The organism is Butyrivibrio sp. AD3002, from assembly GCF_000420905.1.
Taxonomy (GTDB): Bacteria; Bacillota; Clostridia; order Lachnospirales; family Lachnospiraceae; genus Butyrivibrio.
Map to the genome: position 1 here is coordinate 1 of NZ_ATVV01000002.1, position 115,343 is coordinate 115,343.

The 115,343-nt window shown below is 43.7% G+C and carries 86 protein-coding genes and 1 pseudogene (1 of these 87 running past the window's edge); 9 read left to right on the forward strand and 78 right to left on the reverse strand.

Going from position 1 to position 115,343, the window contains the following annotated elements:
• Positions 1–191: pseudogene (locus G596_RS25400) on the forward strand (IS110 family transposase); the annotation flags it as partial.
• A 131-nt stretch (positions 192–322) separates the two neighbouring features.
• On the opposite strand, the gene G596_RS0102480 reads toward G596_RS25400, so the two are convergent.
• Genes G596_RS0102480 through G596_RS0102515 form a run of 8 tightly spaced genes read right to left on the reverse strand, consistent with a single transcriptional unit; the run spans position 323 to position 10,119 of the window.
• Entirely contained in the window at positions 323–1,501 is a 1,179-nt protein-coding gene (locus tag G596_RS0102480) for a DUF6077 domain-containing protein (RefSeq protein WP_022760251.1), read from the reverse strand.
• A gap of 2 nt (positions 1,502–1,503) precedes the next feature.
• Positions 1,504–2,130 (reverse strand): uridine kinase, encoded by a 627-nt coding sequence (udk, locus tag G596_RS0102485; RefSeq protein ID WP_022760252.1) that lies wholly within the window; start codon positions 2,128–2,130, stop codon positions 1,504–1,506.
• A 42-nt stretch (positions 2,131–2,172) separates the two neighbouring features.
• Positions 2,173–3,678 (reverse strand): hypothetical protein, encoded by a 1,506-nt coding sequence (locus tag G596_RS0102490; protein WP_022760253.1) that lies wholly within the window; start codon positions 3,676–3,678, stop codon positions 2,173–2,175.
• 11 nt (positions 3,679–3,689) lie between these two features.
• Positions 3,690–5,093 carry an MBOAT family O-acyltransferase gene (locus G596_RS0102495; RefSeq protein ID WP_022760254.1) on the reverse strand — a complete coding sequence of 468 codons (1,404 nt, stop codon included), beginning with the start codon at positions 5,091–5,093 and terminating at the stop codon, positions 3,690–3,692.
• Positions 5,094–5,143: 50 nt separating this feature from the next.
• On the reverse strand, positions 5,144–6,346 hold the full coding sequence (locus tag G596_RS0102500; protein ID WP_022760255.1) for an SGNH/GDSL hydrolase family protein: 1,203 nt from the start codon (positions 6,344–6,346) through the stop codon (positions 5,144–5,146).
• Positions 6,347–6,386: 40 nt separating this feature from the next.
• Positions 6,387–7,331 (reverse strand): glycosyltransferase family 2 protein, encoded by a 945-nt coding sequence (locus tag G596_RS0102505; RefSeq protein WP_022760256.1) that lies wholly within the window; start codon positions 7,329–7,331, stop codon positions 6,387–6,389.
• 15 nt (positions 7,332–7,346) lie between these two features.
• Positions 7,347–9,158 (reverse strand): DUF6044 family protein, encoded by a 1,812-nt coding sequence (locus tag G596_RS0102510; RefSeq protein ID WP_022760257.1) that lies wholly within the window; start codon positions 9,156–9,158, stop codon positions 7,347–7,349.
• Positions 9,124–10,119 carry a radical SAM/SPASM domain-containing protein gene (locus G596_RS0102515; RefSeq protein ID WP_022760258.1) on the reverse strand — a complete coding sequence of 332 codons (996 nt, stop codon included), beginning with the start codon at positions 10,117–10,119 and terminating at the stop codon, positions 9,124–9,126. The genes G596_RS0102510 and G596_RS0102515 overlap by 35 nt, the downstream gene beginning before the upstream one ends.
• A gap of 147 nt (positions 10,120–10,266) precedes the next feature.
• On the opposite strand from G596_RS0102515, the gene G596_RS0102520 reads away from it, so the two are divergent.
• Entirely contained in the window at positions 10,267–12,096 is a 1,830-nt protein-coding gene (locus G596_RS0102520; RefSeq protein ID WP_022760259.1) for an ArnT family glycosyltransferase, read from the forward strand.
• Here G596_RS0102520 and G596_RS0102525 read toward each other — a convergent pair.
• Genes G596_RS0102525 through G596_RS0102545 form a run of 5 tightly spaced genes read right to left on the reverse strand, consistent with a single transcriptional unit; the run spans position 12,068 to position 18,637 of the window.
• Complete coding sequence (locus tag G596_RS0102525) at positions 12,068–13,603, reverse strand: glycosyltransferase family 39 protein (RefSeq protein WP_022760260.1); 1,536 nt, start codon at positions 13,601–13,603, stop codon at positions 12,068–12,070. The two genes, G596_RS0102520 and G596_RS0102525, sit on opposite strands and share 29 nt — an antisense overlap.
• On the reverse strand, positions 13,596–14,852 hold the full coding sequence (locus tag G596_RS0102530) for a hypothetical protein (RefSeq protein WP_022760261.1): 1,257 nt from the start codon (positions 14,850–14,852) through the stop codon (positions 13,596–13,598). The genes G596_RS0102525 and G596_RS0102530 overlap by 8 nt, the downstream gene beginning before the upstream one ends.
• 24 nt (positions 14,853–14,876) lie before the next feature.
• Positions 14,877–16,466 (reverse strand): DUF6056 family protein, encoded by a 1,590-nt coding sequence (locus G596_RS0102535; protein ID WP_022760262.1) that lies wholly within the window; start codon positions 16,464–16,466, stop codon positions 14,877–14,879.
• A 14-nt stretch (positions 16,467–16,480) separates the two neighbouring features.
• Positions 16,481–17,581, reverse strand: a complete 1,101-nt coding sequence (locus G596_RS0102540; RefSeq protein WP_022760263.1) for a DegT/DnrJ/EryC1/StrS family aminotransferase — start codon at positions 17,579–17,581, stop codon at positions 16,481–16,483.
• On the reverse strand, positions 17,582–18,637 hold the full coding sequence (locus tag G596_RS0102545) for an NAD-dependent epimerase/dehydratase family protein (protein WP_022760264.1): 1,056 nt from the start codon (positions 18,635–18,637) through the stop codon (positions 17,582–17,584). It lies immediately after the preceding gene.
• Positions 18,638–18,702: 65 nt separating this feature from the next.
• Here G596_RS0102545 and G596_RS0102550 point away from each other — a divergent pair, with 65 nt between their 5' ends.
• The gene (locus tag G596_RS0102550) at positions 18,703–20,238 is read left to right on the forward strand and encodes a lipopolysaccharide biosynthesis protein (protein WP_022760265.1); all 1,536 of its coding nucleotides are present in this window, start codon (positions 18,703–18,705) and stop codon (positions 20,236–20,238) included.
• Positions 20,235–21,374: a glycoside hydrolase family 88 protein gene (locus tag G596_RS0102555; protein ID WP_022760266.1), complete on the forward strand. Its 1,140-nt coding sequence runs from the start codon at positions 20,235–20,237 to the stop codon at positions 21,372–21,374. The genes G596_RS0102550 and G596_RS0102555 overlap by 4 nt, the downstream gene beginning before the upstream one ends.
• Here the strand turns inward: G596_RS0102555 and G596_RS20610 are convergent, their stop codons facing one another.
• Complete coding sequence (locus tag G596_RS20610) at positions 21,375–24,884, reverse strand: glycosyl hydrolase 115 family protein (RefSeq protein WP_022760267.1); 3,510 nt, start codon at positions 24,882–24,884, stop codon at positions 21,375–21,377.
• A 311-nt stretch (positions 24,885–25,195) separates the two neighbouring features.
• Here G596_RS20610 and G596_RS0102565 point away from each other — a divergent pair, with 311 nt between their 5' ends.
• Positions 25,196–26,869, forward strand: a complete 1,674-nt coding sequence (locus G596_RS0102565) for a putative bifunctional diguanylate cyclase/phosphodiesterase (RefSeq protein WP_022760268.1) — start codon at positions 25,196–25,198, stop codon at positions 26,867–26,869.
• A 40-nt stretch (positions 26,870–26,909) separates the two neighbouring features.
• On the opposite strand, the gene G596_RS0102570 is transcribed toward G596_RS0102565, so the two are convergent.
• Positions 26,910–27,857, reverse strand: coding sequence for a phospho-N-acetylmuramoyl-pentapeptide-transferase (locus G596_RS0102570; RefSeq protein WP_022760269.1), 948 nt, complete (start codon positions 27,855–27,857; stop codon positions 26,910–26,912).
• A gap of 160 nt (positions 27,858–28,017) precedes the next feature.
• Here G596_RS0102570 and G596_RS0102575 point away from each other — a divergent pair, with 160 nt between their 5' ends.
• Both G596_RS0102575 and G596_RS0102580 read left to right on the forward strand, forming a co-directional pair.
• On the forward strand, positions 28,018–29,100 hold the full coding sequence (locus G596_RS0102575) for a GGDEF domain-containing protein (protein ID WP_022760270.1): 1,083 nt from the start codon (positions 28,018–28,020) through the stop codon (positions 29,098–29,100).
• Between the two features lie 104 nt (positions 29,101–29,204).
• Entirely contained in the window at positions 29,205–30,371 is a 1,167-nt protein-coding gene (locus G596_RS0102580) for a DUF3048 domain-containing protein (protein ID WP_022760271.1), read from the forward strand.
• 56 nt (positions 30,372–30,427) lie between these two features.
• Here the strand turns inward: G596_RS0102580 and G596_RS0102585 are convergent, their stop codons facing one another.
• The gene (locus G596_RS0102585) at positions 30,428–32,320 is read right to left on the reverse strand and encodes a bifunctional diguanylate cyclase/phosphodiesterase (RefSeq protein ID WP_022760272.1); all 1,893 of its coding nucleotides are present in this window, start codon (positions 32,318–32,320) and stop codon (positions 30,428–30,430) included.
• A 200-nt stretch (positions 32,321–32,520) separates the two neighbouring features.
• Here G596_RS0102585 and G596_RS0102590 point away from each other — a divergent pair, with 200 nt between their 5' ends.
• Together G596_RS0102590 and G596_RS0102595 are read left to right on the forward strand one after the other, a co-directional pair.
• Complete coding sequence (locus tag G596_RS0102590) at positions 32,521–33,237, forward strand: ABC transporter ATP-binding protein (RefSeq protein ID WP_022760273.1); 717 nt, start codon at positions 32,521–32,523, stop codon at positions 33,235–33,237.
• A gap of 32 nt (positions 33,238–33,269) precedes the next feature.
• Entirely contained in the window at positions 33,270–35,933 is a 2,664-nt protein-coding gene (locus tag G596_RS0102595; RefSeq protein ID WP_022760274.1) for an ABC transporter permease, read from the forward strand.
• Between the two features lie 105 nt (positions 35,934–36,038).
• Here G596_RS0102595 and G596_RS20615 read toward each other — a convergent pair whose 3' ends face one another.
• From G596_RS20615 to G596_RS20645, 62 genes are all read right to left on the reverse strand, one after another.
• Entirely contained in the window at positions 36,039–37,007 is a 969-nt protein-coding gene (locus G596_RS20615; RefSeq protein ID WP_022760275.1) for an ABC transporter ATP-binding protein, read from the reverse strand.
• Positions 37,007–38,170, reverse strand: a complete 1,164-nt coding sequence (locus tag G596_RS0102605; RefSeq protein WP_022760276.1) for an ABC transporter ATP-binding protein — start codon at positions 38,168–38,170, stop codon at positions 37,007–37,009. The genes G596_RS20615 and G596_RS0102605 overlap by 1 nt, the downstream gene beginning before the upstream one ends.
• Before the next feature lie 17 nt (positions 38,171–38,187).
• Positions 38,188–39,915 (reverse strand): ABC transporter permease, encoded by a 1,728-nt coding sequence (locus G596_RS24290; RefSeq protein ID WP_022760277.1) that lies wholly within the window; start codon positions 39,913–39,915, stop codon positions 38,188–38,190.
• An 18-nt stretch (positions 39,916–39,933) separates the two neighbouring features.
• Complete coding sequence (locus G596_RS0102615) at positions 39,934–40,920, reverse strand: ABC transporter permease (RefSeq protein ID WP_022760278.1); 987 nt, start codon at positions 40,918–40,920, stop codon at positions 39,934–39,936.
• A 243-nt stretch (positions 40,921–41,163) separates the two neighbouring features.
• Complete coding sequence (locus G596_RS0102620) at positions 41,164–43,620, reverse strand: ABC transporter substrate-binding protein (protein ID WP_022760279.1); 2,457 nt, start codon at positions 43,618–43,620, stop codon at positions 41,164–41,166.
• Positions 43,621–43,691: 71 nt separating this feature from the next.
• Positions 43,692–44,252: a hypothetical protein gene (locus G596_RS0102625; RefSeq protein WP_022760280.1), complete on the reverse strand. Its 561-nt coding sequence runs from the start codon at positions 44,250–44,252 to the stop codon at positions 43,692–43,694.
• Positions 44,253–44,494: 242 nt separating this feature from the next.
• A complete protein-coding gene (locus tag G596_RS24670; protein ID WP_022760281.1) occupies positions 44,495–46,057 on the reverse strand; it encodes a WecB/TagA/CpsF family glycosyltransferase in 1,563 nt (520 codons plus the stop codon).
• 39 nt (positions 46,058–46,096) lie between these two features.
• Positions 46,097–47,377: a DegT/DnrJ/EryC1/StrS family aminotransferase gene (locus G596_RS0102635; RefSeq protein ID WP_022760282.1), complete on the reverse strand. Its 1,281-nt coding sequence runs from the start codon at positions 47,375–47,377 to the stop codon at positions 46,097–46,099.
• A 115-nt stretch (positions 47,378–47,492) separates the two neighbouring features.
• Positions 47,493–49,436: a polysaccharide biosynthesis protein gene (locus G596_RS0102640; RefSeq protein ID WP_022760283.1), complete on the reverse strand. Its 1,944-nt coding sequence runs from the start codon at positions 49,434–49,436 to the stop codon at positions 47,493–47,495.
• A 39-nt stretch (positions 49,437–49,475) separates the two neighbouring features.
• A complete protein-coding gene (locus G596_RS0102645) occupies positions 49,476–52,166 on the reverse strand; it encodes an O-antigen ligase family protein (RefSeq protein WP_022760284.1) in 2,691 nt (896 codons plus the stop codon).
• Complete coding sequence (locus tag G596_RS0102650; RefSeq protein ID WP_022760285.1) at positions 52,163–53,839, reverse strand: DUF6020 family protein; 1,677 nt, start codon at positions 53,837–53,839, stop codon at positions 52,163–52,165. Before G596_RS0102650 ends, G596_RS0102645 begins: the two co-directional genes overlap by 4 nt.
• The gene (locus G596_RS0102655) at positions 53,820–54,770 is read right to left on the reverse strand and encodes a glycosyltransferase family 2 protein (protein WP_022760286.1); all 951 of its coding nucleotides are present in this window, start codon (positions 54,768–54,770) and stop codon (positions 53,820–53,822) included. Before G596_RS0102655 ends, G596_RS0102650 begins: the two co-directional genes overlap by 20 nt.
• Positions 54,771–54,789: 19 nt before the next feature.
• The gene (locus tag G596_RS20620) at positions 54,790–55,338 is read right to left on the reverse strand and encodes a GNAT family N-acetyltransferase (protein WP_022760287.1); all 549 of its coding nucleotides are present in this window, start codon (positions 55,336–55,338) and stop codon (positions 54,790–54,792) included.
• Between the two features lie 4 nt (positions 55,339–55,342).
• A complete protein-coding gene (locus G596_RS0102665) occupies positions 55,343–57,208 on the reverse strand; it encodes a hypothetical protein (protein WP_022760288.1) in 1,866 nt (621 codons plus the stop codon).
• 23 nt (positions 57,209–57,231) lie between these two features.
• Positions 57,232–58,368, reverse strand: coding sequence for a dTDP-4-amino-4,6-dideoxygalactose transaminase (gene rffA / locus G596_RS0102670; RefSeq protein ID WP_022760289.1), 1,137 nt, complete (start codon positions 58,366–58,368; stop codon positions 57,232–57,234).
• A gap of 34 nt (positions 58,369–58,402) precedes the next feature.
• Positions 58,403–58,864 (reverse strand): GtrA family protein, encoded by a 462-nt coding sequence (locus G596_RS0102675; RefSeq protein ID WP_022760290.1) that lies wholly within the window; start codon positions 58,862–58,864, stop codon positions 58,403–58,405.
• Between the two features lie 53 nt (positions 58,865–58,917).
• Complete coding sequence (locus G596_RS0102680; protein WP_022760291.1) at positions 58,918–60,678, reverse strand: hypothetical protein; 1,761 nt, start codon at positions 60,676–60,678, stop codon at positions 58,918–58,920.
• Between the two features lie 4 nt (positions 60,679–60,682).
• The gene (locus G596_RS0102685; RefSeq protein ID WP_022760292.1) at positions 60,683–62,434 is read right to left on the reverse strand and encodes an ABC transporter ATP-binding protein; all 1,752 of its coding nucleotides are present in this window, start codon (positions 62,432–62,434) and stop codon (positions 60,683–60,685) included.
• A gap of 11 nt (positions 62,435–62,445) precedes the next feature.
• Positions 62,446–63,579, reverse strand: a complete 1,134-nt coding sequence (locus G596_RS0102690) for a glycosyltransferase family 52 (protein ID WP_022760293.1) — start codon at positions 63,577–63,579, stop codon at positions 62,446–62,448.
• A 3-nt stretch (positions 63,580–63,582) separates the two neighbouring features.
• Positions 63,583–64,662, reverse strand: a complete 1,080-nt coding sequence (locus G596_RS0102695) for a glycosyltransferase family 2 protein (RefSeq protein WP_022760294.1) — start codon at positions 64,660–64,662, stop codon at positions 63,583–63,585.
• Entirely contained in the window at positions 64,659–65,876 is a 1,218-nt protein-coding gene (locus tag G596_RS0102700) for a hypothetical protein (protein ID WP_022760295.1), read from the reverse strand. The genes G596_RS0102695 and G596_RS0102700 overlap by 4 nt, the downstream gene beginning before the upstream one ends.
• A gap of 49 nt (positions 65,877–65,925) precedes the next feature.
• A complete protein-coding gene (locus tag G596_RS0102705) occupies positions 65,926–66,933 on the reverse strand; it encodes a hypothetical protein (protein WP_022760296.1) in 1,008 nt (335 codons plus the stop codon).
• Positions 66,934–66,944: 11 nt separating this feature from the next.
• The gene (locus tag G596_RS0102710) at positions 66,945–70,622 is read right to left on the reverse strand and encodes a hypothetical protein (RefSeq protein ID WP_022760297.1); all 3,678 of its coding nucleotides are present in this window, start codon (positions 70,620–70,622) and stop codon (positions 66,945–66,947) included.
• A complete protein-coding gene (locus G596_RS0102715; RefSeq protein WP_022760298.1) occupies positions 70,619–73,144 on the reverse strand; it encodes an MMPL family transporter in 2,526 nt (841 codons plus the stop codon). The genes G596_RS0102710 and G596_RS0102715 overlap by 4 nt, the downstream gene beginning before the upstream one ends.
• Before the next feature lie 80 nt (positions 73,145–73,224).
• Positions 73,225–74,457 carry an ATP-grasp domain-containing protein gene (locus tag G596_RS0102720; protein WP_022760299.1) on the reverse strand — a complete coding sequence of 411 codons (1,233 nt, stop codon included), beginning with the start codon at positions 74,455–74,457 and terminating at the stop codon, positions 73,225–73,227.
• A gap of 5 nt (positions 74,458–74,462) precedes the next feature.
• Positions 74,463–75,638, reverse strand: coding sequence for a PseG/SpsG family protein (locus G596_RS0102725; protein ID WP_022760300.1), 1,176 nt, complete (start codon positions 75,636–75,638; stop codon positions 74,463–74,465).
• The gene (pseI, locus tag G596_RS0102730) at positions 75,631–76,668 is read right to left on the reverse strand and encodes a pseudaminic acid synthase (protein WP_022760301.1); all 1,038 of its coding nucleotides are present in this window, start codon (positions 76,666–76,668) and stop codon (positions 75,631–75,633) included. The genes G596_RS0102725 and pseI overlap by 8 nt, the downstream gene beginning before the upstream one ends.
• Before the next feature lie 93 nt (positions 76,669–76,761).
• Entirely contained in the window at positions 76,762–77,466 is a 705-nt protein-coding gene (pseF, locus tag G596_RS0102735; protein WP_022760302.1) for a pseudaminic acid cytidylyltransferase, read from the reverse strand.
• Positions 77,463–78,671, reverse strand: a complete 1,209-nt coding sequence (gene pseC, locus G596_RS0102740) for a UDP-4-amino-4,6-dideoxy-N-acetyl-beta-L-altrosamine transaminase (protein WP_022760303.1) — start codon at positions 78,669–78,671, stop codon at positions 77,463–77,465. The genes pseF and pseC overlap by 4 nt, the downstream gene beginning before the upstream one ends.
• A 14-nt stretch (positions 78,672–78,685) precedes the next feature.
• Positions 78,686–79,687 (reverse strand): UDP-N-acetylglucosamine 4,6-dehydratase (inverting), encoded by a 1,002-nt coding sequence (gene pseB, locus G596_RS0102745; protein WP_022760304.1) that lies wholly within the window; start codon positions 79,685–79,687, stop codon positions 78,686–78,688.
• A gap of 63 nt (positions 79,688–79,750) precedes the next feature.
• Positions 79,751–81,451 carry a hypothetical protein gene (locus G596_RS0102750; protein WP_022760305.1) on the reverse strand — a complete coding sequence of 567 codons (1,701 nt, stop codon included), beginning with the start codon at positions 81,449–81,451 and terminating at the stop codon, positions 79,751–79,753.
• Complete coding sequence (locus G596_RS0102755; protein ID WP_022760306.1) at positions 81,451–82,539, reverse strand: glycosyltransferase family 2 protein; 1,089 nt, start codon at positions 82,537–82,539, stop codon at positions 81,451–81,453. The genes G596_RS0102750 and G596_RS0102755 overlap by 1 nt, the downstream gene beginning before the upstream one ends.
• A 19-nt stretch (positions 82,540–82,558) precedes the next feature.
• On the reverse strand, positions 82,559–83,785 hold the full coding sequence (locus G596_RS0102760) for a glycosyltransferase family 4 protein (protein WP_026671164.1): 1,227 nt from the start codon (positions 83,783–83,785) through the stop codon (positions 82,559–82,561).
• Between the two features lie 105 nt (positions 83,786–83,890).
• Positions 83,891–85,225, reverse strand: coding sequence for a glycosyltransferase family 4 protein (locus G596_RS0102765; RefSeq protein ID WP_022760308.1), 1,335 nt, complete (start codon positions 85,223–85,225; stop codon positions 83,891–83,893).
• 11 nt (positions 85,226–85,236) lie between these two features.
• The gene (locus G596_RS0102770; RefSeq protein ID WP_026671165.1) at positions 85,237–86,112 is read right to left on the reverse strand and encodes a glycosyltransferase; all 876 of its coding nucleotides are present in this window, start codon (positions 86,110–86,112) and stop codon (positions 85,237–85,239) included.
• 1 nt (position 86,113) lies between these two features.
• Positions 86,114–87,334 (reverse strand): EpsG family protein, encoded by a 1,221-nt coding sequence (locus G596_RS0102775; RefSeq protein ID WP_242829161.1) that lies wholly within the window; start codon positions 87,332–87,334, stop codon positions 86,114–86,116.
• The gene (locus G596_RS0102780; protein ID WP_022760311.1) at positions 87,274–88,083 is read right to left on the reverse strand and encodes a glycosyltransferase family A protein; all 810 of its coding nucleotides are present in this window, start codon (positions 88,081–88,083) and stop codon (positions 87,274–87,276) included. Before G596_RS0102780 ends, G596_RS0102775 begins: the two co-directional genes overlap by 61 nt.
• A 1-nt stretch (position 88,084) precedes the next feature.
• Positions 88,085–89,218, reverse strand: coding sequence for a hypothetical protein (locus tag G596_RS23395; RefSeq protein WP_022760312.1), 1,134 nt, complete (start codon positions 89,216–89,218; stop codon positions 88,085–88,087).
• Between the two features lie 10 nt (positions 89,219–89,228).
• Positions 89,229–90,638 carry an exopolysaccharide biosynthesis polyprenyl glycosylphosphotransferase gene (locus G596_RS0102790; RefSeq protein ID WP_022760313.1) on the reverse strand — a complete coding sequence of 470 codons (1,410 nt, stop codon included), beginning with the start codon at positions 90,636–90,638 and terminating at the stop codon, positions 89,229–89,231.
• 10 nt (positions 90,639–90,648) lie between these two features.
• Positions 90,649–91,419: a glycosyltransferase family 2 protein gene (locus G596_RS0102795; protein ID WP_022760314.1), complete on the reverse strand. Its 771-nt coding sequence runs from the start codon at positions 91,417–91,419 to the stop codon at positions 90,649–90,651.
• Positions 91,419–92,351 carry a glycosyltransferase family 2 protein gene (locus G596_RS0102800; RefSeq protein WP_022760315.1) on the reverse strand — a complete coding sequence of 311 codons (933 nt, stop codon included), beginning with the start codon at positions 92,349–92,351 and terminating at the stop codon, positions 91,419–91,421. Before G596_RS0102800 ends, G596_RS0102795 begins: the two co-directional genes overlap by 1 nt.
• 2 nt (positions 92,352–92,353) lie before the next feature.
• Positions 92,354–93,295, reverse strand: coding sequence for a GDP-L-fucose synthase family protein (locus tag G596_RS0102805; protein ID WP_334291011.1), 942 nt, complete (start codon positions 93,293–93,295; stop codon positions 92,354–92,356).
• A 67-nt stretch (positions 93,296–93,362) separates the two neighbouring features.
• Positions 93,363–95,159: an LIC_10190 family membrane protein gene (locus G596_RS0102810; RefSeq protein WP_022760317.1), complete on the reverse strand. Its 1,797-nt coding sequence runs from the start codon at positions 95,157–95,159 to the stop codon at positions 93,363–93,365.
• A 17-nt stretch (positions 95,160–95,176) separates the two neighbouring features.
• Positions 95,177–96,052, reverse strand: a complete 876-nt coding sequence (gene rfbD, locus G596_RS0102815; protein ID WP_022760318.1) for a dTDP-4-dehydrorhamnose reductase — start codon at positions 96,050–96,052, stop codon at positions 95,177–95,179.
• A gap of 68 nt (positions 96,053–96,120) precedes the next feature.
• Positions 96,121–96,384, reverse strand: a complete 264-nt coding sequence (locus G596_RS0102820; protein ID WP_022760319.1) for an HPr family phosphocarrier protein — start codon at positions 96,382–96,384, stop codon at positions 96,121–96,123.
• 42 nt (positions 96,385–96,426) lie between these two features.
• Positions 96,427–97,776, reverse strand: coding sequence for a phosphoglucosamine mutase (gene glmM / locus G596_RS0102825; protein WP_022760320.1), 1,350 nt, complete (start codon positions 97,774–97,776; stop codon positions 96,427–96,429).
• Between the two features lie 13 nt (positions 97,777–97,789).
• Positions 97,790–99,076: a CdaR family protein gene (locus tag G596_RS0102830; RefSeq protein WP_022760321.1), complete on the reverse strand. Its 1,287-nt coding sequence runs from the start codon at positions 99,074–99,076 to the stop codon at positions 97,790–97,792.
• Positions 99,073–99,963: a diadenylate cyclase CdaA gene (gene cdaA, locus G596_RS20635; protein WP_022760322.1), complete on the reverse strand. Its 891-nt coding sequence runs from the start codon at positions 99,961–99,963 to the stop codon at positions 99,073–99,075. Before cdaA ends, G596_RS0102830 begins: the two co-directional genes overlap by 4 nt.
• A gap of 5 nt (positions 99,964–99,968) precedes the next feature.
• Positions 99,969–100,934 carry a hypothetical protein gene (locus tag G596_RS20640; RefSeq protein WP_022760323.1) on the reverse strand — a complete coding sequence of 322 codons (966 nt, stop codon included), beginning with the start codon at positions 100,932–100,934 and terminating at the stop codon, positions 99,969–99,971.
• Between the two features lie 5 nt (positions 100,935–100,939).
• Positions 100,940–101,329: a hypothetical protein gene (locus tag G596_RS0102845; protein WP_022760324.1), complete on the reverse strand. Its 390-nt coding sequence runs from the start codon at positions 101,327–101,329 to the stop codon at positions 100,940–100,942.
• A gap of 8 nt (positions 101,330–101,337) precedes the next feature.
• Positions 101,338–101,766, reverse strand: a complete 429-nt coding sequence (locus G596_RS0102850; RefSeq protein WP_022760325.1) for a flagellar protein — start codon at positions 101,764–101,766, stop codon at positions 101,338–101,340.
• Positions 101,767–101,795: 29 nt separating this feature from the next.
• A complete protein-coding gene (locus tag G596_RS0102855; RefSeq protein ID WP_022760326.1) occupies positions 101,796–102,515 on the reverse strand; it encodes a ComF family protein in 720 nt (239 codons plus the stop codon).
• Positions 102,505–104,730 carry an SF1B family DNA helicase RecD2 gene (gene recD2 / locus G596_RS0102860; RefSeq protein ID WP_022760327.1) on the reverse strand — a complete coding sequence of 742 codons (2,226 nt, stop codon included), beginning with the start codon at positions 104,728–104,730 and terminating at the stop codon, positions 102,505–102,507. The genes G596_RS0102855 and recD2 overlap by 11 nt, the downstream gene beginning before the upstream one ends.
• A 67-nt stretch (positions 104,731–104,797) precedes the next feature.
• The gene (locus G596_RS0102865) at positions 104,798–105,175 is read right to left on the reverse strand and encodes a rod-binding protein (RefSeq protein WP_022760328.1); all 378 of its coding nucleotides are present in this window, start codon (positions 105,173–105,175) and stop codon (positions 104,798–104,800) included.
• A gap of 14 nt (positions 105,176–105,189) precedes the next feature.
• Positions 105,190–106,017, reverse strand: coding sequence for a flagellar hook-basal body protein (locus G596_RS0102870; RefSeq protein ID WP_022760329.1), 828 nt, complete (start codon positions 106,015–106,017; stop codon positions 105,190–105,192).
• 102 nt (positions 106,018–106,119) lie between these two features.
• Positions 106,120–106,980 (reverse strand): flagellar hook-basal body protein, encoded by an 861-nt coding sequence (locus G596_RS0102875; protein WP_022760330.1) that lies wholly within the window; start codon positions 106,978–106,980, stop codon positions 106,120–106,122.
• A 25-nt stretch (positions 106,981–107,005) separates the two neighbouring features.
• Entirely contained in the window at positions 107,006–107,998 is a 993-nt protein-coding gene (locus G596_RS0102880) for a rod shape-determining protein (RefSeq protein ID WP_022760331.1), read from the reverse strand.
• 243 nt (positions 107,999–108,241) lie between these two features.
• Positions 108,242–111,103, reverse strand: coding sequence for an excinuclease ABC subunit UvrA (gene uvrA, locus G596_RS0102885; protein WP_022760332.1), 2,862 nt, complete (start codon positions 111,101–111,103; stop codon positions 108,242–108,244).
• A gap of 50 nt (positions 111,104–111,153) precedes the next feature.
• Positions 111,154–113,142 carry an excinuclease ABC subunit UvrB gene (uvrB, locus tag G596_RS0102890; protein WP_022760333.1) on the reverse strand — a complete coding sequence of 663 codons (1,989 nt, stop codon included), beginning with the start codon at positions 113,140–113,142 and terminating at the stop codon, positions 111,154–111,156.
• Positions 113,143–113,204: 62 nt separating this feature from the next.
• On the reverse strand, positions 113,205–114,116 hold the full coding sequence (locus G596_RS0102895) for a serine/threonine protein kinase (protein WP_081646617.1): 912 nt from the start codon (positions 114,114–114,116) through the stop codon (positions 113,205–113,207).
• Positions 114,062–114,685 (reverse strand): hypothetical protein, encoded by a 624-nt coding sequence (locus G596_RS0102900; RefSeq protein WP_022760335.1) that lies wholly within the window; start codon positions 114,683–114,685, stop codon positions 114,062–114,064. Before G596_RS0102900 ends, G596_RS0102895 begins: the two co-directional genes overlap by 55 nt.
• 197 nt (positions 114,686–114,882) lie before the next feature.
• Positions 114,883–115,343: the 3' portion of a S41 family peptidase gene (locus G596_RS20645; RefSeq protein WP_022760336.1), read on the reverse strand. It continues 787 nt past the right edge of the window; the window shows 461 of its 1,248 coding nt (coding positions 788–1,248); its start codon lies off the right edge, out of view; the stop codon is at positions 114,883–114,885.

The following is a 115,343-nucleotide window of genomic DNA, read 5'->3' on the forward strand; positions in this document are numbered from 1 at the left end:
GGTATGTATTGCTAAACTGCTGTATTCCTTTAATTCGTTTCGATATGACTTTTGCAACTTATTATGCCAAGAAACGTCATGAAGGCAAACCACATAGGGTAGCTATAACCCACGTTGCGAAGAAACTCATCCGAGTAATCTTTGCTTTAGAAAAACAGGACATAGACTTCAATTCTCAAAAACTACGCTAATCACGAATAGCATCGAATCCGGTTACCATCTGAAATACGATGTATTCAGATGGTTTATTAAAGTTACCCTCCCGCCAATAATTTCAAAAATTTCTCTAAAACCTATTGACTACTAATAGTTTGTCACCTCACTATAATGACGCATATATCAGCAGATAAATCCCGGTAGGTACAACTGACAGTATAGCCTTGGGAATTATCCTAAAATCTCTCGTATATATAAGAAGAAGCAGCGAAAAGAGTCCTGCCAGACCTGTCCCGAAAACAATTCCCATGGAACTCATGATTCCCGAAACCATATTGAGAAGAAAAAGAAGTATCCATGCGCTGTTACGGACCACTCTTAATCCTCCTCCGGTCTCCTCATTCCATAAAAATCCCGGTTTTCTGCAGTCATCAAACATCCACAAAAACAGCCAGATGACAAACGGTAAAACAAAATTTGCCACCATGGATTTTCCCTGCCAGGTTCTCATCATAAGAAATGTCTCAGGAGTGTATATGGAAGTGTTGCCAAACATCGCCATAAGCGAAATAAAAATCATATAAACAGGCAAAATATCCTGCCTTCTTCCCATAAGAATACGACCAATTTCCAAATAGATGAGATAAGTCATTGGAATTAGAACGATTGGCATTACCACGTGTGAAACAATAGTTGCGTGAATACCACTCATTTTTGCAATAAAAGCTATCCACATCGTAAATACAGCCAAAGCATGCCTGCTACCAAGCGGAGTTGAGATTCCTAAATAGGGATGAATAGTGTTCATGACATCAGCCTGCTGGGCAAGGACTGATTCCACCACGTAATAAGCATCATCGCCATCAAAGGGTGCCTTTACAACAGCCATAACAAGCTGAAATGCTACTATCAGTGCAAAAAGCCCCCAATATATCAGACTCTCTCTGGAATACTGAAACTTCATTACTCTGACATCAGTTCTGGGGCTTATCATTGCCTCCGGCTTTGCTCTCTGATCCCCCGGAAAAAACAAAAAGAAGATATTTGCTCCCTTTGTATAAGCCCTTTGAACGTCCCATAGTCTTGCAGCAAAGCCCACAATCGCAAGAAATATTTCCACTCCCGCATAGACTATACTGCATTTATGAAATGCCCCATATTGTATCTTAAGCATGCACCAGATTGCGATAACCTCAAAAACAGCAAAGGACAGAAGATATCCGCACAAAAAGGTAATGCCTATTGTTTTTTTGGTAAAGGGCAGGATTCTCTGAACTAAAAATCCCATACCCATCGGCACTATAAACAGCCACAATAATAGAGCCAGTGCGGATGTCACCCACATACTCAGTTAACCTCCTCCCTCAGCATAGCTTCAAGATGTTCTGCAAAAATGTTAATTCCCGTGAGGTTCTCTCCGCCTCTGGGGATAATAAGATCAGCATATTTCTTACTGGGCTCAATAAACTGTTCATGCATAGGCTTAACGGTCTCTGCGTACTGTGTGAGTACCGATGATACGCTTCTTGCACGCTCAATAGTGTCCCTTCTGATTCGGCGCATAAGTCTCTCGTCAGCATCAGTGTCGACAAACACCTTAACATCCATAAGATCCCGCAGTTCCTTGTTCTCGAGGATAAGAATGCCCTCAAGAAGAATTACCGGCTTAGGTACAATATGTATTGTCTGATCTGAGCGGTTATGGATTGCATAATCATAAACCGGGATATCCACTGCTTCGCCGCTTTTGAGCTTTTGAACATCCCTGATAAGAAGCTCGGTATCAAAGGATGACGGGTGATCATAGTTAAGTCTTGATCTCTCATCATAAGTAAGATCATTGTGTGCCTTATAGTATGAATCATGGCTTATAACCACAATGTCATCACCGAATTTCTCTCTTATTCTGTTTACGATGGTGGTCTTTCCGGAAGCTGATCCTCCCGCGATTCCTACGATACATATTTTTTTCATTTTAAAACCTCACTATCTTTTATAACTTAAATAACGGACTCCTTATTCATCAATCTCATAGCTGTGAGAAGACTCGCAGTAGATATGTGAAAGGATTTCGCCGTTCTCATTATCATAGGTCATGATCTGAACATCATCCTTTAAATGCTCATCATCATAGAGGAAATTGGTATCCTCATCCGATGTAAGATACAACAGCCTGAATCTTTTTTCAACAGGAATGTAGGTCATCTCCCCCATAGCTGTCGACATATTCTCAAGCTGCTCATAATCAGCAGCTTCATACACATTACCGGAAGCCCTGTCTATGAGCATGAAATATTGCTGATGATTCCGCGAAGCCTCATATACCTTTTCAGTTCCAGTCAGATTTGAAATCAGATGAACAAACCACGGATCCTGAAGTGCGGGTGAATCCTCGTTTACATATACTATAGCGCTTGTTTTTCCAAGAGTAAGCATATTGAGCTGTGTTGTCAGGAGCCTCTGCCTGATCGATAAGGACCTGACCTCCTTGTTATAGGATTTACCCAGCTTATCCCAGTTCGAATAAGCTTCGTCTCCTCTGTGATCGATAAGGTCAGCGTTTTCAGAAAGCCACCCTCCGATGTAATCCGTGACCTTCTTTGCTCCGGTGGAAGATAAATGTCCCGGATCTGCAAGATCTGTCATAGGATCGATGATTCCATCCATATTCAGCATATTGATGTAAGGAACACCATAGGTTGCAGCAATATCCGCAGCTGAATTGGCAGACTGAATATCCTGAACCTCTGCTGAAAACGGCAGATAGGTAAGAACAATTCCTATCCCGTCCCTCTGGCATTCATCTATTATCTTCATAAGATATTCTTCACAGATAGTGTGTGCGGGAAGTCTCTCCTCCGGGTTATACTCCGTCATATCATTGGTATTCCACTCAAGCTCATGCTTCATCTCCGCACCCATGAGCATATTGTACTCCCCGTCACCGGAAAGTCTCTGGAAATCCTTCTGTTCCAGTTCGCTCCATCTGTTGTGATATACGATAAAATCGAAAAGATACTGATACTGAATCTTTGGATCATGTACAAGGTCCTTCACAGCCGCGATCTTCAGCTTGCTGAGAGGATAAGCATCCATATTCAAATGAAGCTGACTTATAGCCGCCTGCCTGAATTCCTCCGGCGTCTCCTCATACATCTCATCTACATACTCATAATTTCTGTCCATCATAAAGCAGTCAACCACCACATACTTTGGCTTGCAGTAATCGAGCGCTCTTATGAGCTGCCAGTAGCTTTCCTTCAGAAGGCTTCCGTGACCGCCGAGGTTATAAGATGTAATCCCGTAATCCTCATACAGATCAATGGGATTTATGCCGTTTATAACATGAGATGACCCTATGAAAAGAACATCCAGATGATCTTTTTTTGCCTCTTCAAAGAAGCTCTTGTTCTTCATGTAGCTGGTTTTTCTCTCTGTAACAACCATCACAGCAAGCAGAACAGCTGCAAGCAAAACAAGAAAAACCGCTGTTTTTATTACAAGACTTACTTTTCTCTTCATGACATAATCCCTTAAAAGTTTTGATAAATGAATCCGGCGGCATCATAGCCCGGGCCCCAGATTCCACAGGTAACTATCAGAGTAACTGCTGCTATGTATATAAGCCATCTAAGCCATATTCCCTGCGTAGTTATCTTCTCAGCCACCTTTATTCCATGCTTATTTGCGATGTCCACACCTATAAGAAGGCTTATGGACATCAGGAGAAGCAAAACATTTGGTCTGTCCAGACCAAGCTCGTATATTGTCCCCTTGCTGATAAACCATGGTGCCGGCTTCCAGATATGAAGCACCATATAAAGTGCGGAAGCAAAATCCTGAACCCTGAAAAAGATCCAGGCGATGTTCACAAGCATAAATGTGATAAGCGTTTTTAAAAGTCTGTGAGAAAAACTGTTTCTTACCACATTAAAGGTATCACACAGGCGATCCCTAAGCGGTTTAAGTACGTGACCCAGAACCTGATAGATTCCGTGCAAAAGCCCCCAAATAGCAAAGGTATAGGTAGCACCGTGCCACAAACCGCTAAGCACGAAAACAATCAGTATGTTTATATACTTTCTGACAGTTCCCTTTCTGTTTCCTCCAAGAGGAATATACAGATAGTCCTTAAACCAGGAAGAAAGTGAGATATGCCATCTTCTCCAGAATTCCTGAACAGTTGCTGATGTATAGGGCGCATCGAAGTTTTTCATAAGATCAAATCCAAGCACCTTGGCACAGCCTATGGCGATATTGCTGTATCCGCCAAAATCGCAGTAAATCTCGAAGGTATAGAGTATGGATGCTATGAGCGTAGCAGTTCCCGCATACTTAACGGGGTCCGCATAGATGGAAGAGACAAGTATTGCACATCTGTCGGCTATAACCATTTTCATAAAATAGCCCCACATCATCTGCAAAAGTCCGTCTCTCATCCTGTCATAGCTGAAATTCTGGGGAGTTCTGAATTGTCTGAGCATATGTCCCGCTCTCTCGATAGGTCCCGAAGTAACCTGCGGAAAAAATGAGATGAACAGCGACAACAAAAGAAAGTTCTTCTCTGCATACAGATCCCCCCTGTAGACATCAACCAGGTATCCGATTGCCATAAACATGAAAAACGACATACCTGCTGCCGACAGGAAGGTTAATCCCGTATATTTTGACAGAGCAAGAACCAGAAGATTCGCACATATTACAACAGCTAATACAGCTTTTTTCTTTCCGCCCTCAAGCTTTTCTAACAGTCTTCCTCCCACATAGGTGGATACCGATGTGAAAAGAAGCACCGGAAATCCCCTGAGGTCAAGGGATAAATAGAAAGCCCAGCTTATAAGAAAGAGCCAGATATAACGCACTTTCTCGGGTATCAGAAAATAGATAAATGCCATCACGGGCAGAAATATTAAAAACTGTATTGAAATCAGCTGCATTATTTGACCTCATTACTATCATTTTTTTTGTCTCTTAAGAGACGATGGTATTAACGGCCGATACTGTCCTTGTAATACCAGAAATCAAAATTGGTGATCGTAAAGTAAGGAAGATCCTCCACTTCCTTTCCGCGCACCTGCTCAATAAGATGAGCCAAAACGGCTGAATATATCTGTCTGCCCTTCTCGGTATAGTGAAGTCCGTCTGACAGATAATCCTCATAGGTCTCCATCTTAAGATCAAACTTGGACGCATACATTGAATCAAGGTAAGGGAAACCTGCAGAGTTTGCAAAATTACTTGCTGTATTCGCATACTCTTTAAGAGGTCCTATTCCCTTGCTGACAACATTGCTGTCTCCGATAAGCTGTCCGGAACTGTTGTACCATACGCAGTATGAGGGGCTGCAGATAATAAACTTCGCTTTGGGACTTATCTTCTGCAAGGTCTCAACACCCTCAGTAAGCGCACCGTTATAGGTGTGAATATCATTGTTGTTGCTAGGATTAAACAGGTCCTTACCGTTTATATAATCATTTGCTCCGTATTCAATAACATAAAGGTCAACATTTTCCGGTTTAACCTTCTGAAAATCCTCGTACATAGCATATGCACTAAGATAATCGGAAGGGCAAACTCCTGCAAGCGCATAGCAGATACCCACGAAGCAGGAATCGTTAAAGCTTGAAACATCAAGATAATCCTCTCTTCCAAGAGATGCAGAGGTTCCGCCTATCGCAAGGTTATAGAACTTAACATCCTTATCGAGAAGGCAGCAGGTGTATGCGGGAATCTCTGACGCTGTGCCTCTCGCGTTATCAAACTGACTGTCTCCCATGAAAACAATATCATAGTTCTTATCTTCTTCAGCCGGAGCTTCTGTAGTGGTTTCTGCCTGCTGCTCGGGCTCCTCTGCAGCAGTCTGGTTTACCGGCTGTACCGGCTCCTCTACAGGAATCTCAGGCTCAACTATTTCTTCCGGAGCATAAGAAACCGCTTCTGTTGACGCATTTGATGCTGCATCGGGTTCTGCGGAAGCTGTATCTGCAGGATTTGCCTCCCCCGCATCGCCTGAACTTTCTTCTACAGATGATGCACTGTCCGCAGCGTCACTTGCAACTATAGATTCTTCCGTACCGGCCACGGAAGCCTGTTCGCCTCCCTCACTATTAGTTTTGGAAGGATCATCACAACCAAAAAGTGACGTACCAAGTATAATGGTAGTCATTAACATCGCTATTTTTCTTTTCATAATATTCCTCCTAATACAAAGCACCTCTCCCAAAACGGGTTCAGGAATTACGCATAAGGCGCTTCTTCTCTGAGTGTAGACTTATAAGTCTCATCTCAAATTCTCTTCTGTGATTTATGGTTAAGTTGTGTAATATCATCCCCGCAAACAATGATAATACCGCTGCGAGCATGACAAATCCGCAGACTATAAGTGTAGGAAACTTGGCAACAAGACCGGTTTCAAGGTATTCAGCAAATATCGGAATGAAAAATACAAGCGATACAACTGCCAGAATCAGTGAAACGATCGAAAAGAATCCCATGGGCTTATAGTCCCTGTAAAGTCGTGCAATTGTCATGAGAACTCTCATGCCGTCGGAATATGTATTGAGCTTGGACTCTGATCCCGCAGGTCTGTCGCGGAATTCGATGATATAATTTTCAATCTGCATGTGGTTATTGACCGCATGTATTGTCATCTCGGTCTCAATCTCAAAACCGGTAGATAAAACAGGAAAGGTCTTTGCAAACTCATAGCTAAAAGCCCTGAATCCTGTCATAACATCTCTGATATCGCAATCGAAGAGGCGATTAATGCTTCCTCTTACCAGGCTGTTGCCAAAATTGTGAAAAGGTCTCTTATTCTCTGTAAAATATGTCGATGAAAGTCTGTCTCCGACTACCATATCGGCATTCTTTTCAAGTACAAGGCTGCACATACCCGGAGCGGCATCCATAGGATATGTGTCATCTCCGTCAACCATGACATAGCACTCAGCATCAATCTCGCGAAACATTCTTCTGATTACATTGCCCTTGCCCTGAACATACTCATGGCGAACAACCGCACCGTTTGCCTTGGCTATCTCCGATGTGCGGTCAGTGGAATTATTGTCGTATACATATATCACAGCATCCGGAAGCGCTGCCTTTGAGTCTTTTATTACTTTTTCTATCGTCTGTTCCTCGTTATAACAGGGAATCAGTACTGCGATCTTATCCATTCTTTCTTCACCTTTTTAGTTTTCTAATCCGTAGACATAAATTATATACGGAGATGAAGGATCCTCATAGGTTCCCTCGAGGTAAAGCCCCTTCTCCGAGGCATTGCCTATCTCTATTCTGGAGAAAATGTATTTACAATTAAGCTCCGAAAGAGCCTTCGTGTCTATGTATATATCCGTGTCAGTGACGCCGGTATAGCTCCTTGTAGCCATTACGATAGAATCGTCCGTTCCGGAATAAAGATAACAGCGTGCACCCCAATCATCGAAATAGATTCTGGTATTCTCTTTTCTATCAAGCGCCGGGGCTATTACTTTTCGGAACTTCTCTTTATATTCCTGGGAATAAAAGCCAAGATAGCCATCCAGTGTAGATATCCCGTTATACTCAAGCACGGCCGGATGCATTCCGTAGGCAACCGCCCACTGACTTTCATCATAACCGATATCGCCTTTTATTTTATCAAAAAGCCGGCTGGAATAAAACTCTCTGTAGCTTAGCCTGTCTACCTCCTGCCCCGTCTTTATCCTGTATGCTGTGCCGTAGGCGGTGTCATATACATCATTGTAATGCTCTGAACAAAGCAGTATTACAAATACAGCTGCAATTGGTATCACTCTTGCCGCAATCCTGAAAACCACATTCTCTTTTCGTGCCATCCTTATGCATACAACAAACAAAGATGCATACCATATAAACGGGCTAAAGAAAATGGTTCTGTTAAACTGCCACCCTGTCAGCGGCGGGAGTAAAAAAGCTACAAAATTTCTCATTCCCTCGCTGTAATACAGGCCGTATATCAGGCTGTTAAACACAAGAAGAACCGCGAAGAGATTGTAGATATCATGCACCATACCCTTGAAATCCCTGCGAAGAATATATCTCACATTCAGGAAAATGAAGTAGACCGTGCATATCGGAAGAACCAGAAAACGGTGAGCGTCATCCGCGTGCATCATACCGCTTGTAAATACAGCCGCACACTCGCCCATTATCTGTGAAAATCCCATCGAAGCATCCTTCATGGTGCTTCTTATGGTCACTTCATCGGAAAAGAGCATCTCACCGAAAAGCCGGTATTCAAAGGCTACGAACCCAAGAGCAAGGATAACAAGCGCAAGGCAAAGCGGCAGTGAAAGCTTTCTGTCTGCTATCAGTCTCCATATAATTGCCAGTACCAGATATCCCAGAATAAACATTCCGAAATATGAAAAATATGATACTACCGGATACAGGAATAAAAGAATGAAATATTTTACGCAGGCACGGCTAAACCCCAGCCTGTATATTTTTCTCAAAAGATAAATAACCAGAGGTATTGAGGCAAAGGCTATACCAAAGGCCGGGAAAAGATTCAAAATCCCATAAGCAAAAGCACATATCCAGGCGATGTCTCCGGGGTTTTCATTTTCCATCATATCCCCTGCAAGAAGCAGACAGGATACAATCGCTATCACTATTTTCAGTAAATAACCGAGAACATATGCGATATATGTGGGAAAGAGCATAAAAAGAACACTGTATAAGTAGAACTCACCTGGAAGGTTGTCTCTGCTTATTCCATTAAGAAATGGGACATTCGCGCCTTGAGCAAAGAATGTCCCTGTGTTTTTCATCATTTTATACTGGGCCACGAACAGGTCCAGATTGTCGGGTATAGCTATGTAGCTGTTCTCTCCTACTATCATAAACATAGCAAAAACAGCTATCATAAAAATGCTGATAAGGCAGATATACCACCTTGTTGCGATTTTAACGGTTATTGAACCCACAATTCCTCCAATCGCTGACTTAGTCTTCCTTTTTGAAAAGGCCCATTCTCTCATGTCCGCCGAGCTTATTGGGATCTCTTCCCTCAAGAATAGCCTGAACAATTGTCATTCTGAAGCCTGCATCTATGAAATCGCAGTGCTTACAGAAAGGCTCATTCTGACGTCCCTCGGCAATTTTTCTTCTTACTGCCATGAATTCTTCCGAAGCCCAGCCATCTTTAAGACTTGTAGTCGAAAGATCTGCGTAATTGGTCACTTCATAGTTATCACAACAGCAAAGTCCAAGCTTTCCGTTGGGCATTATCCACATATCCGTGAAGGGAAGAAGACAGGTCTCCTTGATTACCTTCTCGGTTGCCTGCTTATTGGGAGCAGAACCTGCTCTGTTGGTAAGTACTTCTTCAAGATATCTCATCTGAATCTCTATCTCGAGGTCCTTAAACTCATCGGGATTAGCCTTAACGTACTCATAAACCTCTTGAATATTCTTATGAAGCTTGAACTCCATACTGTAGTTATTGATTATGAGCTGATCGATATAAGGCTTAATCTGCTTAACCTTATCAATATTAAGGATAAGTCCGTTCGTACTCATAAAGATGAAGCTGTCCGGAAGTTTCTCTCTTGCATATTTATGACGCTCAACAATCTTGGTATCAAGCCAGGGCTCGTTGTTACCATAGAGTGTAAGATGTCCCTTATAACCCCAGTCTGCGAGCTGATCGATTATGCTCTTGTAGAGATCGTCATCGATTTTGCAAAGAGGTCTCTTCTCAGCATGAACATTGGCAGTACAGAAAGCGCAGGTGGAATTACATCTGTTGATGGTCTCGATGTTAACCACGTTCGGCATCGGTACTTCTTTTGCATTCATGAAATAATCTATATAAGCCTGCTGCTGTTTGTGTCTCGTAGCAAACTGAAGTTTAAGATAAGCTTCGCTGGCAAGCATGGGAAAATGCTTCCTTGCGAACCATCCGAATTTACCCATAAAACTATTAACCTTGATTGGCATTTTACTTCCTCCAAAATAATAACTACAACAGCGCTTATTATATCATAGGTAGTAATTTTTTCAACATAGCGTTTGACTTAGGGTGCTCATGTTCCCTATAATTAAGGCATTGGGGGATTTTTTCTAATTCTTTCTTGGGAGAAGTTTATGGGGACAGCTAATACGGTATCACTTATTATCTATCTGGGGATGATTGTTTTTGCTCTTTTTCTTCACACCAAAAACAATAAGAACTCTGCCTATCAGGTTTATGTATCAGATGTTATTTTCAATAAAGTATACACTGTCCTTTTGCCCACAGCTATCATTTTGATAGGTGCCGCTTTAAGACTTTACCGGCTTGCAGGCATTCCAGCAGGACTCCATCAGGACGAGGCTTCCATCGGATATGAGGCCTACATTCTCTCTGCCTTCGGACTTGACCGCGACGGCAACCCGTTTCCCATTTATCCCATAACCTATGGCTCAGGCGGCGGCAGCCCCCTTATGATCTACTTAAATGTTATTACCACTAAGCTTTTGGGCAGCAGTGCTCTTTCTCTTCGAATTCTTCCGGCTATCCTGGGAATAGCAACGCTTGTGGTTCTCTTTTTTCTTATCAGAATTCTCAGCAGGGAAACCCTTTTAAGTGAAAAAAGCGCCATACCGTTCCAGCGTGTAACAGGGGAATATTTGTGGCTTCCTCTCGTAAGTGTTGCCATAATGGCACTCGTTCCATGGCATGTAATGCTCTCAAGATGGAGCCTTGACTGTAATACCACGCCTTTCTTTGTCGTTTCTGCGCTCCTGCTATTTACACTCGGAGGGGCAAAAAAAGAACGCGGAACCATATTTTATGCTCTTTCCGCAGTCGTTTATTCTCTTTGTCTGTACAGCTACGGGGCTGCAACCTTTGTCATCCCCCTTCACCTTATCATCATGTGCATTATCTGTGTAAAATCAGGAAGAATGACGATGTCTCAGGTAAAACTAGGTGTTGGTATTTTCCTCCTGGTATCCCTGCCTCTCCTTGTATTTTACGCAGTTAATTTCCTTAATCTTCCGGAAATCATTACTCCGATTTTTTCAATCACAAAGTTTACTGCGAAAAGGTCGATATTTGCTTCCGGAGCCGGTTTGTTTCCTGCTATTTTCGTTAATTTCATCACCATGATAAAAAATATGACTCTCGGTAATTCTTCCGAGCAAATACTAAGCTATATACCCGGATTTCCTCCGTTTCTGGCTTTTACTTTTCCAATGACAATTCTCGGAATAGTTATCAGCTTTATTCGTGCCAAGGGCGGTTCTTTTATGGACCTGATAATGAACAGCCTTTTTTATCCCTCATTTATCTTCGGTCTTTTCGTGGAAGAAGATATAACCCGGATGGTGCTAATCTTTATCCCGCTTGTTTTTTACCTGGCTCGCGGGTTTGTATTTGTTGTGGATGAATTTGTCACTGTACAGAAAAGCTCCTACAAAAAACATATCAAGGCTCTGGCAGTAGCCGCAAAAGCCCTGCCTCCGGCTCTTTTCTTCATCGGCGCATTTTTGTTTGCACAGGTTTATTTCACAGATTATAACAACCTTAGTGCGGAAGCTTTTATGCCCGGCTACGGAGAAGCCTGCGCATATGCAGAGGATATTATTTCAAAGGAGGGCACGATTTTCTCAACCTATGAGCATGTTTCGGCGCCTTTCATGATTGCCCTTTATTACACAAAAACACCGCCGGAAGATTTCCTTCAGACGGTGCACTATAAAGATCCTCTTGCTGAATTCAGAATTGCCGATTCCTTCACCCATTTCAGATTCGGTCTCCCTGATGATATGAATGACAACCTTGCATTATATCTTGCGGAGGGCAGTGTTTTTATTCTTCATAAAACTCAGCTGCCGACTCTTGAAGAAATCCCCGGATATGATGCGGAAAGCATGGGTATTAAGGCTTTTGGTAACTTCTGTGTTATCTCCGCTTCGTCAAACCTGAAATAAAGGATATCGTATTTTTTATCCCATACGCTCCGAAAGGAAGAAGCGTTAGATAATACCTGATAATATATCTGGATGATCCCTCCCATATCTCATGGAACAGCATCCCACCGAAAACAAACAGTATCAGAAGAGCCTGAGGTAAATCAAGGCTCTTTTTTCTTATGGTAATAAAGCAATAGATGCATACACCGAAATATACCAGAAAATGAGCTACATCCATTACTGCCTGAAAAATCTTAGACCAGGTGCCATAAACAAGAGAATGGGCAAACGCTGACTTCGACTCTGAATGTCTCATGGACAGCTCATAATTTCTAAGAGAAATATGTGTGGGATCCGCCCACTGGGTAAGGAGCTTTCTAACATAGAATTTAACTGCATGCAGAGGTCTTTCCCTGAATTCGGAGAGTCTTTCATCTATTGCTGCCTTAGCCTTTTCTCCGGTGAGTTCGGGGTCATAGTCAGCTTCAGCGTAGGTATTCCAGTTAAATCCGTTATACCATCCCCACTCTCCTTCTCCCTCCTGCATCGCCATGGCAAAATAGGTTGAACTGGGAACGCCATCAGGATATTCAGAAAGTCCGGCCTTTTTCGCATATACATTTCCTATAAGCTTCAGCGGACAAAGAGCCATGACCACAAGAAGAATGATAAAAGCAGCGCTCATGACGCATCTTCCCCTGAACTTATCAGCCTTAGTCAGAGCACCCTGAAGCAGATCTGCCACAAGGAGAATAGCCATCGCAATAAGCGCTATATAAAGATTTGTTTTTAAAAGGCACCCAAGCCCCAGAAACAATGCCGCAAACAGTTCATCCTTTATCTCATGCTTTTTCAGATAACATATCTCAAAGTACAATGCCAGAATTCCGGGTGCTACTGACCAGATGTCGTTGTATACATAAGTGACATAAGAATACAGGAAAAACATCAGAAGCGATAAAAGATCAAGCACCTCGCAGATTCCATCATCTTCGAAAAGTTCACGGGTTATTTTGTGTAAAAAAATAACGCTCACTAGTATCGCCGCCAGATTGATTATCTGAAACACAAGATAATTACTTGGTCCGAAGACGTCAGCTAATATCTGCCCGATTGCCACGTAACCAATCTGAAACGGATACACAAACATGTAGCCGCCCTTCTCAAGGCTGCTGTAATCCCCGGCATTGAATGCGTTTATTATTTTATCCAGCGTAAGGCCGTCCGTTACCGCCACCGCATCCGAAGTAAAAATGATCACAAGGCACAAAAGTGCTTCTGCGATAAGAACGATCGAAAAAAGAACTTTTTTATGCGTTTTGGTAAGGAAATAAGCTGCCAAAAGAAACAAAGCAGCGCCTACTATCAGAATCAGATAATTCTGCGCGCCGAATCTCGGAAGATCCGCTCCCTGATCAGTGTCGTAATATATAGTGGTAACGAAGCTCGCTGCAAGAATTAGCAGACAAAGCGCAGTAAACGGCACAAAAAATACCATTGCAAGTTTTCTTAAAGCCTTATGCACGATGACCTCCAATTCTCTTTATAAGGTCAAATGCCACTATGGCATAAACAACGATCTGAACTGCAGATATTACTGTAATCGGTAATGTTTCCTGCTTGAACAAAACCATAATATATACAAGCGTGGAATTGAGATTCATCAGTGCGGCAGCCCACAGCTTTTGTCTCTCCAATGTAAGACAAATCGCAGTCATCAGAAGTACAACGGCATAATCGTATCTTTCGTGCATTCCCGGCAGGAACATACAGCAGGTCCATGCCATGAAAACACCGAAATATAGAACATTTTGCTTCTTTCCAAGAAATTCCGCATGTTTTAGTACGTAAACAGCCATAACTCCAAGAACCACTACAGCCATAATAACAGCGGGGAGCGTTAATATCTCATCGAAATTATCAAGTCCGAAGTTATAGAAATTGGGATAATAGGACACCATACCGTATCCTTCAGTCGAAACCTCCTGAGTCTGAGAAAGGTAGGCAAGATAAGTTGCTTTAAGCCCTCTCCTGCAGAGAACGCAGGGAAGTCCCAATATCAAATACATAACAGGTATCCAGAAGAACTCCAGAATACTGTATTTTTTCTTTGAAAAATAGAGCACCATAAAAAGCGGCACAAAGAAGATTGCCTGAAGTTTAAATCCAAAGGAAAGCGCAAGAAAAATAAAAGCTGTCCTGTAATTATCCTTCAAAAGATAATACAGCGATATAACAAGGAATACTACGTAGATGGCATCGCACTGCTTCCACAGAGCCCCGTTCCAGACAACAAAGGGCAAAAACAGCGTAAGCACCGCGCCAAAGGAAGCCTGTAAGGAAGCCTTATCTTCTGTAATTCCCCTCTCCGCCAGGATAAGGATAAGAATTTTCCGTACAAAAAAGGCACTTACAAACTCTGCGATCATTGAGAAAACAGCCAGTGGAATATAGGGCTCACAGGGAAAAAGCGAGCAGATTGCATACATGACGTTATAAGGCACATAGTAATCACCTATATCCTTGGACAGTCCGCCAAAAAAGCCATACTCTCTGTATGCCTGAACCCAGGGAAGGTAGTAGCTCTCGTAATCCGGAGAGAGTGTTGTTTCCGGTATCATTTTTACTCTTATCAAAACTGCCAGAAGCAATAAAACGCAGAGTGCAAGCTTATCGAGATTATCGTTAACAAAAGCAATAAGCCACCTGTCAAATCCCGTCACCCCGGCCTTTATTTCCTTTTTATTGCCATTATCTCTTGCGTTTGTACTCAAGAAAACCTCCCAGTGCATTGAAAATCATTGTTTCAATGTAACTTTGTTTTTATGATAATATTCAGCGACAGCTTTGTTAAGCCAGTCTTTTTCGTCTTCCGTTATGTCCGAAAAGAAAAGGAGCGTGGGATGAACCGAGTAAGGTGAAATCTCTGCGTCCTTAATTTTTCCATCTTTTAAAACCGTGAGCCTATCGTTAAACTCAGCCTTGTAGGTCGCCGCATCATGCGATGCGATGTCTCTGACTGCAGCCGTCCCGGTATATAGGTTTATCTCAGGCTTTAACGCAATAGCAGATGCCGCGATAAATCCCGCACCGACAAAAACTATAACCTTTGAAGCGTGTTCTCCAAGAAAGGCATCCTGAAGAAGGTCTCCGGGTTTTCTCTTTGATAAGGCATCGTCATCAAGGAGTTTTGCAGGTTTAATCACATATCTAATCCATCCACAGATATATCCGATGATCAATATCAGCAGAAGCATCCCCTGCATATAGAAAAGCGCCTGAATTCTTCCGGCCTCTATACTTCCTGTTGCGTAAATTGGAGGCGTTATCTCCGCTGCAGTCAGCAAAAAACAGAATGCAGCAAAAAGAACCGGATGATCAAATCCGTAAAACCGCTTGATTCTTCCGGTGGCCTTCCACAGAAGTGGAATAAGGAGCGCCAGAAGTACAATTACCGGCCAGGTAAGCCATTTCCCAAGCATCGCATCAAATGTGTAGTAGATTGCCATAAGAATTGCTTTTATGGGATTATACGCAGCTGCAGAAGATCTCTTAGCATTTCCCGGTGCTATCATTGCCAGGATCAGCCCTATTAGCATGCATATAGCAGGAGAAACAACTCTTCTGAATCCGGAAAATCGCTCCGCAATACGTACCACAAGCTTTTTCCTGTATTCAATCTGCTTCTCCAGCGAAGCCTTTCCAGAACACATCGATACCACTGATATTATTAAAATACATACTGATATTATTCCGAGGCTCAGTGAAGTCATATAGTTGGCTCCGCCAAGCAAAAAACCAAGGATAGATAAAAGGACAATCTTGTAGCTCTTATAATACTCGGCATTTGCGATTTTCATAAGAAATCCCAGCCACAAAAGCCCAAGACCAAACATAAAAAGATAGTTTATCGCACCACTGTACCAGAAAAGGCTCTCCACTCTGCTCATTCCGGCAGGCATACACTGTATCAGAATAAAATAGATAACACCGGTTATGCATCCGGTGAGGTGCTTTTCCACTCTGAGAACATTGTGCAAAAGCTGCCGAAGGAAATAGCAAAGCCCTACGGTAAACATCAAAAGAACAATCCATGTTCCGAGAAAATAAAGCTTCTCTCCGAATACATGAGGTGCCAGAGCCGTGAGCGCATCACTGAAATACACTCCGGTCCAATTCAGGTAATACCATACTCCCATATATACAGCTTCAAATACCGCCGCAAAAATGCCGCCGGAGACAAAGGCTTCATGGACTTCATAGGCCATACTGAAATCGTCTGCAGAAGGCACATTATAAAGCGAAACAAAAAGTATGGGGAGAACGGCTATAACATTTATCAAAAACAGAATAATTCTAAGGCTTTTTACCTTTATATTCTTTTTCATGTATCGGCTCCGGTTTACTCAAAGGAATTTATGCAGTCTATTACATAGGTCTGTTCTTCATCAGTCATCCCGGCATAAATGGGAAGCGAAAGAACTTCATTGGCATAGCTTTCCGTTATGGGAAGAGCACCTTCCCTTATTCCCAGGTATGAATATGCTTCCGAAAGATGCGGCGGAATGGGATAATGAATAATGGTTGTTATGTTATTATCCTTCAGATATTCCATGAATTCATCCCTGCGATCCTTAACTCTGATCACATACTGATGCCATACGCTGGTGGCTCCGTCTGCCACCTGAGGCTTAATAACAAGGGGATTGGTAATACCCTCCGCATATTTCCGAGAGATTTGATAGCGTTCGTTATTTATCTCTTCTATATACTTGAGTCTGACCCTTAAGAGTCCCGCCTGCATTTCATCCAGTCTTGAATTGGCACCAACCACCATATTGTGGTAACGCTTCTCACTGCCGTAATTGCGGTAGATTTTCATGAGTCTTGCAAGTTCCGGATCATTTGTAGTGATAGCCCCGGCATCTCCGAAGGCACCCATGTTTTTGGACGGGTAAAATGAAAAGCATCCGATATCTCCGAAGCTTCCCGTCATCTTACCATCAAAAAGAGCTCCGTGGGACTGCGCGCAGTCCTCTACAAGTCTCAAATTGTACTTTTTGCAAAGAGCGGTAATCTTGTCCATTCTCGCAGCCTGTCCGTAGAGATGAACCACAAGAATAGCCTTGGTTTTGTCAGTTATCTTCTCTTCGATCTTAGAGACATCTATCTGATAATACTCATCAGGTTCAACAAAAACGGGTGTTGCGTTATTAATGGTTATTCCCATAACGCTTGCTATGTATGTATTCCCCTGAACAATAACTTCGTCGCCCTCGCCGATTCCCAGCACCTTAAACGCCAGCCAAAGTGCATCAAGGCCACTGGCAAGGCCCACGCTGTACTTTGTCCCGACATAGGAAGCAAATTCCTCCTCAAAGCTCTCCACTTCCTTGCCGAGAATATACCAGCCCGAGCGAAGAACCTCCAGAGCCTTTGCCTCATATTCATCCTGATGTCTTAAGAAGCCGCGATCCATACGGCTTTGCATTATATTATCCATTTAGTTGTCTCTTCTTTTTACGTATCCTGCATACCAGTCAACAAAACGGTGGATGCCGTCCTTAAGGGGTGTGTCAGGTTTGAAGTCGAAATCTTCCATAAGGTCGTCTACATCAGCAAAAGTTGCCTCAACGTCTCCGGGCTGCATGGGAAGAAGTTCTCTGTGTGCCTCGAAATCGAAATCCTCCGGAAGAACTCCGTGAGCAACAAGCTCTTTCTGAAGAAGATCCACGAAGTCCATGAGGTTTTCGGGATTGTGGTTACCAATATTGTATACTTTGTAGCGGTTGCCCTTTTCATCCTCATCGGGTTTGTGCTGCATTACATTCACAACGCCTGTTACGATATCATCGACATAGGTGAAGTCACGTCTGCAGTTACCATAGTTGAAGATCTGAATTGTATCGCCTCTGAGGAGCTTATCCGCAAAGAGGAAAAGTGCCATATCAGGTCTTCCCATGGGACCGTATACAGTAAAGAAACGAAGGCCTGTAGTAGCCATGTCATAGAGATTACTGTAAGAATATGCAAAGAGCTCATTGGATTTCTTGGTAGCGGCGTATAGTGACAGCGGATGATCCACCTGATCCTTGGTGCTGAACGGAAGCTTTGTGTTTCCGCCGTATACGCTTGAGCTTGATGCATAAACAAGATGCTCAACCTTGGGATCGGAATGTCTGCATGCTTCAAGAATGTTGTAGAAGCCGATAACATTTGCTTCGATATAAGCACCGGGATTCTCGATTGAATATCTGACTCCGGCCTGAGCAGCAAGGTTTACAACAACTGCAGGCTTATACTTTGCAAATACCTCATCCACAGCTGCTTTGTCAGCAATATCGCCCTTTACAAAAATGAAGTCTTCATATTTTGAAAGCTTCTCAAGTCTCTCTTCCTTAAGACGAACATCGTAGTAATCATTAACATTGTCGTATCCGACAACCTTTATATCTTTAAATTCATCAAGTAGTCTTGCGGCAAGATGAGAGCCGATAAATCCGGCAGCACCTGTGATAAGAACTGTTTTGCCATCTAACTTAACATTTTTTTCTTTCATTACTAAAAACTCTCCTTAAAATGATATAATAACATGATAGTGAAAAAAGTCCCGGAGGTCAATTTATGGGCAGAACAAAGCTTGCTGCCAAAAACATAACATTCGGATACGTAGGACAGCTGGCAACAGCGCTAATGTCCTTCATTCTGCGTACCATTTTCATTCATCGACTGGCCGAGACTCTTCTTGGTGTCAATGCACTCTATAGCAATATCCTATCACTTTTGTCAATGGCTGAGCTCGGCATAGGGACCGCTCTTAATTTCAGCCTGTATGCTCCCGTTGCCAAAAAGGACATAGAGAAGGTAAAGTCCTACATGCAAATGTACCGCAAGGCATATCACACTATAGCCATTGTAGTGGCTGTGATTGGTCTTTCGCTCACACCTTTTCTTAAGTATCTCACCAAAAATCCCGGAGATATCACGCCCCGCGACCTTACATTATATTATCTCATCTTTCTGTTTAATACGGTAAGCACTTACTTTGTATCCTATAAGTACAGCCTTGTTAATGCCGAGCAGAAAAACTACATACAGACCAATATTATTACTATAACGAAGATAATTACCGTATTTTTCCAGATAATTGTCCTCCTTGTTATTCCGAATTTCTACCTGTACCTGCTAACCGATGCTGCTGTTCAGCTTATCCAGAAGATATTCGTCAACAGCTATTTGAATAAACTCTATCCATATCTTGCAGATAAGGACGTAACTCCCCTCTCCAGGGATGAACACGATGAAGTATGGAAAAAGACCAAAGCTCTCGTTATGCACAAGGTGGGCGATGTAGCAAGACTTCAGACTGATACTCTGATAATTTCTTCTTTCATTGAAGTCAAAGTGGCAGGTTATGTCGACAATTACACAATGGTAATAAGTACCATCTCCAATTTCGTAAATATCATTTTCAACTCTGTTATTTCCGGATTCGGCAACCTGATCGCCACTGAATCAATGGAGAAACAATACAAAACCTTTAAGGTTTATCGCTTCTTTGCATCCTGGGTTTACGGTTTTTCAGCCTGCGGCTTTTTTATAATGATTCAGCCCCTTATATATCTGTGGATCGTAAGGAACAAGGGGCCGGAATGGATGCTCAGCTCCATTGCCGTTTATTTTCTTTTGACAGACTACTATTTCAAGGGCGACAGAATTGTTCTTTCAAATTATAAAACAGCTGCCGGTGTTTTCGAGCAGGACAAGTACCTTGCTCTGATTCAGGGCTTTGTAAATCTTGTAATATCCATAGTGCTTGTTCAAAAGATCGGTCTTACGGGTATTTATGTCGGAACAGTCGTATCGGGACTTATAGCCAATATTACGAAACCTATTATAATTTACCGCGTATGCTTTGATAAAAGTTCACTGTCCTACTTTATGGACAGTCTGAAGTATATTCTGACAGAAGTCTCGATTATTGCGGTCCTTTATCTTTTGAGCACAATTGTTCTTAAAAACATAACCATCCTGTCTTTTGCTCTTATGATAATCATTGTTACCGTAGTATTTAATGGTGTATTTTGGATCATCTATCACAAGACCGAGGAATATGAATATCTAAAAGGCATAGTATTGAGAAAGCTGGGGAAGGCATGAACAAGGAAACATTTGAACAGATAATCAAAGTAACCGAAAATGATTTGAAAAATATAAATAATTACTCGGCAAAGGACGCTTTAAAAGATGCCGCAAAAAAGGCACTAAAAAGAGCCACTACCAACAGAGATCCCATGTTCTGGCCCGCAGGGCTTTTGCTGCTCGGCTTGTCCGAGGCTGCTTTTTCTCCGTCCGGGAATGCTTCATCTCTTATTGACAAGGCATCCAGAGATGAAATTACTCAATGCATAGGCTCCTACCTGGATAAATGGATAAAAGACGGTGAAGAAGTATCCTTTGTTGACGACTCTCTCGCCGGTCTTGCTCTTATCAGCATCTATGAAAATACCGGCGAAAGGCGTTACCATCACGGGGCTGTGAAAATAGCCAATTATCTGGCTCAGTGCCCCAAAAACAGCGAAGAAAGCATTATCTACAATCCCTCAAAAGGAAATGACCTTATATATGCGGACGGTGCAGGGCAGAGTGCAATGTATCTCTCCCGCTATGCCTCAGTTTTTCATAAAAAAAATGCCATGGCTCTGGCAGCAAAACAACTCCTGAATTTTCACGAAAAAGGACTTGATGCAAGATCCGGTCTTCCCTATCACGCATTCTCTCTGGAAAAGGATATGAAGCATGGAATCATCGGGTGGGGCAGAGCTGTAGGCTGGCTTATGATGGGATATTCCGAGCTGCTTGCCGGTCTTGAACGCGAATACAGCGAAGGAAACGATACCTCGGGAGAATCCCTCTTAAAGAACACTGCCGACAAGATCATGTCACAATATTATACCCTCATGAAAACTGTCATCTCCTACCAGAGACCCGACGGAGGATTTTCCTGGCTTCTTCCCGCAACAGAGGGCGAACCCGATACCTCCGCTACAGCCATGATAGCTTATTCCATGGCAGTCTGGATGAGGAGCGGCGCTTTTCACGCTCACGCCAAGGATCTTGCTGAGGACGTAAAAAAAGCCGTTTCCGGCGCAGGAGCTTTTCTCCTTGCAAAAACCGATAACGGCTCTGTATTACATGCTCTTAGCGGCTGTGAGGACATCGCTGTTCACAGGCAGATCTACGATCATTTCCCCTGGGGTCAGGGAAGCACACTAGCTCTTCTTAGCATAATATAACTACACTATAGCGGGCGGGAGCTCATCAGTAGCAGTCAGATAGAACTGCTCCACTCTTATTCCTGCCGAAAGCGCAAAGTATCTAAGCGTATGCCTTCCGCCTCGCAGTTTTACATCCATTAAAGGAACCCATCTCCAGATATTCTCTGCAGAAAAACGCCAGATGGACTGTCCGCTGTATAAGTCTCTCTCGGAATAAATCTTATCATCCACGCCTATCGTGAAATGTGACTTTTCCTCATCCCACATGAGAAACTTTCCCCATATCCTATAGGTACCGCCTCTGGTTTCAATATTGTAATGAAGAGATGGCGCCTTTTTAATTGCGCTCGTTCCTCCCCAGCTTGTGCCATGATAGCCTTCAAGTGCTTTTTCATCCCTGATATACATGGCAAGTCCGCTCTCTCCGTGCGAAGGAGCATTACAATAATCCCATCCGCCCTCAGTGTAAGCGGCCTTAGACTGTGCCAGGGCTGCAGCTGCTTCAATGAATATTCTTCCGTCCTTTTCAACTGCTGTGTGTTCACCCGTAGCCACTATCTCACCTGCGGCAACAGGAGCTCCGTAATGGGAGAGGAATTCCATATGCTCACCCATTTCAAGGCAGTTGCCCTTCTGCTTTCTGAAAGCATAATAGACCGGTCTTGGCGGAAGCTCGTAGGCCTCTTTTCCATAGAAATCCCAGCAGAAACCCGCGGCATCAAAACTAAGCGGCAACCTCAAATCTCCGCCTCTTATACCAAGCGTGTTCTCCTGTCTTTCTCTTGTATAGATAACAAATCTCGAGAAGGAAAAATATCTGTCTACCGCATGGAAAATAATTCTGTGCGATCCGGGTTTTATATTCGGAAGACGCAGATAAAGCTTATCTACGTTATTTCTGACATTATTTTTCCACTCTCCCTTAAATTCATCATTAGCTCTGGATTCAATAACTTCCACAGGGTTTTCATCCACGGAAACTCCGATTCTGATTCTTCCTTTGGAATTGAGCGACGGGAATCTATGAAGTTCGAGCAGGAATGCTCCCTCACTGGTGACAGTTACTTCATAGGTAAGGGTAGCGCCTTCTGTCCTGGCCTCAACCAGCGATCCTCTCTGTCTTCCAAGATTTGGAATTCTGACCCATGCTCCCGAGAGGTCGCGAACCATATCGGCCTCTATTCTAAGCATTCCGTCATCCTCCATGTGAGGCGGAAATACAATATTCCCCTGGCCGAGAAGTGTTATTCCCCTGAAAAGCTTGGCCTCCACGGGTATAACACGATTCTCTCCTGTCATCAGAGCCATTACATGGATTTCATCCTTAATGGAAACTACAGCATCGTCAGGCTTCACCTCGCCCTTCTTGGTCATCTGTTCTATCATGTCGGAGACCGTGGTCCAGTCAACCTCCAGAAGAAGTCTCTCTTCTCCGCTGATTCTGATATCGCCGTGTCCATCAAAACCGACTATACTCTCGTCTGTTACTTTGAGCCATGAGGGGAGATCAACCGTCACTACGATCTCGTTTTCTCCCGAGTTTGCTATTTCAAACCATTTTTCAACCGGCTTTACAAAGGTCAGCGAATTCTCTTCATTCTGACAAGTGACAATCAGATGATCCTCAGACTTTTTAATCGGCGGTTTGCATGCGGGATGCATCGCAGTCCTCGGCGGCGGGAAGTCCTCCGGAGTCATAACCCCGTCCCATTTTCCGTCTGACATTACGTGATTGTAGTAATAAAGCATGCTCCTTCGCGCATGATCAAAGGCCAGTGATCTTGTGGTATAGTCCGAAGCACTGTGGGTTTTGCCCTGTCTTATACACAGATTGCTTCTGTCCGCATAATAATACATTGCATAGGTATAATATGCGGCATGTATTTTCATCAGTATCAACTGGAAAAAAGCATCCTTTTCGTTATCGGGAAGAGAATGATATATTCTGTTTCCGGTTTTAAACATATACTCATAGCGGTGAATACGGCTAACTGCCTCATCCGTATAAGCTGTCTGCGAGAAAGCGTCCACATCCATCTGTTCTACTTTACGCACGTTCGTCAGCTGATCAAACTCAACCAGCATCGGCGCAAGCTTTTTACCATGATGTCCGCTGAAGGTTTCATCAATCCACTTTGCGAGGAATTCCACCTCATCCGCACAGATGGTATCCCCTTTTCCTATATCCCATGCAAGCTGGGCATAATAAGTCATCTGCTGCTCAAGCGGCTTTATCGCACCAAAATTTGTAACCCAGAGCTTTCTTATTCCCTCTTCGTATGCCTTCTTAAGCTCATTTCTGGTCTGTGAAAGCGGGATTGAACACAGGAAAAGATATGATGCTCCCGGCGGCGCCCAGTACGAATTGTGGTAATAAAGTCCGTTACCACCAGAGCGACGCTTTTCATTTTCGTTGGGATATCTTCTTACATGTCCGTAATTGTCGTTCACCCATATAAGTGTAAAATCGTCCGGAATTTTAAGCCCGTTATCATACAGCTCAAGCACCTCTTTATAAGGCACAAAGATCTTCATGGGCGTATACTCGAGAGTGCTGTCCAGAATTTTTTCCTGAGCATCTATTACATCCTCAAGAAGTTCTATCTTGGCACTTCGAAGTTCATCCCCTTTAAGTCCAGCAAGTGCCACCGGCTCAAACTCAGTATCATGAACGCCTCTCATACCGAGAGTATAGGTAACCTCATAATCCTTGTTCTGCTCAACCGCTTCCTGCCAGTATTCTATTATTGCATCCCTGCTCTTTTCGGAAGCAGTGAAATCGTAGGGCATGCCACTATAACCCTTCTTCTCAAGCCAGGGCCTCCACTCCTTGTTATTGCTGCGCATAAGCATATCGCAGTGGGAAGTACCTATAACTATTCCCATCTTATCAGCAAGCTTTGCGTTTTCGGGATTTGCATTAAAAGCATTTACATGCATTGCAGGCCAGAGGTAATTCATCTTAAGGCGCAGCATCAGTTCAAAGATCTTTTCGTAGGTCCTTATCCCTATAGTAGTTTCGCCAAGATATCTCTGAGCCCAGTGATCAAGCTCTTCTTCGTCATTTATAAATATCCCTCGGTATTCTATGCTCGGATGATCCGAAACATGATAATCGTCGGGGAGATTAATTTCAGTCTTGGGATGAATCGGCACATCGGCCATAAAGTACCAGGGTGAAACTCCCAGCACAGATCTGCAAAATTCATATATACCAAAAATGGTTCCCCTTCTGTCGGAACCGGCAATTATCAGCCTTCCTCGCCTATCACGGATAACATATGCCTCTTTTCTTCTTCTGCCATGTGCGCTGAAAAGACCGACAAGATCCTCTTCCTCGAAGTCTTCACATACGCCAACAGTACCCACCAGAATATGCTGTGAGTCAGGGTCATGGACTTCCGTATTAATTTGTAACACCCTTTTGAAGTCGCGGATCAGATTTGACACCGCAATTTTGACTGCTTCAGATTCGCGCTCACTGATCGTCACCACGACCGATGAGTACTGCCTGATAGTTATCCCCATAACTGTTTACACTCCGTTTCGGTCCGCGCCTAGTCACCCCTTAGACATCGGCACCCCCCATGAACCTCTAGTTGATGTATTAACAGACACTCAAAAAATCAAATATAAATGAGATTTTGTGATACTACATAATTGTATCAAGTTTTAATCATTTTGTGTTATAGCACATTGACGAATATTTCTACATAAATTGTCTAATTTGACGGATAATTAAAACTAATATAGAGAAAACATAATTAGTCACTTGTTTTAATCAAATATTTATAGCAAAATAAGGATAGTCGCGACAATAACAATATGAGTGAATATTCATGGATAAAACTATAACTCTGGATAAATTTGTTCAAATACTTTCCGGTACGGAAAATACCATGGAGGCATGCGGTGATGCCTTTTCTCTTATTGCTCCCGCTCTTCAGATTTCCCGAATCACTCTGGATATGAATATTCCGGAAACCAGGCAGACTCCAACCGGTGAAGTCAGACATTTGACCGTTTACTCAGGCGAAATGCTTTCGGATGAGGAAACGGAAATTGTGTGGCTGGAAGAATCCCAGCGCACTTTTGAAAACGGAATGATAACTGCCCGTGTGTATGCTCCAATCGAGACAAACTGGAGCCCGGATGAAAGGCAGTTTATTTTGTCTGCCATCAGAATATTCCTCATACATATCGGCAGATTCAGACTGGTTGAACTCGTTCAGAAAAGCGCTCTCACTCAGTATCTTACAGGCCTTCCGAATTCAGGAGGGTTTCTGGCTTTTGCCACAAGAAAAGTCATTTCCGGTGAGATAACAAAATACAACTCCTATTATTTTAATTTGAAAGGCTTTGGGCTTATAAACAGACGCTTCGGCGCTGATGAAACAGATAATATTGTCCGCAGATATGCAAGAGCACTTTTGGAATTCTGTGAAGAAGACGAAGTAGTCGGTCACCTCGGCGGAGATAATTTTGTTGCGCTTATTCGCAAGGAACGCACCGGCGACTTCCTGAACCTCCTTCAAAAAACAACAGTATACGGAATACGTGACGGTGAACAGGTACCTGTAACCATAAGCGCAGTTGCCGGAGTTTACGATATCGATGATTCTTTAAAAAATCCCGGGCAGATTCTTGGGCGCAGTTCTATTGCCCTCAGCGTTGCCAGGTCTCTTTCGAATGAGCCCTTCCTCTTTGTTACAAAGGAGATGAGCACCAGGGTTTACCGTGAGAAGCAGATTGAAGATCGCTTTGAGGACGGTCTTCTGAATAATGAATTTAAGGTATATTACCAGCCTAAAGTAGACACCAGGACACATACGCTAATCGGAGCAGAGGCACTCTCCCGCTGGCTTTGCAAAGGTGAATATGTCTATCCGGCTGAATTTGTTCCCGTACTTGAGAGAAACAGTTTTTCGATCGGTCTTGATATCTACGTCATTGAGGAAGTTTGTCGCACTATCCGCAAATGGCTGGACGAAGGTCTTGATCCTGTCCCTGTTTCCGTCAATTTCTCCAGGAGCGATCTCACAGACGAGAGACTTGCAGATCAGATTCTTGAGATAATAAATAAATATGATTTAGATTTGTCTTATATTCAGATTGAAGTTACCGAAACTGCGACTTCAAAGGAAAAAGGTCTTATCACTCATTTCCTGACGAAGCTGAACGGCATGAATATTGCCAGCTCGATCGATGATTTCGGAACAGGCTACTCTTCTCTGGGAATTCTAAGAGATCTGCCTGTATCGACCATCAAGATAGACAAGTCCTTTATCGATAATGAGGTTCTCACTCGCCGCGATGAGATTGTTTTAAAAAATATCATTCAGATGGCAAAGGAGCTCGATATTGAGGTTATAACCGAAGGTGTCGAGCGTCCCGACCAGATAGAATTTCTGCAACGCGTCGGCTGCGATCTGGTCCAGGGGTTCTTCTACGACAGGCCCCTCACCCGAGAAGAATTTGAGGATCGCCTAAAAAATAAGACCTATAATATCTGATAACCCTTTAATCCAAAGCCCCATACATACTATATTGGTATTAGAGTGCTACATAAAGTATTGACAGAACTACCTGAATAATCACAAAGCGGAGGACTACCTGGGTGTCGGACCATCCGAGGTTTTTGCGAACATGATCGTGGATCGGTGTTCGAAGGTTGGTCATTACTTTGAGCTTGAAGAATCTGATAAGTGTTATCTTGAGAAGCCCGAGGCCGCCATCGATTATAAGCACCAATGATAACATCAGATATGAAAATGGATGACCGGACTTCATTGCCAGAATTGCAATGAAGAATCCCAGTGCTCTGGAGCCGGCATCTCCCATCAGCATCGAACTCGGCGAACAGTTGAAATAAAGGTATGCAAGAAGCACAGCCACCAGCAGTTGTCCTGCGGTTCCAACACTTCCCAGTTTTTCGGAAAATAAAATAACAAACGACATTATTGTTACAATAACAAGTGATGCACAAAGACCATCCACGCCGTCAGAACAATTTGTAACGTTAATTGCCACCCAAATCAGCGCTACTCCCAGCACAAAATAAACAGGGTAGGGTATGCTCAGTTCAAATGCAAGGAACTTTATTGTGGTGCCGTTTTGCGACAGGAAGGTAACCATAGTCGCTACTGACAGCACAAAATCAATAAGTCCTTTTTTATATTCATTCCATGGCTTTTCTGCCGCATCATCAAGATAACCGCTAAGCATTATAAGAAAAAGCAGTCCCAGATAGATCAACATCTCAACAGAGAGTGGCAAAAAAAGAACAGAAACAAGTATAAAATCTATAGCAAAAACAATTCCCACTCCGCGCAGCTTGCCTTTAGACAAAGCACCGTTTATGGCAAAAGCGCGCCCCTGATCCTGCGGAAGAAATGAGAACCTCATATTCAGCGTGACAAACGTCAGAATAAATGAGACCACCATACCTATGGCTGCTGCCTGATGTGGTGTGAAAAAACCTAAAAAAGTATCATATAACATTACAATTTCTCCTCTGTAAGCCGTTGTTTCAGCTCATTTTTATTCAGAATTATGCATATTTGTGATATAATTTGCTTTGGCTTATGTATTTTTGTGTTTTCAGCGAGGGGCGTTCAAGCACATACCGCCTTTATCATTATATTATCGAAGGTAGGAACTAATGGCAACTTTTTCCGAGATAAAAAAAAATGTACTGAATTATATCAATCCATATATTCACCCTTCCATAAAGGAAGGTCTTTACCGAATCAATTTAAAGTCAGCAAGAGATATTTCCTTTGCTTTTACAATCATGGAATTACTGGCTTTAATTTCCTATTTTATATTTTTCAGAGATGTTCTTTCCGAGCCGGGTGTTATTCCAAATGCACTTTATTCTATAGGTGTCAGTGCCATAACTTTCCTTGTTTCAAATTACGGACTTAAGGATTCAAAACATCCATTCAGCACTTACAGACATATCAGCATAATCTACTATATCCTTATCATCATCTTTGGTATCGCGACATCCTTCTATCATTACACCAACGGAAACCAAATGTTTGTATTTTTTGCTATAGTATTCTGTCTGGTAAATTTCTTTTTGCTGCCGCCGATAACCAGTTTCATTTTGATTTTTGGCTCTTATATTGTTTTTTACCTGATACTGTATGCCTATGACGGCGCCATAAGGATCAATCTTTTTAACTACTCTCTGCTTGCAATACTTACAGTCATCGGTGCCTTCAACAAATACCGTATGCAGGCAACAGAGCTTGAGCGTATTCACCGCATTGAAACCATGAACGACATGCTCCAGAATGTTCCGGTACATGATAATGTCACTGATATGAAAAACCGCTATGCTCTACGTGATGATTTCGATTCATACCAGAACCACCATATAATTGTTGTTATGCTTGATCTTGACGAATTTTCCAAGGTAAACGAAGAATACGGCCTTGATGCAGGTAATGCAATCCTCAATCAGGTGGGCAAATATATTAAAACTCACCTCACGGACAGTCATTCCTACAGATATGGCTCTGACTCATTCCTTATAATACTTCAGGACATGGAACTTAGTGATGCGCTTCAGCGCCTGTCTATCTGGGAGCGCAGTATGGCCACACTCAGTATCCCCGAAATAGATAAACCTATTCACTATACAAGCGGATATTCACACGGAACCCCCAGAGACGAGGATGAGCTGAGAATGCTTATAGAAGCCGCTGATCGCAAGAGAAGAGACTATTCATCATAAGATTTTTTATTATATTTTTCATTTTTTACTTTTTCCGTAATATCTTTTCTGTTAAAATAATGAAGGTGTGTCTTTTACGCACATTTTTAAAGGAGGATTCTATTATGAAATTTAATAAACGAATAGTAAGTGTCGCACTTACAGCTATGATGCTTACAGCTGCTGTTGGCTGCGGTAAGTCCGACAAGACAGATGAAGCTGAAGAAGGACTTACATGGGAGTCCATCGAGGATAATGCAGGAGAAGAAGAAAGCACCGAAGAAGCTCCTGTAGAGGAAGAACCCGCTGAAGAGATCGTTTCAGCCGAGATACCTGCAGGAATGTACAGAAGTGAGCTCACAGGTGAGCCCATCAGCGAGTCTCTTAAGGATCAGCGCCCCATCGCTGTCATGGTAGATAACGAGTCCGCTGCTCTTCCTCACTTTGGAACAGCAGAATGTGACGTTGTATATGAGATGATGAACAGCACACAGAACGGTCGTATCACTCGTCTTATGTGCATGATGAAGGACTGGGGCTCAATCAAGCAGCTCGGTTCCATCAGAAGTACAAGACCTACCAACATTATTCTTGCTGCTGAGTGGAATGCAGTACTTTGTCACGATGGTGGCCCGAAGGTTCACATCGATCCCTATCTTGCTAAGGAGTGGGGAACAAACCACTTCTCAGGAACTTTCTCTCGTGTAGATAATGGTAAAAAGAGAGAGTATACAGAGTACATCCTTTCAGGTGATCTTGAGAACAACTTCTCAGGAAGCAGTTTCTCAACTACTTACAACGAGTTCACACCTGACGGTGTGAAGGAAAATCACTTCAATTTCACTCCCTGGGGTAACGAGATCAACCTCCAGGATAAGGGCTACGCTAAGTGCCTTGATGCTACAACAATTGATATCATTCCTTTCACACACAATAGCTCAAAGCTTGTATATAACGAAGAAACCAAGGAATATGAGTACTACGATTACGGCAACATCCACAAGGATGGCGAAGATGGAGAAGTTCTTTCCTTCAAGAATGTAATTCTTCAGAAATGTACCTTCAACCAGCTTGATGATCACGGTTATCTCATTTATAACTGTATCGATATCAACCAGCCCGGCTACTACTGCACAAACGGTAAGGCAACCGATATCGTATGGACCAAGACAGGTGAGCTTGTAAAGACACAGTTCTTTGATTCACAGGCTAATGAGCTTGAGATCAACAACGGTAAGACATATATCGCACTTGTTCCTGCAGATACTTGGGATCAGCTTGTTATTCAGTAATTAAGCATAAAATAATTAAAGCCATTGGGCACATGCCCAATGGCTTTTTATTATACCTAGTTCTCTATGATCATCCTCTTAAATTCTTCTGCGGGTACAGGTCTCGAGAAATAGTAACCCTGAATCATCTCACATCCGATGGATTTTAAGTACTCGTACTGTTCTTCTGTTTCCACTCCCTCAACGACAATTGGCATATCCAGCTTTTTAGTCATCTCAACAATTGTGTTTATAACTATCTGGCCCTTCTCTGAGGATTCTATTCCATCCATGAACTTCATGTCGGCCTTGAGCACATCAACATGCGCATCCTTGAATGTATTAAAACTGGAATAACCGCTGCCAAAGTCATCCATAAGGATTCTGAATCCAACTTCCTTAAGGACATCAACCGTGCCAAAGAACTTTTGATTCTCAGCCACGAAAGCACTCTCCGTTATCTCAAGCTTAATATCGAGCGGTGAGAGGTGATATTTCTTAATCAGATCCAGCATCACCTCGTAAAGATTCTCCATCTGCAGATCTCTTCTTGATAGGTTAACCGAAATCGGCGGAACAAGGATCCCTTCATTCCTCCAATCAGAAATTTGCTTACATACAGCTTCCCACATGTATACATCAAGCTTAGTGATAAAGCCATTTCTCTCAAATATCGGAATGAAATCCCCGGGACTGATAAGACCGTATTGCTTATCCTTCCAGCGGATCAGCGCCTCAGCACTGCAGATTTTCTTTGTCTTTGCATCATATATTGGCTGGAAATATGGCAAAAAATCATGCTCATGAATCGCCCTGTCGCAGTTGTGAAGCATGTATGCCTGCATCTCGAAGGAACGGTTCAATCCTTCATCAAAAAGCCTCTCATGCTTGTCATACTCATAACGAATCGAATCCATCGCAAATCTTGCTCTGTCGCACATAAGGATGGGATTCATGGTCCTGTCAGTTATAGGATAAACGCCGGCGTAAAGAGACAGATTATAATCCATATCCTCACCCGGATACATCTCGTTGAGTTTAAGCGTTCCCTGCAACATCCAGTAAGAACCTTCAGGAAACAGCCCTACAAAATTATCCTCTCCAAGATAGGCGAGCTCCACTTCCCATGAAAAGCTCTGTCTCATGGCTGCAGCAATACGCCTAAGAATATCGTCGCCCTTTTCGAAGCCAAATCTCTCGTTTACATCCTGGAAATCTCTGATATCAAGCAGGCACATTTTATACTCAGTCTTGGGATTTAATATCAGATCCTCTTTAACCGCTCTCATAAAAGCAGTCTTGGTATATAGACCCGTCTTAGGATCCGTAGGGTTATCAACAAGATATAACATAACCAGATTAAAGGTAACCCCGGCTGCAAAAGCAGCTCCCATGAAGCCAAAATCCTCAATCCTGTAGTTCAGTATAAGCATTAAAAAATCAAGGAAGACAATAAATGTTATAACCGACGGAGCGAATTTTCCAAGCCTCCTGTGATGTCTCCAGGCAAGACCGATTGAAGGAATAACATATAGCAGATTTATAATCGTAGAAATAACTATATATGCCAGTCTCTCTATGGTAACTATGCCTCTTACTTCACTGTAATAAGCGATATGATTAATTGGATTTAACACCAGAATATATATCAGAGTGATGGCGAAGGGCACAATAGATAAAAAGGGAGCCTTTTCCCTATATCTGACGAGTCCCACCGTGATCTTGTAGGCGCAAAGAAGATATGTACTTAATGTGATAATAAAACCGGTGACAGCAGTGACGTAGTAAAAATTTTCATTTAAACCAAGGTACTTATAAAATGTATTAAGCACCCAAATAAAGATGATATATGCAATTGTCACATACACTTCAAGACTAATCCAGACAATACCCACTGTGCGGCTTAGACTTCTTACGCGCATAGCAAGGATACCGACAGCAATAATCCCAAGACTGAGTAATGTGATCATGACGTGTCTCCCCTATCTATACATATCCAACTTCAATTATACATTAAAATATTTCTCACACCCGTCACTATCTGTTTTTTCAGAATTTCTTTATAAGTATTTTACATTCTGAAGCATTACTTAAAATTTCAACGCTCTGGGATATGTTATAGTTATCTTGAGAAAATATTTCACTTGATAAAACCTGTTTGGGAGCGCATATGCAAGACGGCAAAAAGGTCATCATATCCCTGAGGGATGTAACAAGAGAATTTAATACAGGTGATGGAAAACTTGAAGCGCTGAAGGCAATCTCCCTTGATATTTACGAAGGAGAGTTTGTCGCAATCCTTGGCGAAAGCGGCTGCGGCAAAACTACAGTCCTTAACATTATGGGAGGCATGGATCACCTTACAAACGGGACCATGATACTTGATGGTAAAGACTTTTCCCACCCATCTCCCGATGAATTAACCGCCTACAGAAGAAATTATATCGGCTTCGTATTTCAGGACTACCACCTCATGCCCAATCTGACAGCACTGGAGAATGTGAATTTTATTGCAGAGCTATCTCCAAACTCGATGCCCGCAGAAGAAGCGATTGAGATGGTAGGTCTCTCAGATCGAAAAAACAACTACCCTTCTCAGATGAGCGGTGGTCAGCAACAGCGTGTTTCCATTGCCAGAGCTCTTTGCAAACACCCCCGTCTGATTCTCGCTGATGAGCCCACAGCCGCACTGGACTTTAATACCAGCATAGAAGTACTCCAGGTCTTTGAAGACATAGTAAAACGCAATCAGACCACTGTTGTGATGGTCACTCACAATAACGAGATATCCAAAATGGCTAATCGTATTGTAAAAATCAAGGACGGTCAGATAGATGAGATTATCACCAATCCCTCGCCTACTCCTGCCGCTCTTTTATCCTGGTAACCCCCTCATCTCAAGCGTTTTTGGTGATTATTATGAAAAAAACCCAGCTTCTGGACACTTTCAGAAACATCAAAAAACAGCTTGTTTCATGGCTGTCAATTATCGTCATTTCTTCCTTTGCCCTGGCTGCATATCTTGGGCTCACTTATTCTGCCTACGGACTTGAAAAGGCAGGACAAAATCTCTATGATTCCACAAATTTCAGAGACATTCAGATAACCTCAAACTGCCTGATCTCCGAATCCGATCTGGAAAAGATAAAAAAAGTGCCTGGAATTACCGGCGTAGAGGGGCTTCTTCGCACCTCAGGCAGAATAAGCGGAAATAATATCACAAAACCGGTTTATATTACCTCTGTCCCAAAGCATATCGGTCTTCCCATCCTTCAGGAAGGGCATCTCCCCGAATCCGATTCCGAATGCATCATTGAACAATATCTTGCGGACAAACTCGGTATAAAAATCGGCGATAGTCTTTCCATTAAAGATGCTTATGATGAGGACATTCCGGAACTAAATCTAAATTCCTTTAAAGTCACAGGTATTTTTCTTCACGCGGAGCACGCCAGCTTTGACCTTGAAGAGACCTACTGCATACTTGTAGATAATTCCGCCTTTGACAGCTCAAAATTCGATAATTGCTACTGTCTTGCTGATGTAACCTTTGATAATCCTGAGCATTTCAGGACCTTTAGCAGAGATTATTTTAATCTCTCCGATACTTATATCGATTCTCTGGAGACACTAGGAAAATCCCTATCTTCCGAAAGGTATGACAAATACACCAAATTCATGGATGAACAGCTAACCGATAGCGAAAAGGAGCTTTCTGATGCTGAGGCTCAGCTTAGTCTTGCTGCAAAAATGGTACCGTCTCTGAAGGGTAAAACCGGAGAAATAATGGCCGATATGTCAAACATGCTCTCTGTAATAATAAGCACAGACCCTTCGGAATATAAAACAGCTGATGAACAGATTACAGCTTACGAAGATGCCAAAAAAGAATACGATCATGCCGTGAAAAGAGTTACAGATACCCGTAACGGGCTTAATAAAATACTTGGGATGGGCAAATCAGAGTGGTACGTATTTAATAGAAATGCAAATCCCTGCTTCGTATTTCTTAAAAATAACACAGAGAACCTTCGTGCGCTGAACCTTTCCTTTTCTCTTTTGTTTGTAGCCATCGCCATCATGGTCATTTTTGCTTCACTTTCCAGAATGGTATATGAACAGCGTTCGATAATCGGAATCTCAAAAGCACTTGGTCTTCACCAATTTGAGATTTTCTCAAAATATCTGATTTTCGGATTTTCCGGCGCAGTACTCGGAATCATCCTTGGCATAGCATTGTCTCTGTTCATAATCGAGTGGATTGTAGCCCTTGGTTACGGTGATCACTTTATTTTCGGGCCGTTCCCTTTTGCAATAGACATTATACCCACCGTTGTTTCTGTACTTGTAGCAGTCATCGTTGCCATCCTTTCCATAAATGCATCCTGTTCCTCGCTCTTAAAGGAAACTGCCAAGAAGCTGTTATCTCCCAGAATCCCCAAGGGACATGCAAAAGCTTTGGAAAAATCGCCTTTTCTTAAACGTCTGAATCTCTACAACAGAATGATTCTTCTTAATATGCGCTCCGACATTGTAAGGGTTATCGTTACAATAATCAGCGTTGCGGGCTGCTGCTCCCTCGTGGTTATAGGTTTTTCGCTCAGGGCCTCGATTATGGGCGCTATAAAATATCAGATAAGCGATTATACCCATTATGACGCCAAAATAAGTTACAGCAATGAAATCTCCCCTTCCGCATCCGGGGATATTAAGGATATCCTAAAGGGACATAATATCTCATATATAAGCTTTCTGAATAAGCACGGAAGCGTACAGGTGGACGACACTCTCGAATACATGGAATTCCTTATCTGCGATGACCTTAAGTCCTTCTCCAACTTCAGACCGCTTACAAGTCTTGGTGAAAAAGAGGGTTTGATAATCACGAATCGTCTGGCGGAAATATACGACCTCGGAGAAGGAGATAGTATTTACGTGATAGACGATATGGGCTATAAGCATAGCGCCAAAGTAAGCGCAGTTACAAAAAATTACATCGGCAGGTATGTCATTTGCACAAAGTCTTACTATGAACAGATCATGGAAGACACTTTTGAAAGCAACACCTTTTTCATTAAACTAAACTCTTCTGTGGACGAAGCTACCCTTCAGGATGAACTGCTGGGTATACAGGGTTATGAGGCATATACACCGGCCTCCGAGCAAGTGGAGATGTTCAACAATCTGCTTATAGTATTAAACCTTGTTATAGGGCTTCTGATTATCTTATCAGGTGTAATGGCACTATTTGTGCTCCTTAATCTTGCAGATATGTATCTTCTCTCGAAAAAGAACGAACTTACAATAATGAGAATAAACGGTTTTACTGTAAAAGAGACTGTTCTGTACGCTGTAAGGGAAGTATTTTTCACCACCACAACAGGAATTATTCTAGGAGTCATCATAGGCTGTATAATCGTATATTCCATCATAAGGACTATGGAACAGGTTCACCTCATGTTTGTGCGAAGCCCCAGCATTCCTTCATGTATACTGGGAACTGTTATTACTGCCGGTTTTACGATAGGAATTTATTATTTATCAATGAGAAAAGTTAAGGACCTTAGCCTTAAAGATATTTGATCGGATTTCTTAGAAAAGGACTTCTCGCATATACAAAAAAGGGCTTTGCCCGGATAATGACAAAACTCATTTCCGAAGCAATAGCCCTTTTATATTTTCATATAATTATTTATAGAGATGGCATCTTACTACATGTCCATTGCCCATATCCTTTGCCACAGGCTCCTGCTCCTTACAGCAATCCATGCAATAAGGACATCTGGTATGGAACTTACAACCCTTCGGCGGATTAGCAGGTGAAGGAATATCACCCTCAAGAAGCACTCTCTCCTTCTTGATATCCGGATCCGGCATGGGGATCGCACTAAAGAGTGCCTTTGTATAAGGATGAAGAGGATTTGCGAAAATATCCTCTGTTTTTCCTGTCTCTACAAGATTTCCAAGATACATAACACCTACAGCATCTGAGATATGCTCTACGACAGAAAGATCGTGTGAGATAAACAGATATGTAAGGTTGTTCTTCTCCTGAAGATCCTTCAAGAGGTTGATGATCTGTGCCTGAATAGAAACGTCAAGCGCTGATACAGGCTCATCACATACTACGAACTCAGGCTTTACGGCAAGAGCTCTGGCAATACAGATACGCTGTCTCTGTCCACCGGAGAACTCATGCGGATAACGATCCTTGTGATAGGGCTGAAGTCCGCACTCCTTCATGATCTCTGTAATGTAATCATCAAGCTCATTTTTCGGAACAAGTCCATGCTCGCGAACAGCCTCTCCGATAATCTCACCGATAGGAAGACGGGGTGAGAGTGAAGAATAGGGATCCTGGAAAATGATCTGCATCTTCGTACGAAGCTCACGGAGCTTTTTCTTATCGTATTTACTGATATCTTCACCGTTGAAAAGGATATCACCCTCAGTCTTGTCCAGAAGTCGCAGGATTGTTCTTCCTGTTGTGGACTTACCGCAGCCTGACTCTCCAACAAGTCCCATGGTTGTTCCGCGGGGAATTGAAAATGTTACATCATCAACCGCTTTTACATTACCTGTTACACCACCGAAGAAACCACCCTTGATAGGGAAATACTTCTTGAGGTGCTTTACTTCAAGTATATTGTCGCTCATTACTTTGCACCTCCTTCTTCAGTCATTGCACCATTTGCGAAATCCTCGCATCTGTAACAGCTTACTTCATGAGTGGGAGAAATCTTGTAAACTCCGGGATATTTTCCGGAACACTTTTCTACACACATCTCGCATCTGTCCTTAAAATAACAATAATCAGGCATATCGATAGGGTTAGGCACATTTCCGGGGATATTGTAAAGCTTATCCACGTGCTTACCTACAACGGGCTTAGACTTCATAAGACCGATTGTGTAGGGATGTCTGGGATCCTTGAAGATCTCTCTCGCAGTACCTTTCTCAATAACACGACCTGCATACATAACAACGACATAATCTGCCATCTCAGCTACAACGCCAAGGTCATGAGTGATAAGCATGATTGAGCTGTTGATCTTGTCCTTGAGGTTTCTCAGGAGGTCAAGAATCTGAGCCTGAATTGTAACATCAAGCGCTGTTGTGGGCTCATCCGCAATTATAAGCTTGGGGTCGCAGGCAAGAGCCATAGCGATCATGATACGCTGACGCATACCACCTGAAAGCTCATGAGGATACATCTGATATACACCCTCTTTATTTGCGATACCAACCATCTGAAGCATCTCGATGGTTCTTGCCTTAACCTGCTCGGGTGTCATATCGGGATTGTGAAGTGCAATAACCTCATCAACCTGAGCACCGATTCTGAAAACAGGATTAAGCGATGTCATGGGCTCCTGGAAAATCATTGACATCTTGTTTCCGCGAAGCTTCTGCATTGCAGAAGCGGGAGCATTTACAACATTTATTGTTCTGTCACCGTCATTGAAACGGATCTCACCTTCAACAGTCTGTCCTGAAGGTCTCTGAACGAGCTGCATGAGTGAAAGACTGGTAACTGATTTACCGCAGCCGGACTCACCAACTATACCTACTGTCTTGCCCTGGGGCACCTCGAAGGATACACCGTCAACAGCTTTAACTGTTCCTATATCTGTGAAGAAATATGTATGAACATTATCAAACTCAACACAGTTATCAGGGTTCTTCATCTGTGTAACATATTCGCTCTCGGGAATATGCTTTCTGTTTCTCTTTTTCTCAATCTCGGATGTGATCTTACGATTCTCACGTGAAATTCTTCTTGACTCCTTAGCCGAGATGTAATTTGAATTCTTAGCCATTTTTCTATATCTCCTACTTATCTCTTCATCTTAGGGTCAAAAGCATCTCTGAGTCCATCACCAATAAAGTTAAACGCAAGAACTGTAAGAAGGATAAATGTTCCTGCAGGAAGCCATACAAAGAGGTAATTGGTCATAACATATGAATCGTTAACCGCATTTATGATACTTCCCCATGAAGCAGCCGGATACTTGATACCAAGTCCGAGGAATGAAAGTGATGCCTCAGAAAGGATAACCTCACCAAGTCCCATACTTGCAAATACGATAAGCTGAGGGATTACATTCGGTATAAGGTGCTTGAAAATTCTGCGATATGTGCTTATACCAAGTGCCTCTGCAGCTACCATGAACTCCTGCTCACGAAGTGAAAGAATCTGGCCTCTTACGATACGGGCAATTCCTACCCAACCGATTACGGCCATAACTACGCAGAGAAGGTAAATACGAGCTCTGGGGCTTGCCTGATAGTAGTCCATGATTGAACCAAGGATCAGGTAAAGAGGCATGGCCGGGATACAATAAACTACGTCAACAAGTCTCATCAGAAGGTTATCAACCCATCCTCCGAAGAAACCTGCGACACCACCGATTACCATACCGATGAATACTTCGATAAATACAACTACAAATCCAATAAGGAGTGAAATTCTACCACCATACATAAGACGGGCAAGCAGGTCCATTCCGTTAGCATCTGTTCCTACAGGATGTGCCTTGGAAGGAGCTGAATAAATATCGATAAGTCTTGTCTCCTGGTACTTCTTAATTGTGTACTGACCTGTCTTAACCTCAAATTTGTACTCAACCATATTGCCGTCAGCATCAGGATACTCGAATGACCCTGCATTGCCCTGAGCTTCAAATGCCTCAAGAGCTGTTGCCTTATATGTAGGATCAAGGAAGGTTCCGGGATCGATAGCATTAAAGTTCATATTTGAAACAACTGCGTATCCCTCACCGTTTGCTTCTACAAGACCTTCATCGTTAACTGTGTAGCTTGTGCCGTCAGCTTCGAAAGAAGTTGCACCTGTAGCTACTGCTACAAGAGCATTTCTGTAAAACTCATATGAGAACTTTGTATCCTTGCTGTATCCTGTGAATGATCTCTTACTTGCAACTGCAAGCTCAGTAGCTTCATATACATCAGCCTTGAAATCCTCACCGTCGAACATGTAAATCTTTCCATCCTGCTCAAAGTCAGCTCTTCCTGCCTCTACAGCAGCATCAAATTCCTTATTGCCCTTAAGGAAAACCTGTGCAGGCTCAAGTGAATAGATAAGATAAACATCTGAATCCTCAGCAGCCGGTGACATTCCCATCATCTGACCACCACGGGTCTCGAATACATATTTTTTCTTGGAAGCAGCAATTAGTGCCTTTGAATTAATATCTGAAGGAAGAGTTGCTCCATCAGCTGTCTGGAACTGGAACTGGTCGATAACAGTAGCACCTGCAAACTCCTTCATAACCTGCTCAGACTTGTAGAACACCTGGCTCTCTGAATAAGGATAGAGAGCACCGCCTACAAAGGCGAACAGGAACATTGCAACAATAATTACCATTCCTACAATAGCGAGTCTGTTTCTAAGGAATCTCTTAAGAACCATCATTCCCGGAGAGAGGACACGGACTCTGTTGGCATCATCGAGATGCATCTCGAATTTAACATCTAATTCGAAACCTTTTTTGTCTTTTTCATCTTTAACTTCTTCAGTTAAATTTTCTTTCTTTTCTTCTGACATTTTATCCGCCTCCTTTCCTTAGTTTACTCTGACTCTCGGGTCAACTACCGCATAGAGAATATCAGCGATAAGGTTACCCAGCAAAATGAGCACTGCCATAAATACCATATAGAACATAACGAAGGGAATATCTCCCTGCACTACGCACTGATATGATGTATATCCGATACCGGGAATCTGGAAGAGTGTCTCAGTGATCATAGCACCTGAGAAAAGTCCCGGAAGTGATCCACCAAGAAGTGTAACAATCGGGATAAGTGTATTTCTGAAAGCATGGTAGTTTACTACTCTGTCCTCAGAAAGTCCCTTTGCTCTTGCTGTTCTGATATAATCTGCATTCAGAACCTCAAGCATATTAGTTCTTGTATAACGCATAAGTGAACCAACACTTACAACAGTAAGTGTGATAACAGGCATGATCATATGACGAGCCATATCAAGGATTTTTCCTGTTGATGAATAGCTCTCATGCATTCTTCCAACAATACCATAAAGATCAAGCCAACCCAGCTTTACTGAAAGTATATATTTCAAAATCGTCGCAAAGAAAAAGCTCGGAAGTGAAATTCCGATAAGTGCGATTACCGTAACAGTATAATCCGTTGCAGAATACTGTTTTCTTGCAGCGGAAACACCCGCAGGTATAGCGATTATAATTTCCAAAATAAAAGTTACAAGGCCAAGTGCAAACGAATACCAGATAACGCTGCCAAATTTCTGTAATACAGGCTGATTCCAATACCAGGAATCACCGAAATCAAGTGTTATTGCCTTTGAAGCCCATTTAAAGTAGCCCTGGATTACCCCCGTGTCCAAGCCATATTGTGCATTGAGCTGTTCTACCCATTCAGAGTAACTTTTAGCACCGGGCTTTGTCGACAAAGCCATTGCCTGCTGTTCAACGTATGATGTAGGCATACACCTCATGATCGTGTAAATGATCATAGATACGAAAAACAATAATACTACTGATATGAGTAGACGTTTAAGTATGAATTTCTTCATTGGTGTCTATACTCCTTCTAATTAAATATCTTCTACCTATTGTGTCTGCATTACTCGGGGAGTCATGCCATCTATATATAAAATTTCACTTTGCGAAATATTATTTTCAAGGCCAATTATATAAATTGATAATTCTATTCTCTACCGTTTTAAAGCTGTGAAGTAAAAAAGTACATAACATGTCCGTGGGAGCCAAAGTGACCCCCACGGACAAAGTTATGCGTATTCTGTTATAAATACGAATTACTTAGTCATAAGTGACTGAATGCCATCATGTGCACTAGTGCTTGCAAAGAAGTTATAATATGTTGTCTCATCGTGAAGCATCTCAGAATTATCAACATCTACACGCTCTGTTGCATAAATTGAGCAATTCTGTCTCTGATATACAGGAATCTCAACAGCATAGTCAACTACATAGTCAAGGGCTTCCTTATAGATAGCCTTACGAACTGCCTGATCAGTTGTTGAACGTCCTTCAACTACAAGATCATCAAGCTCCTTCTGGTTGATTCTATACATGTAAGCAGAACCGCCATCTGAGTGGTAAACCTGAAACATATCAGGATCCATTGATCCGCCCCAAGCTGCACACCAGATCTCAGCTGTTCCACCTTCAGTTGATGTCCAAAGAACTGAAGAATCTGAAAGGTCATTGATGATAAGGTCAAAACCGATCTTAGCAAGGTCTTCCTTAGCTGCTGTAAGGATACCGAATGAAGGGTGATCACCCTTACCATCAGCAGGGATCATAGCCTCGTATGAAAGCTTAGCACCCTCGGGAGCTGCTGTAAGCTTGCCATCTGATACTGTATAGCCGGCCTTCTCGAAGAAGCCAAGTGCTGCCTGAATAGCTGCATCATACTTCTCATCTTCGCTCATGCCGTCTGTGTAGATAGGATTTCCGTCAACATCTGTTGAGAAAGCAACCTTGTAATCAGGATCTGAAGCCTGAGGTGCTGCCCATGATGTGTTGGAAATAGGATAGTTGATAACGTTAGCTGCATCGCCGTAGTAAGAATCAACAACTACGTCTCTGTGAACAGCGAGAACAGTTGCGATAGCCTTACGAAGAGCCTTAGACTCTTCACTTCCGGGATCTGAACCAACCTTAACGTTCTCAGAGTTCATTCCGATGTAACCATAACCATTATTATCTACAAGTGAAGTAGAAATCTTATCACCTGTAAGCTCGCCGTTTGAGTTGTCACCAGCGATCTGCTCAAGTGTGGACTTGTTGGCTGAAGGCTCAGCAACATCAAGTGTGCCCTGTACTATAGCAGGCTCAGCATCAGACTGCTGTGTAACCTTCATCTGTACTTCCTTGATTACAGGAGCGCCAAGATAGTAGTCCTCGTTTGCTGTGAAGTAAACGATCTTGTTCTCATACTTATCAAATACATAGGGGCCTGCGCCAAGAGGCTGAGTTGTCTTTGCTCTTACGCTTGAAAGGTCACCCTTTGTGAAACCAAAGCTATTGTTGTCATAGTCAAAGAGAGACTTATCACCATAGTAGTGAAGAGGAGCGATCTCTAAGCAAAGGCTGTAAATAGCTGTAGCATCAAGCTTCTCCATATGTACTACCATCTCTGTGTCGCTGATTTTCTCAATACCCTCAATTGAAGCAGCTGAATCACCAGTCTCAACTGAGTTCTTATACTCGTCACCAAGCATATCAAGAATGCCGTCGCCAGCCTTCTCAGTATCTGTAGCTGTCATTACGTCATTGTCATAAGCAGCCATGATCTCATTCCAGAAATCATCAACTGTAGGAGCTGTGCCACCCTTAACATCGAAGGTTGCACCTGAAGGAGCTGTAAGAACGCCGCCTTCTGCTTTACCATAGCCCCAGTTAGCCATTGCGTTTGCAATAGGATCCTTAGCGATATCCTCATCATCAGATACAGCGCCATTAGCTGTGCAGTAATCAGCGATATCATTGATGAACTGTTCCTTAGCTGCAGGGAAGTCTGTCTCCCAGAACTTCTTCTGCTCATCCTCTGTGAAATATGTGAAGTCTGTGTTATCCTCACCAGCCTTGATAAGAAGGTTGAAGAGTGTGTCAGAACCACTTCTGTATGCTTCCATTCCCTTGATAGGAAGTGCATTGAATGTTGCTGATCCATCGAAGGAAGGATCTGAAAGTACATACATTGTGAAAATAACGTCGTCGATAGTAACTGGTTCACCATCAGAGAACTTAATATCATCACGCATCTTAAATGCGTAGTCTACTGTGCCATCCTCATTCTCAGTAATTACGCAATCAGCAGGTCCCTTGTACTCATAAGAGTTACCATCATACTCTTTGGTCTCACCCTCGATACCATTCATAATAACTTCACCGAGACGATCAACCTTAAGTAACGGGATTGATGTCATCTGCTCTACGTTGATATCGTAAGCAGTGTTTGCAAAGAAAGGACTGAACTTCTCAGAAAACTCTGACTCTCCGATTACAAGAGGAGCTCCGCTTCCTGTGCTCTCAGTAGCCTCTCCTGCTTCTTCTGTGGACTCTGTCTCTGCCTCTGTAGCATCAGCAGCTTCCTCAGTTGAAGCTTCTGCAGTAGACTCAGCTGTGTCTGCAGATTCGGTTGTTGTAGTGTCTGCGCCTGTGTTAGCATTGCCGCCACAACCAACAGCTGAAACAACCATTGTTCCGGCAAGTCCTAATGCCAGAAATTTGCCTAACTTTTTCATGTTACCCTCCATTCCGGGGTTTACTCCCCCTGGTATTTATGTGCATCCACACTCGTGGCTGTCACCAATAATTATTTACCGGATTCAACCGATATTCCGGAAAACTTCTTATTGTAATATCTCGCAAAAAAGCACGCCAGAACAATCACCGGCACATGCAGAAACAAGTATATCAGTTCACGGACGATATCATACTGTCCTCTCCTGATAATCAGATAAACAACTTCGCATACAGTGCTGAGAGCCGCCATCACGATCACGGCTATACCGCAAAAATGCATACGCCCTACGCCCTTGTCATACTGCTGTCTTGTCATTCTCGGAGTAGCGCCCGCAAATTCCACAATTCCTATAAGGAAGAAAAGTACCGGCAAAAACTGACAGAAATAAGGCAGCACCACCCACAATGTACGTGAAGAGGTCTGATTCACAAGGCCCTGTACCACAAGTGCAGCGAATATTCCTGCTCCGAAAAGCAGGCATGGCAAATAGGTCTTTTTCTTTTCAGTTTCGCCATAAGGAAGCACATAGATATCCCCTTTATAGAAGAATCTATCACGAAACCTCCCTTTTTTATCCATCTCGGGAACATGATCGTAATCGCCCTTGTACGGATTGTGCAGAATACTCATTACCCCAAAAATCCTGTTTCTGTATAAATATAATAAGCGCTCCCGCACTTACACCCTGCAAGTAGGAACGCCGTTGTTCTTAATGTAAGCATTACAATATTGATTATTTTAAGTCTTAACCGAGATTAAATTATATCAAATAGATAAAATAAGTCAAGCACTCGCGCACTTTTGTCTTTGTGTGGCGGACACTCTGTTATAGTAACGTGCTACCTTGGAAACGCGATGAAATCTACGTTTTCTTATTTTCCCATAAAAATGGCTTTCCAAATAAACTTTATATTTGACTCAAAGTATCTCTTGAAAAGACGTTTTGGATCCTGGAACAATCTGTAGAGCCATTCCATACCGATTTTCCTGACCCACCTCGGTGCTCTTTTTATATTTCCGGCAAAAAAATTGAAACCGGCACCCACTCCGAGCATAACTCCATGTATCTTTCCTTCATGCGCCGCCATCCATTTTTCCTGCTTCGGAGCACCAAGTCCTATCCACACAAGGTCCGCACCGGATGAATTGAGCATCTCCACAATCTCTTCATCCTCCGCTTCCGTCAGTTCTCTAAACGGCGGTGAATAGAAGCCTCTGATATCCATTCCCGGAAATCTCTCCGGAAGTTTTTCCTTTAAAAGCGCTATAGTCTCCTCTGACGAGCCGTAAAAGAAATGCGACAGTTTTCCGTCCATGGTGGAGTTAAACATTGCCTCCATGAAATCCGGTCCCGCTATTCTCTCCGCTTTGACATAGCCCGCCTTCTGAATCCTGTTTACTATAGGCTGTCCGTCCGGAAATGTCAGTGCCGAAGAATTCTGTATTTTCATGTAGTCTGCATTCTCGCTTGCTTCGACAGTTGTATGTACATTACAGAAGCAGATATATTTTCCGAAGAAATCTCTGATGTGGCTTCGAACATACCGCACTGCATTTTCTACATTAGATACAGCAAAATTGACACCCAGTACATTACATCTTTTTACCATAGCGGTATAGTAAGTCGCCTGATAATAGCCAAGTTCTCTTATAAGATTGCCTGTAATCCACTGCCCGTCCATGGACAATGCATAGTAAGTGTTAATACCGACGTTACCAAATCTTCTAACAAGATCATTTCTGACAAAATCTGCCAATTCCAATTTATCGGGAATACATATAAAGACATCACTGCAACCGGAATTTCGAACCGCATCAACCAGTTCTTCCCGCTTCTTTATGACCGCATCCTCATTGGAAAGTCTTATACCCGCCTCAGGGTATGCCTCGTCAAGGGGATGTATACCTTCCAGTGAAAACTCGAGCCCAAGTTCCTTTTCAAGATGGGCCCTTGCCGCATTAATATCCGGTGAATAGACAAGTGCGGCAATCTTTCTCCTGTGGAATTCAGGATTACCGCTTTTGATAAGAATTGCTCTATAGAGCATTCTGAATGTGAAAACAAAGACAAAATTGGTTATAACCAGAATACCCATTGCAAGTCGTGATACCAGCTGGGTATTCTTGGTAGCCATAAGAACCACCAGCATAAACACAAAAAGTATCACCTGGTTCTTAAAAAACTCAACAAAAACTTCAAGGGGATCGCTGTCCTCTATCGGCTTATAATCAAGGCTTCTTCCTCTGTAAACATTAACAAGTGTGGCAAAAAGGATTTCCATGATGAACAGCATGGAATAGAGCGGTATCATCCACTCCCTCTTAAAATACCACTGAAAACGCAGAGTAATCATGACAATATAAGAAAGCGTAAGCGATACGCCATCAACAAACAATAAAATTCTTCTTCTTTTATGTGAGCGAGACAAGCTCATAGCAAACGACCCTCATTCCTTGATTATTCGGAGAATCTTTTATTTAAAACATCTGTGGATAATATCAATAACGATGTCCTGCTCCTCCTCAGTCATCTTGATATCCGAAGGAAGGCAGAGTCCCCTCTCAAAAATATCCATACTGATATCGGCGGCAGTTCCCTCATCAATATACGCATTACTGCGACCGCGAAGAATACCCTCCGCTGTCACAAAGATGTTGTTCCTGTAAATCGGCTGCATATGCATGGGCTTCCAGATAGGTCTTCCCTCAGCATTGAAAGCTGCAATTGCATCCAGAATCTCTGTGGGACAAGATTTCCCGGCTTCGTGATTATAAAGAGCTTTTCTCTCAGACCTCACGTGAGGGCACATGGCGTCCTTATCAATAATCATGCAGCTAAGCCAATAGTTGGGCTCACAATTATCCGGAACCGGGTTCATTGAAACCGGCAGATCCTTTAATCCCTCTTTGTATCTGTCATATACTTTTTTCTTTAGTGCGATATGCTCATCAAGATATGGGATCTGTCCCCTTACAACACCGGCAACAATATTGGACATGCGGTAGTTGTATCCAAGTTCCTCATGCTGATACCAGGGAGCATCCTCTCTGGCCTGTGTGCTCAGTTTCCTTACCTTATGACAGTCGGCTTCGCTGTCCGTAAGCAGCATTCCGCCTGAACTTCCGGTAATAATCTTATTTCCGTTAAAGGAAATAACGCTGTAATCTCCAAATTTTCCGGTCTGTTCGCCTTCATAGGTTGCGCCAAGCGATTCAGCGGCGTCCTCTATTATAAGAGCACCGTGTCTGTCGGCAATCTCTCTGATTTCATTTATCTTGCCGGGAGTTCCGTACAAATAGGCAACCACTATCAGCTTAACATCGGGATATATCTCAAAGGCCTTCTCCAGAGCTTCGGGGCTCATGTTCCAGCTGTCATATTCCGTATCGATAAAAACAGCTTCTCCGCCCTCGTAGGCGATGGGATTAACAGTTGCATCAAAAGTCATATCGGAGCAGAATACCTTATGTCCTGCCAGAGTTCCGACATTTGCGGGCTTTGGTCCGTATAGCTTTTCACCTGCAAGTCTCATAGCAAGATGAAGTGCTGCAGTTCCGGAACTGAGCCCGATAGCATACTTTCTTCCGACCTTCTCCTGAATCATTCTCTCCGATTCATTGATGTTCTCGCCAATGGTTGATACCCAGTTGGCCTCAATTGCTGCATTTATCCACTTAAGCTCGTCTCCGTGCATAGTGGGAGATGAAAGCCATACTTTGTTTTCGAATCTTTTTATTCCTTCAAATCTGTCCATATATACCCTCATCCGTCAGCTTCGCTGACACCTGTCTCCGTTCCACTCCGGTCCGCGCTGAACCGACGTCCCCCGGACGTCGAGCGCCCCCAGGGGAAGGCTTTTTAATATCTAATCATTCCGTCTCATTAATGAGCTCCGCTGCACGTTCGAGCGCTTTCTGGTGCTCGATCGAGTGCGAATCTGCATTATCCTCCGGGTGATAGGTTGTTACTATCTTCTGAACAATCTCTCGTATCTCGTCGGCATGCTCAGCCTTGGACGCTCCGTTCAGCTCCTCAAGCTGTGAAAAGAACTTCATATCGTCCATATTTATAGGCTTGCCGATATGTATCATTCTGTTCGCGGTATCCTGAAGACCCTCTTCATCCATGAGCATCTCCTCATAGAGCTTCTCTCCGGGTCTAAGTCCCGTGAACTCAATCTTGATATCCTCACCTACCTTATATCCCGAAAGCTTAATAAGGTTTTCTGCCAGGTCAAGAATTCTCACAGGTTCTCCCATATCGAGGACAAATATCTCTCCACCCTTTGCATAGGCGCCCGCCTGCATTACGAGGCTGACAGCCTCCGGTATAGTCATGAAATATCTGATAATATTGGGGTCCGTAACTGTTACGGGTCCTCCTGCCATAATCTGCTTTTTGAAAAGCGGAATAACCGAACCGTTGGAGCCAAGCACGTTACCGAATCTGACTGCAACAAACTCCGTATCATAGTGCTTGTTGAAGGTCTGGACTATCATCTCACAGATTCTCTTGCTGGCACCCATGATATTGGTCGGATTTACAGCCTTATCCGTGGAGATCATGACAAACTTCTGACATCCGTTCATAGCGGCTGCCATCGCTGTCTTAAAAGTTCCGAATACGTTATTTTTAATTGCCTCGTTCGGGCTGTCTTCCATGAGCGGTACATGCTTATGAGCCGCAGCATGGTACACGATCTGAGGCTTGTACTCCTCAAAAATCCTGTTGATTCTGTTTGTGTTACGCACAGAAGCTATAAGGACCACAAGGTCAAGCTCCGGGTGGTTCCTCTTAAGCTCCTGCTGGATATCATAGGCATTGTTTTCGTAAATATCTACGATCACAAGTCTCTCGGGTTTGTGATTTGCGATCTGTCTGCAGAGCTCCGATCCGATGGATCCGCCGCCACCTGTAACAAGTACGGTCTTGCCGCTAACATATCCTGCAATCTGGTTCAGGTCAACCGCAATTGGATCTCTTCCGAGAAGATCCTCAACCTCAACCTCACGAAGCTTACTAACATTAACTTCGCCGTTAACCAGCTGATATACACCGGGAAGTGAACGAAGCTTACAGTTTGTCTCCTTACACAGATCGAGAAGTTTTCTCATCTCACTTCTTGAAAGTGAAGGTATAGCTACTATAATCTCATCAATATCATAGAGATCGGCACATTCAAGGATCTTGTCTCTGCCACCGACTACGCGGATTCCCTGAATATAATGTCCCCACTTGCTTCTGTCGTCATCGATGATACATCTGATAACCATGGTGGAGAAATTGCTGTTTACAATCTCTTTGATAATTATATTGCCGGACTCACCGGCACCTATCACCATTACAGAGATAGTGTTTTTCCTGTTCTCGGTCTTATGCTTTACGCTCCTGAAAAACCTGTAGCTGAACCTGCTTACAAAAATAAGTGTGATCAGAATAAAGGTGTACAGAAAGTAATAGCTCTGCGGAACAGGCTGTCTCCCGACTCTGAAAAACTGAAGGCCGACGGCATTCATAACACCGGAAGCCACACATGCCATAACCAGATTCTGAAGTTCTGTCTCCCCCGCATATGCCCACAAGCTGTTATATAGTCTGAAAAAATAGAAAAACAACAGCGAGAGCACAACATTGATGATAAGAAAGTTCGAAACCGGTTCCATAAATTCATACGGAACAAGATCAATATTGAACTCATATCTCATCAGGAGTGCAAGGTAACTGGCAATTATGATACTGAGAATATCATAGATGATCAGACCCGTTCTTCTATAAAATTTTGCAAAATTAAATGGTTTCTTTTCCTGTTTCATATCATTTTATAATATCATAAATCGATTTTTTATCATACCTTAGGCAGATTTTCTATTCTTAAAAGCAATTGGCATAAGCGCCATCAAAAGAGCTACAGCCATGGGATTACTGAACTGGAACACCCACTCTGACAGAGCTGCCACACCCACTCCAACTATCATGGCAAAGGCAAACAATGCTCCGGGTGCATAATCCCTGTTCTTTAAATAGAATATAATCCCGCTGAAAAATGCGCAAACAAACATAAGGAAGAATACGATTCCCGCCAAAATTCCGTTATCATACATAACCTGAAGGTATGTATTATGTGCATGAACCGCTATCTCTCCGGATGGAAGTTCAGCTCCCATCTCATCATGTCCAAAAGGCGTCATCTGCTTAAGATATGCCTTAAAAATAGTTATCCTTCCGTTGGAAAATTCCTCAATTCCGTCCTCCGGTGTTCCGCTGTTTTCTTCAGCGTTCTCCTCCTGAACTTCGTCAGTATTCTCTCCACTGTCTGCGGACACCATAGCTTCCGCTGCAGCTGCCTCTGCTTCCATTCTGGCAAAGAGCTCATTTCCTCCGGTCTCCATCAGGTATTCCTTTATCTCAGGATCGGTCTGCTTGGAAGCAACTATTTCCGGAAGTGTATACATCATCCTGTCTGACTGATCTTCAGTAAGCGGAACTCCGTTTTCACCTATAGTTGACTTTCCTTTGCTATTGTAGTTCTCGATATCCTCCGGATAATTGTAATCCATCACATCTATATTCAGTATCTTTTCAGCGAAAAGATCCACAAATCTCTCGATACTCATATAGAGATGGCTGTCCGGCTGTCCGCCTCCGTAAAGTCCGAAATTGCCGGTTTCAACCAGGAATTTTTTCGGTCTTGCCACAATTGCCGGCATAGTTCTCTGTAGCATAAATGCTGCCGGAAAACTCAGTATTACAGCAAGTGCCATGGTTCCTATCTGAATCCCCAGATAGCGAAGCTTACCTTTTTTGCAGTCACCCGATGTGAGCACAAACATGCAGATAAACATCACGAGGCATGCAAGGTAGGATGTTCTGGAAATTGTAAACATCATGTAGGATGTCACAAAGCCAAATAAAATGAATTCCTTCCAGAGATATTTAATCCTTGCCGCGAAGGACGTCATTTCTCTGGTCAGATATATCTTATACAGAAGAAGCACAGCAGAAGCGCATTCCATCACAGTCATATACTCTGCGGTTATGGTTACCGTATGAAAAACGAAGGCATATCTTCCCGTATTGAAAGCCGCAAAGCTTCTATACATCCAGCAATAAAGCATGGAAACTACAAAATTCAGAAGAAGTCCGCCTATGATAAGCTCCGAATACTCCTTAAATCCGTATAACCAGTAACTGAGCATAAGGCCTATGACAAAAGCTGCAAGTGCAACTCCCCACCATCTTGTATTCCTGAATACTACCAATACCGCAAAAAACACCAGAAGAACTATTCCGAAAATACTGATCTTATATCGGGATATCGCTTTTTTCTCAGCCTTCTCATGTACTCTGTGATATAACTCCACTGCAAAATTCAGCAATATGAAGCCCGCAAGTATAACCACAATAACCCCATAAGTCATTGCAGCATTATGAAGGTCATACTCCTTCTCTGTCTCCGGGAGAAGATGCATGATTCTGTAGATCACTCCGAGCACAATCGCCACTGCGCAATAGTAGACATTATGTTCCTTGAATATCCTATCCGCAGGGAATAGCAGACACAGGAAAATCAGGAGACAGATCATCTCCTTTCTCTCTGCCAGAGTCTGATAAATAGTATAAAGAGCATTCATGTACTCACAGCAAAACCATATCGCAGCTGCGATTGCAGACATCTGAAGAATATTTTTGACATTATGCCAGAGCTTTACGTCAAGAGTCGCATCACTTTCATGGTTTATCGCATAAAATACAAATCCTGCAGCAATTATCACCCCTAACTCAAGGAAAAGATTTTCAACAGGCCTGATGTCAAAATATTTCATCGGCCAGATCAGTATCATCATCGCAAGAGTCATTACGGCAGCGATGGGATTGCCGACATATTTAATAACTTTATGAACAGAAATAAGCGGATCTTCCTTATCTGCAAATATCAGCTTTTGCAAACCTAACAGCGCAGCAGCAAGAAGAATGACCACAAGTATGATAAAGCCCGAAACCTTCTTGGAAAGAGGCTGAGTGTAATTATACTTTGCCGCAAGCTGAACGCCTTCAACACCGGTATCATGATATGCAAAGGATACGAAATAGGGTGATGTATCCTCGCCGGCATGCTCATAGGCTACATAATAGGTGGAAAACGCTCCGTTAAGTATCATAGTGTAGTTCTCACCGACATTGAGGTCAAGCCCCACTCTCACATTAAGATACCCCGGAAGCTCGGCATCCCTCAGATACACAAACCTCTGGTAGACTTCCTCCATATTTTCGTTATAGAATACCAGGCTCATATAATTGCCTAGCTCGACACTGTCAACATATATGTCTATTGATTCAAGCCTGTCATACTGAGCAATGAATTTCTGGACCACGTCGTGATAATCATTTACTCTGTCCGAAGTCTGGACGATATCCCCACCACCCCTCTCGGTAATGGTTCTTTGCCATATTCGTAGCGGGAACACGGAAACAATTGCCAAAAAAGCAAATATAAGAATTACAGCTCTTATAGCTGCAGATCTGTAAACAACTTTTCTTCTCATAAATCCTCCACTGCATCATTATTATGCAGTAAAACAGTATATATCAGAATCGGAACCGCATACCACAAATAAACTGTATATCTCACAAGGTAAGTCGGCCCAAGCAGTACCGTCATCCATACAAGTCCCAGGAGTATCCAGGGATACATACCCGATTCTCTCCTTATCACGGCAGCTGTCATCATAAGATACAAAAATACCCAGAAATAAGCGGCCGGCGAAAACAAAAGTGAAAGGACCGGTATATTCTGCTGGAATTTCTCTATTGAAAGCTTTCTGTAAAAAGCATCTATAAACGGAATCGCACTGTGTCTTTTTCCCGGAAGTTCAACCTCATATCCGAAATAGGAACTGTCCTCATAGGTAAACGTAAACACCGTATTTCCCTGATAAACATTGATAACCGCGCCGGGGTACCAGTAGCCGTAAGAAGTCAGAAACCACCCATTCAAATAGCTCATGGGATTCTCCATTCCCTTCTTTGCCCAGAGCTTCCAGAAAGAGGCCTTATCCTCCTCATAGGCTTTGTTATCAAAATACATTTTTAATATATCCGAGATTCTGGGTGTGTAGTGTGAAAGAGCCTCCTCGCTCAGATATTTATGTAAGGTCTCCTTCTCCTCCCCGGAAAAATTCTCCGGGTTGTAGTAATAAACTCTCGAAATCTGCTGTATCGGCACAGTAAGCATCTCCTGATGCTCACCCGTCTCGGCAGAGAGCACTGCTCCTATAGCAGTGTTTATGCAAAAATATATGATCACCGGAGCTATAAGAAAAGTTGCTCTGTGGAACCGATCTTTTTCTCTCATTATCTTTGCCGATATCATCACAACAAGAGCAAAGACAATATAAGCATAAAATCCGTTGTGCCTAAAAAGCATCATCAGCACTGCAGACACAATGATTTCCCAGGCTTTCTTCTTTTTCTCTCCGCGCCCCGTAAGCTCTTCCCACTCCAGCATCAGAACAATCGTCATCACAAGAAATGACGAAAATAGCCCGTCCTTACAAGAACACAGGGTGTACATGACAATTGTGGGAAAAAGTCCGAAAAAAGCTCCTATTATTCTTCTGGCCTTTACTCCTGCCCCGTGTTTTTTGAGGAAATTCAAATAATACGTAAATATATGTGTCATCAGAAGCATCTGACAGAGAATATAGAAGAATATTCCCGCATTATAGTTTCCCGTAAACTTATGGAAAAATGCCACACTTCCGCCAAGAAGAAGCACATGTAAAAGCGGATGATGAGTATTGAAGCTCCTGCTTAAAACCTCGATAACCTCTGTCTGAGCATCATAGACAAAAAATCCGGGGAAAACTCCGAGTAGCACCACAAAATTGCAGGCCGCCAGCATCATCCACACCTTGAAGAACTCTTCTCCGGTATAGCCGCGCCTACGCGCCGCCTGCAGCATAGTCCTCGCCCCGGTAATTACCGTTATGCCACCCGTTTCCTTATTTTTTCCCTCCTCAAGCCTGCACCAGCTGTACTTAACCGCAGCCGCAATCACTGCTGACAGAAGGAGAAAAATAAGCAGCATCCCGATATTGCCTATATCTATATGATCCGATGTCTCAAGCTGGTATCCCCAAACCAGAGACAGGGACATGCCTACACCAAATAAGACCGGCATCAGCCAGGTCTTATTCTTACTCTTCTGATTTCTCATGCGAAACCTCATCCCGGATAACGTATTGAGGATTGTTATTCTGGGATATATAGATTCTGCCTATATACTCTCCAGCCATTCCCACCATAAGCATGAGCATTCCGCACATGAAGGTTATCGCCGACATAAGTGCCGAAAAGCCCACAGCCGGCAGATCCGGGTACATAATCTTTTTAATCACGGTATATATTCCATACAAAAATCCGATAGCTGCAAATATACCGCCCATCAACGTTCCAATACGAAGCGGCTTAATACTGAACGCAGTGAAGCCGTTTATCCACAAACCCATGAGCTTGGAAAAAGTATAGCCGCTTTCGCCTACTTCCCTTGCTCTGTGGGTAACATCAACATTAACGATATTTCTGGTGGTTCGAAGGACCAGTCCTATGACATACGGATAAGAGCTCTTATACTTGATCATCTCATCCACCACAAATCTTCTGACCGCAAAATAGCTCGACACATGAAGATCCTTGGGCTTACCCAGCATAACATTAGCCATCCACTCATTCATGGCCGTGCCGAAATTCCTGAAAAAGTTGTGCTTTTTATGAGCATATCTTGCATAGACAACATCTGCCCCCTTCTCAATCTGATATAGGAGCTTACCAACCTCATCCGCGGGAGTTTGTCCGTCGTCATCAAGGCATACCACAATATCACCCTTGGACGCATTAAGGCCCGCCATTATAGCTGCATGCTGCCCAAAATTTTTAGCAAGATTGAAGGCCTTAATCTCCTCATGCTCCTTTACAAGCTCACAGATTTTCCCCCAGGTGTTATCGGGAGAACAATCATTCACAAGAATGATTTCGTAGCTGTAAAGAACCAGCATGTCCATAGCGCCTTCAATTTCATTTATTACGTCTTCAATTGTCTGTTCCGAGCGATAGCAGGGAATCACAAAACTCACAAATTTATTTCGCATATCGTTATTTTACACCATTTCACAGTATCTTTTCCATCAGTATCATGTCCCCGGTCTCTCCATCGGAGCACAGCACCTTCGGCAGATCCTCTGTCTTCACAAAGCCTGCATGTTCATAGCTCTTAAGTGCAGAGATATTATCCGCAAAAACCCTAAGTATAAGCCTCTTCAGACCAAGCTTTGATGCTGCATACCTGCACATGAGCTCTGCCGCTTCATTACCATACCCATGACCTGTAGCATCATCCTCGCCGATGAAAATCCCGTACTCAGCGGTTTTCTCCTTCATATCTATGTCTCTTAAATATACGCTTCCCACCGGGTTATCTTCATTATCTCCAACGCCTCTGCCACCATCCGCAGCATCCTTTGGACAAATGATAAGCTGTACCACTTCTCCGGTCTCCACCTTGGTCTTCATCCAGTTGTTGTGAATCTCATCAGTAAAAACTTCTCTGTATATAAAATTGTTTCTAACCCTCGGATTGTTTCTCCACTTCACAACCATGGGCGTATCGTCATAGGTTATCTCCCGCAGATAAACCTTGTCACCTTCTATTACCTTCATACTCTTAGTTCACTTTCCAAATTATAAACTCCCCGGCGACTTCATCAACCTTCTCAGCACTGATCGTCCTACCTGCATCGGCGTAGTATTCCTTCATCCACTCAAGGTCCGTATCCTTATCCGTTATCACAAGAGCTTTATCATCAAAAATCGCATTCCCCATGTTCTCGCTAAGCCCAAAGGCACGAAGCTTTTCCTTCTCAATGGGGCTCTTGGATGCCCAGCCTCCCATCAGCGTAACATTGCTGACAGCATTGCTTTCTCCAAACATCTTCTGAGAATAGGTATACCCGGTATCCTCGTAGGCAACCGAAGTATAGACATCCATAAAATAAAAGTTATCACTGTGCATACCGCAGTAATCATAAAGCTCTTCGTAGGCTTTGTTATATTCTGCTCTACCCTCACACTCCGCCTCGGTTACGGCCAGAGACGGTCCCATAAACCTGAAACACATTGAAGCAAATGCCACAAGACAGAAGCCCGCAAAAATATGAAGAACCTCGGTCACATAGAGCCTTGGCATATCGCTCTCACTGTCCCTTTCGCGGATAGGTCCTGTCACGACTCTCCTTAGCATTTCTTCCACAAGCACCACAAGTACTGTAATTTCTATGAGATATAGTGAATGAGTTATCCTTATCGGATCCCTGCCTCTGACCAGAATATAAAGCCATATCAGGGTTCTTCCGGCAAATAACAGCGCAGGTCTCCAGGCTGCGAAAAGTAGCCTGCTCACGGTCTTTTTATGCCTTTTGCTCTCGTATAAAAGCAGCATGACATAGGTGACAAGATACATGATCCACGTCACTATATTCCAGGGAGAATCTGTCATAGGATATTCAAAACCCGCCGGTTTTGCCACACTTCTTAGTCTGTACAAATATGGTGAAATACATCCTGCCAGTCTGTAGAAAACAGATTTCTCATTATATAGCTTTTTCCCATAGGCGGCAATTTCCGCCATCTTTTCCGCATCTATGGCATCATCCAGGCCGAAATTGTAATTGACCAAAAGCTCATACTCACTTTCCTTAAGGCCGATGCTGTCATAGAAATCCTTGTTCTCATCATAAGAAGGTATCTGATAAAAATCGTACACCTCGGTTCTACTGTCAAAAAAAGAATTAAACTCTCTCCAATCTTTAGTGGAATATCCCGCAAAATGAAGGAGTTCACATATTATCATCCCCGCTGCAATTGCTATCACAGGCAGAGCATTTTTCTTTAAACCATTTTCCCTAAAAAATCCATCATCCTCAAATCTGTAAAAAATCACAAGAAGCACAAAAGGAAGCATCAAAAGTGACATCTCTGACCTTGTAAGAAATGCCAGTATGATAAAACCTGTCGCCGCTATATCCTTCCTCTCAAAGAATAAAACTGCTGCCGCACTGCACATCATTGCTACCACAAAGGTGTACTGAACAATAACAAAATGTCCTCCTACAACAGTAAGGAAAACGGCCATAACCACTAAAATGCATATTATGCGCATCGCTGTCGCCGCTATCTTCGGCGCCTTATGTCCGACCTTGTCTACAAGGATATCCGAAATAACTCCCGCGAAGGATCTGACAAGCACAAACAAGCTCACATATTGGCAAAACAAAAGATATATCCCGTAGCAGTCAATTTTCCCGAACACCTTGTAAACAAGGCTTATCAGGAAGCTTATCGGATAGAGCATCTGGATATTGTGTCCCTCAGGTGTACCCGTGAAAACTCCCGCGAGAATATCCTTCATCAGGACATCATCGTTTAAGTCAAACCAGTAAGAGTACAAAAGTCCCATAACAACTGCAAAAGCAATTGTTATGAGACCTGTAATTATAGAATTGGCTGATGGGAAGCTCTTTTTATTTTCCATGTCACTAATTTTCTACATTGCAATTATATAGCTTTGTAATACTCTTTTACTCGCATTACTACTTCATCAAGATCTTCGTTTGTAAGACTATAGTACATCGGCAGTCTAAGGAGTCTTAAGCTTTCCTTGGTCGTATACTTATCTTCGCCATGGAATCTGCTGTACTTAAGGCCGGCCGTGGATGTATGAAGCGGCACATAATGTGAAGCAGGAAGGATATCGTTGGACTTAAGGTACTTTATAAGTCCCTCTCTCTCCTCGAAATCCTTGCACTTTATATAGAACATGTGCGCGTTGTGCTTACATTCCTCCGGAACATAAGGAAGCTCTATTTTACCGGCATCCGAGAGATCGGCAAAAGCCTCCATGTATCTGTTATAGTGATCCATTCTCGCATCATTTATCTCATCTGCCATCTGAAGCTGTGCATAGAGATATGCCGCATTCATATCACTCGGAAGATAGGATGAACCGGGCTGAAGCCAGGTATATTTATCAACCTTTCCAAGCTGGTAAAGTGTTCTGTTGGTTCCCTTCTCCCTTATGATGATCGCATCGTTTACAAAAGTCTCATCGCGAAGAAGAAGCGCTCCGCCCTCTCCCATACTGTAATTCTTGGTCTCATGGAAGCTGTAATTTCCAAAATCACCTATCGCGCCAAGGGCTCTTCCCTTATATGTTGCCATAACGCCCTGCGCCGCATCCTCAATAACAAAAAGGTTATGACGCTTTGCGATGTCCATAATGGTGTCCATCTCACAGCCAACACCCGCATAATGAACAGGAACAATTGCCCTGGTCTTAGGTGTTATCGCTGCCTCAATCAGATTTTCATCAATATTCATCGTATCCGGTCTGATGTCGACGAATACCACCTTTGCTCCTCTAAGCACGAATGCGTTTGCTGTGGAAACAAAGGTGTAGGAGGGCATTATCACCTCATCCCCCTCCTTAATGCCCGCAAGAATCGCAGACATCTCAGTAGCGTGGGTACATGAAGTGGTCAAAAGGCACTTGTTTACACCTGTCTTCTTCTCAAACCACTCGTTATCCTTTTTGGTGTACTCACCGTCTCCGCAAATCTTCTGGTTTTCCACACATTCTTTTATGTATTCCATCTCCTTCCCGGTATAGGGAGGTACATTAAAATTAATTCTCATAATCTCTCACCGATCAGTTTCAAAGTTGTCTGAATCAATTGTCCTTTTGTTCAAGAAAAATCTTTCGTGTGATAAAGTTATATACCATTACTATGCCTGTAGCTCCGAACTTGAAGAACAGGTTCTTCGCAAAACTTTCGCTCATGATGCTCTGGAGCCATTTCCAGTGCATGTAGATAAGGTCAACACCTACGTAAAGGCAGAGCTCATTAAGTCCCATACCGATAATGCTGAGGATAAGGAAAATTGTAAACTCCTTTTTCCTACTCATATCGTCTCTGCGGACAAAAACAAATTTAAAGCTCAGAATATAGTTCACAACCACCGACACCGTAAAGCCGATAAGTCCCGAAACAAGATAATAATACGGGAAAACCGATGCGATACCTGTCTTAGTAAATACAAAGTTGGCTCCGAGATACAGAAAGTAATCCACAAAAAAGCAGAATACTCCGACAAGTCCAAACTTCATTATCTGTTGCAATAAATTGTTCATAATTCCTCCGTTTTAAAAAGCATCTTCGCGGAGAAATCTGTCTCCACTTTCACTCACCTCGCCGCATAAACTTCAAAGCGGTCACTTTCAAAGATTTTATTATACTTCAGGGTTTCAAGGAAGTCCAATAACATAGTGTATTTTTTGTCTGCCGTGACTTCTCCCTCAAAATTCGGGTTCACGATAACTACAGGAAGCTCCGTACTATCGCCCGTCTCAAACCCGGAAATAGCGTCTTCAAATTTTTGTATCGTATTCGAATCAAGATTTGGCCATGTACTGAAAATAGCCGGTTCCATGTCAAGGAGATACGAAAGCCCCGGGGCATTTCCGAACTGTAAAAGCTTTTTATCCCTAAGCCCCTCTTTGCTTAATAGACTACTTAGCTCCGCAAGGCTGTCAGCATTTTCAGGTGTCGTGTACATACCCGCTGCCTTGGGAAGCTCCTGCGTTCCAATAAGAGCGGATCTCTCCGTTCCGTCAGTCCCATCCACAAAGCTGTATTTATAATGAAAGATCGTGCTCTGGAAAAATATCAGAACAAGAATCGCCATATACATAGCCTTCCAGGTAAAGTGCAGTTCCTTTGCACCTGCTGCCTGTCTCACTCTTCTGAACATCCACATGATAAATGGCGCAACAATGAAGAGATTGTTAAGAAGCGGGTAGGTATAGTTATTGCTTCCAAGTGGTGTAATTATCATAATCAAAAGGCACGCAAGGCAAAGGCTTCTCTCCGATGCCTGTCCGCGAAGGACCCTGGTAACACCGAGAGCAAAGAAGCAGATGCCGCATATCAGGAACATCATCGCCGGTTCAAACATCGAGTCATAGTAAAAATAACTCCTGGTAAATACGCTCTCCTGATAGTAGTAATAGAGCAGCATAAAAATGCCGGCAATATATAATATTCTCTTAATCCAGTAAAATCTTCCGGGCTTCATAAAAAACATGATTGAGCCCACGATCATGCAGGGTATCATGATTACCATATGCTTAAAGCTTGTATACCATGCCGCTAAGATTGCTCCTGCCATTCCTCCTGCCGAATAATCCGTTGCTTCGGCGGACATTGAAAACAGCGAGGAAATCATTTCGGGATAAGCTCCAAATCCGTAGGTAATACTGATTGCAATAAAAGGAATGATAAAACCTATCAAATATCCCGCAATGCAAAGTCCGGTTTTTCTCATAATTTCCTTGAAGCTATTTTTATGGATACCCTCGTAGTACCACAATATAAGTATCATTGCCGCTTCGACAATATTGGGAAATCTCACCATCACGGAGATTCCAAAGAAGAAACCGGCCAATACAAATTTCCATTTTGTGACCTGATAATCGGTCATGGCATGCATCAAAAGAAGCGTGCCTGTGGTGAAGCAAAAATATGTCAGATAATTATAAAGAATTACTCTGGGACACCAGCAAAGATTTATGGCGATTATTTCACCGATGAACATCATCCAGCCGGGCATCCATCGCTGAAGCAGATAATACGCCACGATTGCAGTCGCACTGATCACAAAGGAGCAGTAAATGTTCATCCCCAGCATAGTTTTTCCGCCGGGAAGCGCCATAAATAATCTGCCCACCATATTGGGAATGTATGTCGCAATGATCCACATGGGATCAAGGTTTCCCGTATACTCGTAATTCCCAAGGCTGTAGGTTGTGTCGGTTATATCAACCCCCTGCGCCACTCCGATAAGAGGGTACAGAAGCAGAATTATAGGAAAAACCCACTTTTCGAGCGGTTCCTGATATTTTTTAAGTCTGAATATTTTTTCTCTGACTGCGCTCAGTGTAAGCATACCCTCACCTCTGTTGTGTTACCTTCTGGCTGTCAACCCTGTATACCATGTCGCACTTCTCGATGGTCTGAAGTCTGTGCGCAATTATTACAAGTGTCTTTTTTCCGTGCAATCTGTTTATGGAATCCATAATCGCTGCCTCGGTCTCATTATCAAGCGCACTGGTCGCCTCATCGAGAACCAGAACCTCGGGATCCTCAAAGAGCGCTCTTGCGATACCGATACGCTGTCTCTGTCCGCCGGAAAGCCTGATACCTCTCTCACCGATAGTGGTATCAAGTCCGTCGGGAAGGCCTCTGACATATTCATCAAGCTGAGCCTCCTTAAGAGCTGCCCAGACCTTGTTATCATCTATATCCTCATCCGGAATACCAAAGGCAACATTTTTCCTTATGGTTGAATCCAGCATGAAAATTGTCTGCGGAATGTAACCTATATTCTTAAGCCACTCCGGATAATGTTCTCTTATCTCAACGCCATCAGCCAAAATCTCACCGGTCTCGATTTTTAATAATCCCAGCATGATATCAACGATTGTTGTCTTACCGGCACCTGAGGTTCCGACAATACCGATTGACTTTCCAACCGGAATGCTCATGTCTGCATTTTTCAGGACATAAGCCTCGGAATTCGGATAGTGGTAGGTAATGTTTTTAAGCTCTATACTCTTATGAACAGGAAGCTTTTCAACCTGCTTCATCACCCTGTAATCCTCAGCTTTATAAGAAACAGAACCGTCGTTGATCTCCTCCTGGAGGTTATCACTTACGTTCATGAAAAACGGCTCAAAATAAGCTATCGAAGTGAGGTAGTTGTTGATTCTGTTTGCACTGGGAAGGAGTCTTGCCGCAGCTGCACCAACAACGGTGATTGTTCCCACCATGTCATTAAGATCCTTACCGTACGCAATCATAACCAGCATATATCCGATCATTCCGGCTATTCCGATAGTCTCTATAAGAAGTCTTGGCGTTGAATTATAAAGATTGTACTTCTGAACTGCATTCACATAACCGGCACCACAATCTGCATAGCCGTTTATGAAATAATTCTCTTTGTTGGCAATCTTTATTTCCTTGATTCCCATAACAGACTCTTCAATCCACTTAAATAGTCCGCTGTAGTAGTCCTGGTTATCCTGACCGGCCTTAACCATGATTGGCTTGATAATATATTTGATAACCAAAAGAACCGTAACAAGTAATACTGAAATAAACAGTGTCAACTTGAAATCCTTAATAAGCAACATGATAACAAGACATGTAAACACTATTACTTCAGAAATAAGCTGAAGACAACTCAAAATAAGACCATACATATTGTTAACATCAGAGGTTATATTTCTCTGAATTATTGATGTATCAGCATTTAAATAATACTCATAGGGTCTTTGCATGAAGTTGATCATCATTCGCCTTGAAGTAGCAAACTGATTTGTATATACAAACCGAAGCTGTATAACATTTATGATAAAAAGCACTATATTCTTAACTATAAATATCAATATAATGGACAGGAATATCAATATCGCAAACTGCTCTACGCTGCTACATCCAAGGAAATTGTAAGCAGCATAAAGATTTTTGTGTTCCGGTAAATTATCCTTCTCTAAAATCGTCTGCATAGCCGGTATCAGCATTGCAATTCCAAGTGTCTCAAGAATACCGCCCAAAAGCATCATCAGTACAATGAGCACCATCTGCTTTTTCTGACGGCCATCCAATAAGACCATCATCTTGTTATAAATCTTTTTCATGTTTCTCCTATTTAGTCATCAATTATCTGTTCGTTTAGTCGGTGGATCTCAGGGGCTTCGTATTTGTCCATGAAATCATCGCCGAGGAAAAGTTTTTCGTCGACGAATTTAATAGAATCCACAACTGTATAAACAGATACTAGTTTATCAAATTTCAAGCCATCGATAAAGTTTAACATCTCCATCGGGAAGGTGCCTGCAAGGAGGATTACCTCCGGGAACTTTGTCTTGTAGTCAAGATAGTCGCGGGGATGTTGCTTAATCATCACTATGGCATCCTTGCCGTTAACGGTGCCGTAATCTCTGACCAGGTCTTTAAAGAGTCTTTCTCTTGTTTCCAGGTCGCAGAGAGGCTCCGATAATATCAATACCCTCGGCTTGTCCGCGCCTTCCTCAAGCTGCTTTTTGAGCTCATCCATATTTTCAACAAAGAGCTTAAGCATAAGGTCCTTATCGGACTGTGTGAGTTCCTGAACCAGCGGCTCGCGCGGAACTTCAATGTATTTAGGACAGGGGTAGTCGAGAATAGAGATATCGTTGACCTCCATGTCTATGCAGTATCTGCCCCATCCGTTTTGAATGAAGATGAGTCCGGTTGAAGCAAGCCACGCCTTGAACTTAAAATGTCCGTTGTTGTCGTAGCGCGCCTGATCACCGTATTTTATGCAGTTAAGTCCGTCCTCAAGGGCATGATATCTGATCCTCTTGTAGTTGAGATAATAGCCGATCGGATCGGAGTCGCAGAACACATAGATGTCCTTGTACTTTGTGAAATCCACAGGGACATACTTCTCCTGCAGCTGCGCAAATCTCTTACAGAATTTTATTCTGTTTATCATGTTCTTCGGAAGGCTTCCGGTATTAGTGCGAAGCGGTGCAAGCTCAGGGAAAAATGTATCAACTTTTTCGTCGTACTCGATGACCTCTTCAAAAAGTCCGCAGTCTCTGGCTCTGTCCACCATGCTTCCAAACTTGTTGCTCATCTTGGAGAGCACAAGCGTGGCGCGTCCCGCCATCTCGCTTCCCGCGCCGGCTTTGGAAGCTCCGATTATAGCTCCCGAAAACTGATGTAATATATGAAATTCCTTAAGGCATGCCACATACACATGATAAAAAGTGTGGCATACATATATTCTCTCGTGCAATTTTTATCTCTTCTTTCTCAAATTCCTGTAAAACCACAACAGCCTGTAATAAGCATAAAACAGCAGATGCGACTTCATCTGCATGCCGATCAGCTTCTTTTCCTCTGCGTGGATTCTCTCCAGATAATAGGGGTTATTCTGAAAACCAGGAAAAGCCTCCTTCATCTCTAGCCCCATCTTCTTAGTAAAGTCATAACACCCCTCGATGTGCTGTTCCTTCGGCATGGCTGAAAACAGTGTGTTCACATAAAACAGCACTGTGTACATAAATTCTATCTCGGGTTTGTACTTCTCAAGATATCCGTTCTCCTTAGCCTCAGCAAGTATCTGTCTTCCGGCTGTCATCCTGTCCTCAAGATTTTTCTTAGAGACTGTATGAACAGTTGAGGCGTCATGCTGAAAATAGAAATAGAGCGGCTCCTCAATATATTCGAAATGCTTTACGCGAAGCATCCATGTATTGCTGACAGCATTATCCTCGTAGAAAATATCCTCGGGAAAGACGTAGGCCTTTGTCAGCGTACTTCCGTTCTCGGTAACGGAAACCGGCTTTGTATCTCCCATAACAATATTTCTTTTGTAAATCTTCACCACCAGACTTCCGGTGTCCAGAAGGAGCTTCTTATACTTCTCCTCATCCATCACGCCTGTCTGCTCTGCATTATTGTTGTGAACAATCTGACCGGGAGTGAAGGTATAACAATCCACAAGGCTGTAGTCGCAGCCCACCATGTCTGCGCCGGTTTCATCCGCTTTCTTAAGAAGCCTCTCATAATAATCCGGAACCACCCAGTCATCCGCATCGATAAAGCCAAGCCACTCACCCTTGGCAATTCCAAGTCCTATGTTCTTGGCTCCGCCCTGGTGATGGTTGACCGGACTGTGAATTGCCACAAATCTTCCGGGATAGCGCTTCTCATAATCCTGCATCAGCTCAAAGGAATTATCCGTCGAGCAGTCGTCAACCGCAATTATCTCAATCTCCCCGTCAGGCAGGGTCTGCCCCACAAGTGAATCCAGACAGTGTTTCAATTTATCCTCTCCCGCCATATTGTAAACGGGCACAATTACGCTAAGTCTCATAACCTGGAGAGCTCCTCCCCAAGTACCGCCGCTATCTGCTCCATATCAAAACGGTTATAACGCTGATCTATCCAGAAAGCGAGCATGTTATCCGAAAAATGAGCCGAGGTTTCGCAAGCTTTTGCCGCATCCGGAAGGATCGGCCAAAGTACCGGCGCATAGACACCTTTTTCCGCAAGCATTCTCTCAAAACCATCGCGGGTAATATTCTTGCCCGCTTCCGTGATAGCACTCCTTCTCATAAAATCAATATCAAGCACAATGGGAAGCATAAACGGAGTGTATTTATACTCTCCCTCATAAACCTCCGGAATCTCCGGAAGAAGACTGAATGCTTTCCCACAAAGAGGCAGCTCCGACAACAATTTATACAGATTCCTATAATTGGCCCTTCTTCTGTCGCTCATTTTGCAGGTATCAAAATCGCTCAAAAGTTCTGCGCTCACATCCGACATATGATAGGGATCAAGTCCGTCACTAAGGCTGTCCTCAGCGTCCGAGAGAAGCTTTCTGAAATGCACCTTAAGCTCCGGATCTCCTTTTTCAAGATATTCACTCTTCTCAGTGAGAGCCTCAAGCCTGAGCGCGGTAAAATCTGTCTCTCCGGTAAGAGCCCCCATCAGAAATTCACTTTTACTAACCGCAAAGGCTCCGTCCGGAACTCCAAGCCATTTGCGTATGCTTCCCACCTGATAATCCGGGATAGCATTCTTTGTTAAATAGGCTTTATCATCAAACAGAATATGCGTGACGTCCTCAATTATCACAGCATCACTGCATCTCTCTCTGATGCTCTTTGCAATATCCGCAGTATCTGATACTCCGAAATAATTCATTATAAGAATAACCGGCTTAAAAGAGCCTACGCCCTTTTCCTTTTCAAACTTAGAAAAAAGGTCCTCTGCATCTATACTGAGATCTTCCTTAACCTTGTAATACACAAGCTTAAATCCGCGCACTTCAAAAGGAAGTACCATCGAATCGCATGCAAGTGCCGGCAAAAACGCCGTAAGCGCTCCTTCTTCCCTGGGATTTATGCCATCATCCTGAAAACGGGCGATAATATCGTCTGCCACAAAGCCGATAGCATCCCTTCCGCATCGCAGAAACTCTATATAGCGTCCCGCCTTTTCGGCAACTTCTGAAAGTTCAAAGGTCAAATCCTTTCGCTCTGTAGTTTTTTCTAAATTGAACTCGCTTCCGATTTCGTACATTTTCACTCCCCGATTTCTAAATAATTACTGCCGCCGATTCATCAAAAGATCACTGGTAACTTCCGTGGTAATAGGTCTGTCTTACTTTTCCGTTTTTATATTCCCACACATAGCCTATTCCCGTTGAGCTGAGGGCCGTCGGTCCCTGTCTCAGCCCCTCAACATAAATATAATACGTACCTGATTTCTTAAATCTGCTGCCCTTGAATCTTTTTATGGTTTTCTGACTCTTCTTTTTTGATGCATGCCCAACCAGGGTATATCCCTTGTCTCGATTCTTCGACACATAGATATTATAACCTTCATTGGCATATTTCACGCGGTCCCATTTGATATTAAGTGATCCGCCCGCAATTTTGACAGCAAAATCATTCCCATAATTATATGACTTTATCATGGGCTGTGCAAAGAGATATATCCTGTCGGACCATTCACTCTCGTAGGTCTTTCCTCCCACAAGGGTCACGGACCTTACCTTGAACGAATAGCACTTGTTGTTATCGATCCTTCTGCTGAAAGAATTCTTAAAGGAAACTCCCTCTCTTATGCGCCTTCCGAACCTGTCCATGAAAACATATTTGAAAGTCGCAGCCGTCTGCTTATCCCAGGTGACATATACGATCTTCTTGTTCGAATACCACTTTGCCTGGGTGAGCCCCGTCACCTTCCCGGGAATAGTTTTCATTATCGCCGTGCCTACGGTTTCTTCCTTATCCCCCTTGGAATCCGTATACAGACACCTTAACGCAACATAATAAATTGTTCCGGGTTTCAGACTGTTAAAAGTATAGCTGATTTCAGTATCTCCAAGAACCACTCCATGCTTTTTTGCTGCCTCCTCAGCTTCACTTTTACTCTCAGCAATCGCCGGATAGTACTCCTTTGCTCCCGGAACCTTGACCCAGTGCATGGTCACGCTGTCGGTAGAATACATCGTCTGCGTGATCACCGTAGAAGCTGCACTTACAGGAAAATTGTTTGCAAAGACAATGGAGAACATTGCCAGCACATTCGCGGTCATTATGAAAAACAGCCTTTTAAAATTGTACCTTTTCATGTCAGCTCTCCTTATCTTCTTCTATTTCTTCCTTTTCTGTTCTTTCTTCTTTTATTCTTGGATGATGAAGAACTTGCCCCGCCGTTTTCTTTTCGTGGTTCTTCCGTTTTCACCGGTTCTCCCTCTTCTGCCTCTTCCTTCAGAAGCTTGTTGACCTCGGGCTTTTTCTCCTCTTTTTCTTTCTTCTCCTTACCCTTCTTACCGACAATTCTCTTCATGATCAAATTGAAAATGAAGGCTGCCAGAACTATCAGGACAATGAATATCGCCAGTTTCAGGATTTTCTTTATCAGTGTATTGGTATCAACTATAGCATAAACAGCTTCCTCACCGTCCATGTCCACTTCGACATAACTTCCGATCTTTTTGGAAGAAGTATCCTTCCACTTTCCATCCTTATAAATCTTTACTATAGGATTCTTGTAAGGACTGTAAAGTCTGATCTTCCTGTCTGCAGATTGAATATAGGAACCCTCATGAACATTGATCCGATATACCACCGCTTCTCTCTCGGTGAGTGGCATCTCGGTATTATATGAAGGCTCGTCGACAACCTGTGCATCGATATAAGCATCATCCCCGTAGCTTCCGCCAAGAATCGCTATCGGCTTTCCGGATTCATCATCCTTTCCTTCACTCTCGATTGCTTTGTTTGTGGCAACATATTCACCTGTTAAAATATAGGTTCCTTCCATGACCAGATCGGATACATCCGGCCATTTTACATAGTAACCTTCCCTAAGCTCTTCCTCAGGGAACTCAAGATTGGCAAGGCTCTCTCCATAAGCAAGCTCCTGCTCACCGATTCTTATACCTTCTACCTCAAATATAACCTTAAGATGTCTGAAAGCATCACCTATTCCGTCCTTTTCTAAAAATTTCTTGTACTCCACAGGCTGCGCAATAGCTTCAAAGTTTATGTCATCAATTCCACCGACCTTGTTCTCGACAAAATAGTTGCCGCTGATATTATCAAGCTTTGCCTTCCTTGTTTCGGAGTCGGAATTAACTATTCCTGCTATTGAACCGAATCTTTCACTCGGCTCCTCGTGCCATGTCGCCATGGCATTACAGCCCGTTATGGTCGTTCCGTAGCCGGTTATTCCGCCCACATACTTATTGCCTTCAAGGAGGCATAGAGAATCACAGTCCCGAATAATGGACATTGACTGCCCTGCAATTCCGCCCGTATAACTTCCTTCCGTACTTCTGGCGTAGCCGATACCCTCGCAGTTTGACACAATTCCCTGCGCCATGTATCCGACGATAAGTCCCGCCCCGTCCTTCTTTGACTCAACCGTTGCATCATTCGTGCACTCGAAGATAATGTTCTTAAGAGTATATTTACTTCCTCTTCCGATATTCAGATTGCCGGCTGCATTCTCCTCGGGATCCTCCTCGTCAATTGCCATGGAGCCCGCAATTCCGCCTATATCAATGTCTCCCTTGACCGTGCCCTTATTCTTGGAACTGTCAACACGGCCTGTTCTCGCCTGCTGTATATCTTCATCCGATACATCAGTAAAAACAGACGCATCATCGTTATAGATGATATCCAGTCTGTCAGACAGAATATGGTAGATTTCGTTAACCTGATCGTTTACCGCTGCCAGGTTGGCATTGAGCGTGTGGGAAGTGGACTTCCCATCCTGGTTTATATTTTCTATAGAACCCGATATTCCTCGCAGATTCGCATGCAGTGAATCAAGGCTTGCATCCCAGTCGCTTCCAAGTCCCGAAAGTCTCAGCTTTTCCTGAGAATTCAGATAATCAATAATACTTCTGGTGCAGTTTGTTGCTTCACGAAGCTCGCTTTCCGCATCCTGCAGCGCATGAATCGCATTCTCGGTTTCTCCGATAACAGCGTCCGTAGCAGAGCTCGCGTAGGGTTTATAGGTCTCAAGAATAGTGGACGCTCCGCCAAACATTCCGGATACGTTGCTTCCCGTCTCGGATGCAAGCTGCTGAAGCTCGGCAAGATAAGCATTCAGCTGCGCCTGCTCTTCAGCTGTCAGCTTCCTCAGCTTTCTGTTTCCGTTTTCATCATAGACATAATTACCGTTCGCATCAGTCTCATACATTAAACGGTTAATGGCTTCCGACAGACTCTCCATCCTCTGAGTCTTCTCGTTAGTGTTGGCCATTTTGTCATAGATATCTCTTTCACTGCTCTCGATCGCATCTCTGTCTTCATCCGAAAGCTCGCCCTCGACGTTGATGTTCTCGATAGCTCTGGCTAGCGCATTATTAAAGTAATACATCTTATCCGACGCACTTGACATATGATCAAGTACCCCGGGGATATTCTGCATAACATATTCAAAGCGCTCAATTACAGCATTAACAACACGGACATTGGCATTTACAGAGGTTGTCAGTTCTCCCGTAAGTGCGCGGCCGTCATCCACAACTCCGTTCGCGTAGCCGGTCAGATCAGTGACATCAGAGGAAATGACATCCACATCTCCGTCCATATCCGTGAGAGTTTTATTAACAAGGTCGTGAAGCTTATCAGCTGCTTCAGGAAGTGTCTGGATATCCTCCGGCTCAAGGTAAGGTTCCATCTGACCGACGATTCCGCCGATATCCTTTCTTCCGTAGATAATTCCCATGTTTTCACAGTAGGACACGATGCCCATCTGTCTTCCGACAATTCCGCCTACATTGTAGCCAACATGCTCATAGCCGATGTTTCCTTTATTCTTACACCTTGCGATATTTCCTTTTGAGTAGCCGGCAATTCCTCCGGTATCAATACCTGAGCGAATTTTCGTCTCATCACTGCTGTCTGAGGAAATGGACTGGATTATACTCTCGCCCTTCTCATCATCCTTTACAACCCACTCAGCGTTATCATTTATACTTCCGTTATTGACGGATTCCGATACTATTCCGTAATTTTTGCCGGTGATTCCTCCTGTGTAGTAATACCCCGATACATGAGCATCATTTGTACACCCGCTTATAAGACCGGTGTTTTCATTGATGGCTGCTATTGCGCCAACTGTATTATTGCCCTCCAGAATTCCGTTGTAAGTGCAGTTTTTGATAATGCCGAGATTCATTCCGCAGATTCCGCCGGTAAATTTCAGCTCATCCTTCATTCTGACTTCACCGGATACATTCAGATTCTGCACTATACCGTTTATTCCTATATATCTGAAAACTCCCGTAATATAGGGATCTTCGGCATTACTGTATCCTTTTATCTCATGACCTTCGCCATTGAAGATTCCGTTAAAAAACGGGATCATCTCAAAATCGGAGCCGGTAAGATCAATATCTGTCTTAAGGCTGACTGTCTTATCAAGAGACCATGCATCGCTCTTACAATTCTTTGAAAACTCAAGGAAATCCTCAAGACTTTCAATGGAAATACTCTTATAAACAATTTCCACCGGTTCATCTTCACCGGCAGCCGCATCTCCGGATGTGACTTCAGAGCCTTGGCGAAGCCTTATCTGATACGCCTCCTCATCGGCAAGCTCATCGCTGCTTTCCTTCTCGCTCTTTTCAAGCATGGAAGTAGTGGCTTCACTTTTAACCCTGTTTCGAAGCCCCTCTATCAGCTCATTTTCAAGTTCATTTATTGCACTTGCATCTATGTGCGATGTGCCTGCAAAAACAGCAAACGCCAGTACAGATGCAGCCAGTTTTTTCAGAATGAGTCCGGAATTTTTCTTTTTCATGCGTTCTCCTCCTCATTCACAGCGTCTCTGCCCTCAAGAAGCTTTTCGAGGTCCTCCGCGGTAATCCTGGTCGCATCAAGTCTCTCAAGATTACCACTCTGGATGAAGGCTCTCACATCGCCTCTTACAACGGCATGCATCTCACCTATAACCGTTCCGTTGATCTGTCCCTCTATTATGCCGTCAACTCGCATAAGGCCGGTATCGCGCTCCATGGTAAGAGGCAGCGTAACAGCGAATGAAGTTTTGTCTATAATACTTGCTCCTATAAGAAGTATCTGGGGCAGTACGAACATTACCAGAATAATGGATATGACCGTTCCCCGTCCGAGGCACTGTCCGATGCCGCATATAGCGCCATCCGAAGTCAGCTGTCCGATTGCAAAGCCTGCAAGCGCCAGCATTGATCCCGAAGTAATAATTGTAGGGAACGCGAAGTTCATAGTCTCAATTATCGCATCCTTATGGGACATCTTATCCTTGAGTTCCATAAATCTTCCGGAAATAACAATCGCGTAGTCGATATTTGCACCCATCTGAATTGAGCTGACAATCAGGTAGGTCATGAAGAAAATATTGTTGTTTTCAATGGTCGGGAACGCAAAGTTGATCCAGATAGCTCCCTCGATTACCAGGATAAGGAGCACCGGCATACCCGCTGACTTAAAGGTAAACAGAAGGACTACCAGAACCGCCAGAATTGATATAACGGTAACCACGGTATTATCCACCGAGAAGGTCTTCTGAAGGTCAAACTGGCTGGTGGCTTCACCGATTACCAGAATTTGACCCTCATAAAAATTGTTCGCCATGGTGTGCATCGAATTAAGGAAATTAAAGGTTTCCTCGCCCTCCTGGGGGAGATTTAAATACACAAGAATTCTGCTGTAGTTTTCACCCTGCAGCTGTTTTTTGACGATATTCATCTGCTCATAAGCATCATCAAGCTTTTCCTGCATGCTCTCATCCAGCGTTACATATCCCTCATCCACCTCATCGTGGAGGAACATAATCATATCAATAAGAGGAACTCTGTAGGTTGATAGTCCGTTCACAAGCTTTGCGTAATTCTTGTCGTTTACCGCATAGGCCATGTAAAGAAGCTCTGCCACCTCATAGTCAAGCTCCAAAAGTTCGGAAAACTCTCTCACTGTCAGCTTATCCGCAAGGCAGTAACCACCCATAGCTTCGATGTTGGCAAGGCCCTGCGCGGACTTTACCTCCTCACACTTGAGATAGGTCTGAATCAATCTCTTTTCCTTATCATAATTGCCTGCGGGAACCACCACCGCAACCACATTTGAGTCCCCAAAGGTATCGCTTATGAGTTCGCTCGCTATCTGTGTTTCATTCTTAATGGGTGTCTCGACCTTGGAATAGCCATAGACAAACGGACATTTATTCTGAACGATAAATGCCCCTATGATAAGCACCAGGAAAATCGGCGGCACTATAAATCTTGTAAAGAAATCGAATTTTCCAACGAATGGAATCTTGGGAACAAAGCTCTTGTGCCTTGTCTTATCCATAAGCGATCCGAATATCATGATAAGACCGGGCATAAGAAGGAATACTGCAACAAGGCTTAGAACAATAGCCTTGATAAGGCATATAGCCATATCGCGCCCAATGCCGAACTGCATGAACATCATGGCAACAAGACCGCCAATGGTGGTTAGGGAACTTGAGGAAATCTCAGGAATTGCTTTACTGAGGGCTATGATATCCGCTTCTCTGATAGGCAGATTTTCATGCTCCTCTTTATATCTGTTACAGAAAATAACCGCATAATCGATTGAAAGCGCAAGCTGAAGTACGATTGTAACGGAATCGGATACAAAGGAAATTGTCCCCAGAATGAAATTAGTACCGGCTGACATTACGGCCGCAGCTCCAAAGGTAAGAAGCAGCACCGGTATCTCCGCATAGGTCTGCGAAGTAAGAACCAGAACCACAAGCACAATAACCACAACCAGTGCACTTACGGTTTTCATCTCCTTGGCGATGGTCTCTGCAGAGGCGTTACCCATTGTGGTCGACACAAAAATATCGTAGGAAGAGAGCATCTCTTTTATCTCTTCGAGTCCCTGAAGCGCCCTTTCATCCTTCTCTTCGTACTTAAAAGTAACGTCAAAGAGCGCGGAAAAATTGTTGTAATGATCCGGAGTCTCGTCAAACTGAAGCATCGAGACGTCACCGCGGGCACGAATATCCTCTGCCAGTTTTTCAGCGTCCTCATAGACAATATTGGACACCATAATCTTGGCAGATCCGTAGGTTGTAAACTCTTTTTCCATGAGATCTAGACCGATACTGGTCTCAAAGGAGTCGGGAAGATAAGCCGAGAGCGCATTCTCGACCTTTACCATCCCCGACGCGATAGCACAGAAAATCAGAACAATTCCGAATATCAAAAAGAAAAGGTTACGTCTGTCTACGATAAAGGTCGCAACCTTGATCATGACATTGTCATCTTCCTTCTGAACAGAAGCCTTAGAACGAACTTCTCCGTGTTCAGCCATATTCAATTCCCCCTCAAAGCTTTTACATACAACAAAAAAGTCAGTTAACAGCTATAGTACTATGATACCACAAACTCGCATCAATTCGTTAAAAAACGAATTAAAAAAGCCGCTTCTTCCGCTTTTTTTGCGGCATCCTCGGCGCTGTCGCCCTCTGCTATCACATGCCCCCATCTGTCACCGCTGCTCTTTAGCATAGTGGCCTCATCTCCGGGCTTTTTATAGATGACAACTTCGGTAACACCGGGCATCTTTTCGGCTTCTTCAACGCCTGTAACCGACAAAATGGTCTTAGCCGCATCACCGGTTTCTCCGGATTCACTGACAGCCTCTTTCGCAAACAAAAATCTTATGGCTGAGCCGGCATTCTTGGTACTCTGCCACTTTACCTCTTCCCCAAGTGTCGAGGACAGACAGCAGTCAATAAGATCAACTCCCGTGGAGAGCGGCACCAGCTTAGATGTGATAAAATCACCGCCAAGGCGTGCTGCTATCTCAACAAGCTTCGCTCCGTCCTTTGTGACCTTAATCTCTGTGTGGGATGGACCGTTTTCTATTCCAACTGCTTCTATCGCTGCCCTTGCTACATTCCTGATATCCTCCTGAACAGCTTCCGGAAGTCTCGACGGTTCGGTGTGTCCGGTCTCTACGAAGAAGGGAATCTCTGTGACCATTTTATCCGTTATGGTGATGATATGTGTCTTCCCATCAACTGTGAAGGACTCCACACTGACTTCAGGCCCCTCCATGAATTCCTCCAAAAGGACCTCTCCGCTTCGTGAGTATTCCTTTGTGTAGGCATAGATTTTTAAAAGCTCATCCTCTGCGGTACTATTCTTATCTACAAGCACCACTCCCCTGCTGGCTGCATTATCCGCGGGCTTACATACAAATCTCTCGCCGAGCTTCTTTGCGGCCTCAAGAAATTCTTCTTCCCCTGAAACCACATGGAACTCCGGAATCGGTACTCCCTTTTCCTTCATGCGTCTTCTCATGGCTGCCTTATCCGTTGCGCAGATGGCATTTTCATAAGCAATATCATTTTTCCTTCCTAGCTGTTCATTAACCCAGGACACGGTCCTTACGGGCATATCGCTGGTTGAAGTGATGATATAGTCAGGTTCATGCTTCTTTGCGGCTTCAAGCACCGCTTCCTTATCAATCGTGCTTATACATAAAAACTCGTCGGCATCCTTTATTCCGACTGCCTCGGGATCGTAGTCCAGCGCATAGACATACAGTCCTTTTTCCTTAGCTTTTTTTATGGCAGGCACCTGAAGTGCACTCGCTCCCAGTATAAAAATCTTTTTCATCGTAGTTACATCTCCGTCAGTACTTCCGCAATTCTGTCAGCACCCTGTCCGTCTATAAGCTTTTTCAGCTTTCCTGATATTTCAAGGCGCTGTGAAGTGTCCATAGATAACACTTCCTCAAGATATCTGAGTATGGCTGTCAGCGTCTCATTGGCATCGTCTCTGAAGTCACCCGCATAAGGTATGTAGCCCTCATTAGCAAAAAACAGCGCATCTGGCTCCTGATTTTCCGCAAACACATAGCTCACGGATAGAACTCCCACCGCACACAGCTCATAAAGCGTCGTCCCCGCAGGTGTTATCGCCACATCGCAGGAACTCATGATGTCCGCAACATTCGATACATTCTGATGAAGGACAACATAGCCGTCCTCGATAAACTGCTGGATCTTCTCCGTGACACGATAAAATCTTCCCGCGAGAAGGTGAATCTTTTTATCCCTGCTTCCCAAAAATCCAAGCTCGTTATCCCTTAAAATTGCGGAGACAATAATCTCGGAAAGCCCCATGGTATCTGCGCCTCCGGTAGTCAGGAAAATATTGTTAATCTCACCCTTATTGTAGCCGTAGGTTCTGTGAGCACCTTCGAAAGCCTCAGCATTTTCACTTGCGACAAGATCAATGTTTTGCAGGATCTCCCCATCTGTTCCGTATCTATTAGAATCCCCGGTTATTCCTGTGCCCCCGCTTCTCCCACTTTGTCTCACGAACTGTTCTCTGATGGGGATATACTTGGTTCCCAAAAGGAGTTTAGGTGCATTGCCCTCGTAAAACTCTTCGTAGCCAAGTCCCGGTGCTCCCGGACTGTAATTTAGAAGAACCGAAGCCGGGTATTGTTCCTTTTGCATGTCGTCTATGTACATCGTTCTGATACCATTGGACTCCAGCATTCGGATATACTCGGGCGTAGCATAATAGCTGTCAACAAGCATGCGATTAATCCCCTCTTCATGCAGAAAATCAAGAAGAGCAATTATCTCCTGTTCCATGTTTCGCCAGTTCGTCTCAAGAATCTGATATTCAAACTCGTCCTTTATGTAGGGCACAATATTATCATCCGCAGACACAAAAACGACAAAGCATCCCAGCTGCAGGAGACTGTGTGCTATTGTCCTGCAGCGCATGATATGCCCTGTCGCCACTATTTCATTTGCATCTACGCGAATTGCAATCTTATTCAATACAGCTCCAATCCAGCGGTGTTCCGCGTGTCAGCTTTTGCTTTGCTTTTTTTCCGAGGACCTCTTCATAATACTTGGGCTTCATGCCCTGAATGTTATAGGATCTGATACTGCGCACGTTTATATCCGTAAGCACCTCGCCCTCTTCAACATCCTCTACTATGAAAAGTGATCTGCGGTTGGTGTACTCTCCCGCCTCAGCCTCTGTCGGTCCGTAGAAAATCTGTCCGAGTGCCAACTCCGCATCGTGAACACCCTTTACCATGTCGGCGAATTCCTGCGGCTCCATGGAAAAAGCTGAATCCGCGGAAGGAATATTTCTGTCCAGACAGAAATGCTTCTCAATGACCACAGCCCCGAGCGCCGCTGCTGCTATCGCTGCGGTCCCGCCCATCGAGTGGTCCGAAAGACCTATCGGCACCCCGAATTTTGCTCTCATATCAGGTATGGTTCTGAGATTGAGATCTGAAGATACTGTGGGATACACACTACAGCACTTAAGCAGAATGATGTTGTCATTACCCTCGGATCTGATGGCATCAACAGCCTCTCTTATCTCCTCCTCGGAGCCCATTCCGGTTGACATGATTATGGGCTTACCGGTTCTCGCGATATACTTTATAAGCGGAATATCCACCAGCTCGAAGGATGCGATCTTGTAGAACTCTTCGCCAATGTTTTCAAGATAATCTACCGAAGTCGTATCAAAGGGTGTGGAGAGAAAATCAACCCCGCACTCCTCGCACTTTTTCTTTATGGGTTCCATCCACTCCCAGGGAGTATAGGCCTCCTTATAGAGGTCGTGAAGATTGTAGCCGTCCCATAATCCGCCGTGAATCTTGAAAGCCTCGGCATCGCAGTCTATGGTGATGGTATCCGCTGTATAGGTCTGTGTTTTCAGACAGTCTGCGCCGGCCTTTGCAGCCGCTTCAACAATCTGAAGGGCATTATCAAGAGAGCCGCCGTGGTTGGCGCTCATCTCTGCGATTATATAGGCGCGATTTTTGTTTAAACATTCTTGTAGTTTCATATGAGTCCTCTTTCCCCTCATCCGTCAGCTTCGCTGACACCTTCCCCCCAAGGGGAAGGCTTATATTTTTTCTTCTCCCAAGGGGAAGGCATATTATTTCAGTATCCCCTGCTCTGTAAGGAAACGGTACTTCAGCTCCGCCAGTAACCAGTCGCTCTCGTTATCGATGTCCTGTGACTCCACCGGGTCAATGATGTAGGGTATGGACTTCTCCATGGTCGTATCCTTCTGAATTCTGAAGGCATCGTTTCTGAAAATGTAGAACTGTCCGCATTCGTGATACTGTTTCTGAAGATCCTGGCTTCTGGTGGTCGCATACTCAGGATGAAGCATCTTCACAAGTCCCTTATCATCTATGAAAAGGCCTCTCTGAGGAGGATAGGAAAATTCCTGCATTGGAACAATTGACTCCGCTCCTGACTTTACAAGCTCATCCATTGCTTCCTTTAATTTCCTTGCAGTTACAAAAGGCGCTGTAGGATAGATGCAGCAACCGTATTCAAAACTCTGTCCTCTCTTTTCATATTCATCAAGAACTTCAAGAAGAACATCTGCGGTTGTGGCAGTGTCGTTTGAAGTCTCTGCTGATCTGAAAAACGGAACTTTCGCTCCGGCCTTCTTTGCAATCTCCGCAATCTCCTCATCATCGGTGGATACCATGACTTCGTCGAAGATTCCGGACGCAAGAGCTGCCTCTATGGAATAATTTATTATCGGTTTGCCGCAAAATTCTTTTATGTTTTTACGTGGTATGCGTTTGCTGCCACCACGAGCAGTTATTATTGCAATTGCGCTCATTTTCTGTAATACTCCACAATCTTAGTCACCGCTGCTATAACATTCTCCGCATCCTCATCGGTCATGGCTGCATAAAGCGGTATCGTAATCATCTCATCATAGAGCTTCTCTGCATTCGGGCAAAGACCCTTTTTATATCCCATCTTCTCATAATAAGGGAAATAGTAGGTCGGGATGTAATGTACGTTGCAGATGATATTTTCAGCTCCTAGAGCATCGAAGAACTCTTTTCTTCCGATTTTCAGCTTCTCAGGAACAATCCGGAGTATGTACAAATGTCTGCAGGAATCGGAGTTCTTGTCCTCTTTCTGCACGAAGAGCTCCGGCATCTTAGAAAAAGCATCATCATACTTTTTCCTTATAGCCTTCCTTCTCTCCACAAATTCGGGAAGTCTGTCAAGCTGGCTGCAGATAAGTGCTGCCTGCATATCGGTAAGTCTGTAGTTGGGCGCAAGAAGGAGCTGCTCGTAGTACCACGGGCCGTCGCTCTCGTGCTCCATAAGGGATTCATCCCTTGTGATTCCATGGGTACGAAGAAGGATCAGCTTTTTATATAACTCCTCATCATTTGTGACTATTGCGCCACCCTCACCGCCTGTTATGGTCTTCACAGCATGAAAACTGAAGGTTGTCATATCAGCCAGTGTTCCCACATGAACTCCGTTATATTTTGTACCGATTGAATGCGCCGCATCCTCGATCATTACAAGGCCATGCTTGTCGCAGATATCCCTTATTGCCTGAAGATCAGCTGTCTGGCCGGTGTAATCCACAGGAATAACTGCCTTGGTTTTATCGGTGATCTTCCTTTCAACATCTGCGGGATCTATCTGATAGGTCTCCGGATCGATATCAGCAAAAACCGGTCTGCCACCGCAGTAAAACGCACAGTTGGCACTGGCCGCAAAGGTAATGGGAGTTGTTATAACCTCATCACCCTCACCGACTCCGGCAGCGAGACATGCGATATGAAGTGCTGCAGTATCATTGCTTATAGCGACCGCGTACTTTGCTCCTGTTATCTCGCAAAGCTTCCTCTCCATCTCAGTGATGGCAGGACCTGTTGTGAGATAGTCACTTTTTAATACCTCAACAACCGCTGCGATATCCTTATCATTTATGTCCTGATGCGAATAGTATAATTTTTTGTCCCTAACGGGCGAACCCCCGCAAATTGCAGGGATTCCGTTTTTATCATTATTCATTTTATACTCCGAATTTAGTGGTCTACTGCCTCGTGCAGTCTTGCCTTGATATCTTCGACACTCATCCACTCTGTGTTATTGCCTGAACTGTAAGAGAATCCTTCCGGAACCTTCTTACCTGCAGGATCAGGGGTCTGTCTGTCATTGAAGGTAACCTGAGGATATACGATAAAGTGCTTATCAAACTCGTAGGTAAAAGGAGCATCCTCCACTGTTACCATGATCTCATCAAGCTTCTCACCCGGACGGATTCCGATCTCTTTTGTTGCGATTCCGGGGCACATAGCCTCTGCCAGATCTGTAACCTTGAAGGAAGGAATCTTGCTGATGAAGGTCTCTCCACCCTTTGCCTCGTTAAGAGCCTTGAGTACGAGCTCAACGCCCTCGGGAAGGCTTATCCAGAATCTTGTCATTCTGTAATCGGTTATAGGAAGCTCTTTTTCACCCTTCTCAATAAGGTTCTTGAAAAGCGGAATGATTGAACCGCGACTTCCCGCAACATTACCGTATCTTACAATCGAGAAATTGATGTCCTTATTTCCGGCATAAGCATTAGCTGCGATAAACAGCTTATCTGAAACCATCTTGGTTGCACCATAGAGATTCACAGGGTTAACAGCTTTATCTGTACTGAGCGCAACTACACGTTTAACGCCTGTATTGAGAGCTGCATTAATTACGTTCTGCGCACCGTTAACATTGGTCTTTATAGCCTCGTCCGGATTATACTCGCAAGCAGGCACCTGCTTAAGTGCAGCGGCATGGATTACATAGTCAACACCCTCCATAGCGCGCTCCATACGGGCACCGTCCCTTACATCACCGATGAAAAATCTCATCTGATCAGCGTGCTCTTTATACACCTTCTCATTGGCCATAGTATATTGCTTATACTCGTCACGTGAATACACAATAATCTTCTTTGGATTATAGTTCTCGAGAAGATACTCGGTAAAGCAATGTCCAAAAGAACCGGTTCCTCCTGTTACAAGTATGGTTTTATCATCTAATTTCATTTTTTACCTCTTTTCAAAGCATAATTCTAATAGATTATACTATAATCAAGGAATTCCTACAAATTATTGCATCTCATATACGGTCCACATATCCTTCTGCGATATCTTCCCGCACCATGACAAAGTCGGATTCCCCTTCATCAAATTATTCAGTATCTCATCCCTGTTTTCATGATCCGCAGCATATATTGCAAGTATATCCGCGTTCGCAATTTCACTGTCTGTTATAGCCTCCGTATTATCCGCGTCAACATAGTAGAGCTTGTCATACACCAGCAGCTCATCCGTAAGTCTCCAGATATTATCCGGAGTTGCACTGTTATAAATAACCACAGCCTTTGCATCCTGGACCTTCATATCTTCGGAGAATTTGATTCTATCCTTGTCCTCCGGATATAGGAAAAGAACATTCCGGTCTATGAAGAGTCCTTTTGCTGTAATAAGTGCAAATATTAAAAAGGTACCCAAAACCGGTATTGCTATTTCTTTTATTTTTCTGGCTCCCACAATGACTCTCAGTCCGATTCTTGTGAAATAGACCGCAAGTAAAAGTATTATCGGATAAATCGGCATCTCATAACGGTTTGAAGTATCGCCAAGAAGAAGTGCGGTTTTGGCAACCACAAAAAAATAACCCGCCGAGGCCGCAAAAAGGCTTCGGATATTTGCGATATGGAGTTTGTCTTTCTCTCGTTTTATTCTAAGGAAAAAGAACAGTCCTATCAGAGCAATTACTATCATCACGATAATAAGCCATACCATACCTGACATAAGGTAATCATTTGCAAGGCCAATAAAAAATCCGAATCGCTCTATGATATTGGAGCCATCTGCAAAGGCAGCCTGGGCCTCCTGTCCCCTATACCCCCTGAAGATATGTGAAAGTGACGCCGGATATACAAGAACGGCGCAGCCAAGAGCAAACGCGCAGCCGATACCATATACCAGAATGTATATTAACCGCTTTGCCATAGATGCAGCCTGCCGGATAAACTCACTGTTCTTTGGCATGAGGAACAGGAACCATATTCCGAACGCAAGCCCCATCATTACCATGAAAATCAGGAAATAGTATTGTGTTAGAAATCCCAGGAAACTTATGGCAGCAATGTTCAAAACTCTTCTTACGAATTTACTCTTAAAGTTTTTGTCAAAGGGCTTTGCGAGAGTATATCCTGTTATCTCGCTTCCATCGTAATATTTTTTTATAAGATTTATCAGTCTCATGTGACACAGCGCCGAAGCGAGCACGAAAACCGTGAGCCACATATACATCCTTATAAACATCACACAGGATATCGTCATGGGATTAAAACCGTAAGCAAACATCAGGATAAGCCTTAATCCCTTGCTCATGCCCACACTTTTCGCAAGACTGTTTAACAGAAAGAAACTTATTATGAACGCAATTATATTGACGATAAGCCCCTGCCACTTTGAAAAGACCTCCGGTGTCAGTGAACAAACCGTATGAAGCATATCATAAAAAAGCGGAGGATGGACATCCCAGGACTGCACAAGATGAACGAGTCCGTAATTAAATCCCTCGCCCTTTTTCACTACAAACTCATCCCGAAGAGTATCTGTATCCACCCATTCCCTGTCAGGATAGTAGAACCCCAAGCTTCTGTTTGTAGAAAAATATGAATAATACTCATCCTGATGAAATCCCTCTTTTTGTACGCCAAAAAAGCAGATAGTAACTATCTGCAAAACCAGGATAACCAGTAAAAGTAAGTTGTATTTTTTTGCGATTATTTTCATCAAAGTCCTCGAATTTTAGCGTGCACAACCCTGATTGTTTTTGGTGCTATTACAAAAAGAGTAAGATATGTCTTATCCCTTTTAGTCATATACTCATTATTATAGATGTTACTTATATGCTTTCTCAAAAAGCCCACCACGTTCTTTTTATAGAAACGGTTATGGCGATTCATCTTACTGATCGGTATGTGCAGCAGATAATCAAGCCTCTGAATGAGGCAGAATCGCATAGCTTCTTCCTTAAGTTCAGGGAAGTTCTTTTTAACAAGATTTCTTGCAACATCCGAATTTCTTACTATATCCGTAAATACCGGCGGGAAGTAATCCTTCTGATCAGCTTTCTTTCTTGAGTTACTTCCGCTTCTGTAAAAAACATGATAATACTGCTGCGGAAGAATGACGAGCTTCTTCACTCTTTTCAGCATGTGTATCATGAGATAAAAGTCCTCGTTAAGCTCACCCTCCGGGAAGCCTTTGCACTCTCCCTGAAAAAGCTTCCTGCTTGTCAGCTTGGTACAAAATGAGGCGTCACCCGTATGCATAAGAAGTGTCCTCATATGCTCAGCACCGGTCACAGTGTTTTCCGTAACAGGCGGGATGCAGACATCCGGAAGTCTTGTACCATCCTCTGCAATCTCATCCCTTGAAATCTGAGCCATCAGAACAGGTTCCTTTTCAGTGCTGTTTTTGATTATGGCTTTCATCAAGGTCTCATACATATGCGGGTCCACATAGTCATCCGCATCGACAAAACCTATATAATCGCCGGTTGCAGCACTGAGTCCCAAATTTCTCGCCTTACTGCTGCCGCCGTTATCCTGGTGGAGCAGGAGGATGCGTGGTTTTTCTCCGGCTGCTGCGTTACTGCTATCCTGCGTGGAACTATCTTTTCCGTCAGCATTAAAACCATGTGAGTCAATGTAATTCTGGACACGAGCGTAGGTATCATCGGTAGAGCCGTCATCCACAACTATGATCTCCAGTAGTTCATCGGGGTAAGTCTGGGCACAGACTGACTCTATGCAGCGGATTATAAGGTCTTCTATGTTATATGCGGGTATGATTATGGTGATTTTCTTTGTAAACAAATTGTATTCTCCTGTCCCCTCATTCCAGGTGATTGTCTTCCTTGAGGGTTCGGATGAAGCCCGGCGCTTTAAGCACCTTCGCGATGCTCATGGGGCCATCCTTAGGCGTATTGTAATTCGTGCCGCCGGTAATGCTCTTACAAAATGAAAGGAGTCTTTCTGCCGCGCATTTTGCATTCCAGGTAGTCTCGATCGTTTTATAGGCATTTTTCTGAAGGGCACGTTTTTCTTCGGTTGATAGATTTATGAAATCTGTGAGTTTTTTCCTAAGTTCATTCTCATCGCAGTTATCAAAGGTAAGTCCGTTTACGCTGTCCTCTATGAGGTAGGGCACAGCTCCGGCTTCAGACGATGCAATAACCGCGCAGGCGCTGTTCATCGCTTCATTTACCACTGCTCCCCAGCCCTCGAGATAATTGCTGCCAAAGATGAATACATGGCTTTTTTCCATGATATCACGCACTTTGTCGGGATTCACAGCTCCATGCAGGGTGATATTTGCCAAAAGCTCTTTTTGCCGTATTTCTTTCGAAAGGGCTATGGCAAGCGGTCCGTCTCCGACCACATCTATATGGAAATCCATTCCCTTTTCTCGCAGTATTTCTGCAGCTGTTATCGCAAATTCAGGATGCTTTAACTTGATAAGTCTTGATGCAAGGCAGATCCTAAGCTGATCGCCATCCTTATAAAGCATCCCGTCAAGCTCTTCATCCGTATATTGCCTGAGCGGAGGATAATATCCCCATTTATACATCTTCCCGGGATAAGCACCTATAAGGCTAAAGTCTCCCGAGACATACGCTCCTGCGCAGAGCATATATACCGGCGAATTCTTGTATTTTATATGCTCCTCGTATTTTGCTTTTAAACCTCTTGGGGAAATTGCCTTCCATCTTCCCTCGCGGTAGACTCTTTCACTGACGCGAATCACTGGTTTTCCGGAGTCGAGTCTTTCTTTTATAAGTCTCTCCGTAAGGCTCGCCTTGTCTTGACCGGTCCAACCGAGCATAAGTACATCGCAGTTGTTTATAAGCGCTGCGCATGCATCCTCATCCTCATACATTCTGTGAACATAAGGGATGCTGTCCGTATCAGAATTCCATCCCAGGTTTCGTCGTCCCTCCTCCATGGGCTGTGTCTCTATGAAAGAGAAACCATCGCCTATGCGGGAGTACATCTCATCACAAAAGGGAATCTGGTGGTGGTTTATGAAGTTTGAGATAAAGGTGATATTTAATCCTAGCAATTTATGTTATACCCCTCATCCGGCACTTCGTGCCACCTTCCCCCAGTGGGGGAAGGCATATTATTCTTCATCTATCCCCCAAGGGGAAGGCATATTATTCTTCATCTATCCTCCAAGGGGAAAGCATATTTCTTTATATATCTCCACGAGCCGCTTGAAGTTGGCGGCGGGATCGTGGGTTATCATCGCGTGCTTGCGGGCGTTATCGCCGTACACAGCTGCAATGACCGGTTCTCGGAACATCTGCCTGATACATTTTGCCAGGTCTTCCGGATTTCCTGCTTCAAACAAAAGTCCGTCCACATTTTTCTCAAGCATATCCGGGATTCCGCCGGTATCGGCAGCAACCACAGGCACTCCGAGAAGCATGGCCTCTGCCATGGAATTGGGCGAGTTTTCCAGAATCGAGGGACAAATAAACAGGTTGCACTTAAGAAGTTGTTCCTTCATCTGCTCTGCAGAGAGCTTGCCCAGCATCACAACCTTGCCGCCAAGTCTGCCTCTTCTTATAAGTCTCTTTAAGTATTTACCATAGGCTGAAATTCTGATAGCCATGGGATACTTGCTCTTTCCCGAGGAATTCTTCTGCTCGTCGGGAATAGTAACTGTCTTCCTTCGTATCTTGCCGATGACACTGTTTCCCGCAACATATATCTTAGTATCAGGAAACTCCTTAAGTATCTCAGGAACCGCTTCCAACACAAAATGAAATCCCTTCAAAGGATAATCTCCCTGTGACAGAAAGATACTGTGCGGAACCGTATTTACAGCTCTCCAAGCATCCTTATAGAAAGTGGGACGCATCGTTTCATTCATCTTGTGATATTTTGCAGTGGGATTTATTTTCGAAGTTGTCTCTTTATCAAAACCGGTTCTCCCCGTAATATGTCCGGTGAGTTTAATGGCTTCTATCTCGTTTTCCGCGCGCTTTGCAAACTTCTCCTTTTGCTGCAAAAGCGAATCATTTTTGTATTTATCACGGAAAGTCATATCATTACAGACACTCTCCGGAAGGTTCGCCATATACACCTTTTCTATCTCGCTGCAAAGCCCCTGTATCCCAAGAAGCGTCCTCTCAGGCTTGCCAAAGGCTCTGATCGCAGCAAGGCTGTGCGGGAACTCTGTCCCGAACACATGGATAAGATCAGGTTGAAAGCTCTCATAGATCTCCTTAAACCTGTCCTCCAGATTCTCATTGTATATCTCAGGCGCATTAAGATTTTCGGAAAAGCCATAAAAGCTCACATTTTCAATTTTCACAGCATCCCTGCCCATATCCTCTGCGGGAAATGCCACACCCAGTGTGATGTTGCAATTTTCCTTTCCCATAAGGATCTTATCGTAGGCACCTGAGAGCCATCCCTCACGGTCCGACCATGCAAGTCCTTTCGCCTTTGCAAAAGCAGGGAGCATGATGTTACACACCCATAAAACTTTCATATCTTCCTCATTTAATGCCTTTTAAGCTTATATACCAAACTCTTCACCTTGTTATAAGCTCCTGCCGTTTTCGGGTTTTCCGCAATTTTCGTCCTCAGCGGAGCCAGTGTCAGTTTTCTTATAAGATCAAATTTCTGTATCTGCTTCTTCGAAAGGTAGAGATGAATTATCTGCTGCCTCTCCGTCTCCGAAACCTTCCTGTTCTCTCTTGTCTCGGAAAAGCCGCCGCCCTCGTAATCTGCAATAAGCAGATTCATATAAATAGCCAGCGCCTTCTCAACATAAATGCAGCGGAGGAAGTGCTCGTAGTCAGCCCTCACCTTCCAAACAGTATCGAAGGCATATCTGTACATAAGTCTCTCATCGTAGAAGCATGCCTGATGCGACGGAACATTTCTGTAGCAGGCAAAATCATTGATCTTTGGCACCGAAGAAACCCTCTGTGAGGTTTTCATCTCATATATATCACCGTAGTAAATTGAGGGAACAATCGTACCCGAATTCTTCTCATCAAGCTTTATCTTACTGTGAACCTTTTGAAGCACCTTGCTGTTTGAAAAAATATCGCCGCAATTAAGGAAATAGATAAAGCCCGGCTCTGTATCCTTCGCCTTATTTCCTGCTTCCTCCTTAACAGCACTGACCGCAATATTCATGGCATCGTAAATGCCGTGATCCTTCCCCTTTATAAAAAGAGCTCTTCCGCACTTTTCATCATCCGAAAGGAACTCCCTGGCCTTCTCATAAGATCCGTCAGTGGAGCCGCCATCCTTAATGACAATGGAGACGTCCTTGAAGGTCTGCATTTTTATGCTCTTAAGAGTCTTTAACAGGTCCTCGCCTGCATTATATGAAACTACAATTATCGTAAAAAATGATTTTTTCATATCAACCAAATCCTCGCTCTGAAAGCGTTGCGGGCAGTTCATGGAAAAAGATAGTCTCATAGGGAAGAATTCTTACTCCATCATTTGCTGCCCCTCTCATATACATTATAAAATAAAGGACGCATCCAACTACTGTAAGAACCTTAAGCATCTGCCCCGCCTTATATCGTTTGTAATCAGGATCTGCCATAAGCATTTTTAGCAGCGCCGGCACGTATAATATCTGTGTCACCATAAAGTAATAGGTAATCCTCGAAACTGTGGGCAAAAAAGAACAGAATACATACAGCAGCAATGCACCTAGATTCGAATAAAAATAGAAGCTCAGTTTCTTATCACTTACGATATTCTTCCCAAGCACAAATACAGCTAAAAGCAGCACTGCCACGCATCTTGCTATACCTATAGCACTGGTTCCGCCGGATAAATATTCTGTTCCCTCGTAAGAAGGATACAGCTTCGTCGCCACCACCAGATATACATCCTTAAGAAAAATGCAGGAAAAGCAAAGTGCCGAAAGCACTATATACATCCATCTCTTCCACTTCATCGATGCCAGCGGATAAAGCACCAGCACTACTATCAGCGACTTGTGAAAAAGTGCCCCGCACAAAATCAGAATAATAAATCTCGGCCAGTCTCCGTTTAGACAAAAACGAATCGAATACAGCGCCACAGCCAGCGCCAGATAATATCTGACCGTACTTAAGGACTGGAAATAATATCCGAGCAACATAAACATGATAAAGCTCAGAAAAAAATCCTCAGACTGTCTGTACAGCGCAGAAAGGAAAAAGAAAACCGTCGCTGCGGCAAAAATTGCAAACACAGCCACATAATTTTCAAATCCCGACAGCGTATAGACAAACTTCGTGAGGTAATTAAACCCGGGTTCCGTCGGAACGTAGGCATTACTGAAGGTCCTGTGCATGAATTCCACATAGTTACTGTAGTCATTTCCGACATTCAGCCTTATTGCAGACACACCTGATAAAAGCACAAATAGTGAGAAAAGTCCGATTACATTTCTCACTTGCTTTCTGCTGATTCCGCGATATATGTAATTATACTGACCGCTACCTATGACTGCAGGCCTTACATCTCCGCTTTTTATCAGAAATGCGATCGCCAGAGTCACAAGCGTAAGTGACAAATAAACTATCATAACCGCTCCAGTCTTCCCTGTCTGATGCCCTTCTTCATAAGTCTGTAACACTGCCATACGGATTTTTCCCTGCACATCTCATCTCTGTGCACAAGTAAAAAGCGAAGGCTCATAGCTCCCGCAAGCGCTCCGTATAAAAAGTGATAGAGCACACCTCTGTCAAAGAAAAACTTATCATTAAATCCCGTAAACCAGGTTGATGGTCTGTCGGACTCCTCATGTCCGATTGAAACACCCGTCCTGTAAATTTTTAATCCCTTTTTCAGACAATCGTGAAGGAACAAAGAATCCTCACCGTTGCTGTACTTTGCTCCGCCTCCGAACAAAACGGAAAATTTTACATTAATCCCTTTAAGGGCAGCTGTTCTTGCCGCTATGGCGTAGGCAGGATATCTTCCGTAATTTTTCCAGGTAACCCTTGCAAAGTCTGTGTTGTGATAGGTCTGTCTCCCCTCCACCGCCTTTACATTAAACAAAAGCATATCCGCTTCGGGGTGAGAATCAAACTCGTTCTCCATAAGAGCTGTGTACCCATCATCAAGAACAATATCCTCATCAATAAACTGCAAAAGCTCGTGATCCGCATTTTTGAGAGCAAGATTTCGTGAAAGCCCAACACCTCTCTCAGCCTTGTTTATCGTCTTTATCACATGAGATTTACCCAGTCTGTCGGTATAATCATTTTCCTCGGTAAGATCCCTGTCGCACTGATTCACAATTACCGCATCCGACTGAATATTCATTTTTGACGGAAGCTCTTCCGTATCCTGCTGCACGGCAGCCACAAGCAATTGTATTCTCGACATATCAAAGTCCCAGGTATCTGCTCAAAAACTTCATATCGGCATCAACAACAACAATACCGTATATTTTGCATCCGAGCTTATTTAGAAGTGAAATAAGATGCTCTGTCATAGCACCGTTATGTTCTCCCATTTTTACGGGAATAATAACGCCGTCCACACCTGAAAGCTTCTCGCGGGATTCGTTATCATTCCCGGGAAGAGGCATCGCATTTACAGAGGGCATCTCTCCCGCAAGTCCGTTTCCTATGACCTCGGTCAGCCTCTCTGCTGCTCGCTTTGCATTATCTATTCCATCTTTATCGTCCGCACTTATGAGTGCAATCTTATTATTCGCATTAAACTTATCCTTAAATACCAGCAGCAGCTCATTTCTGAAAAACGAAGGCTCTTCCTGTCCCTTTGAACTTAGAACACCCAGAACCGGAAGGGAATATCTCCTCTCGGCGTCCTCGGGAACATATACGGTATCATCCATGGATCTTATGATCAAGAGCCCCAGAGTAGCGATAATAAAGCCGATCAGAGCACCGAGAATTACAGCCACTCCCATTCTGTCAGGAATCAGTTCCATTTTGGTTTCTGTTCTTCCGATTAGCTTAATCTGTGTAAAGGCGTCGTTCAGATCACCGTATTTTACAAGTGCCTCACCCGCTGCAGCAGCAATCGCTCCCGAAAGTTCCTTGTCAGGATTGGATACAGCAAGAATCATCACTCTCACATCTGAGGGGATATCTGCATTTAAGGAATCCTTAACAACCTGCCTTGAAACTCCCGGTACCTCATGATAGCCTGCCTTCTCTAGGTTCTCCATTGTCATATCCAGAATGTTATCTTTTGTTTTGATGGGAAGATCGGTATCCTCATCCTTTACCAGAATATTCCAGGTGTAGGCATTGTAGGCATCAACTTCGCTTCCTTTATTTTCATCGTAGGCAAAGTACAGATAAAGAGTTGACTCTGTCACATAGTTCCTTGCAGGTGCATATACCACATTTGCGAGAAAATATATGATTCCGGCTACAACCGCACCGATTACGGCAAAAAGCGGGAGTATCCAGATCTTACGAAGAAGAGTAAGGTAGAATGCTCGAAGGTTTAGTATTTCGTTGTCGTAGTTTTCTCGTTTTGCGGCCATGGTTCCCTCATTATTCAGGTTTCTTCAATGCGGTTGTTTGTGTCTCCTCCACTCCCTCGGTTGCATCGGGAGTAAACAGTATCTTAAGAGTAAGCAGCATGAGCTTGAAATCAAGCCATACCGAATAGTTTTCTATGTAAGCGAGATCGAGCTTTAATTTATCATAAGGTGTCGTATTGTACTTGCCATACACCTGAGCGTAGCCCGCAAGTCCTGCCTTTACCTTCATTCTGAAGGCAAATTCCGGCATAGTCTCCATGTACTGCTCAATTATCTCAGGTCTCTCGGGACGCGGTCCTATGAAGGACATCTCGCCCTTTAAGATGTTGAAGAGCTGTGGAAGTTCATCAATTCTGCAGGCTCTGATAAATTTACCGATAGGAGTTATTCTTGAATCATTCTTGGTCGCAAGCCTTGCAACACCATCTTTTTCGGCATCGACTCTCATACTCCTGAACTTCATGATCTTGAACTCTTTTTGGTTTATTGTGCAGCGAATCTGTTTATACAGCACAGGGCCGTGATCATAAAGCTTGATAACTATAGCTGTTATCAGCATGATAGGCGATGTGAGGATTATCAGGATAAGCGAGCAGATGATATCCACCAGTCTCTTGATGGCACGCTGCTCTACCTTTAAGTAGTACTCTCTAAGAAGCAGTACAGGTGTATCGAACAGATGCATCTGTGTCGATCCCTTAACCAGCACATCAGTAATCTTAGGCATCATATAAACCCTTATAGAATTTGAGTACAAAAACTTAAGCAGTTTATTTCTGTCCTTGGTGGGAATATCCCAGATTACAACGGCATCATATCGCTCAAGGCACTCCCTTTCTATATTCATGAGGCCTTCGCTGATATTCATGCACTTTACAATATTATATTTATCCTGTCTGGAATTGAATTTTCGAAGGATATCATCCACAGGGTATTCACCGCTCACAAGAAGCATTTGCCTTGCCGGGAAAATAGCCCTGTATAACCAGTTGGTACAGACGGCCCACAAAAATGAAATCACCATCTGCACAATCAGTATTTCAAGCATCGGAAACGCCGGCACAAGCCAGTTTCTCATAAGTGATATCTGAAAATAAGAAATTACATTAACCATGAAAAGGGCAAAGATCTGAGACAGGAAAATATCCATGGATTTCAGATATCCTATCTTCAGGCCCCCGTAGGTATTCGAGAAAAACAGCATCAAAACGAAATAGATTGCAATCACAAGCACATGTCCGCGGAAATACAGCTTAAGACCGGCTCCCAGCTGATATCCGTCCGCGCTTATTCTAGGCGCAGATACCAGCGGGTAATAGGTTTTAATCCAGAAATAGCCATAGACAACAGTCTGCATCAAAAGCCCTATAAGCCCCAGGCATAATACAAATACTCTTTTTATAGATTCAATCTGTTTCATACAATTACCCTTACAGCCGGCGAACAGTCGCTCGAACAGCCCACCCGATAAAATAGTACAGGCTGGCGGCAATAGACAATCCGGCTATTTTTCTGTATAGACCCCAAATTCTTCTGATTGCTGTAAATTTATTTGATGAAAGTGATTTAGCAGGTCTTCTGTAGGTCGCAAGAACCTCATCCAGCCCATAAGCAACCGTTCCCCCTTTTAATATAGTCCACCAGGTTGCCGTATCCTCACTTTCAATCTGAGGCATAAATATTTTTTCCTTATGAAGCACATCCATATCTATCATCACGGTTGTAGTGAAAATAACCGTTCTCGAAAGCGCTTCCTTAAAAGTCAGTGTAGCGGGAGCATGAACAATTCTCCCAGTGGGATTCGCATTTTCATCCCCAAATTCATATGACGTAAAAACAAATGCCGCCTTCTTTTCCTTAAGAAACGAAAGCTCTTTTTCAAGCTTATCCGGTTTCCAGATATCATCTGCATCAAGAAAAGCAAGATATCTTCCCGTTGCAGCACTTATTCCGGCATTTCTTGCAGCTGCCGCGCCGCCATTGGCAGCCTTTTTTATAAGCTTTATTCTGTCATCACCGACTGCTGCACTCTCTATGAGCGCGGCGCTATTGTCAGAGGAAGCATCATCCACCAGTATAAGTTCATAGTTCTCATAGGTCTGCTGCCCCACCATGGCAATTGTTTCCGAGATATAGCTTTCAGCATTATATACCGGCACCACAATACTTATGCGGTTTTCAAGGCTGCGGTCGTTTCCCATCAGAGTTCTTCCTTAATGATATAAATAGGTCTGTGCTTAACCTCAAGATAAGTCTTGCTCAGATACTGCCCTACTATTCCCAGGCAGAAAAGCTGCACTCCGCTTACCAGTGAAATAATGCACACAAGAGACGGCCAGCCGCTTGTCGGATCTCCGAAAGCTGCCTTTCTGATGATCGTCACAATTATCAGTATTATCGCAAGGAAACAGAACACTACTCCGAGAATCGATGCAAAAGCAAGCGGTACTGTCGAGAACGCAACTATGCCGTCAAGCGCATATAAAAACAGTTTCCAGAAAGACCACTTGGTCTCGCCCTTCTTTCTCTCGATATTTTCAAATTCAAGCCACTTTGTGGAAAAGCCTACCCATCCGAAAAGTCCCTTCGAGAAACGGTTGTACTCCTCCATGGAGAGAATAGCATCCACAAACTGCCTGGTCATCAATCTGTAATCTCTGGCTCCGTCCACGATCTCCGTCTTGGACATTCTGTTTATGAGACTGTAAAATCTTCTTGCAAAAAAGGATCTGATCGGCGGTTCACCTTTTCTGGTAACCCTTCTCGTAGCAACCGAATCGAAGCCCTCATTAACTATGTAGCCATACATCTCGGGCAGCATAGCCGGCGGATCCTGAAGATCACAGTCAAGCATCACGACATAATCTCCCTTGGATTTCTGAAGTCCCGCATATATTGCGGCTTCCTTTCCGAAGTTCCTCGAGAAATTAATCAGATGTACTCTTTCATCTGTCTCTCTAAGCTTTTTAACCTCTGCTACAGTATTGTCCTTAGAGCCGTCATTCACATAAATGATCTCCATCGAAACATCATTATCCTTGAAGAAGTTCTCGGTCTTCATGAGTTCATCGTAGAAATCCTTTACATTTTCCTCTTCATTGTAGCAGGGTACAATTATGCTTATAAGCTTCATTATTATCTCTCCGCCCTCATGGGGTTGTTCAAAAAGTCTTCATATGCAAATCTGATACCGTCTTCAAGTTCTGTCTTGTATGTCCAGCCGAGTCCCGCAGCCTTGGATACATCAAGCAGCTTTCTGGGCGTGCCATTGGGCTTTGTGGTATCCCACTCGATTTCTCCCTCGTAGCCCACAACTCTGGCAACCATCTCCGCCAGCTCTTTTATTGTGAGCTCCTTACCTGTTCCGGCATTTACAGTCTCGTTGCCACTGTAATTATTCATAAGGAATACGCAAAGGTTAGCAAGATCGTCAACATACAAAAATTCACGCAGAGGTGAGCCGTCACCCCAGCATACAACCTTCTTTTCTCCGGCTTCCTTAGCCTCATGGAATCTTCTGATAAGTGCAGGAAGAACATGGGAATGAGTCGGATGATAGTTATCATTTGGTCCGTAAAGGTTTGTGGGCATTACCGAGATATAATCTGTTCCATACTGCCTGTTCAGGAACTCGCAGTATTTAAGTCCTGAAATCTTGGCAAGGGCATATGCCTCGTTTGTCTTTTCAAGCTCACTTGTAAGAAGGCAGCTCTCCTTCATGGGCTGCGGCGCCATTCTGGGATATATACATGATGATCCGAGGAACTCCAGCTTCTTACAGCCATTTCTCCAGGCTGAATTTATAACATTCATCTCAAGGATCATATTGTCATACATGAAATCCGCAAGTGCACTCTGGTTAGCTTCGATTCCGCCAACCTTAGCAGCTGCAAGGAAAACGTACTCCGGCTTTTCCTTTGCAAAAAACTCCTCAACCGCATCCTGTCTTGTAAGATCAAGCTCTTTATGTGTACGGGTTATGATATTTGTATAACCCTGTTTCTCAAGTTCTCTTACAATTGCAGAGCCAACCATTCCGCGATGGCCCGCAACATAAATCTTCGCATTTTTTTCCATCATGTGTTTCTCCTAAAATTCAAACTACAACACTCTATTTTACTATAATATAGAGTTTTTTTCCATTTTAACGCCCTGCCGGTAAAAACCCATCCGTAATATCGTTTCCCTCAAGTACAAAACCATCGGGAGCAGGTGTCGAAGGAAAGGCATCGTAGCCAGTCCTGTCGCCTTCCAGAGGATAATAAATCACAGCATTTCCGATAACTTTCTGTCCTACTTCATACTTATTGTAATCCTGCTGCGAAAGAAGATACTGAGCTCTGAATCTTGGTACATCATCTTTTATCAGCATTCCGCATTTATAGAACATAAAAACCGCAAACAGTGCTATTACTGCTTTATAGATATATTTCTTCTGTGGCGGATTCACTCTGTTATCAAAAAGAATGACAAACCGTCCCGCAAGAATGGTAACCGGAAGCCACAGATAAACGCATCCGTATCTCACAAGAGGCGCGGTAAAGACAAAATATATCAGCGCAACATAAGAAATTCCTTCAATAAACAAAAAGTCCGAAAGCGCCACTGCTTTTCTCTGACTCATCATAAATATCTTCTGCACATTTCCGCCGGCACCGTTTTTCTCCTTTTTTGCAGCTGTCATTTTCGAAATAGCATAATAAATGACGCATCCTATGAAAACCGGCAAGCATACCAGATCCATCACAAACATCATTTTGTTAAATAATGACAGAGCAGAAAACCATACGGGAAACCACTGACCAAAAGGGGCATTATACATGGCCACATCGGTAAAGCCTCGCCCGTAAGCAGCAATCTCATGGGCATCGCTTATGGCGGTTTCAACCGGAACCTTCCAGGCGAAGTTAAACAAATCAACTCCCGTAAAAGGATAAACCAGCCATCCCGTCATAACAACATTCCTTACAAAATAGGGAAGTGCTATAAAAATGCAAAACAAAACGCATAATAAGATAGGCTTTAACCCTGCTTTCTTCTGCTTTTTAATAATCCTTACAATAGGGTAAATCGCAAGCAAGACAAGCGGTGCCGCCGACAGCTTGATGGTAGTCACCCAGACCGCACAGATTGCAAGCAGCGCATGCGGCAAAAAAGCTCTCTCATGCATAGCATACAGATCAAGCCAATGAATTACTATATAGAATACCATTGTCGCCATGAAATAATCCGACGCCGGTGAAACAATCTCATCAAAGACTGTGAAAAGATAATAAATAGCAATTACCCTCACAAAATCAGATAATACGATGTGTCCTCTTCTTGCTATGCTCTTAAGATCTGCGCACTGCCACGCCAGAAGAAGTGCAAAATATCCTGCCATTGCATGCAGGGATTTCCCTAAGAAAGCACCGCTGTACAGGGCTGATAATGCAAAGGACGCGCTGTTATAGCCAAGCCTTAAATGCAAGTTGCCAAGCCCCTTGACCATACCATACTCCTCAATCCATCTGATTGCCTGGGCATGATAAAGATCCGTATCATAATGCATAAGCCCATGGGAAGTTCCATAGGCCATCAAAAGAAAAATCAGCACATAAAGCCAGAAGCTTCCGGATTCTTTTATCTCCCGGATTCCTTCAGTCAGACTCTCTATTATTTCCTCCCTGTACTGGGCAAATAAAATAAGACAGATAAAGATCAGAAGGATATTGGCAGCGAGAGAAACCCTGCCTATGATGCTGAAAAATTCAGCAAGCAGGTTTACCATCAGAATTCCGGCTATAAGTATACTCTCCCTGTATTTATAGCTGTAGGAGAGCTTTTTTTGCCCCTTCGCAGTGGACATGCAACCGATTGATGATATCCCACGCAAAGTGGCAAAGCCGATTATATATGTAGTTATTAACACATAGAGCCAATTAAGTATTACCGCTAGCATCTAATGAGTTATCCTTATCAAAGAATATCCTTTAAATATCTCTCTATAGCTTCATGCCAGTCCGCAAACATGAAATCTGAAGTGAGTTTAAACATGTAGTTCTCAAGTATTGAATAGGCCGGTCTCGGTGCTGCCTGGGGATTTTTAGCGGAATATTCGGCACTTGTAACATGATTTACTTTTGTACTCTTGCCTGCAAGTCTGAAAATCTCCTCTGTAAAATCAGCCCAGTTTGTATCTCCTTCGCAGGTTCCGTGGAAAAGGCCGTAATTTTCTGTCTCAAGAAGGAAATGAATTGCTTTTGCAAGCTCATAGGTACTTGTAGGTGTACCGAGCTGATCGCATACAACACTTACTTCGTCAAGCTTCTCTGAAAGACCGAGCATTGTCTTTACAAAGTTTTTACCATCACCGTAAAGCCATGCTGTACGTATCGTAAAGTATCTTTTAGCAAACTTTTCAACAAACTGCTCACCAGCCAGCTTAGTTATACCATATTTGCTGACCGGTCCTGTCTTATCGAACTCTGTATAGGGTCTGCTTCCGTCTCCGGCAAATACATAGTCAGTTGAGATATGAACAAGCTTTGCATCTGTTTCGGTAGCTGCTATTGAAAGATTTCTGGGTCCGATTGCGTTGATCTTATAAGCAAGGTCCACATCGCTCTCCTGTGCATCTACCGCTGTATATGCAGCACAGTTGATTATCGCATAAGGCTTAATCTGTCTAGCAAGCTTTGTAACAGCATCAACATTTGTAATATCAAGAGGAGTTATACCATCTCCCTCAAAAACATCAGTATTAACAAGTTCATATTCACCTGTTTTGCCGAGCTCGAGATTAACTGCTCTTCCAAGCTGACCGTTACATCCTGTAACAATTATTTTTTTCATTACGATATCCTTCCTTCTCTAATATGAGTTTACGGACGACATAAATGCCGTCCGTCATATAATTCATATTATTCTCCGAGACCATTTTCTATAGCATTGACCAGGGCTTCCATAGCCTCCGTCTCATCAGGTCCCTCACATTTGAATTCAAGTTCATCGCCGCACTTTATACATGCGCCAAGTACACTTAGTACACTCTTGGCATTAGCCGAATTCTCGCCATACATAAATGTTATGTGTGATTTATAATTCATGGCGACCTTACATAAATTTCCTGCAGGGCGAAGATGCAGCCCTGTTGGATTTTTAATAATCACCTTTTTTGTTATCATACTAATTCCCCTATATTTTTAAGCCGTAGTTCCCCTTTTGAATTACAGCATTACATTCTGAATCAGCTCTGCGAGCTTCTTTGCCTCTTCCTCGATTACTTTCTGGTCCTTGCCCTCTATCATTACACGAACAAGGGGTTCTGTTCCGGATGGTCTGATAAGAACCCTGCCGTCGCCGGCAAACTTCTTATCAAGTTCCTCAATGGCTGTTGCAATCTCGGGATATTCCATATAATGATCTTTCTTATGAGTAGGCACTGTCGCATTGCAAAGAGCTTGCGGCATTACATCCATAATCTGTGCCAGCTCTGAAAGCTTCTTCCCGGTTTCCTTCATAACCTTCAGAAGATGAAGTGCTGAGAGAAGTCCGTCTCCTGTGGTGTTGTCATCAAGGAAGATGATGTGTCCAGACTGCTCTCCTCCAAAGTTTGCGCCAATCTCTTTCATGCGCTCAAGAACGTATCTGTCTCCTACCTTGGTCTTTTCAATCTTGATTCCTTCTCGCTCTCCCATCTTGAAGAATCCAAGATTACTCATAACGGTAGCAACAATTGTGTCCCCTTTAAGTTCACCCTTTTCCTTCATGTGCTTACCGATTATGGCCATAATCTCATCGCCGTTAACAAGCTTTCCATTCTCATCAACTGCCAGGAATCTGTCAGCGTCTCCGTCGAAGGCAAGTCCTATATCCGCCTTCTCGGTAACAACCCTTCCCATAAGCTCTTCCATATGGGTTGATCCACAATTTGAATTAATATTTGTACCGTCCGGGCTTGTATGAATCGCGATAACCTGAGCGCCTGTCTGTCTGATGGTCTCTACGGATGTGTAGGAGCTTGCGCCCTCGGCGCAGTCCATTACAATCTTCATTCCATCGAGTCTTACATCAACACAGTTAAGGCTATGGTTGATATATTCCTCTCTGGCATCTGTACGGTTTTTAATCTTACCCACTCCTGCTCCGGTGGGCATTTTTACGCCCTCGAGGTTATTCCTGATAAGCTCCTCGATCTCATCCTCCATGGAATCCGGAAGTTTAAAACCGTTTCCGTCAAAGAACTTGATCCCGTTGAATTCCATAGGATTGTGGGATGCTGAAATTACAACACCTGCATCCACACGATACTTCTTTGTGAGGTAAGCAACTGCGGGTGTAGGTAAAATACCTACATTAACAACATTGGCGCCTACCGAGCATGCCCCTGCCATAAGTGCGGCAGCAAGCATATCTCCTGAAAGTCTTGTATCACAGCCAACCATAATTGTCGGTCTGTGTTTGTTTTCTTTTGAAAGCACATATGCTCCGGCTTGTCCAAGCTGCATCGCAAGGCTGGGTGTAAGCTCGTCATTGGCTACGCCTCTCACGCCGTCTGTTCCAAATAATCTTGCCATATATTCCTCCACCTTAATTCTCTTCTAATTTCGTAAGCTTAACGGTAACTTCAACCGTATCGGTGGTTGTCACCCCACCCGGTAGCGAAAGCGATACAGCTGTCCTGTAGGTTCCTGCTGCATCTTCGCCGCCCTCGCTAATCTGTGATACGTCAATGATACCGGATACATCCTTTTCACTGATGGCATTCACATTCGCCGAAAGTCCGCTTACTGAAAGTGTAAAGGTCTTATTATCGTCAACTATCTGAGCATCATATCCCTCAGGGATATTCATAAGTTCGATCTGACTGTAGGGTATGCTGAGTGCCTTATCGCTCTTCTTATCAATATATGCAACAACAGTTGCAATACCATTGAAGTCCTCATCACCAAAGCTTACATTGCCGGGAAGATATGCGGACAGATCTATTGTAGTCGTCAAATCTTCCGTACGTCCCGTCAGATCAAGTGAATCATCAGAAACGGTGATCGTATCAATCTTGTTAAGCACTGACATTCTTCCTGCAAGCAGAACACTGTCTGTATCGGTATCGATCTCTCCGGTAGCAACATATCCTTCAGCCGGAACTCCCGATACCTGATATGTTACAGGAACTCTCTTGGTTGCCAGAATTGTTACACTTACACCCACTGAGGTGCTGCTAAGCTTCAGATTATCCTTCGAAACTTCTCCGCCATCAGCATCATAAAGATGAATCTCTGCATTGGTTCCGATATTCGTGGTATAACCGGTTACTTCGACGTTTACAGAAGCTGTCTTTACACTCTGAACGATTGATTCTGCACCTGTAATTCTGATCTGGTTCTGATCAGTAACGACATCACCTATTATATACCCATCAGTCAAGGTACCCGTCGTAGAAGCAGAAATAGGAAGTGTCTTGGAATCTCTTCCCTCTATATTCAGCTTAACGGAATCTATCGTTCCCGTTATGCTCTGAATCTGATTTACATATTTATTTGTGTTAAGCTGAATTGCAACATAGTATGTGCCATCGATATTAGTGGTATTCTCAAGATCGGCTATGGCAACGACATTATCCCTGCTCAGGGAATCAACTATGGATCTGGGTGCATAAACGGTGACCGTGGATATTACATCACTGTCCTCCAAAACCTGATACACCTGATTGTTATCCGTTATACTGTTTGCATTTCTGAATGTGACCGGAACATTGCTGAATCTCACTGAATCAACAGGGTCACTTATGTTTGTAACCAGGAACCAAAGAAGTGCGGCAAATAAAAGCGAAGCAATCTTCAGCCCCAGATTGGCAGTCAAATTTAGCTTCTTCATTTCGCCTTTCCTTTCACCGTTTTGTTACTTATTATTTTTTTCTTTTTGTCCTTCTTTTCTTTCTTATCTTCAGTAGCCTTATTCTGTATCTGCCTCAGTCTCTCTCGCAGGCGCTCACTGTCGACTGCTCTCTCGAGCTCTCCCATGTAAGCAACACTTATTTTTCCTGTCTCTTCGGAAACAATTATGGTAAGTGAATCTGTAACCTCAGAAACACCGACACCTGCACGATGTCTTGTTCCAAGCTCTTTTCCAAGCTCCATATTGTCGGAAAGAGGAAGATAGCAGGTAGCCGATGTTATTCTGTCACCTCTGATAATAACCGCACCGTCATGGAGAGGTGTATTGTGTTCAAAGATGTTGATAAGAAGCTGGCTTGTTACCATTCCATCAATATCAATACCCGTTCTCTCGTATTCATTAAGAGAAGAAAGCTGCTCAATAACAATAAGCGCACCCGTTCTCACCTTGGCCATCTCCACGCAGGCCCTTATAATCTCATTTATTGTCTTATCTGAAAATCTTCCCTCTTCCGTTGTCTCAGTAAAATTTAGGAGTCCATGGAAAAAGTTTCTTCTGCCTATACCTTCGAGCGCCTTTCTCAGTTCCGGCTGCAAAATAACAACCATAGCCGTTACAGCAATTCCAAATACGTTCCTTACTATCCACAGGATGGTCGACATATTGAATGCTGCGGCAATAACTATAAAGACAACAATAACTACGACCCCTTTTAAAAGGGACCATAGTCTCGTGTTTTTGGCCCAAACCAGAATATGGTAGATCAGGAACGCTATGATCAGCATTTCGATGACATCAAGTGCCCTGACTCTTGGCATATGCAGGCTTGTCAGATTGTTTTCAAGAAAAAATACGATCTGTTGCATCTATCTTACTCGCCTCGGTCTTTACCTCTGTAATCCTTGCCCGCACCGGATACATTTATCTTCTTAACCTTCGGTGCAGGAGTGGAAACCGTAACCTTCGGAACGGCCTTTACGTAATAGTAGTACTCATCGTCTTCAAACTGCACCTTCTCAATTCTCGTATAATCGAGATTAAAGGCAAAGAACTGAAGCACCATGAGCAATAAAATTGAAATAATTGTCTGCACGATAACTCCCAGGAAAGAAAGTCCCGTGCTGTAAATCATGTCGCCCACAAGCAGACATATTATATTTGCAAGAGATCCTGCAATAATAGCTATGGTCCATGCATGATCAACCGACATGCGTCTTATGACATAAACAATTGCAAGCGTAATTGCAAAAGCCACAATGAACACCCACATACGCTTATTGGATAAAAGCTCCGAAATGATAGTCCGGAACTGTACTGCAGATTCCTCTATCTGTGATCCTGTCAATGTAGTAGCGTTCCCGGAAATATAATTCACAAGAAATGCAACTATTATTCCAAAGGACATTGAAACAATTGAAGCAGGTGTTCCCATAAGCCCCAGAGCGATAGGCATCACATAAGGAATGCTCAAATAAAAACACATAGGTGTCAACATTACCGCAATTGTATCTTTCGGTGAAAACCTGAAATAAAGCAGAAACATCAAAAGAAAAACAATGAGTGCAACTACTGCGCAAAACAGAGATAATTTATAAAGATGTGCCAAAATAAATCCGGCAGAAATAAGCACCATAAAATTGGAAGGCATTATGGAACACAATAGTGCAGCCATAAGCAATATGGGCAGTTTTGTCAGATTAGCCTGATAACCGATCTTATTACCGATCATGGTAAACGCGATCAGAGAAAGTAAAAACTTCCAGATATATGTTATGTATAACTCATATTTTAAATAAAAATTCTTGATATATTCTCGTATTTCCAGTAAAGACGTCATTTTCCTTATTCCTTTTCATACATTCTGCCAAGCTTCTTAAGGCAGGAGTAATATGCCCTCATATTCTTTCGCATTTTTCCGTATCGGATAGAATAAACGATGTATGAAATCACTGAATATACAGCTACAAGCGCAATGTAGTAGACCAAATATTTCCGTGCGGTTGCAGCAATATCTGTATTGTATACGTCCTGCAGCACATCAGAAAAATGATACATCACATAGGCAGCGACCAGTATCAGATATACCACTGTGGCACTGATAATAGACCTCAGCACCTGGAATCCGACATAGTCGCTGCGAAAATACGAATTTATAGCGTTATTCTCTTTCCCCTCACGCTGCTCGTAGGCAGCCATCCTGGTCATCAGGATAACTCTCTCCTCGTTTAACATTATAGTCCTCAGGTTTTAAGAAATTTCATTCCGGACGTCGAGCTGGGCTGCTGGGCCTGTTTCTTTGCAAGTTCAGCCGCAAGAGCCTGCTGACGCTGTTTAACGGTATCATTAAGCGCATTAGTAACCGTAGCCTTGCACTTAGCACAAAGCCTACCTGTAGCAATACGCGCTCCACAATTCTCACATGTTATCTGAATCGGAGAATTCTCGGTAAACATAAGTCTCTCTTCAAGGATCCACTTCTTAATCTGCTTTGCTGGACAAGAGCAGTCCTCGGCAATCTGCTTGAGACCGCTTCCGGGATTCTCCTGAATGTACTTCTTTACCTCCTGGAATTTCTCCTCAATCTCCTTCTTGCAAACATCACACAACATCTCGCCGGCAATGTAATTAAACATCTTGCCACATCTTGAACAATTACGAATATTACTCATGATATCCTCCTATTAGCAGTGCATATTTTTCACACCACCTGGCCTATTGCAAGCGTAACAAAGAATATCCTTTCCACCCCGTGTCTTCGGAATTCTCTTGCGAGCTCGTCCATAGTACTGCCGGTCGTGTAAATGTCATCAACAAGGATAATACACTTAAATTTTACATCATTTTGGCTTATATTAAAAGCCTTTTTCAAATTCGAGCGGCGCTCGGAGGAGTCAAGCATCTTCATGGGAACCGTGTCTCTGACCCTTCTTACGATATCATTTCTGACAGGTACTCCAATCCTTTTTCCAAGGGCATCCGCAAATACTTCCGCCTGATTATAGCCTCGTTTTCTCTGCTTTTTGTCATACATCGGCACCGGTATTACGGCATCCGCACGCATCGCTTTCATGGCTTTTCCAAGATATTGCATTGCAGCTTCCCCGTAATAATCGGCATATTCTCTTCTTCCCGAATATTTGAACCTGTATATGGATCCGGAAATGGATCTGTATCTGAAAACACCGAACCCCCTGTCAAAATAATGTCTTGTTTTTTCACAGTCGTGACAATACTCCTTATCCGCATCAGATAAAGGTTTACCGCATTTCATGCAGATAATTTTGCCTGCAGGCTTTATCACCCTTTTACACTCCGGATGTATCAGCCCTTCCTTACGTTTTACAATAGTGTCGCAGACCGGACATCTTCTGGGATACAGAATGGAAATGACCACCTCGAGAAGTTCCTCAGCCTGCATCCGCCACCTCCAGAATCCTTGTCTTTAATCCCGTATAGCGTCTAAGCTGCTCCTCATTTCCTATCATTGTATCAATAGTCTCTGTATTTCCCAGAACCACAACACATTTCTGAGCCCTTGTCACGGCCGTATACAAAAGGTTCCTGTTAAGAAGCATTCTCGGCCCTCCAAGAAGCGGCAAAATAACCGCCGGATACTCGGAGCCCTGAGACTTGTGTATGGTTATCGCATAGGCATGCTCAAGGTCATCAAGTTCGGAAAAGGGATAGGTCACACATTTTCCCTCATCGAATTCAACCGTCATCTCTTTCATAACGATATTGATATCCTTCACAACACCCATATCACCATTAAAAATGCCGAGTCCCTTTTCGATAGCAATCCCGTTTTTTCCGCATATCTCCCACTCAGCCTGATAGTTGTTGTGAATCTGCATCACGCGGTCTCCCACACGGATAACCCTCTCTCCATGCACATATTCTTTCTTCCCGCTGTCGGCCGGATTCAGATAATTCTGCAAAACGCTGTTAAGTGTCTGCGCCCCGAGAGGTCCTCGCTTCATGGGCGTAAGCACCTGAATATCCTCAGATCCGGCATCAACATAGCCAGGGAGTTTATCTCTGATCAGCTCAATCATATGCTTATAAATGACATCCGCGTTATCTCTTTTAAGAAAAAAGAAGTCTTTACTCTTATTATCCAGCTTTATAGGCTCTCCATCCTTTATATGATGTGCATTCATTACAATATCACTCTGCTGCGCCTGTCTGAAAATCTTTTTAAGTGTAATTGTTGTAAAGCATTCACTTTCTATAAGATCGCGCAGCACCTGCCCCGGGCCAACGCTCGGAAGCTGGGAACTGTCGCCCACCAGAATAAGATGTGTTCCCGGTATTACAGCCTTTAAAAGCGATGCAAAAAGATGCATATCAACCATGGACATCTCATCGATAATTATGGCATCAGCCTCAATCGGATTGTCAGCGTTTTTGTCAAAATGGAGCCTTGTCTTCTCTCCTCGGTCCTCCAACGGCGCTCCGCCGCCCATTCCGAGTAGTCTGTGGATAGTTGAAGCCTGATAGCCCGTTGCCTCGGTCATTCTTTTCGCCGCCCGCCCGGTAGGTGCCGCCAGAACTATCTCCATCTGCTCCTCGGCATAATATTCAATAATCGTATTTATAGTTGTAGTCTTACCTGTTCCGGGACCGCCCGTAATGATAACGACACCGTTTCCGGCACTTGAAGCTGCTGCTTTTCTCTGCAGTTCATCCAGCTCAATACCACGCCTTTTCTCAATCCTTTTTATTCTGTCCTCAAGGCTTTTTTCGCTCTCATGTGAGACCTGCTGATTAAGCTCTCGAAGCATAACAGCTATTGCCTGCTCCTCGTAGTAGTAGGATGCAGCATATACTTCATCATCCCCCTTGTAGATGAGTTTTCGCTCCACCATGAGATTATCCATCTGCATTCCTATGCTGTCCTCAGATACTCCGAGAAGCTCCCCGCTCCTTTTTATGAGTTCGCTCTTTGGAAGAAAACTGTGACCGTCCTGCGCTCCCTCGAGCAGCACATAGAGAATTCCGCTTCTTATTCTGTAATCGGAATCTACGCTGATTCCCACCTTGGACGCAATTTCATCGGCGGTTTTAAAGCCGATTCCCTCAATATCGTCAGCAAGCTTATAGGGATTCTCCTTCAGAATCCTGTAAACCTGATTGCCATATTTTTCATAAATCCTGACTGACATGTTGCCCGTGATTCCGTATCCGGACATAAAAACAAAGGCATCTCGCATTTCTCTCTTATCCGCAAGCTGAATGGCGATATCTCTTGCTTTTTTCTCACTGATGCCCTTGATCTCTGCAAGCCTCTCCGGCTCATCCTCTATTATCCTGAAGGTATCCTTACCGAATTTCTTTACAATTCGTCTCGCCATAGTCTCGCCGATTCCCTTGATGGCGCCGGAGCCTAGATATCTTTCCATCGACTCCGTATCATCCGGGGCGGCGATCTTATAGCCGGTCACCTTTATCTGTTCACCGTAGACAGGATGTTCTGTCATCTCTCCCGATATCTCAAGAGTATCCCCCTCATCCACATCTATAAAGCTCCCGACACAGGTGATTTCCTCACCGTCGCTGACAAAAACCATAACTCCATAGCTTCTGTCGGGGCTTCTGTATATAAAATGATCTATATATCCCTTTACTTCCATTTTCCTCCCAAAGGACAAAACTATTCCCTCTTCGTTTAAAAAGAGGGAATAAATAATTGTTTATAATTTATAAATCGTAATTTCTCTTCATGTTCTCATACAGCATCTGGGCCAGTCCCACGCTCTGTTTGTCAGCTCCTGTAGCCGCTATATCCTGAATTGTCAGATCCTTGAAATAGTCAACCATTTTCCCCATGGATCCCGACTCATCCTTGCTGAATACCTTGGCTGTCTTCTCATAGCCCTTGTAGATCTGTTCCATGAAGTATGCCTCAAACTGTTTGCAGGCATCCATGAGCTCTTTATCTACCTGAGCCTTATCCTCCTCCGTCTCGATTCGTCTGACTTTGGAGGCCGCCGAGTTTATCTTCTCGGATGCAGCCTGGCTGCTGGCGTACTGTGAAATTCCCGATAAGCTGTTCATTGAATTCATATCAATAGCCATATCTTATACCCTTATTATCTCTTCAGACCGTTTGCTGTCTGCATCATCTCATCAGTTGTGGTAATTGCTGTAGAGTTCATCTCATAAGCTCTCTGCGCTACGATAAGGTTAACCATCTCAGTCGCAACATTTACATTGGAGCCTTCCAGATATCCCTGAACCACCTGGCTTCTTCTGATACCGGCTGTTGTGGCTTCGGGTAGAGCATTACCGCTCGCCATTGTTGCCATAAAGCTTGTATCTCCGACCCTCTCAAGTCCCTCCGGATTTCTGAACTGGAAGAGAGCAATTGTTCCTATATCCTGTCTGTCCTGGTTCGCATCGAGGTAATAAAGATTACCTTCCTGGTCGCAGGTAATATCTGTAGCCTTAACGGTTTCTGCATTAACAACCAGAGGCTGTCCGTCTATTCCGAGAACCGGATTACCTTCAGAGGTTGTAAGCTCCAGCGTATTCTGCTCTGTAAGCGCCCATACAAAGTTACCGTTTCTGGTGTATCTGAGATTAGCGGCATTCAAATCCTGAGCGTCTGTCGAATATACGAAGAATCCGTCTCCCTGAATCGCAAATGCCGAACTGGAATCGTTGTCCTGCATATTTCCCTGTGTAAAGAAGGAATTGATGGATGAAACTCTTACGCCAAGACCAACGTCCGAATTAACAGGTGAACCTGTGGTCTGTACCGTCTTGGTTTTCAGCTCCTGATAAAGTAAGGATTTGAATTTTGCGCTCTGCGCTTTATAACCCGCGGAATTGACATTCGCGAGATTGTTTGCGATGGTATCAACGTTTGTCTGCTGAGCATTCATTCCTGATGCTGCTGTCCATAAGCTTCTTACCATATAATACCTCCTGGCAATTTAGAAAAATAACCTTCATCTTGTAATATAGCCATATTCTGCCAATTAATTTATCGACATTTTATCAGGCATACTTAACCTTTATTAAGTAATTCTTCCAAGCTGATTCACCGCTATATCAAGAGTGTCATCCTCTGCCTGCATTGCCTTGGCATTGGTATCGTAATTTCTCTGAATGGTGATAATATTGGTCATCTCATTGACCACACTGATATTGGATGACTCCAGATATCCCTGATTAACCGTAGCATTAGCTGCCTCGGCAGTTGTGGATACCACCTGAGCTCCGCCGTCACCGATGATAAAAGCATTATCCTGATATCTCTGTAAAAACTGCGGAGAGTCAAAGCTTGCCACCTGAACCGTAGCAACGACATTCTGATTCTGGATAATTCTGCCGTCCTGTAAAATTGTAGTATCCGCCAGGGGATCAATCTGAATAGGATTATTGTTGACATCCAGGACATTATTACCCTCGCTGGTGACAAGGTAGCCATCCACTGTAAGGGTAAAATTACCGTCTCTGGTATATTTGATAAGCTGTCCGCCTCCATCCGGATCATCGGAGGCAAAGGAAGTAGCAAAAAATGCATTACCGCCGGCGGTCATGTTGTCATTAACCTGATCGGCATCAACATTCGGAAGCCCGTTATTAAGAGCGAGATCAAATTTCTGCTCAGTATGTCTTAAGGCTCCCTGTTCAAAATTGGTATAGGACCCGGCAAGTTTAACGCCGGGATTCATAAGGCCGAGTCTCCGCGCTGTCCAGGGTGCATCGGAGTAATCCTTGATCTTCAATCCCAGAAGATCACGGAATGAACGGCTTACCGTACGTTCCTCCTTGAAACCGGTGGAGTTCACATTGGCAAGATTATTGGTCTCGATATCCATGCGACTCTGCTCGTTGATCATACCTGTATACGCGGTGTACAGACCTTTTACCATATTTACCTCACTAAGTGATTACTTGTTAGCCTTCGCGATATCCTGCAAGGAACTCAACATAACGTCCTGTTCCTATTGCCACCGCAGTCATGGGATCCTCTGCTGTCACGGTATTGATACCTGTCTTGGATGCGATCAGGTCATCAAGTCCGCGAAGAAGGCTGCCGCCACCTGTAAGGACAATTCCTCTGTCTGCGATATCTGCAGCAAGTTCCGGAGGAGTCTTCTCCAATACGCTGTGGATAGCTTCCACGATCTGGGCTGTGGTCTCTCTCAAGGCCTCTTCAGTTTCTTCTGAGGACACCTTAACAGTCTTCGGAAGACCTGTTACAAGGTTACGTCCTCTAACATCCATATAATCAGCTTCTGCTCTGGGATATGCTGCACCAATCTTGATCTTGATATCCTCGGCTGTTCTCTCACCGATAAGAAGATTGTGCTTTTTACGCATATATCTGACAATAGCTTCATCAAAATCGTCGCCCGCAATCTTTACAGATGTGCTGACAACAGTTCCGCCAAGGGAAATAACCGCGATATCGGAAGTACCACCACCTATATCAACGATCATGTTGCCGCAAGGCTTTGTAATATCTATTCCTGCGCCGATTGCTGCTGCAATGGGCTCCTCGATGATACGAACATCTCTGGCACCTGCCATAAGAGTTGCATCCTCAACCGCTTTACGCTCAACCTCTGTAACCCCACTGGGTACACATACTGCTATAAGAGGCTTTCTGAAGGTTCTGTGTCCGATTGCCTTGGTGATGAAGTACTTCATCATCTGCTCGGTAACTTTATAATCCGAAATAACACCCTGTCTGAGCGGTCTTACCGCAACGATATTGCCGGGCGTACGTCCAAGCATCAGTCTCGCATCCTCACCGATAGCCTTGATCTTCTCGGTATCTCTGTCATACGCTACAACCGAGGGTTCCTTCAAAACTACACCCTTACCACGGATGTAAACAAGGATACTTGCTGTTCCTAAATCGATTCCTATATCTGTATACTGCATGTAATCTATTACCCCTTTCTGGAAATAAGGCTCAGAGCGCATAGTCGCTCACAATAACTTTAATAATGATATAATTCATCTGCCATTATAAACCAATGGGGCAAGTTTTTAAACATCTAATCGTATTTTTTATTACTATGTAGTATTTACACACATGGAATAACGCAGTAAAACACCTACACCTAATCAGTATTTTTATCGGCAATACTTTATAAAAACTTTATACTTTTATATAAAAAATTTTTATTTTTTCTCGAGCATCTTTTTGATATAGGCACCTGTATAGGACTGCTTACACTTCGCCACCTGCTCAGGTGTACCCGAAACCACAACGGTTCCGCCGCCGGAGCCGCCCTCGGGGCCCATATCTATGATATAATCTCCGGTTTTGATGACATCAAGGTTGTGTTCAATGACGATAACCGTATTGCCCGCTTCCACCAGCTCATGAAGAATTTTCACAAGTTTTTGTACATCCGCAAAATGAAGTCCTGTCGTAGGCTCATCCAGAATGTAGATGGTCTTACCTGTACTTGCTCTGGAAAGTTCTGTTGCAAGCTTTATTCTCTGAGCCTCACCTCCGGAGAGCTCCGTGGAGGGCTGTCCCAGTTTGACATAGCCAAGTCCCACATCGTACAGGGTTTTGATTTTTCTTCTTATGGTCTTTATGTTTTCAAAGAAAGGCAGCGCCTCTTCAACTGTCATATCAAGAACATCGTAGATATTCTTTCCTTTATAATGTACCTCCAGCGTCTCTCTGTTATAGCGCTTTCCACCGCAGACCTCGCAGGGAACATATACATCCGGAAGGAAATGCATCTCAATCTTGATGATTCCGTCTCCTCCGCAAGCTTCGCATCGTCCGCCCTTAACATTGAAGGAAAATCTTCCCTTCTTATAGCCTCGTGTCTTGGCGTCGGGAGTACCCGCAAAGAGATCTCTTATCATATCAAACACACCTGTATAGGTGGCAGGATTGGATCTGGGCGTCCTTCCTATGGGTGACTGGTCAATTGCGATGACCTTATCAAGCTGTTCTATGCCCTCGATCCCCTTATGTTTACCCGGAATACATCTTGCTCTGTTAAGATCTCTCTCCAGGTGCTTATACAGAATCTCATTTACAAGCGAGCTCTTGCCCGATCCGGATACACCGGTAACAATAGTCAGAACGCCGAGAGGAAACTTTACATCTATATTCTTAAGATTGTTCTCCTCTGCCCCCTTGACCTTGATCCAACCGGTCGGTTTCCTTCTGTGATCCGGAACCTCTATCTTAAGCTTACCCGAGAGGTACTGTCCTGTGATGGACTCCTTAACCTGCATGATCTCTTCGGCTGTTCCGGCAGCAACAATCTCACCGCCATGCGAGCCTGCACCAGGCCCCACATCCACGATGTAATCAGCTGCCCTCATGGTATCCTCGTCATGTTCGACCACAATGAGAGTATTTCCGAGATCCCTGAGATTCTTAAGTGTATTCAAAAGTTTGTCATTATCTCGCTGGTGAAGACCAATACTGGGCTCATCAAGGATATAGCATACTCCGCAAAGCCCTGAACCTATCTGCGTCGCAAGTCTTATGCGCTGTGCCTCCCCACCCGACAGAGTTCCGGTTGCTCTTGAGAGCGACAGATAATCGAGTCCCACATCTATAAGGAATCCGACTCTGGCTCTAATCTCTTTCAAAACCTGAGCTCCTATAAGCTCCTGCTGCTTTGTAAGCTTTAAATTCTCAAGATATTCATGGAGCTCTCCGATTGACATTGAGGTAATCTCAAAAATATTTTTATCGTCAATCGTAACAGCCAGCGAATCAGCCTTAAGTCTCTGACCCTTACATGCAGGGCAGGGAGTGATGCGCATATACTGTTCATACTCCGCCTTCTGATTTTCCGAGTAAGTTTCGCGATATCTCTGCTCCACATTTTTAATGAGTCCGTCAAAGGTGATGGGATATCTTCCCTCACCTCTCTGTCCGGTGTACTCGACCAAAACCTCCCTGTCTGCACCGTGAACCAGCATGTCTCTTACTTTCGCAGGCAGTTTCTCATAGGGTGTATCAAGGCTGAACTTGTAGGACTTTGCCAGTGCTCTAAGCATAGCATTGGTAAAGCTTCCCTCCTTACCCGAGGACTGCCATCCCATAACCTGAAAACAACCTTCGCTTATGGAAAGCGACTTATCGGGAATCATGAGATCCTCATCAAATTCCATCCTGTAACCAAGTCCCGTACACTCGGGACAGGCACCGAAGGGATTATTAAAGGAAAAGCTTCTGGGTTCGATCTCGGAAATACTGATGCCGCAGTCCGGGCACGCGAAGCTCTGGCTGAAGTTCATAGGCTTTCCGTCTATGACATCAACCGTAAGAAGCCCCTCCGCAAGATTCAGAGCGCTTTCTATAGAATCCGTAAGCCTGCCTCTAAGCTCCTCGTTATCAGCTCTTATAACCAGTCTGTCGACTATTATCTCAATATTGTGCTTAATATTTTTATCAAGCTTGATCTCTTCCGAAAGGTCGTACTGGCTGTCATCAATTCTCACACGGACAAAGCCCGCTCTCTTCGCTCTGTCCAGAACCTTGGCATGCTCACCCTTCCTGCCTCGAACGACAGGGGCGAGTATCTGGAATCTTGTACCCTCCTCCAGGGACAATATCTGGTCAGCCATCTCATCGACGGTCTGCCTTCTGATCTCTCTGCCGCAGTTAGGGCAGTGCGGTATACCTATACGGGCATAGAGAAGTCTGAAATGATCGTATATCTCAGTCACCGTACCAACTGTGGATCTCGGGTTCCTGTTTGTGGACTTCTGATCTATGGATATAGTGGGCGAGAGACCCTCTATTTTCTCAACGTCAGGCTTATCCATCTGTCCCAGAAACATTCTCGCATAGGAAGACAGAGACTCCATATATCTTCTCTGCCCTTCCGCAAAAATAGTGTCAAAGGCCAGGGAGGATTTTCCCGATCCCGACAGTCCCGTAAATACAGTAAGAGTCTCCCTGGGAATGTTGACCTCCAGGTGCTTTAGGTTGTGTTCGTTTGCTCCGCGAACACGTATGTAGTCGTGTATATCTTCTGATAGTATTTTCTTCGCCATTTTATGCCCTCATCCGGCGCTACGCGCCACCTTCCCCCAGGGGGAAGGCTTTATTTTGTCACCTCTAATAGATGCTTCTTCAGATCAATCATCTGGTCACGCAGCATCGCAGCGGTCTCGAAATCAAGGTCGACAGCCGCCTTCTTCATGCGCTTCTCAACATCCTTGATAACCTTCTCGAGTTCCTTCTTATCCATGGACTCGGGATCCTTCTCAAACTGTACCTCCTGCCTCGCAACAGCCTTGGTAACACTGATGAGATCTCTGACAGCCTTCCTGATGGTCTGCGGTGTGATGCCGTGCTCTTCATTGTACTCCTGCTGGATTTTCCTTCTGCGCTCTGTGATCTCTATCGCATTCTTCATGGAATCCGTCATATTATCGGCGTACATAATGACACGTCCGTCCGCATTTCTTGCTGCACGTCCGATGGTCTGTATAAGAGATGTTTCTGAGCGAAGGAATCCCTCCTTATCGGCATCTATGATAGCCACAAGCGCTATCTCCGGAATATCAAGGCCCTCTCTAAGCAGGTTGATTCCCACAAGAACATCGAATACATCAAGTCTCATATCCCTGATAATCTCAGACCTCTCCAAAGTATCTATATCAGAGTGCATGTATCTCACCCTGATGCCTGTATCTGCCAGGTACTCTGTGAGATCCTCCGCCATCTTCTTGGTAAGGGTCGTTATAAGCACCTTATTGTTTCTGGCAGTCTCCTTATTGATCTCCGTAATCAGGTCATCAATCTGTCCCTCGACAGGTCTCACCGAGATCTCCGGATCAAGAAGTCCCGTAGGTCTGATAATCTGCTCGGCGCGCAGTAGCTCATGCTCCGCCTCGTAAGGGCCGGGCGTAGCCGAACAGAACAGCATCTGATCAATATGTGTTTCAAACTCCTCGAAATTCAGCGGTCTGTTATCAAGAGCCGAAGGCAGTCTGAAGCCATAGTCCACCAGCGTGGTCTTCCTTGATCTGTCCCCATGGTACATAGCGCCTATCTGCGGAATAGTCATATGGGACTCATCGACAATTATCAAAAACTCTCCATCAAAGAAGTCCATAAGCGTAAGCGGCGGTTCACCCGGCTTTGCAAAATTTAGATGCCTCGAATAATTCTCGATGCCTGAACAAAAACCGGTCTCTCTCATCATCTCAACATCAAAATTCGTTCTCTCAGCGATTCTCTGAGCCTCGATCAGCTTATCCTCGCTCTTGAAAAACTTCACCTGCTCATCAAGCTCGGCTTCGATATTCTGACAGGCCAGATTTATCTTCTCCTGAGGAACTACATAGTGCGATGCGGGATAGATCATAACGTGAGTCAGCTCATTTCTCACAGTGCCCGTCACAGGCTCAACCTCACAGATTCTGTCTATCTCATCTCCGAAAAGCTCAATCCTTATAAGATAATCATCCGCCTGGGCAGGGAAAATCTCTATGGTATCGCCTCTTACTCTGAAATTACATCTGTTAAGATCAAGATCATTCCTTGTATACTGGATTGCCACCAGGTCCTTGAGTATCTGTTCTCTGCTTCTCTCCATCCCGGGACGAAGCGAAATAGACATCCCCTTGAATTCATCGGGACTTCCAAGACCGTAGATACAAGACACGCTGGCAACAACTATGACATCCTTCCTCTCCGAAAGTGATGCCGTAGCCGAAAGCCTGAGCTTATCAATCTCATCATTTATCGAGGAGTCCTTGGCAATGTAGGTATCCGTCTGAGGAACATAGGCCTCGGGCTGGTAATAATCGTAGTAGGATACAAAGTATTCGACCGCGTTATTTGGGAAAAACTCCTTGAATTCACCGTAGAGCTGCCCCGCCAGAGTCTTGTTATGACTTATCACAAGAGTCGGCTTATTCAGTGCCTGAATTACATTTGCCATCGCAAAGGTCTTACCGGATCCGGTAACTCCCTGAAGAGTTTCGAACTGATTCCCCGCTTTAAATCCGTTTACCAGAGCCTCTATCGCCTGCGGCTGATCTCCGGTCGGCTTATATTCTGATTTAAGTTCAAAATGATCCATGATATTACCTCAAGCATTCTTCCGAACATATTTTCGATATATCACTTATTTTATCATATCATTTATAAAAACTCAATCGTATCAAATGTTCTTACAATATCTACAAAAAGCTCAGGTTCATGCGGCTTTTGAGTAAAATACCCCTCATCTTTTCCGGGCTTTTCTCTGCCAAAAAGCTTCACCAAAATACTCTTCTTTTTCTTCCGGGTTTTTATCATCAGAAGATCTGCCGGTATATCACTGACTCTTGAATATCTTTCGCCGGCAACAGGCGCGCAGCACCTTTTAATCACTCGGCACATCTCATCTCTGAAGGCATCAGATGCATTTGACCTGGAAAGCAAAACCTCCATAGTTCTTCCAAGCTGATAGATATCTGTTGCAAAGCACTCCGGTGAAAGGCCTCCGTATTGCTCAGGCGCTGCGTACCCTTTTGTACCCGCACCTGTAATACCGCTGTTTTCCATAGCCTCTTCTCTCTTATAACCCGCGTAAATCGCCGCTGTTCCGAAATCAATAAGGTAAAGCTTGCCCTCCTTAGAGGTCATGATATTCGAAGGTTTTATATCCCTGTGGATGACAGGTATCCTAAGTTCATGAAGAGCACCCGTAATTTTGCAGATATCTGTGAAAAGTGCCTTTAACTCATCTTCACTGCTTTCTCCAAGGTCGGCGTGTTCAAGCGTAAAACCACCCAGATACTCCATAACCATCTCTCTTTCGGAAAATGACAAAGGCTCCGGGGAATACTTATATCCCGCATTTTTAAGATACCTAAGGACCCGCCATTCATTTTCAAGCTGAAGCAGCGCATTTTTCCCTCTGATTGCTCTTTTGACAACGCAGAATTTGCTTTCTCCCTGCAGAACCCCGAGGTAAACCTCAGAATTACCGCCTCTTCCTATACGCTTTTTTGCTACTACTTCACACATACCGCCGCTGCCGTGACAGGTCTCTTCTCTCCTCTGCTCCATAGCTGGCTCCTTAAGTACTCAATATTTTTTTGCATCTCGTTATTGCCAACGCACATCTGCGGGCAAAGTCTCCTATGAATTTCTGTATCTCTCTGCCTTTCAAAGAATGCACTGTTTGCAGCTATCAAAGTGCTTCCTTCTGGAAGCCTCCCCTCGAGATAATAGTATTGTCCATGCAAAATTCCATCATCTTCCTCGAAAAGATCGGTCGCACCAAGCCTTCCGATGCGCATAACCCTGTTGCATCCTCTGTTCATAGCATAGTAATTTATTCCCTTCATCACCAGCACCGTAATGTCAGGCGTCCTCTTTCCAAACAGAAAGCCACTATGGCCAAACTTCTTAAACAACCTCTGAAGAAGTGCCGGTACATCCTTATCATAGCCTTTATGTATCAGCTTTTCGGCATTTCTTATAATCCTGTCGCTTAGTTTCTTATTGGCTCCACAGGAGCTGAGCACCATTACCACCAGATCCGACCTGTCTTTTAAATGTATTCCCTTTACCAAAAGTCCGTCATTATTAAGTTTTTCTCCCGGCTCACGAAGCGTGGCCGCATAGTAATCCATTTACCACACACCCTTTCATAGTTAATTTATTAAAGAATGGAAATATATCCGCGAATCCGGATACGACTTAGAATTTTAAAAACAGAAGAAACTATATCGCAAAAAATATTTTTTGTAAAGAATATTTTTTGAACAAAATAAAAGCGCCCCTGCCCAAATTGGCAGAAGCGCAGTAACATAACGCCAATATAAAATTTTTACGCTGCATCATCAAGTGCAGAGCTCTTGATTTCCTTCTTAATGATCTCAATAGCCTTGTTCAGCTGATTGTCCGTACCATCCTTGTTGTACTTTTCATAATCAAGCGCAATCTCCACATCGGGAGTAATTCCGACACCATTAATATCTGTGCCCTTGGGTGTGAAATAATTACTGATTGTAAGCTTAACAGCAGTCCCGTCGGTGAAGGGGAAAATCCTCTGTACCACACCTTTTCCATAGGTGGTCTCACCAACGATAGTGCCCTTGCCATAGTCCTTAATAGCTCCGGACAAAATCTCCGATGCACTGGCAGAATAACCGTTTACCATCACAACCAAGGGGATGTCGATTTCATTCTTTCCATCGCACTCATAATCTTCTCTGTTGCCATCTCTATCCACCGTATATACAATATCACCCTGAGGCAGAATCTGTCTTGCGATCTGGCATACAGCAG

Bases quoted from the DNA above. Each gene is read 5' to 3' on its own strand.
- G596_RS0102480 (WP_022760251.1), bottom strand. From the start codon at position 1,501: ATGTGGGTGACATCCGCACTGGCTCTATTATTGTGGCTGTTTATAGTG.
- udk (WP_022760252.1), bottom strand. From the start codon at position 2,130: ATGAAAAAAATATGTATCGTAGGAATCGCGGGAGGATCAGCTTCCGGA.
- G596_RS0102490 (WP_022760253.1), bottom strand. From the start codon at position 3,678: ATGAAGAGAAAAGTAAGTCTTGTAATAAAAACAGCGGTTTTTCTTGTT.
- G596_RS0102495 (WP_022760254.1), bottom strand. From the start codon at position 5,093: ATGCAGCTGATTTCAATACAGTTTTTAATATTTCTGCCCGTGATGGCA.
- G596_RS0102500 (WP_022760255.1), bottom strand. From the start codon at position 6,346: ATGAAAAGAAAAATAGCGATGTTAATGACTACCATTATACTTGGTACG.
- G596_RS0102505 (WP_022760256.1), bottom strand. From the start codon at position 7,331: ATGGATAAGATCGCAGTACTGATTCCCTGTTATAACGAGGAACAGACG.
- G596_RS0102510 (WP_022760257.1), bottom strand. From the start codon at position 9,158: ATGAGAGAATGGGCCTTTTCAAAAAGGAAGACTAAGTCAGCGATTGGA.
- G596_RS0102515 (WP_022760258.1), bottom strand. From the start codon at position 10,119: ATGCCAATCAAGGTTAATAGTTTTATGGGTAAATTCGGATGGTTCGCA.
- G596_RS0102520 (WP_022760259.1), top strand. From the start codon at position 10,267: ATGGGGACAGCTAATACGGTATCACTTATTATCTATCTGGGGATGATT.
- G596_RS0102535 (WP_022760262.1), bottom strand. From the start codon at position 16,466: ATGAAAAAGAATATAAAGGTAAAAAGCCTTAGAATTATTCTGTTTTTG.
- G596_RS0102540 (WP_022760263.1), bottom strand. From the start codon at position 17,581: ATGGATAATATAATGCAAAGCCGTATGGATCGCGGCTTCTTAAGACAT.
- G596_RS0102545 (WP_022760264.1), bottom strand. From the start codon at position 18,637: ATGAAAGAAAAAAATGTTAAGTTAGATGGCAAAACAGTTCTTATCACA.
- G596_RS0102550 (WP_022760265.1), top strand. From the start codon at position 18,703: ATGGGCAGAACAAAGCTTGCTGCCAAAAACATAACATTCGGATACGTA.
- G596_RS0102555 (WP_022760266.1), top strand. From the start codon at position 20,235: ATGAACAAGGAAACATTTGAACAGATAATCAAAGTAACCGAAAATGAT.
- G596_RS20610 (WP_022760267.1), bottom strand. From the start codon at position 24,884: ATGGGGATAACTATCAGGCAGTACTCATCGGTCGTGGTGACGATCAGT.
- G596_RS0102565 (WP_022760268.1), top strand. From the start codon at position 25,196: ATGGATAAAACTATAACTCTGGATAAATTTGTTCAAATACTTTCCGGT.
- G596_RS0102570 (WP_022760269.1), bottom strand. From the start codon at position 27,857: ATGTTATATGATACTTTTTTAGGTTTTTTCACACCACATCAGGCAGCA.
- G596_RS0102575 (WP_022760270.1), top strand. From the start codon at position 28,018: ATGGCAACTTTTTCCGAGATAAAAAAAAATGTACTGAATTATATCAAT.
- G596_RS0102580 (WP_022760271.1), top strand. From the start codon at position 29,205: ATGAAATTTAATAAACGAATAGTAAGTGTCGCACTTACAGCTATGATG.
- G596_RS0102585 (WP_022760272.1), bottom strand. From the start codon at position 32,320: ATGATCACATTACTCAGTCTTGGGATTATTGCTGTCGGTATCCTTGCT.
- G596_RS0102590 (WP_022760273.1), top strand. From the start codon at position 32,521: ATGCAAGACGGCAAAAAGGTCATCATATCCCTGAGGGATGTAACAAGA.
- G596_RS0102595 (WP_022760274.1), top strand. From the start codon at position 33,270: ATGAAAAAAACCCAGCTTCTGGACACTTTCAGAAACATCAAAAAACAG.
- G596_RS20615 (WP_022760275.1), bottom strand. From the start codon at position 37,007: ATGAGCGACAATATACTTGAAGTAAAGCACCTCAAGAAGTATTTCCCT.
- G596_RS0102605 (WP_022760276.1), bottom strand. From the start codon at position 38,170: ATGGCTAAGAATTCAAATTACATCTCGGCTAAGGAGTCAAGAAGAATT.
- G596_RS24290 (WP_022760277.1), bottom strand. From the start codon at position 39,915: ATGTCAGAAGAAAAGAAAGAAAATTTAACTGAAGAAGTTAAAGATGAA.
- G596_RS0102615 (WP_022760278.1), bottom strand. From the start codon at position 40,920: ATGAAGAAATTCATACTTAAACGTCTACTCATATCAGTAGTATTATTG.
- G596_RS0102620 (WP_022760279.1), bottom strand. From the start codon at position 43,620: ATGAAAAAGTTAGGCAAATTTCTGGCATTAGGACTTGCCGGAACAATG.
- G596_RS0102625 (WP_022760280.1), bottom strand. From the start codon at position 44,252: ATGAGTATTCTGCACAATCCGTACAAGGGCGATTACGATCATGTTCCC.
- G596_RS24670 (WP_022760281.1), bottom strand. From the start codon at position 46,057: ATGAGCTTGTCTCGCTCACATAAAAGAAGAAGAATTTTATTGTTTGTT.
- G596_RS0102635 (WP_022760282.1), bottom strand. From the start codon at position 47,377: ATGGACAGATTTGAAGGAATAAAAAGATTCGAAAACAAAGTATGGCTT.
- G596_RS0102640 (WP_022760283.1), bottom strand. From the start codon at position 49,436: ATGAAACAGGAAAAGAAACCATTTAATTTTGCAAAATTTTATAGAAGA.
- G596_RS0102645 (WP_022760284.1), bottom strand. From the start codon at position 52,166: ATGAGAAGAAAAGTTGTTTACAGATCTGCAGCTATAAGAGCTGTAATT.
- G596_RS0102650 (WP_022760285.1), bottom strand. From the start codon at position 53,839: ATGAGAAATCAGAAGAGTAAGAATAAGACCTGGCTGATGCCGGTCTTA.
- G596_RS0102655 (WP_022760286.1), bottom strand. From the start codon at position 54,770: ATGCGAAATAAATTTGTGAGTTTTGTGATTCCCTGCTATCGCTCGGAA.
- G596_RS20620 (WP_022760287.1), bottom strand. From the start codon at position 55,338: ATGAAGGTAATAGAAGGTGACAAGGTTTATCTGCGGGAGATAACCTAT.
- G596_RS0102665 (WP_022760288.1), bottom strand. From the start codon at position 57,208: ATGGAAAATAAAAAGAGCTTCCCATCAGCCAATTCTATAATTACAGGT.
- rffA (WP_022760289.1), bottom strand. From the start codon at position 58,368: ATGAGAATTAATTTTAATGTACCTCCCTATACCGGGAAGGAGATGGAA.
- G596_RS0102675 (WP_022760290.1), bottom strand. From the start codon at position 58,864: ATGAACAATTTATTGCAACAGATAATGAAGTTTGGACTTGTCGGAGTA.
- G596_RS0102680 (WP_022760291.1), bottom strand. From the start codon at position 60,678: ATGCTTACACTGAGCGCAGTCAGAGAAAAAATATTCAGACTTAAAAAA.
- G596_RS0102685 (WP_022760292.1), bottom strand. From the start codon at position 62,434: ATGAAAAAGATTTATAACAAGATGATGGTCTTATTGGATGGCCGTCAG.
- G596_RS0102695 (WP_022760294.1), bottom strand. From the start codon at position 64,662: ATGAGACTTAGCGTAATTGTGCCCGTTTACAATATGGCGGGAGAGGAT.
- G596_RS0102700 (WP_022760295.1), bottom strand. From the start codon at position 65,876: ATGTACGAAATCGGAAGCGAGTTCAATTTAGAAAAAACTACAGAGCGA.
- G596_RS0102705 (WP_022760296.1), bottom strand. From the start codon at position 66,933: ATGAAAAGGTACAATTTTAAAAGGCTGTTTTTCATAATGACCGCGAAT.
- G596_RS0102710 (WP_022760297.1), bottom strand. From the start codon at position 70,622: ATGAAAAAGAAAAATTCCGGACTCATTCTGAAAAAACTGGCTGCATCT.
- G596_RS0102715 (WP_022760298.1), bottom strand. From the start codon at position 73,144: ATGGCTGAACACGGAGAAGTTCGTTCTAAGGCTTCTGTTCAGAAGGAA.
- G596_RS0102720 (WP_022760299.1), bottom strand. From the start codon at position 74,457: ATGAAAAAGATTTTTATACTGGGAGCGAGTGCACTTCAGGTGCCTGCC.
- pseI (WP_022760301.1), bottom strand. From the start codon at position 76,668: ATGAAACTACAAGAATGTTTAAACAAAAATCGCGCCTATATAATCGCA.
- pseF (WP_022760302.1), bottom strand. From the start codon at position 77,466: ATGAGCGCAATTGCAATAATAACTGCTCGTGGTGGCAGCAAACGCATA.
- pseC (WP_022760303.1), bottom strand. From the start codon at position 78,671: ATGAATAATGATAAAAACGGAATCCCTGCAATTTGCGGGGGTTCGCCC.
- pseB (WP_022760304.1), bottom strand. From the start codon at position 79,687: ATGAAATTAGATGATAAAACCATACTTGTAACAGGAGGAACCGGTTCT.
- G596_RS0102750 (WP_022760305.1), bottom strand. From the start codon at position 81,451: ATGAAAATAATCGCAAAAAAATACAACTTACTTTTACTGGTTATCCTG.
- G596_RS0102765 (WP_022760308.1), bottom strand. From the start codon at position 85,225: ATGAAAGTTTTATGGGTGTGTAACATCATGCTCCCTGCTTTTGCAAAG.
- G596_RS0102770 (WP_026671165.1), bottom strand. From the start codon at position 86,112: ATGAAAAAATCATTTTTTACGATAATTGTAGTTTCATATAATGCAGGC.
- G596_RS0102775 (WP_242829161.1), bottom strand. From the start codon at position 87,334: ATGGCAGTGTTACAGACTTATGAAGAAGGGCATCAGACAGGGAAGACT.
- G596_RS0102780 (WP_022760311.1), bottom strand. From the start codon at position 88,083: ATGTCGAGAATACAATTGCTTGTGGCTGCCGTGCAGCAGGATACGGAA.
- G596_RS23395 (WP_022760312.1), bottom strand. From the start codon at position 89,218: ATGGCCGCAAAACGAGAAAACTACGACAACGAAATACTAAACCTTCGA.
- G596_RS0102790 (WP_022760313.1), bottom strand. From the start codon at position 90,638: ATGAAACAGATTGAATCTATAAAAAGAGTATTTGTATTATGCCTGGGG.
- G596_RS0102795 (WP_022760314.1), bottom strand. From the start codon at position 91,419: ATGGGAAACGACCGCAGCCTTGAAAACCGCATAAGTATTGTGGTGCCG.
- G596_RS0102800 (WP_022760315.1), bottom strand. From the start codon at position 92,351: ATGAAGCTTATAAGCATAATTGTACCCTGCTACAATGAAGAGGAAAAT.
- G596_RS0102805 (WP_334291011.1), bottom strand. From the start codon at position 93,295: ATGGAAAAAAATGCGAAGATTTATGTTGCGGGCCATCGCGGAATGGTT.
- G596_RS0102810 (WP_022760317.1), bottom strand. From the start codon at position 95,159: ATGCTAGCGGTAATACTTAATTGGCTCTATGTGTTAATAACTACATAT.
- rfbD (WP_022760318.1), bottom strand. From the start codon at position 96,052: ATGAAAAAAATAATTGTTACAGGATGTAACGGTCAGCTTGGAAGAGCA.
- G596_RS0102820 (WP_022760319.1), bottom strand. From the start codon at position 96,384: ATGATAACAAAAAAGGTGATTATTAAAAATCCAACAGGGCTGCATCTT.
- glmM (WP_022760320.1), bottom strand. From the start codon at position 97,776: ATGGCAAGATTATTTGGAACAGACGGCGTGAGAGGCGTAGCCAATGAC.
- G596_RS0102830 (WP_022760321.1), bottom strand. From the start codon at position 99,076: ATGAAGAAGCTAAATTTGACTGCCAATCTGGGGCTGAAGATTGCTTCG.
- cdaA (WP_022760322.1), bottom strand. From the start codon at position 99,963: ATGCAACAGATCGTATTTTTTCTTGAAAACAATCTGACAAGCCTGCAT.
- G596_RS20640 (WP_022760323.1), bottom strand. From the start codon at position 100,934: ATGACGTCTTTACTGGAAATACGAGAATATATCAAGAATTTTTATTTA.
- G596_RS0102845 (WP_022760324.1), bottom strand. From the start codon at position 101,329: ATGTTAAACGAGGAGAGAGTTATCCTGATGACCAGGATGGCTGCCTAC.
- G596_RS0102850 (WP_022760325.1), bottom strand. From the start codon at position 101,766: ATGAGTAATATTCGTAATTGTTCAAGATGTGGCAAGATGTTTAATTAC.
- G596_RS0102855 (WP_022760326.1), bottom strand. From the start codon at position 102,515: ATGCAGGCTGAGGAACTTCTCGAGGTGGTCATTTCCATTCTGTATCCC.
- recD2 (WP_022760327.1), bottom strand. From the start codon at position 104,730: ATGGAAGTAAAGGGATATATAGATCATTTTATATACAGAAGCCCCGAC.
- G596_RS0102865 (WP_022760328.1), bottom strand. From the start codon at position 105,175: ATGGCTATTGATATGAATTCAATGAACAGCTTATCGGGAATTTCACAG.
- G596_RS0102870 (WP_022760329.1), bottom strand. From the start codon at position 106,017: ATGGTAAGAAGCTTATGGACAGCAGCATCAGGAATGAATGCTCAGCAG.
- G596_RS0102875 (WP_022760330.1), bottom strand. From the start codon at position 106,980: ATGGTAAAAGGTCTGTACACCGCGTATACAGGTATGATCAACGAGCAG.
- G596_RS0102880 (WP_022760331.1), bottom strand. From the start codon at position 107,998: ATGCAGTATACAGATATAGGAATCGATTTAGGAACAGCAAGTATCCTT.
- uvrA (WP_022760332.1), bottom strand. From the start codon at position 111,103: ATGGCGAAGAAAATACTATCAGAAGATATACACGACTACATACGTGTT.
- uvrB (WP_022760333.1), bottom strand. From the start codon at position 113,142: ATGGATCATTTTGAACTTAAATCAGAATATAAGCCGACCGGAGATCAG.
- G596_RS0102895 (WP_081646617.1), bottom strand. From the start codon at position 114,116: ATGGAGCAGAGGAGAGAAGAGACCTGTCACGGCAGCGGCGGTATGTGT.
- G596_RS0102900 (WP_022760335.1), bottom strand. From the start codon at position 114,685: ATGGATTACTATGCGGCCACGCTTCGTGAGCCGGGAGAAAAACTTAAT.